Annotated in this window: 92 protein-coding genes, 1 pseudogene and 1 other annotated feature (1 of these 94 running past the window's edge); of the genes and pseudogenes, 39 read left to right on the top strand and 54 right to left on the bottom strand. The window is 67.0% G+C overall.

Annotation, left to right across the window (positions count from 1 at the left end; all coding sequences use genetic code 11):
• A protein-coding gene (locus MHZ91_RS09030) for a tripartite tricarboxylate transporter substrate binding protein (protein WP_218343732.1) crosses the window boundary here: on the bottom strand, positions 1–529 show its 5' portion. It extends 449 nt beyond the left edge of the window; 529 of the gene's 978 nt are visible here — the first part of the coding sequence; its start codon is at positions 527–529; its stop codon lies off the left edge, out of view.
• A 118-nt stretch (positions 530–647) separates the two neighbouring features.
• On the opposite strand from MHZ91_RS09030, the gene MHZ91_RS09025 reads away from it, so the two are divergent.
• Complete coding sequence (locus MHZ91_RS09025) at positions 648–1,604, top strand: LysR family transcriptional regulator (protein WP_191578701.1); 957 nt, start codon at positions 648–650, stop codon at positions 1,602–1,604.
• A 33-nt stretch (positions 1,605–1,637) separates the two neighbouring features.
• On the opposite strand, the gene MHZ91_RS09020 is transcribed toward MHZ91_RS09025, so the two are convergent.
• On the bottom strand, positions 1,638–2,249 hold the full coding sequence (locus MHZ91_RS09020; protein ID WP_239213381.1) for a glutathione binding-like protein: 612 nt from the start codon (positions 2,247–2,249) through the stop codon (positions 1,638–1,640).
• Positions 2,250–2,399: 150 nt separating this feature from the next.
• Between MHZ91_RS09020 and MHZ91_RS09015 the strand changes: the two genes are divergently transcribed.
• Both MHZ91_RS09015 and MHZ91_RS09010 read left to right on the top strand, forming a co-directional pair.
• Entirely contained in the window at positions 2,400–3,563 is a 1,164-nt protein-coding gene (locus MHZ91_RS09015; RefSeq protein ID WP_239213380.1) for a PQQ-dependent sugar dehydrogenase, read from the top strand.
• Between the two features lie 5 nt (positions 3,564–3,568).
• Positions 3,569–4,207, top strand: a complete 639-nt coding sequence (locus MHZ91_RS09010; RefSeq protein ID WP_175121618.1) for a glutathione S-transferase family protein — start codon at positions 3,569–3,571, stop codon at positions 4,205–4,207.
• Positions 4,208–4,218: 11 nt separating this feature from the next.
• Here MHZ91_RS09010 and MHZ91_RS09005 read toward each other — a convergent pair whose 3' ends face one another.
• On the bottom strand, positions 4,219–5,127 hold the full coding sequence (locus MHZ91_RS09005; RefSeq protein ID WP_239213379.1) for a DMT family transporter: 909 nt from the start codon (positions 5,125–5,127) through the stop codon (positions 4,219–4,221).
• A gap of 73 nt (positions 5,128–5,200) precedes the next feature.
• Positions 5,201–5,578 (bottom strand): DUF423 domain-containing protein, encoded by a 378-nt coding sequence (locus MHZ91_RS09000; RefSeq protein WP_175121616.1) that lies wholly within the window; start codon positions 5,576–5,578, stop codon positions 5,201–5,203.
• 242 nt (positions 5,579–5,820) lie between these two features.
• Between MHZ91_RS09000 and MHZ91_RS08995 the strand changes: the two genes are divergently transcribed.
• Together MHZ91_RS08995 and MHZ91_RS08990 are read left to right on the top strand one after the other, a co-directional pair.
• A complete protein-coding gene (locus MHZ91_RS08995; RefSeq protein WP_239213378.1) occupies positions 5,821–6,291 on the top strand; it encodes an antitoxin Xre/MbcA/ParS toxin-binding domain-containing protein in 471 nt (156 codons plus the stop codon).
• A complete protein-coding gene (locus tag MHZ91_RS08990) occupies positions 6,288–6,800 on the top strand; it encodes an RES family NAD+ phosphorylase (protein ID WP_175136566.1) in 513 nt (170 codons plus the stop codon). Before MHZ91_RS08995 ends, MHZ91_RS08990 begins: the two co-directional genes overlap by 4 nt.
• Positions 6,801–6,871: 71 nt before the next feature.
• Here the strand turns inward: MHZ91_RS08990 and MHZ91_RS08985 are convergent, their stop codons facing one another.
• Positions 6,872–7,933 carry an alcohol dehydrogenase gene (locus MHZ91_RS08985; protein ID WP_175136565.1) on the bottom strand — a complete coding sequence of 354 codons (1,062 nt, stop codon included), beginning with the start codon at positions 7,931–7,933 and terminating at the stop codon, positions 6,872–6,874.
• 67 nt (positions 7,934–8,000) lie between these two features.
• Positions 8,001–9,209: an ABC transporter substrate-binding protein gene (locus MHZ91_RS08980; protein WP_239213377.1), complete on the bottom strand. Its 1,209-nt coding sequence runs from the start codon at positions 9,207–9,209 to the stop codon at positions 8,001–8,003.
• 225 nt (positions 9,210–9,434) lie between these two features.
• Here MHZ91_RS08980 and MHZ91_RS08975 point away from each other — a divergent pair, with 225 nt between their 5' ends.
• On the top strand, positions 9,435–10,175 hold the full coding sequence (locus tag MHZ91_RS08975) for an IclR family transcriptional regulator (RefSeq protein ID WP_239213376.1): 741 nt from the start codon (positions 9,435–9,437) through the stop codon (positions 10,173–10,175).
• A 72-nt stretch (positions 10,176–10,247) separates the two neighbouring features.
• On the opposite strand, the gene rocF is transcribed toward MHZ91_RS08975, so the two are convergent.
• The gene (gene rocF / locus MHZ91_RS08970; protein WP_239213375.1) at positions 10,248–11,156 is read right to left on the bottom strand and encodes an arginase; all 909 of its coding nucleotides are present in this window, start codon (positions 11,154–11,156) and stop codon (positions 10,248–10,250) included.
• A gap of 86 nt (positions 11,157–11,242) precedes the next feature.
• Positions 11,243–12,478 (bottom strand): ornithine--oxo-acid transaminase, encoded by a 1,236-nt coding sequence (gene rocD / locus MHZ91_RS08965; RefSeq protein ID WP_239213374.1) that lies wholly within the window; start codon positions 12,476–12,478, stop codon positions 11,243–11,245.
• A gap of 192 nt (positions 12,479–12,670) precedes the next feature.
• Here rocD and MHZ91_RS08960 point away from each other — a divergent pair, with 192 nt between their 5' ends.
• Both MHZ91_RS08960 and MHZ91_RS08955 read left to right on the top strand, forming a co-directional pair.
• Positions 12,671–13,462 (top strand): MetQ/NlpA family ABC transporter substrate-binding protein, encoded by a 792-nt coding sequence (locus tag MHZ91_RS08960; protein WP_239213423.1) that lies wholly within the window; start codon positions 12,671–12,673, stop codon positions 13,460–13,462.
• Between the two features lie 97 nt (positions 13,463–13,559).
• Complete coding sequence (locus MHZ91_RS08955) at positions 13,560–14,015, top strand: Lrp/AsnC family transcriptional regulator (RefSeq protein ID WP_056561122.1); 456 nt, start codon at positions 13,560–13,562, stop codon at positions 14,013–14,015.
• A 67-nt stretch (positions 14,016–14,082) separates the two neighbouring features.
• Here MHZ91_RS08955 and MHZ91_RS08950 read toward each other — a convergent pair whose 3' ends face one another.
• The 4 genes from MHZ91_RS08950 to MHZ91_RS08935 all read right to left on the bottom strand — a co-directional run bounded on the left by MHZ91_RS08950 (position 14,083) and on the right by MHZ91_RS08935 (position 19,362).
• Positions 14,083–15,252 (bottom strand): metallophosphoesterase, encoded by a 1,170-nt coding sequence (locus tag MHZ91_RS08950; protein WP_239213373.1) that lies wholly within the window; start codon positions 15,250–15,252, stop codon positions 14,083–14,085.
• A gap of 137 nt (positions 15,253–15,389) precedes the next feature.
• The gene (locus MHZ91_RS08945) at positions 15,390–16,622 is read right to left on the bottom strand and encodes an alpha-hydroxy acid oxidase (protein WP_239213371.1); all 1,233 of its coding nucleotides are present in this window, start codon (positions 16,620–16,622) and stop codon (positions 15,390–15,392) included.
• Between the two features lie 101 nt (positions 16,623–16,723).
• Positions 16,724–17,593, bottom strand: a complete 870-nt coding sequence (gene asd, locus MHZ91_RS08940; RefSeq protein ID WP_239213370.1) for an archaetidylserine decarboxylase — start codon at positions 17,591–17,593, stop codon at positions 16,724–16,726.
• Positions 17,594–17,730: 137 nt separating this feature from the next.
• The gene (locus MHZ91_RS08935) at positions 17,731–19,362 is read right to left on the bottom strand and encodes an ATP-binding cassette domain-containing protein (protein ID WP_218343749.1); all 1,632 of its coding nucleotides are present in this window, start codon (positions 19,360–19,362) and stop codon (positions 17,731–17,733) included.
• On the opposite strand from MHZ91_RS08935, the gene MHZ91_RS28250 reads away from it, so the two are divergent.
• Positions 19,361–19,489, top strand: a complete 129-nt coding sequence (locus MHZ91_RS28250; RefSeq protein WP_255809217.1) for a hypothetical protein — start codon at positions 19,361–19,363, stop codon at positions 19,487–19,489. The two genes, MHZ91_RS08935 and MHZ91_RS28250, sit on opposite strands and share 2 nt — an antisense overlap.
• Before the next feature lie 134 nt (positions 19,490–19,623).
• On the opposite strand, the gene MHZ91_RS08930 is transcribed toward MHZ91_RS28250, so the two are convergent.
• The 4 genes from MHZ91_RS08930 to MHZ91_RS08915 form a co-directional block, all read right to left on the bottom strand.
• Positions 19,624–20,493 carry a CoA ester lyase gene (locus MHZ91_RS08930; protein WP_239213368.1) on the bottom strand — a complete coding sequence of 290 codons (870 nt, stop codon included), beginning with the start codon at positions 20,491–20,493 and terminating at the stop codon, positions 19,624–19,626.
• 10 nt (positions 20,494–20,503) lie between these two features.
• The gene (locus MHZ91_RS08925; protein ID WP_175121605.1) at positions 20,504–21,226 is read right to left on the bottom strand and encodes a response regulator transcription factor; all 723 of its coding nucleotides are present in this window, start codon (positions 21,224–21,226) and stop codon (positions 20,504–20,506) included.
• A gap of 319 nt (positions 21,227–21,545) precedes the next feature.
• Positions 21,546–22,040 carry a hypothetical protein gene (locus MHZ91_RS08920; RefSeq protein WP_175121604.1) on the bottom strand — a complete coding sequence of 165 codons (495 nt, stop codon included), beginning with the start codon at positions 22,038–22,040 and terminating at the stop codon, positions 21,546–21,548.
• A gap of 123 nt (positions 22,041–22,163) precedes the next feature.
• The gene (locus MHZ91_RS08915; protein WP_239213366.1) at positions 22,164–23,297 is read right to left on the bottom strand and encodes a 3-deoxy-7-phosphoheptulonate synthase; all 1,134 of its coding nucleotides are present in this window, start codon (positions 23,295–23,297) and stop codon (positions 22,164–22,166) included.
• A gap of 316 nt (positions 23,298–23,613) precedes the next feature.
• On the opposite strand from MHZ91_RS08915, the gene MHZ91_RS08910 reads away from it, so the two are divergent.
• A complete protein-coding gene (locus MHZ91_RS08910) occupies positions 23,614–24,840 on the top strand; it encodes an EAL domain-containing protein (RefSeq protein ID WP_239213364.1) in 1,227 nt (408 codons plus the stop codon).
• 17 nt (positions 24,841–24,857) lie between these two features.
• On the opposite strand, the pseudogene MHZ91_RS08905 reads toward MHZ91_RS08910, so the two are convergent.
• Together MHZ91_RS08905 and MHZ91_RS08900 are read right to left on the bottom strand one after the other, a co-directional pair.
• A pseudogene (locus tag MHZ91_RS08905) lies at positions 24,858–26,401 on the bottom strand (mucoidy inhibitor MuiA family protein).
• Positions 26,402–26,573: 172 nt separating this feature from the next.
• Complete coding sequence (locus MHZ91_RS08900; protein WP_239213362.1) at positions 26,574–27,473, bottom strand: LysR family transcriptional regulator; 900 nt, start codon at positions 27,471–27,473, stop codon at positions 26,574–26,576.
• A 104-nt stretch (positions 27,474–27,577) separates the two neighbouring features.
• On the opposite strand from MHZ91_RS08900, the gene MHZ91_RS08895 reads away from it, so the two are divergent.
• The 3 genes from MHZ91_RS08895 (at position 27,578) to MHZ91_RS08885 (ending at position 32,462) form a co-directional block, all read left to right on the top strand.
• Positions 27,578–28,858, top strand: coding sequence for an MFS transporter (locus MHZ91_RS08895; protein WP_239213360.1), 1,281 nt, complete (start codon positions 27,578–27,580; stop codon positions 28,856–28,858).
• Positions 28,859–28,957: 99 nt separating this feature from the next.
• Positions 28,958–31,954: a GAF domain-containing protein gene (locus MHZ91_RS08890; protein WP_239213358.1), complete on the top strand. Its 2,997-nt coding sequence runs from the start codon at positions 28,958–28,960 to the stop codon at positions 31,952–31,954.
• A gap of 145 nt (positions 31,955–32,099) precedes the next feature.
• Positions 32,100–32,462, top strand: a complete 363-nt coding sequence (locus MHZ91_RS08885; protein WP_175136553.1) for a hypothetical protein — start codon at positions 32,100–32,102, stop codon at positions 32,460–32,462.
• A gap of 122 nt (positions 32,463–32,584) precedes the next feature.
• On the opposite strand, the gene MHZ91_RS08880 is transcribed toward MHZ91_RS08885, so the two are convergent.
• Together MHZ91_RS08880 and MHZ91_RS08875 are read right to left on the bottom strand one after the other, a co-directional pair.
• A complete protein-coding gene (locus tag MHZ91_RS08880) occupies positions 32,585–34,030 on the bottom strand; it encodes an RNA polymerase factor sigma-54 (protein ID WP_239213356.1) in 1,446 nt (481 codons plus the stop codon).
• Positions 34,031–34,187: 157 nt separating this feature from the next.
• Positions 34,188–35,192: a sigma-54-dependent Fis family transcriptional regulator gene (locus MHZ91_RS08875; protein ID WP_255595686.1), complete on the bottom strand. Its 1,005-nt coding sequence runs from the start codon at positions 35,190–35,192 to the stop codon at positions 34,188–34,190.
• Positions 35,193–35,368: 176 nt separating this feature from the next.
• On the opposite strand from MHZ91_RS08875, the gene MHZ91_RS08870 reads away from it, so the two are divergent.
• Complete coding sequence (locus MHZ91_RS08870) at positions 35,369–36,754, top strand: sigma-54 dependent transcriptional regulator (RefSeq protein ID WP_175136551.1); 1,386 nt, start codon at positions 35,369–35,371, stop codon at positions 36,752–36,754.
• Between the two features lie 6 nt (positions 36,755–36,760).
• Here the strand turns inward: MHZ91_RS08870 and MHZ91_RS08865 are convergent, their stop codons facing one another.
• Entirely contained in the window at positions 36,761–37,135 is a 375-nt protein-coding gene (locus tag MHZ91_RS08865; RefSeq protein ID WP_175185471.1) for a hypothetical protein, read from the bottom strand.
• 151 nt (positions 37,136–37,286) lie between these two features.
• Between MHZ91_RS08865 and MHZ91_RS08860 the strand changes: the two genes are divergently transcribed.
• Complete coding sequence (locus MHZ91_RS08860) at positions 37,287–37,502, top strand: hypothetical protein (RefSeq protein ID WP_175136550.1); 216 nt, start codon at positions 37,287–37,289, stop codon at positions 37,500–37,502.
• Positions 37,503–37,553: 51 nt separating this feature from the next.
• On the opposite strand, the gene MHZ91_RS08855 is transcribed toward MHZ91_RS08860, so the two are convergent.
• Positions 37,554–37,820: a hypothetical protein gene (locus tag MHZ91_RS08855; protein WP_175136549.1), complete on the bottom strand. Its 267-nt coding sequence runs from the start codon at positions 37,818–37,820 to the stop codon at positions 37,554–37,556.
• Between the two features lie 168 nt (positions 37,821–37,988).
• Here MHZ91_RS08855 and MHZ91_RS08850 point away from each other — a divergent pair, with 168 nt between their 5' ends.
• Both MHZ91_RS08850 and MHZ91_RS08845 read left to right on the top strand, forming a co-directional pair.
• Entirely contained in the window at positions 37,989–38,579 is a 591-nt protein-coding gene (locus MHZ91_RS08850; RefSeq protein WP_175121594.1) for a hypothetical protein, read from the top strand.
• Positions 38,580–38,679: 100 nt separating this feature from the next.
• A complete protein-coding gene (locus MHZ91_RS08845) occupies positions 38,680–39,231 on the top strand; it encodes a DUF4142 domain-containing protein (protein ID WP_239213354.1) in 552 nt (183 codons plus the stop codon).
• A 76-nt stretch (positions 39,232–39,307) separates the two neighbouring features.
• Here MHZ91_RS08845 and MHZ91_RS08840 read toward each other — a convergent pair whose 3' ends face one another.
• The 3 genes from MHZ91_RS08840 to MHZ91_RS08830 all read right to left on the bottom strand — a co-directional run bounded on the left by MHZ91_RS08840 (position 39,308) and on the right by MHZ91_RS08830 (position 41,026).
• A complete protein-coding gene (locus MHZ91_RS08840; protein ID WP_239213352.1) occupies positions 39,308–40,198 on the bottom strand; it encodes an SDR family oxidoreductase in 891 nt (296 codons plus the stop codon).
• A gap of 82 nt (positions 40,199–40,280) precedes the next feature.
• A complete protein-coding gene (locus MHZ91_RS08835) occupies positions 40,281–40,601 on the bottom strand; it encodes a YqjD family protein (RefSeq protein WP_224776797.1) in 321 nt (106 codons plus the stop codon).
• A gap of 95 nt (positions 40,602–40,696) precedes the next feature.
• Entirely contained in the window at positions 40,697–41,026 is a 330-nt protein-coding gene (locus MHZ91_RS08830) for a four-helix bundle copper-binding protein (protein WP_239213350.1), read from the bottom strand.
• 147 nt (positions 41,027–41,173) lie between these two features.
• Between MHZ91_RS08830 and MHZ91_RS08825 the strand changes: the two genes are divergently transcribed.
• The gene (locus tag MHZ91_RS08825) at positions 41,174–41,425 is read left to right on the top strand and encodes a hypothetical protein (protein ID WP_056561187.1); all 252 of its coding nucleotides are present in this window, start codon (positions 41,174–41,176) and stop codon (positions 41,423–41,425) included.
• On the opposite strand, the gene MHZ91_RS08820 is transcribed toward MHZ91_RS08825, so the two are convergent.
• The gene (locus MHZ91_RS08820; protein ID WP_239213348.1) at positions 41,426–42,478 is read right to left on the bottom strand and encodes a DNA topoisomerase IB; all 1,053 of its coding nucleotides are present in this window, start codon (positions 42,476–42,478) and stop codon (positions 41,426–41,428) included.
• A gap of 183 nt (positions 42,479–42,661) precedes the next feature.
• On the opposite strand from MHZ91_RS08820, the gene MHZ91_RS08815 reads away from it, so the two are divergent.
• From MHZ91_RS08815 to MHZ91_RS08805, 3 genes are all read left to right on the top strand, one after another.
• Positions 42,662–42,826, top strand: coding sequence for a hypothetical protein (locus MHZ91_RS08815; RefSeq protein WP_167427925.1), 165 nt, complete (start codon positions 42,662–42,664; stop codon positions 42,824–42,826).
• A gap of 46 nt (positions 42,827–42,872) precedes the next feature.
• Positions 42,873–43,025, top strand: a complete 153-nt coding sequence (locus tag MHZ91_RS08810; RefSeq protein ID WP_076520934.1) for a DUF3309 family protein — start codon at positions 42,873–42,875, stop codon at positions 43,023–43,025.
• A gap of 180 nt (positions 43,026–43,205) precedes the next feature.
• Positions 43,206–44,162, top strand: coding sequence for a 2-hydroxyacid dehydrogenase (locus tag MHZ91_RS08805; protein ID WP_239213347.1), 957 nt, complete (start codon positions 43,206–43,208; stop codon positions 44,160–44,162).
• A gap of 114 nt (positions 44,163–44,276) precedes the next feature.
• Here MHZ91_RS08805 and MHZ91_RS08800 read toward each other — a convergent pair whose 3' ends face one another.
• Together MHZ91_RS08800 and MHZ91_RS08795 are read right to left on the bottom strand one after the other, a co-directional pair.
• Positions 44,277–45,113, bottom strand: a complete 837-nt coding sequence (locus MHZ91_RS08800) for a universal stress protein (RefSeq protein ID WP_239213345.1) — start codon at positions 45,111–45,113, stop codon at positions 44,277–44,279.
• Positions 45,114–45,254: 141 nt separating this feature from the next.
• On the bottom strand, positions 45,255–47,378 hold the full coding sequence (locus MHZ91_RS08795; RefSeq protein ID WP_239213343.1) for an FUSC family protein: 2,124 nt from the start codon (positions 47,376–47,378) through the stop codon (positions 45,255–45,257).
• Positions 47,379–47,677: 299 nt separating this feature from the next.
• Here MHZ91_RS08795 and MHZ91_RS08790 point away from each other — a divergent pair, with 299 nt between their 5' ends.
• Together MHZ91_RS08790 and MHZ91_RS08785 are read left to right on the top strand one after the other, a co-directional pair.
• Complete coding sequence (locus tag MHZ91_RS08790) at positions 47,678–48,589, top strand: EAL domain-containing protein (protein ID WP_218343773.1); 912 nt, start codon at positions 47,678–47,680, stop codon at positions 48,587–48,589.
• 163 nt (positions 48,590–48,752) lie between these two features.
• The gene (locus MHZ91_RS08785) at positions 48,753–48,929 is read left to right on the top strand and encodes a hypothetical protein (RefSeq protein ID WP_175136540.1); all 177 of its coding nucleotides are present in this window, start codon (positions 48,753–48,755) and stop codon (positions 48,927–48,929) included.
• A 127-nt stretch (positions 48,930–49,056) separates the two neighbouring features.
• On the opposite strand, the gene treY is transcribed toward MHZ91_RS08785, so the two are convergent.
• Genes treY through glgA form a run of 8 tightly spaced genes read right to left on the bottom strand, consistent with a single transcriptional unit; the run spans position 49,057 to position 68,126 of the window.
• Complete coding sequence (treY, locus tag MHZ91_RS08780; RefSeq protein ID WP_239213341.1) at positions 49,057–51,684, bottom strand: malto-oligosyltrehalose synthase; 2,628 nt, start codon at positions 51,682–51,684, stop codon at positions 49,057–49,059.
• Positions 51,681–53,876: a 4-alpha-glucanotransferase gene (gene malQ / locus MHZ91_RS08775; RefSeq protein ID WP_239213339.1), complete on the bottom strand. Its 2,196-nt coding sequence runs from the start codon at positions 53,874–53,876 to the stop codon at positions 51,681–51,683. Before malQ ends, treY begins: the two co-directional genes overlap by 4 nt.
• Positions 53,873–55,660, bottom strand: a complete 1,788-nt coding sequence (gene treZ / locus MHZ91_RS08770; RefSeq protein WP_239213337.1) for a malto-oligosyltrehalose trehalohydrolase — start codon at positions 55,658–55,660, stop codon at positions 53,873–53,875. Before treZ ends, malQ begins: the two co-directional genes overlap by 4 nt.
• Positions 55,657–57,768: a glycogen debranching protein GlgX gene (gene glgX, locus MHZ91_RS08765; protein WP_175121582.1), complete on the bottom strand. Its 2,112-nt coding sequence runs from the start codon at positions 57,766–57,768 to the stop codon at positions 55,657–55,659. The genes treZ and glgX overlap by 4 nt, the downstream gene beginning before the upstream one ends.
• Before the next feature lie 4 nt (positions 57,769–57,772).
• On the bottom strand, positions 57,773–59,977 hold the full coding sequence (glgB, locus tag MHZ91_RS08760) for a 1,4-alpha-glucan branching protein GlgB (RefSeq protein WP_239213335.1): 2,205 nt from the start codon (positions 59,975–59,977) through the stop codon (positions 57,773–57,775).
• Positions 59,974–63,330, bottom strand: coding sequence for a maltose alpha-D-glucosyltransferase (gene treS / locus MHZ91_RS08755; RefSeq protein ID WP_239213333.1), 3,357 nt, complete (start codon positions 63,328–63,330; stop codon positions 59,974–59,976). The genes glgB and treS overlap by 4 nt, the downstream gene beginning before the upstream one ends.
• Positions 63,331–63,347: 17 nt before the next feature.
• Positions 63,348–66,545 carry an alpha-1,4-glucan--maltose-1-phosphate maltosyltransferase gene (locus tag MHZ91_RS08750; protein WP_239213331.1) on the bottom strand — a complete coding sequence of 1,066 codons (3,198 nt, stop codon included), beginning with the start codon at positions 66,543–66,545 and terminating at the stop codon, positions 63,348–63,350.
• A gap of 12 nt (positions 66,546–66,557) precedes the next feature.
• The gene (gene glgA / locus MHZ91_RS08745; protein ID WP_239213329.1) at positions 66,558–68,126 is read right to left on the bottom strand and encodes a glycogen synthase GlgA; all 1,569 of its coding nucleotides are present in this window, start codon (positions 68,124–68,126) and stop codon (positions 66,558–66,560) included.
• Between the two features lie 286 nt (positions 68,127–68,412).
• Between glgA and MHZ91_RS08740 the strand changes: the two genes are divergently transcribed.
• The 6 genes from MHZ91_RS08740 (at position 68,413) to MHZ91_RS08715 (ending at position 73,502) form a co-directional block, all read left to right on the top strand.
• Complete coding sequence (locus MHZ91_RS08740; RefSeq protein ID WP_239213327.1) at positions 68,413–70,185, top strand: thiamine pyrophosphate-requiring protein; 1,773 nt, start codon at positions 68,413–68,415, stop codon at positions 70,183–70,185.
• Positions 70,186–70,225: 40 nt separating this feature from the next.
• Positions 70,226–70,426, top strand: a complete 201-nt coding sequence (locus MHZ91_RS08735) for a hypothetical protein (RefSeq protein ID WP_175121576.1) — start codon at positions 70,226–70,228, stop codon at positions 70,424–70,426.
• An 88-nt stretch (positions 70,427–70,514) separates the two neighbouring features.
• Positions 70,515–70,856: a YqjD family protein gene (locus MHZ91_RS08730; protein ID WP_175121575.1), complete on the top strand. Its 342-nt coding sequence runs from the start codon at positions 70,515–70,517 to the stop codon at positions 70,854–70,856.
• A gap of 213 nt (positions 70,857–71,069) precedes the next feature.
• The gene (locus MHZ91_RS08725) at positions 71,070–71,498 is read left to right on the top strand and encodes a PRC-barrel domain-containing protein (RefSeq protein WP_239213325.1); all 429 of its coding nucleotides are present in this window, start codon (positions 71,070–71,072) and stop codon (positions 71,496–71,498) included.
• A 37-nt stretch (positions 71,499–71,535) separates the two neighbouring features.
• Positions 71,536–72,219, top strand: a complete 684-nt coding sequence (locus MHZ91_RS08720) for a PIG-L family deacetylase (RefSeq protein WP_239213323.1) — start codon at positions 71,536–71,538, stop codon at positions 72,217–72,219.
• A gap of 176 nt (positions 72,220–72,395) precedes the next feature.
• Entirely contained in the window at positions 72,396–73,502 is a 1,107-nt protein-coding gene (locus MHZ91_RS08715; RefSeq protein WP_175121572.1) for a DUF748 domain-containing protein, read from the top strand.
• 37 nt (positions 73,503–73,539) lie between these two features.
• Here the strand turns inward: MHZ91_RS08715 and MHZ91_RS08710 are convergent, their stop codons facing one another.
• From MHZ91_RS08710 to MHZ91_RS08690, 5 genes are read right to left on the bottom strand one after another with little or no spacing between them, the layout of a single operon-like run.
• A complete protein-coding gene (locus MHZ91_RS08710; protein WP_175121571.1) occupies positions 73,540–74,298 on the bottom strand; it encodes a S9 family peptidase in 759 nt (252 codons plus the stop codon).
• Positions 74,285–75,415, bottom strand: coding sequence for a DUF3182 family protein (locus MHZ91_RS08705; protein WP_175185296.1), 1,131 nt, complete (start codon positions 75,413–75,415; stop codon positions 74,285–74,287). Before MHZ91_RS08705 ends, MHZ91_RS08710 begins: the two co-directional genes overlap by 14 nt.
• An 8-nt stretch (positions 75,416–75,423) precedes the next feature.
• Positions 75,424–76,425 carry a lysylphosphatidylglycerol synthase domain-containing protein gene (locus tag MHZ91_RS08700; RefSeq protein ID WP_175121569.1) on the bottom strand — a complete coding sequence of 334 codons (1,002 nt, stop codon included), beginning with the start codon at positions 76,423–76,425 and terminating at the stop codon, positions 75,424–75,426.
• Entirely contained in the window at positions 76,422–77,612 is a 1,191-nt protein-coding gene (clsB, locus tag MHZ91_RS08695) for a cardiolipin synthase ClsB (protein ID WP_175121568.1), read from the bottom strand. The genes MHZ91_RS08700 and clsB overlap by 4 nt, the downstream gene beginning before the upstream one ends.
• The gene (locus MHZ91_RS08690) at positions 77,609–78,376 is read right to left on the bottom strand and encodes an endonuclease/exonuclease/phosphatase family protein (protein ID WP_175121567.1); all 768 of its coding nucleotides are present in this window, start codon (positions 78,374–78,376) and stop codon (positions 77,609–77,611) included. Before MHZ91_RS08690 ends, clsB begins: the two co-directional genes overlap by 4 nt.
• A gap of 197 nt (positions 78,377–78,573) precedes the next feature.
• Here MHZ91_RS08690 and MHZ91_RS08685 point away from each other — a divergent pair, with 197 nt between their 5' ends.
• The 4 genes from MHZ91_RS08685 to MHZ91_RS08670 are packed head-to-tail and all read left to right on the top strand — an operon-like array spanning position 78,574 to position 83,630.
• Positions 78,574–80,178, top strand: a complete 1,605-nt coding sequence (locus tag MHZ91_RS08685; protein ID WP_239213321.1) for an ABC transporter substrate-binding protein — start codon at positions 78,574–78,576, stop codon at positions 80,176–80,178.
• A gap of 9 nt (positions 80,179–80,187) precedes the next feature.
• Entirely contained in the window at positions 80,188–81,162 is a 975-nt protein-coding gene (locus tag MHZ91_RS08680) for an ABC transporter permease (RefSeq protein ID WP_239213319.1), read from the top strand.
• Between the two features lie 3 nt (positions 81,163–81,165).
• Positions 81,166–81,996: an ABC transporter permease gene (locus MHZ91_RS08675; RefSeq protein ID WP_239213317.1), complete on the top strand. Its 831-nt coding sequence runs from the start codon at positions 81,166–81,168 to the stop codon at positions 81,994–81,996.
• Positions 81,993–83,630 carry an ABC transporter ATP-binding protein gene (locus MHZ91_RS08670; RefSeq protein WP_239213315.1) on the top strand — a complete coding sequence of 546 codons (1,638 nt, stop codon included), beginning with the start codon at positions 81,993–81,995 and terminating at the stop codon, positions 83,628–83,630. Before MHZ91_RS08675 ends, MHZ91_RS08670 begins: the two co-directional genes overlap by 4 nt.
• Positions 83,631–83,677: 47 nt before the next feature.
• Here the strand turns inward: MHZ91_RS08670 and MHZ91_RS08665 are convergent, their stop codons facing one another.
• From MHZ91_RS08665 to MHZ91_RS08650, 4 genes are all read right to left on the bottom strand, one after another.
• A complete protein-coding gene (locus MHZ91_RS08665; protein ID WP_175185291.1) occupies positions 83,678–85,144 on the bottom strand; it encodes a SulP family inorganic anion transporter in 1,467 nt (488 codons plus the stop codon).
• 117 nt (positions 85,145–85,261) lie between these two features.
• Positions 85,262–85,314: a sequence feature (sul1 is cis-regulatory element that is thought to sense ions involved in sulfur or methionine metabolism; They are found in Alphaproteobacteria), on the bottom strand.
• Positions 85,315–85,411: 97 nt separating this feature from the next.
• Positions 85,412–86,341, bottom strand: coding sequence for a c-type cytochrome (locus MHZ91_RS08660; RefSeq protein WP_239213313.1), 930 nt, complete (start codon positions 86,339–86,341; stop codon positions 85,412–85,414).
• On the bottom strand, positions 86,338–88,110 hold the full coding sequence (locus tag MHZ91_RS08655) for a GMC family oxidoreductase (RefSeq protein WP_175136521.1): 1,773 nt from the start codon (positions 88,108–88,110) through the stop codon (positions 86,338–86,340). The genes MHZ91_RS08660 and MHZ91_RS08655 overlap by 4 nt, the downstream gene beginning before the upstream one ends.
• Positions 88,103–88,861 carry a gluconate 2-dehydrogenase subunit 3 family protein gene (locus MHZ91_RS08650; RefSeq protein WP_239213312.1) on the bottom strand — a complete coding sequence of 253 codons (759 nt, stop codon included), beginning with the start codon at positions 88,859–88,861 and terminating at the stop codon, positions 88,103–88,105. The genes MHZ91_RS08655 and MHZ91_RS08650 overlap by 8 nt, the downstream gene beginning before the upstream one ends.
• Positions 88,862–88,974: 113 nt before the next feature.
• Here MHZ91_RS08650 and MHZ91_RS08645 point away from each other — a divergent pair, with 113 nt between their 5' ends.
• Both MHZ91_RS08645 and MHZ91_RS08640 read left to right on the top strand, forming a co-directional pair.
• Positions 88,975–89,382: a hypothetical protein gene (locus MHZ91_RS08645; protein ID WP_239213311.1), complete on the top strand. Its 408-nt coding sequence runs from the start codon at positions 88,975–88,977 to the stop codon at positions 89,380–89,382.
• A 395-nt stretch (positions 89,383–89,777) separates the two neighbouring features.
• A complete protein-coding gene (locus tag MHZ91_RS08640) occupies positions 89,778–91,355 on the top strand; it encodes a TerC family protein (RefSeq protein ID WP_175185286.1) in 1,578 nt (525 codons plus the stop codon).
• Positions 91,356–91,380: 25 nt separating this feature from the next.
• Here the strand turns inward: MHZ91_RS08640 and MHZ91_RS08635 are convergent, their stop codons facing one another.
• From MHZ91_RS08635 to MHZ91_RS08620, 4 genes are all read right to left on the bottom strand, one after another.
• Positions 91,381–91,980, bottom strand: coding sequence for a hypothetical protein (locus tag MHZ91_RS08635; protein ID WP_239213310.1), 600 nt, complete (start codon positions 91,978–91,980; stop codon positions 91,381–91,383).
• A gap of 192 nt (positions 91,981–92,172) precedes the next feature.
• On the bottom strand, positions 92,173–105,069 hold the full coding sequence (locus tag MHZ91_RS08630) for an autotransporter-associated beta strand repeat-containing protein (RefSeq protein ID WP_239213309.1): 12,897 nt from the start codon (positions 105,067–105,069) through the stop codon (positions 92,173–92,175).
• A gap of 625 nt (positions 105,070–105,694) precedes the next feature.
• Positions 105,695–106,333, bottom strand: coding sequence for an FMN-dependent NADH-azoreductase (locus MHZ91_RS08625; RefSeq protein WP_239213308.1), 639 nt, complete (start codon positions 106,331–106,333; stop codon positions 105,695–105,697).
• Positions 106,330–106,788 (bottom strand): GNAT family N-acetyltransferase, encoded by a 459-nt coding sequence (locus tag MHZ91_RS08620; protein WP_175121554.1) that lies wholly within the window; start codon positions 106,786–106,788, stop codon positions 106,330–106,332. Before MHZ91_RS08620 ends, MHZ91_RS08625 begins: the two co-directional genes overlap by 4 nt.
• A gap of 111 nt (positions 106,789–106,899) precedes the next feature.
• Between MHZ91_RS08620 and MHZ91_RS08615 the strand changes: the two genes are divergently transcribed.
• Positions 106,900–108,333 carry a PLP-dependent aminotransferase family protein gene (locus MHZ91_RS08615; protein WP_239213307.1) on the top strand — a complete coding sequence of 478 codons (1,434 nt, stop codon included), beginning with the start codon at positions 106,900–106,902 and terminating at the stop codon, positions 108,331–108,333.
• A gap of 21 nt (positions 108,334–108,354) precedes the next feature.
• Here MHZ91_RS08615 and MHZ91_RS08610 read toward each other — a convergent pair whose 3' ends face one another.
• Positions 108,355–108,834 carry a carboxymuconolactone decarboxylase family protein gene (locus tag MHZ91_RS08610; RefSeq protein WP_239213306.1) on the bottom strand — a complete coding sequence of 160 codons (480 nt, stop codon included), beginning with the start codon at positions 108,832–108,834 and terminating at the stop codon, positions 108,355–108,357.
• Positions 108,835–109,073: 239 nt separating this feature from the next.
• On the opposite strand from MHZ91_RS08610, the gene chrA reads away from it, so the two are divergent.
• A complete protein-coding gene (chrA, locus tag MHZ91_RS08605) occupies positions 109,074–110,330 on the top strand; it encodes a chromate efflux transporter (RefSeq protein ID WP_175121551.1) in 1,257 nt (418 codons plus the stop codon).
• On the opposite strand, the gene MHZ91_RS08600 is transcribed toward chrA, so the two are convergent.
• A complete protein-coding gene (locus tag MHZ91_RS08600; protein WP_239213305.1) occupies positions 110,327–111,532 on the bottom strand; it encodes a multidrug effflux MFS transporter in 1,206 nt (401 codons plus the stop codon). The genes chrA and MHZ91_RS08600 overlap by 4 nt on opposite strands.
• 87 nt (positions 111,533–111,619) lie before the next feature.
• Between MHZ91_RS08600 and MHZ91_RS08595 the strand changes: the two genes are divergently transcribed.
• Both MHZ91_RS08595 and MHZ91_RS08590 read left to right on the top strand, forming a co-directional pair.
• On the top strand, positions 111,620–111,940 hold the full coding sequence (locus MHZ91_RS08595) for a SelT/SelW/SelH family protein (protein ID WP_175121549.1): 321 nt from the start codon (positions 111,620–111,622) through the stop codon (positions 111,938–111,940).
• A 150-nt stretch (positions 111,941–112,090) separates the two neighbouring features.
• A complete protein-coding gene (locus MHZ91_RS08590; RefSeq protein ID WP_175121548.1) occupies positions 112,091–112,537 on the top strand; it encodes a carboxymuconolactone decarboxylase family protein in 447 nt (148 codons plus the stop codon).
• A 119-nt stretch (positions 112,538–112,656) separates the two neighbouring features.
• Here the strand turns inward: MHZ91_RS08590 and MHZ91_RS08585 are convergent, their stop codons facing one another.
• From MHZ91_RS08585 to MHZ91_RS08575, 3 genes are all read right to left on the bottom strand, one after another.
• Positions 112,657–114,183 (bottom strand): tripartite tricarboxylate transporter permease, encoded by a 1,527-nt coding sequence (locus tag MHZ91_RS08585; protein ID WP_175121547.1) that lies wholly within the window; start codon positions 114,181–114,183, stop codon positions 112,657–112,659.
• 3 nt (positions 114,184–114,186) lie between these two features.
• The gene (locus MHZ91_RS08580) at positions 114,187–114,657 is read right to left on the bottom strand and encodes a tripartite tricarboxylate transporter TctB family protein (protein ID WP_175121546.1); all 471 of its coding nucleotides are present in this window, start codon (positions 114,655–114,657) and stop codon (positions 114,187–114,189) included.
• Between the two features lie 236 nt (positions 114,658–114,893).
• Positions 114,894–115,343: DUF1348 family protein (locus tag MHZ91_RS08575; RefSeq protein WP_239213304.1), on the bottom strand; the 450-nt coding region annotated here is incomplete at its 5' end.

Here is a 115,343-nt window from a genome sequence, read left to right as displayed (position 1 = left end):
TGGCCATGCTCTTGAAGAGTTCGCCGCCCATGTGGCCGGTGGTGCCGACGCCCGACGCGCCATACGACAAGCGGCCCGGCTCCTTGCGGGCTCGGTCGATCAGGTCCTGCACGCTGGTGACGGGCGAGTCGGCCGGGACGATCAGGGCGTTGTACAGGTCGAACATGTGCGCGACGGGCGTCAGGTCCTTGTCCACGTCGTACGGCAGGCGTTTGAACAGCGAGCGGTTCACCGCCAGCGTGTTGATGTTGCCGTAGCCGACCGTGTAGCCATCCGGCGCTGCGCGCTTGATGAGCGCGATGCCGATGTTGCCGGCGGCGCCCGGGCGGTTCTCGATGACCATCGTGGCGCCGGTGTCGCGGGCAATCTGCGTGGTGATCAGGCGCGACAGCACGTCAGGCGAGCCGCCGGCGGCAGACGGGACCACGAAAGTGATGGGCTTGTCGGGATAGCCGGCGGCCGAGGCGGCGCCGGCGAAGACGACGCTGAGCGCCGCCATGGAAAGACTGCGAAGGAGCGTGCTGCGCATGGTGGATTTCCCCTGGTTTTGTTTTGTGGAGCGGGCAGATTACACCCGGCCATGCGGCACTGCGTCATCGAAAAATGTCTCAAACCTATAATCCCTCGTTATTGGAAAAGGGGAAGAAATGGAAGCCGATGCGTATGCCGACGAGGCCGGGCCGAGCGCCGGGCGGCCGCTGAACCTGCGCCAGATCGAGGTGTTCCGCGCCATCATGATGGCCGGCTCGATCAGCGGAGCGGGGCGCATGCTGCACGTGTCGCAGCCGGCTGTGAGCCGGGTGCTTGCCCTGACGGAAAGCCGTCTGGGCTATCGGCTGTTCGAGCGCGTCAAGAGCCGGCTGTCCCCTACGGCCGAGGCGCGGCGTCTATATGCCGAGGTCGAGCAGGTGTACGGCGGCATCCAGCGCGTGAACGACCTGGCCGCCAGCCTGGGGCAGTCCGGCGCGGGCATGCTGAAGATCGTGGCAAGCGCCAGTTTCGGGCAGCGCCTGATCCCCATGGCGCTGGAGCGGTTTCGCGGTCGCAATGCGGGCGCGCGCGTCGATTACCGCAGCGTGACGTTCGATGAATTGGCGGCGTATTTTCTGTCGGGGCAGGCAGACATCGGCATTTCCATGCAGCCGCCGGATCATCCGAACCTGACGTCGGTCCGGCTGGCGCGGGTGCCGGTGGTGTGCGTGCTCCCGCCCGGGCATCCGCTTGCCAGCCACGACGCGGTGCGGCCGGAGGACTTTTCGTCGGCGGCGTGGATCGGCTATCCGCGCGATACCCCGCTGGGACGCGCGCTGCAGCCGTTCTTTGGCGAAGGCCCGCACTGCGCGGCGGCGATCGAGGTGCATTCGCCCGTGACCGCCTGTTCCTTCGTGCAGCAGGGCTTGGGCCCGGCGCTGGTGGACGCCTGGTGCGTCACGCCGGACCAGGCCGCGCATATGGCGCTGCGTCCGATCACGCCCGAGGCCAGCGTTGAGATCTGGGCGACGCATTCCAACCTGAGTGCGCCACCCTTGCTGGCGCGGCGCTTTCTGGCCGCCGTCAAGAAGATCCTTGAGAGCGAGGCGCTGCCCGGGGTGACGCCGGAATAGGGCTTCCGGGCGTCAGCGGGGCAGCGCAGACCCTTACAGCCCTTCGGCCTGCAGCGCGGCCTTGACGCCGGCGTTGGCCTGCATGCGCTCGAAGAACGCGGACAGGTTGGAAAGGCCGGTCAGGTCCACTTCCTTGGCGTGCGCCCAGCGCAGCACGACGTACAGGTAGGCATCGGCAACCGAAGGCGCGGCACCCGCCAGGTATTGCTTGCCGGCCAGTTGCGTGTCCAGTTGCGCGAACAGCTTGGTCAGCAGCGCCGAGGCCGAAGCGGCCAGTTCCTTCTGCGCGCCTTCGTCCTTCAAATAACGCTGCGCGCCGAACAGCAGCGAGAACGTCTTGTGGACGTCGGAATTGATGAAGCCGACCCAGCGGCGCACTTCGGCGCGCGAACGTGCGGAGCCGTCGCCCAGCAGCGTGCTTTCGGGCGCCTGTTCGGCCAGATACTCCAGAATGGATACGTTCTGCGTCAGGGTCCAGTCGCCATCGGTCAGCGCCGGCACGGCGCCCATCGGATTGATCCGCAGAAACTCGGGCTCCTTGAGCGCCTCGCGGCTGAGCTTGTGCGTTTCATACGGCTTGCCGATCCATTCGAGCACGATATGGGAAGCGAGCGAGCACGCGCCGGGCATGTAGTACAGTTTCATCTGTCGGAGACTCCTGGAAGGAAGAACGGGAGAGCTCCCGTCCGTGGGCGCTATGGTACGCCAACCGGGTATGCCATTCGCGAGTGGTCCCGCGTCTCTCTGTCATGCCTTCCGCGCCCGCTTTTCAATCTGTCGCCGCCGGAGATGTCCATGCAGTCACGCACCGCCGCGAGCACGCGCGCGATCCCCTTTCTCTTGTCCTTGACCCTGGCCTTCGCCGCTGCGCCCGCCATCGCGCAAGCATCGCAGGAACCGCCCTCGGCGCCTGCGCGCGTGATGCCGGTTGTCGGCGGCCTGGATCATCCGTGGTCCATGGCGTTCCTGCCCGACGGCGGCATCCTGATCACCGAGCGTCCCGGGAATCTGCGGCTGTTGCGTACGCCCGGCGGGTTGTCCAAGCCGCTGACCGGCGTGCCCAAGGTGGCCGCGCGCGGCCAGGGCGGTCTCCTCGACGTGGCGCTGTCGCCAAACTTTGCGACCGACCGCTACGTGTATCTGTCGTATGCGGAGTCGGACGGCGACAAGAGCGGCACGGCCGTCGGACGCGGCCGGCTGGCCGACGATGCCGGCGGACTTGAAGACTTCAAGGTCATCTTCCGCCAGGAACCCAAGCTGTCGTCCGGGCTGCATTTCGGCTCGCGCCTGGTGTTTGACGGCAATGGTTACCTCTACATTGCGCTGGGCGAGAACAACCAGCGGCCAACCGCGCAGGACCTGGACAAGCTGCAGGGCAAGGTCGTGCGGCTCAAGGCCGACGGCGCGCTGCCTGACGATAACCCCTTCGTGGGCAAGCAGGGCGCGCGGCCCGAGATCTGGTCGTACGGCCATCGCAATCCGCAAGGCATGGCGCTCAATCCCTGGACCGGCGAGCTCTGGGAAAACGAACACGGGCCGCGCGGCGGCGACGAGATCAACGTGGTGCAGCCGGGCATGAACTATGGCTGGCCGCTGGCGACCTACGGCATCAACTATTCGGGTCTGAAGATTCCGGAAGCCAAGGGCGAGACGCTGCCGGGCATGGAGCCGCCGGTCTACTGGTGGCCGAAATCGCCCGCCATCAGCGGCATGGCGTTCTATGACGCCGACCGCTTTCCAGCCTGGCGCAATTCGCTCTTCATCGGCGCGCTGGGTAACCAGAACCTGATCCGCCTGACCGTCGACGGCAAAAACGTGGTCGAGAAGGAAAGGCTGCTGGTCGACCGCAAGCGCCGGATCCGCGACGTGCGGCAGGGGCCGGACGGTTATGTGTATGTGCTGACGGACGCTTCCCCGGGCGAACTGCTGCGGGTGGCGCCGGCCGAAACAGGAGGGTGACCGTCATGAAGACCTATGAGCTCATCGGGTCCGCGGGGTGCGGCTCCGCCATCGTCGAGATGGCGCTGGTGCTGGCCAATGTGCCGCACGTCCTGACGGACGTGCCGTACCTGAAGCCCGGTCCCGAGCGGGACCGGCTGCTGCATCTGAATCCGCTGGGGCAGGTGCCCACGCTGATCCTGCCAGACGGCGAGGTCATGACCGAGAGCGCGGCGATGATCCTGCATCTGAACGACCTGGCGCCGCAGGCCGGTCTTGCCCCCGCGCCGGACAAGCCGGAACGGGCGCGCTTTCTGAACCTGCTGGTGCGGGTCGTGGCGGCGGTCTACCCGACCTTCACGTACGGCGACGATCCCGCGCAGTGGACGACGCCGGGCGATGCGGTGGACCTGCTGCGCGAACGGGTCCACACGCGCCGCGCCGAGTTGTGGCAGGAGCTGGAACGCCAGGCCGGCGCGCCGCACATGCTGGGGCGGCGTTTTTCAGCGCTGGACCTGTATGTGACGGTCATGACGCATTGGCGTCCCGGCCCGTCGTGGTTCAGCGCGATGTGTCCGGCATTGACCGCGGTCGCCCGCGAAGCAGCATTGGAACCGAACGTGGCCCGTGTGTTGCGGCGGCACTTTCCGCCGCCCACCGAATAACGCGGGCAGCTTCAGGTGGTGGCACGCCGGCGCGATTTGCCGCGCGCCTCGCGCACGGCGATGTACACGCCGCTGCCGGCAATGAAAACGGCGCCCAGGTACGCATACGCGTCGGGCGCCTCGCGCCAGAAGATCCATCCCAGGATCGTGGCCCAGACCAGACCGGTGTAGTCGAAAGGCGCCACGACAGACGCGGGCCCGATGCGGAATCCCTGCGTGATGAGCGCCAGGCCCAACGTGCTGAACAGCGCCACGCCGCCAAAATAGGGCAGGTCCTCCATGGCCGGCGCGCGCCACACCCACGGCAATCCGATCGCGCTGCACACCAGTTGCCCCAACACGATGTAGAAAGTGGTGGTCAGCATGCCTTCTGCGCGGTTGATGCCGCGCGCGGTGATCATCATGACCGCGTAGAGCAGGGCGGTGGTCAGCGGCAGCAGGGTGGCGGCCTGGAAGGCCTGCGTGCCAGGACGCACCACGATCAGCACGCCGGCAAAGCCCGCCAGCACCGCCAGCCAGCGCTTGCCGTCCACGCGTTCCTTCAGGATCAGCACCGACAGCGCCGTGACGAACAGCGGCGCGGCGAACGCGATGGCGGTGGCCTCGGCCAGCGGCAGCGCCTGCAATCCCAGATAGAAGCAACAGGCCGAGACCACGTTGATGGCGCCGCGCGTCAGGTGCAGGCCGGGATGCGTCGTACGCAGCACGCGGCGTCCGCCCAGCCACAAGGCCAGCGCGGTCACGAAGGGCAGCGCGATCAGCGCGCGCAGAAAGAGGATCTGCAGCGGGTTGTAGCTGGCGCCCAGCCATTTGGCATTGGCGTCGCTGAGCGTCAGAAAGAAGATGCCGCCCGCCACGCAGGCGATGCCTGCGGCGGCGGAATGTTCACGGACGGCGGGTAATGCGGTGCTTGGGGACATCTGAAACCTGCAAGGGCGGCGGTTCCTGCCGCCGGAGGGTGAAGAACGGATAGGTGAAGATCGGGAAGGGCTTTCAGCTCTGCGCGCGGTAGGCGGCAATGGCGACCATCGCCCACGCGGCCAGGAAGGCCGTTCCGCCGAACGGCGTCACCGCGCCGAGCCAACGGGTGCCGGTCAGCGTCAGCAGGTACAGGCTGCCCGAAAACAGCACGATGCCGACGAACATGACAACGCCGGCGGCCGACAGCAGCGGCGACCCGAAGCGGGCGCCCAGCAACGCGATGATGAAGATGCCCAGGGCGTGGACCAGGTGGTACATGACGCCGGTCTGCCAGACGGCCAGCAGTTCTGGCGTCAGGATGCGCTTGAGGCCATGCGCGCCGAATGCCCCGGCGCCCACCGCCACCATGAGGTTGATCGCCGCGAGTATGGTGAGCTGCCGGTCCGTCATTGCGTGTCCTTGAGAGAAATGCGAGGGGCGAATTTGCCGCCGCCTATGATAGGCCCAAATATGGTGCACGACGGGGCCGCGGACGAGGGCAAAGCGCGGCCCGCGGCCGGCTCGGCATCGGCCGCCTTGCAAGCCGATTTCCAAATGGGATATTATAAATTCAATTTGGTAATTCAGCCGCTGAGCAAGCCTGGCCGGTTTCTCCGGCTTTCGCTTCGTCCACGCGGCGCCCGGAGCAGATCATGACCATCGCGCTGACTGACAAATCGCCCGCCAAGCGCGGCGCCTCCACCAAGCGCCCGCCGCGCCCCAGGCAGCTTTTTCGTGGCCTGGTCGACAGTCCGCTGACCGATATTGCGCGGGATGTGCACCGCGGACTGCCCGCGCAGATGGTCGACGATGCCGCCGATTACCTGCAGGTGCCCAAGTCGGAAATCATGGCGATCACGGAGGTCAAGGCGGCGTCGCTGTCGCGTTGGACGCGCGAAGGGCAGGCGCTGCCGCTCGGTGAATCCGACCGGCTTGCCCGCGTCGCCCGCGTGGTGCGCGTCGCCCGTCAGGTGCTGGGCAGCGACGAGGAAGCGGTGCTGTGGCTGAACACGCCCGTGCCGGCGCTGGGCAACGTCAAGCCGCTGTCGCTGTTGACGTCGGATGCCAGCAGCCGCATCGTCGAAGACACGCTGGCCCGCGCCGCCGCGGGCGTCTACGCATGACCGATTACGTTTCGCTCTGGCGCATTGGCACCACGGCGGGCAAGTACCGGGCGGACGACCTCTCCGGCGCCGGGGCGGCCGCGGTGGGCGGACGCTACAACAGCCCGGGCACGCCGGTGGTGTATGCCTCGGCCAGCGTGGCGCTCGCCGTACTGGAAACGGTGGTGCATTTTGCGGCGCGCGCGTCCGAGCACGCGAACCGCTACCTGATTGAACTGGCCGTGCCCACTAGCATCTTCGAAGCGCGCCAGTCGCTGTCGCTGGCGCAACTCCAGGACGATTATCCGTTCTGGGACGCGGTGCCCTTTGCCGAAGCGTCGCAGGCCGTGGGCGACAACTGGGTGGCGTCGGGCGTGTCGGCGCTGCTGGAACTGCCCAGCGCGATCGTGCCGTATCGCGGCGTGCCGGACTGCAATTTCCTGATCAATCCGGCGCATCCGGACGCCGAGGATATCGTGGTGGTGCGGCGCGAACGCTTCATCTACGATCCGCGGTTGCGGCCGGCGTAGGCGTCCAAATTCAAGCGTCAAAAAAACGCGCCCGCTGCCGGGCGCGTTCAGTCGTAATCGCCGCAAAAGCCTCAATCAACCGTCAACACCGCCCGGCCCACGACCTTGCCTTCGCGCAGCGAGGCCAGCACGCTGTCCGCCTCGGCCAATGCGTGGCGGTGGACCGGCATCGGCGGCACCTTGCCCGCCCGCACCAGTTCCATCAGTTCCTTCAGTTCGGCCAGGTTGCCCACGTAGCTGCCGATGATGGACAGCGCCTTCATCGGAATCAAGGCGATGGGCCAGGTGGAGCCGCCGCCGAACAGGCCAACGATGATGAGCTTGCCGCCCTTGGTCAGGAAGTCGAACGCCAGCGAGGTGGTGGCCGGCGCGCCGACCAGATCGATCGCGGCCCGCACCGGCTTGCCACCCGCCGCCTGCATGATCTGCTGCGCGGCGTCCGGGGCGGCGCCGTCGATGGCCGCCAGCGCGCCCGCATCCAGCGCCGCCTGGCGCTTGGCGGGGTCGATGTCCACCACGATGGCGCCCGCGCCACCCAGCGCCTTGATCAGCGTCAGACTCATCAGGCCCAGGCCTCCCGCGCCGAAGATCACGACGGGATGCTCGCGGTAGATGTCTGCGCCGATCTTCTGCAAGGCGGAGTACGTGGTGAGCCCTGAGCACGCGTAAGGCGCGATCTGCGCGGGGTCCAGGTCGCCGATGTCGATGAGGTAGCGCGGATGCGGCACGACGATGTGGTCCGCGTAGCCGCCAGCGCGGTGGACGCCCAGGCAGGCCGGCGCGGTGCAGTGGTTTTCCATGCCGGCCATGCACGACGGGCACTTGCCGCAGCCGATCCACGGATAGACGAGGTAATTGCGGTCGGTGGCCAGGCCCTGCGCGTCGGGGCCGGCCGCCACGACGGCGCCCACCGTTTCATGGCCCATGGTCAGCGGCAGCGACACGCCCCGGTCCTTGAGCGACAGGGTCCGGCCCTGGCCCAGGTCGTAGCCGCCTTCCCACAAGTGGATATCGCTGTGGCACACGCCGGCCGCGCGGACCTTGAGCAGCACCTGCGTCCCTTGCGGCGTGGGGGTGGGCTGGTCCATTTCCTGCAGCGGTTCGCGGAAATTGACGACGCAATAGCACTTCATGGTTGTCTCCTTTATGTAATTGCCTGCACCCTGCGGCCGGACCGGAATCCGGCGCGCCGGGCGTGACCTATTTCTTGACCAGCGGGCACTCGCTGTCGGCGAGCGACACGAACACCTTTTCGCCGGGCACCGTGGACAGGATGCGGTAGTAATCGTTCGGATGCTTGGACTCGGCGGGCTTTTTCACCTCGACCAGGTACAGGTCCATGATGACGCGGCCATCTTCGGGGCGCACCCGGGCATTCTTGATCAGTTTGGTGGTGATGGGCAATTCGCGCATCTTCTGGTTGACCACCGCGGCATCGAAGGTGCCGGCGGCCTGCGCGGCCTGCAGGTAATGCGTGGTGGCCACGTAGCTCAGGGCCTGGACGATGGAGGGGGCGCGCGTGACGCCCATCTTCTTTTGCCAGCGCTGGGTCCAGGCGCGGGTATCCTCGTCGGCATCCCAATAGAAGCCGGTGGGGAAGGTCAGCCCCTGCGCAACGGGCAGCCCCATTGCATGGACGTCGTTGATGAAGGTCAGGAACGTCAGCATCCGCTGCTTGCCGCCCGCCAGGCCGAACTCCTGCGCCTGCTTGATGAGGTTGACCAGATCGCCGCCGGCGCTGGCCAGGCCCACGACGTCGGACTTGGATGACTGCGCCTGGATAAGGAACGACGCAAAGTCCATCGCGCCCAGCGGATGGCGCGTGCTGCCCACGACCTTGCCGCCCGCGGCCTCGACGAAGCGTGATGCGTTGCTTTCCAGCGATTTGCCGAACACGTAATCGGTGGTGATGAAGTACCAGCTCTTTCCGCCGCTCTCGACGACGCTCTTGACCACGGCGTTGGCCAGCGCATAGGTATCCGGCGCCCATTGCGTGCTGAGGTTGCTGCATTGCTTGCCGCTGAAGTCCCCGGCAAAACCGCCGCTGATCAGCGCGGTGCCGCCTTTTTCGCGCGCCACGCCCTGGGCGGCCAGCCCGGCCGAACTGGCGCCGCCGTCCACCACCGCGACCAGATTCTGCGTGTCGAACCAGCGGCGCACCAGCGCGGATGCCACGTCGGCCTTGTTCTGGTTGTCCGCGCCGACCACCTCGACGGTCTTGCCGGCCACCTTGCCGCCGAAATCCTCCACGGCCATGCGCACGGCGGTCTCGGACCCGAGGCCGCCCAGGTCGGAATAAATGCCGGAACGGTCGTTGGACACGCCCAGCCGCACGACGTCGGACTGGGCTTGGGCCGCGCAGGCGGCCAGGGCGGCGGCAAGCGCCGCCAACACGGGTTTGATACGCATCTTTCTGTCTCCCAGCCCTGAAGCGGACCGTTTTATTGAACGTTATGGATGACGCGGCAACTCGGGAAGGCGGGCGCCGGTGCTCCAACCGGCTGAAATGTATTTCACATTGGTGAATGCAAATTCCTGTGCAAGAATTTAGGTACCTGTACATGAAAAGTCAACACGGTGGAACACCCTAGTCCGGGTGCCGGAAACGCATTGCCACGAAGGAGGGCTGACGCCGTGGAAGTCAAGCTTGTCGCTCGCACGCTGGAGTTGCTGGAGCTGTTTGCGCAGACGAAGCGGCCCATGCCGCTGACCGAGCTGGCCCAGGGGCTGGGCGCGCCGATGTCGAGCTGTCTGGCACTGGTGCGCACCTTGGTGGCTCGGGGGTATCTGTACGAGGTCAGGCGCCGCGCCGGGTATTACCCCACCGGCAAGTTGCACGGGTTGGCTGCGCAGATTCTGGCGGGCGACCCGTGGCTGGATCTGGTGCGGCCGCGGTTATTGGCGCTACGCGATGCCGTCAACGAGACCGTGATGCTGGGCAAGATCCAGGATGGCGCCGTCGTGTTTCTGGACGTGGCCGAGTCGACCCAGCCCGTTCACTATGCGGCGCGCGCCGGCGAACGGCGTCCGCTGCACACGAGTTCGGTTGCCAAAGCCATCCTGGCGCGCCTGTCGGCCGCTGACCGCGATCAGGTGCTGGCGGCGGCGCAATACACGCGCTACACGGATAGCACGCTGACAACCCGCGAAGCCCTGCTGGCCGACGTGGGCAAGGTTGCCGAGCGGGGCTGGGCCTCGAACGTGGGAGAAAGCGTCGCCGACCTCACGGGGCTGGCCGTCGCGCTGGATCTGGGCGGCGAATGGTACGCGCTATGCGTGGCCGGTCCCACGCCGCGCGTGTGGGCGCAGCGCGAGGAAAACCTGATTCATTTGCGCGACGCGGCGGAGGCGATCCGGCGTGATCGCGAGGGGTAAGGGGATATTTCCATCGGTCTACGCCGCCGGAAGCGATGCGGTCGATGCGCCGCGCGTCATCGACCGCGCACGTCAAGGCCCCCGCCGCACCAGCGTGGACTTCCCGAACAGGCTTTCGATCAAATCCACCGCCAGCTCCGCCGTGCGGTTGCGCACGTCGAGCGCCGGATTCAGCTCCACCACATCCAGCGAGCGCATGAGGCCGGTGTCGGCAATCATCTCCATGCAGAGCTGCGCCTCGCGATAGGTGGGGCCGCCCATCACCGTGGTGCCCACGCCTGGCGCGATCTCGGGATCCAGAAAGTCCACGTCGAAACTCACGTGCAGATGCGTGTCGGCGTCCAGCCCGGCCAAGGCGGCCTGCATCGTGGCGCGCATGCCCATCTCATCCAGATACCGCATGTCGAAGACCTCGAGGCCGGCGTCGTGCAGCAGGCGTTTTTCGCCAGGATCCACGCTGCGGATGCCGATCTGGCGCACGCAGGACGGCTCGATGTCTGGAAACTCGCCCGACATGCCGGTCAGCGGCGCGGGGCCATTGCCGCACAGGCAGGCCACCGGCATGCCGTGCAGGTTGCCCGTGGGCGTGAGCAGATGGGTGTTGAAGTCGGCGTGCGCATCCAGCCATAGCACGCGCAGTTTCTTGCCGGTGGCGCGGCAGTGGCGTGCGACGGCGCTGACCGAGCCGATGCCCAGACTGTGGTCGCCGCCCAGCAGGACGGGCAGGCGGCCTTCGGCCAGTTCTTCGTACACGGCATCGTGCACCGCCTGATTCCACGCGGTCACTTCCTCAAGGTGGCGGTAGCCGTCCACGGGCGGCAGCCAGGGATTGGCGGGGCCGTACAGGTTGCCGCGGTCGCGGACCTGAAAGCCCTGCGCTTCGATGACCGGCCCCAGGTCCGCGACGCGCAGCGCTTCAGGGCCCATTGACGCGCCGCGCGCGCCGGCGCCTTTGTGGGTGGGGGCGCCTAACGGGGTCATTTGGGTGGGCGGGGTGGGGGTTTTCGTCAATGCGTTCGTCAATTCGCATGCTCCGTATTGCAGTGTTCACGTTGCGGCGCGTGGGGTCACGCGGCGGACAAGACCGCCGCCAGTTGATCGCACGCCCAATCCACTTCGTCCCGCGTGACGATGAGGGGAGGCGACAGGCGCAGGGTATGACCGTGGGTGTCCTTGACCAGCAAGCCTCGCGCCTGGAGGCGTTCGCACCAGAGGCGGGCGCCGCCGGCGTCCGGTTCCAGTTCCACGGCCAGCATCAGGCCGCGCCCGCGCACCTCGCGCACGGGGCCCGGCAGCGCGTGCAGGCGTTCGAGAAAATGCGCGCCCACGGCGGCCGCGTTCTCGATCATGCCTTCCTCGGTCAGTACCCGCAGCGCGGCGCGAGCGATGGCGCACGCCAGCGGATTGCCGCCAAAGGTGCTGCCGTGCTGACCGGGCTGGAACACGCCCAGCACGTCGGCGTTGGACAGCACGGCGGACACGGGATAGAAGCCGCCGGACAGCGCCTTGCCGATAAGCGTGACGTCGGCTTCGATGCCTTCGTGCTCCTCGGCCAGCAGCTTGCCCGTGCGTCCCAGGCCGGTCTGGATCTCGTCCAGGATCAGCGTGATGCCGCGTTCCGTGCAGCGTTGGCGCACGCGGCTGAAGTACCCGGGCGGCGGCATCACCACGCCGGCTTCGCCCTGGATCGGTTCGACCAGGAACGCAACCGTGCGGTCGCTGATGGCGGCGTCGAAGGCCTCGAAGTCGCCGAAAGGCACGACCTTGAAGCCGGGTGCGAACGGGCCGTAATGGCCATAGGCGTCGGGGTCGGTCGAAAACCCCACGATGCCCAGCGTGCGGCCATGGAAATTGTTGGCGCAGACGATGATCTCGGCCTTGCCCTCGGGCACGCCGCGCACCTCATAGCCCCACTTGCGCACGGCCTTGATGGCTGTTTCGACGGCTTCGGCGCCGCTGTTCATGGGCAGGATCTTGTGAGCGCCCGTCAGGCGCGCCAGGTCTTCATAGAAGCCCGCCATCTGGTCATGGCGAAACGCACGCGAGGTCAGGGTGAGCTTTTGCGCCTGCTCGGTCATGGCCGCCAGGATGCGCGGGTGGCAATGGCCCTGGTTGACCGCGGAATAGGCGGCCAGGCAGTCGAGGTACTTGCGTCCGTCGACGTCGTAGACCCAGACGCCGCTGCCGCGCGCCAGCACCACGTCCAGCGGGTGGTAGTTGTGCGCGCCCAACTGGTCTTCGATGTGGTCGCGGCGGCTGGCGGCGGACTGCGGGTTGGGTTGGGGGGTCATCACGGCACTCATGAACGTCTCCCAAAGGCGTACTCCGGCCATCTTAGCGCCGTGGGCGCGGCTTGGCATTGCCATTGCATGACAAAGGCCTTTCCGTGACCGGCGCGCCGGGTGCTGCACAATAGCGCCTGTGCCGGACCGTCGTCCGGCGTTCCGATTCTGTGGATGGCTGACATGCTTGTGCACCAATTGCTTGAGAAACTGATGCGCGGCGCCGCGGTGGCGGCGCTGGGATTGGCGGTGATTGCCCCGGCGGCGGCGCAGGAACAGCCCCTGCGCATCGGCGTGATTGCCAGCGTGGCCAACGAGGCCACCGAACTGGCCATCGCGCAGGCCAAGCAGCAAGGGTTGGACGTCAAGCTGGTGGAATTCAATGACTGGGTGCTGCCCAACATTGCGGTGGCCGACGGGTCGGTGGACGCCAATTTCTTCCAGCACGCGCCGTTTCTTGAACTCTTCAACCAGCGCCGCGGCGCCAACCTGCAGCCCATCGCATACGGCTATTCGACCACCATCGGCCTGTTTTCCAAAAAGCTGAAGAAGGGAGATCCGGTGCCCGAGGGCGCGACCATCGCGGTGCCGAACGACCCGGTCAATACCGGCCGCGCCTTGCTGCTGCTGCAGTCGATGGGACTCATCACGCTCAAGCCGGGCGTCGCACACCAGGCCAGCCTGCAGGACGTGGTGGCCAATCCCAAGAAGCTCAAGTTCGTCCAGATCGAAGGATCGCAGTCGGCCCGCACGTTCGACGACGTGACGGCGTCGGTCACCTACACGACGTTCGCAAAACAGGCGGGCCTGAACGAAAAGGACGGGCTGGCCTTCGACAATACCGATCCGGACAGCATCCGGCGCTACGCCATCCGTTGGGTGGCCAAGCCGGAAAAGGCGCAGGACCCGCGCCTGTTGAAGTTCATTGCCATTTATCAGAACTCGCCCGAAGTGAAGGCGACGCTCAAGCGGCTGTACGGCGACCTGATTTCGTTCCCCTGGTAAGGCGGTTTCAGGACGGCAATCGGAATAAAATCAGGGTTTGCCCCGACAAACCCTTTTCCTCAAAGGCCGGCCGCACTGCGCGCCGAACCTGATTCCAATGTCTGACCTCGATGACCGCGACCGGAAACTCTTGACGCTGTTGGCCGACGACGCCACGCCCAGCTATGCGGAGCTGGGCAAACAGCTCAACCTGTCGGCGCCCGCGGTGCACGAGCGGGTCAAGCGGCTCAAGCGCGACGGGCTGATCAAGGGCATCGCCGCCAAGCTCGACGGCGCAAAGATGGGCCGGCCGTTGTTGGCCTTCGTGCATGTCGACACGATCAACTGGACCATCACGCAGCAGGTGCTGGGCTTGGCCGAGCTGAATGAGGTCGAGGAGATCCACACCATCACCGGCAAGAGCGCCATGCTGCTGAAGGTGCGTGTGCGCGATACCCAGGCGTTGGAATTGCTGCTGGCGCGTATCCACCAGATTGAAGGCATCTCCAACACGACCAGCGATATCGCCCTGACCAGTTATCTGGAGCGCGGACCGCTGCCTGAGGCGGCATGATTGCTGGCCGCTTGAACAACATCCCCAGGCGGCCTGATTGCTGGCCTTCTCGAGAGCATCCCGCCCTTCAGCGGGCGGGGGCGGCGCGCAGACGCAGGCGCGTGATCTCCGACGGCGCCCACAACCGCTTGGGCGGTCCCCAATAGCCGGTGCCGCGGCTGGTGTAGACCCACATCTGTCCCAACCGGTGCAGCCCCGCCGTAAACGGTTGCTGGAACCGCACGAAGAAACCCCACGGAAAGAATTGCCCGCCATGCGTATGGCCGGAGAGCTGCAGCGTGTAGCCCGCCGGTTCCGCCGCGGCCGCGCTGCGCGGCTGGTGGGCCAGCAGGATGCGCGGAAAGGCGTCGGCCGGCGCGTTGGCCAGCGCCGCACGCGGATTGCTGCGCTGCTGCGGATCGAAAGCCCCGGCGCTGAAGTCCGTGACGCCCGCCACGACCACAGGCAGGCCCGACGGATGGATCACGGCATGTTCGTTCAAGAGGACGCGCAGGCCCAGGCGGCGGAATTCAGCGATCCAGGGGCCCGCGCCCGAATAGTATTCGTGGTTGCCGGTGACCAGATACACGCCGAACGGTGCGCGCAGATCGCCCAGCGGACGGGCTTGCGCCGCAAGCTGTTCGACGCTGCCGTCCACCACGTCGCCGGTGATGGCGATCATGTCGGGCAGCTGTTCGTTGACCGCGTCGACAATGGCCTGCACATAGCGGCGCTTGATGGTCGGGCCGACGTGGATATCGCTGATCTGCACGATGGTGAAGCCGTCCAGGTCTTGCGGCAGGCCGGCGATCGGTACGTCCACGTCGACCACGCGGGCGCGGCGCCGGGCGTTGTAGAAGCCCGCCAGCGAGCCAGCCAGCGATAGCCCGATGACCGTCCACGCGCTGGCGCGTCGCAGGTCGAGCCACGGCAGATCGGCGCCAGCCGCCAGATTGCCCAGCCACAGAAGCAGCATCAGCGCGTCGCGCAGCACGGTCAGCACGAAGAGCGACGAGAACAGTCCCATGGCCAGCAGGCCGACCCAGGCGATGCGGTCGCCCCAAGGCGGATTGACGGAAGAGCGCGCCAGCATGCCCATCGGGATCAGCACGCACGAAAGCACCAGGAAGAGGATGGCGGCGGCAGTGCCTTCGCCACCAAGCAGCAGGTCGGGGATCAGGCGGGCGCCGACGTACACATGGGCGAGGGCGCTCAGGGTCAGGAACCGCAGGAAGAATGAGGATTGGCGCAGGGACACGGCGGCGGGCGGGCGCGCCGCAGCGGACGCGCAGGGAATCAGGGAACCGCCATTCTATGCTCCGGCGGCGCCGCGATTGATAAACGCGGCGCTGCGCGTGCGCCGCGCACCGCACCTGGGGGCCTGGCGAAGCAGCGTCAGGCAGGCAGTTCGCCTTCCCGGCAGATCAGGCTGGCGTCCATCTCGTCAAGGCGGTTGATGCCCAGCATGGCCATGTTGCGGTCGACCTCGGCGCGCAGCAGTCCGATGGCATGCGCCACGCCTTGCTGGCCGCCCACAGCTGCGGCGTAGTTGAAGGGGCGGCCCACGAACACGCAGCGCGCGCCCAGGGCCAGCGCCTTGAGCACATCGCCGCCGCGCCGCACGCCGCTGTCCATCATCACGGTCATCGTGCCGGCCTGGGCGACCACGCCGGGCAAGGCGCGCAGCGGCGAGATGGCGCCATCAAGCTGGCGCGCGCCGTGATTGGACACGATGATGCCGTCGGCACCATGCTGCCTTGCCAGCGCCGCGTCGCGCGGGTGCAGGATGCCCTTGATGACAAGCGTGCCCGGCCATTGCCGGCGGATGCGCGCCACGTGTTCCCAACTGAGATGGTCGCGAGCCGTGAAGTCGCGCAGTACCGAGGCGGAGACGATGGGCGCGCCGCGCGTGGCGAAGGAATTCTCGAAGTGCGGCATGCCATGCGCCAGCAGCGTGCGCACGAACGTGCCGGCCAGCCAGCGCGGGCGCGCCAGCCCGTCCAGGGCCAGGCGCAAGCTGGGCTTGAGCGGCGTCGAGAAACCCGTGCGCACGTTGTTCTCGCGGTTCGCGGACACGGGAATGTCCACGGTCAGCACCAGGGTTTCGAAACCCGCGCGGCGCGCGCGTTCGATCAGCGCGTCGATCTTGGCGGGGTCGCCGGGCAGGTAGGCCTGGAACCAGGTGCCGGGCGCTTCGGCGATGACGGCTTCAAGTGGAATCAGCGAGGTGCCGCTCAGGATAGCGGGCACGTTCTGCTCGCGCGCCGCGCGCGCCAGCACGATATCGCCCCGGTAAGCCGACAGCGCGCTGATGCCCATGGGCGCGATGCCGAAGGGCGACGCGTAGGTGCGGCCAAACAGATCGGTCTGTTGCGTGCGGCGGGAGACATCCACCAGGACGCGCGGCGTGAACGCGTACTGCGCGAAGGCTTCGCGGTTGCCTTTGAGCGATTGGTTGTCTTCGGCTGCGCCGGCGATGTAGCCGAAGATCGGGCGCGGCAGCCGGCGGCGAGCTGCGGCTTCGAAATCGTCCAGGGACAGCATACGCCCGAGCGCACGGGGCAGCTTGCGGGCGAGGGCGCCAGAGGCGGCGTCATGGGGCGCGGCGGGCAGGGCGGTGGTAGTCATGGCGGGCCGGTAAAAGCCCGTAATCTAGCAACGGCTGTCGAACGCAGAAAGCGAATAAAACTGAAGTTACCTGTTCGCTTCTGGCGAACAGGTTTTGTGCTTTATGCCTGCAGGGGCAGCGCCAGCAGCTCGCCCATGCGCACCGGGCCCGTCACCGAGGGCGTGTCGGCCCAGCGGATCTTGTCGGGTCCGAACAGGACGATGGCCGTGGAACCCAGCTTGAAGCGGCCCATCTCGGCGCCCTTTTCAAGAAAGATGGGCGCGCGGGCAGCCGCGTCGTAGCGCACGGACTTGACCCGGCGCTTGAACGGCGTGACCAGGCCTGCCCACACGGTTTCGATGGACGCCACGATCATCGCGCCCACCAGCACCACCGCCATGGGACCGTGCTCGGTGTCGAAGATGCAGACGACGCGCTCATTGCGCGCGAACAGGCGCGGCACGTTACGAGCGGTCAGCGGGTTGACGGAGAACAGGCGCCCGGGCACGTGGATCATTTCGCGCAGCGTGCCGGCGACGGGCATGTGGACGCGATGGTAGTCCTTGGGCGACAGGTAGATGGTGGCGAACTGGCCGCCCTGGAACGGCGCGGCGCGCTCGGTGTCGCCACCCAGCAGGTCCGCGAGTCCGTAGCTGTGGCCCTTTGCTTGAAAGATGCGGCCTTGTTCGATCGCGCCCATCTGGCTGATGGCGCCGTCTGCCGGGCACACCACCGAGCCAGGTTCTTCGTCCAGCGGGCGCGCGCCGTCTTTCAGCGCACGCGTAAAGAAGTCATTGAAGCAGTCGTAGGCCAACGGATCTTCTTGCAGCGCCTCGCTCATGTTCACGCCGTACTTGCGGACGAAACGCGAGATCATCCAGTTCTTCACCGCGGGTTCGCGGCAGTCCGATGCGTATCCGAAGAAGCGCGACACCAGGTGGTGCGGCGCGAGATACTGGCTGGCAAGAAAAAGTTGGTCTTTGATAGGCATCTATGGCGCTAAAAAAACGCGTCCCGCATACAGCGGGACGTGGTTGATGGTTGCCGTGCGGGCCAGGTTGACGCTGGAGTCCGGCAATTCGGCGCGATTGTAACGCGGTTGCGCGCGGGTGGCGCGCAAAAACGCGCTCAGGCCGCCTTAGCCGCCAGCTTGGTCTTGTAGAGCCAGTCCTTGTAGTCGTCCAGATCGCCGTCGAACGGGTTGACCTTGCCGTCGGCAACGATGATGAATTGGTCGGTCGTGGCGCGCAGCAGATGGCGATCGTGCGACACCAGCACCAACGTGCCTTCGAACTGCGCCAGCGCATCCGTCAGCGCCTCGCGCGTTTCCAGATCAAGGTGGTTGGTGGGTTCGTCCAGCAGCAGCAGGTTGGGGCGTTGCCACACGATCAGCGCCAGCGCCAGCCGTGCCTTTTCGCCGCCGGAGAAAGGCGCGATCGAGCTGGTGGCCATCGCGCCATTGAAATTGAAGCTGCCCAGGAAGTTGCGCAGTTCCTGTTCACGTACGGTCGGCGCAATCTTGGTCATGTGCCACAACGGAGATTCGTCGTGCCGCAGCATCTCGACCTGATGCTGCGCGAAGTAGCCGATGGACAATCCCTTGTTGAACTGCGTGTCGCCGGCCAGCGATTCGATCTCGCCCGCGATGGTTTTGATGAAGGTCGACTTGCCCGCGCCGTTGATGCCCAACAGGCCGATGCGCTGGCCCGCCTGCAGCGAGAAGTTGATGCCCGACACGATGATCTTGTCGGACACGGCGTCGGTGGCCTCGTCCTCGATGCGGTAGCCCGCGCTGACCTTGTCCATCGTCAGCAGCGGATTGGGTGCGCGCAGCGGCTCGCGGAATTCGAACGAGAACTCGGCCGCGGCGCGCAGGGGCGCCACTTCTTCCATGCGGGCCAGAGCCTTGATGCGGCTCTGCGCCTGGCGTGCCTTGCTGGCTTGCGCCTTGAAGCGGTCAATGAACGATTGCAGGTGCGCGCGCTGGCGCATCTGCTTTTCCATCATGCCCTGCGCCAGTTCAAGCTGCGCGGCGCGCTGGCGTTCAAAGGACGAATAATGGCCCGAGTAGCGCTTGAGCTTGCGTTCGTCGATGTGGACGATCACGTTCACCACGCCGTCCAGGAAGTCCCGATCGTGCGAGATGACGATGAGCGTGCCCGGATAGCGCTTGAGCCAGTCTTCCAGCCAGATGATCGCGTCCAGATCCAGGTGGTTGGTGGGCTCGTCCAGCAGCAGCAGGTCGGACGGGCACATCAGCGCCTGCGCCAGGTTCAGTCGCATGCGCCAGCCGCCCGAGAAGCTGGTGAGCGGCAGGTGCATCTGCGCCTGCGTGAAGCCCAGGCCGGTCAGCAACTGCTCGGCGCGCGAATGGACGGTGTAGGCATCGGCGTCGGCCAGCGCGGCGTAGATCTCGCCCATGCGCAGGCCGTTTTCGGCGCTTTCAGGCTCGGCTTCCAGCGCGGCCAGTTCCGCTTCCAGCTTGCGCAGCGTGGTGTCGCCGTCGATCGCGTACTCGATGGCGGGGCGGTCCAGCGCAGGGGTTTCCTGCGCGACGTGGGCCACGCGCCACGACGCTGGGTAGTCCAGGTCGCCCTGATCGGCGTGCAGCGTGCCGCGCAAGAGGCCGAACAGACTCGACTTGCCCGCGCCATTGGCGCCGATGAGGCCGATCTTGTCGCCGGGGTTCAGAAGCAGGTCGACCTTGTCGAGCAACGGCTTGACGCCGCGCATGAGTGAAACTTGTTGGAAGCGGATCATGAATGTAGGACTGGATGGCGCGATGCGCGCGCGGCAAGACGCCCTCTGGGGGCTGCATGCAGGAAAGCAGGAACCGCGGCGGGATGGCACGCGCATCATGCGCGCCGGCGCGAACGTGTTCGGATGAAAGCGGACTCAATCCGAACGAAGGGGGGGATTGTACCCGGCCGGGCAGGTCTGGGCGGGAAGCTCCGGCCAGGCAGGTCCGGCCGGGCAGCCTCGGTTGCGGCGATCCGGCCGGACAGTTCCGGCCGCATCCCCCTACGGCGTCTGAATTGCCGCCGCCAGCGCCAGCACGCGCTCGGCCTCGCTGGCATGCAGGTTCTCGACCAAGGCCCCGTCAACCACCGCCACGCCTTTACCTTCGGCCTGCGCGGCCCGCCACGCGTCCAGCCGTTTGCGCGCCGTATCGAGCTCTTCTGCCGTCGGCGCAAAGGCGGCATTCGCAGCGGCGATCTGGCGCGGATGGATCAGCGTCTTGCCATCGAAGCCCTGGTCGCGTCCTTGCCGGCAGGCGTCGTGCAAGCCAGCATCGTCGTTCAGATCCAGATGGACGCCATCCAGAACCGCAAGGCCGTGCGCCCGTGCCGCCATCACGGCAAGCGAGCGCGCCAGCAGCGTCTCGTCGCGCGACGGCGTGTGGCGCGCATGCAGATCCTTCACCAGATCAGACGTGCCGACAACGATGGCAGCCAACCGTTCATGGCCGCCGGCGATGGCATCGAGCCGCAGAAAGCCCAGCGGTGTTTCGGCCATGGCCCACAACGGCAGATCCATGGGCGCGCCCGCCGCGTCCAGGGCCTGCGCCAGCGCGGCCAACTGGGCGGGGGATTCGACCTTGGGCAGCAGCACGGCATCGGCGCCGGCTTGCGCAACGGCGCGCACGTCGTCCATCCCCCACGGCGTATCCAGCGCGTTGACGCGCACGATGCACTCGCGCCGTCCGTAGCCGCCTTCGCGCAGCGCCGCAGCGACCTGGGCACGGGCCTGCGCCTTGGCGTCGGGCGCCACCGCGTCTTCCAGGTCGAGGATCAGCGCGTCCGCGTCGAGCGTGCGTGCCTTGTCCAATGCGCGCGCGTTGGCGCCGGGCATGTAGAGAACGGAGCGGCGGGGGCGGATAGGAGCGTTCATGCGGGCGGTCTTAGAGTTTGGGCAGGCTGCCGACGATGGTGACGGGCGTGGTGCAGACGTAGCCCACGCCATAGACGGTGCGGATGCCCAGGTCGCCACCGGCCAGCTCGCGCAGCTTGCGCCGCAGCCGATGCATGTGGGCGTCCAGCCGATGCGTGTCGTAGGCCTCGGCGCTTGCGCCCAGGGCTTCAACGAGGCGGGCGCGCGTCAGCGGCAGTGGCGCCGCCTGGATCAGCGCGCCGATCAGGCGGCTTTCGGTATCGGTGATGTCGACGCTGATCTGACTGGGCGAGGTCAGCGTGCGGCGCGCGGGGTCGAAGCGCCAGGCGTCCGATTGCGCGTCCTCTGTGTCGGCGGCCGGCACGACGCGCAGGCGCCGCGACAGCGACACCAGCGTGGCGCCGAGTTCGGCCAGGTTGACGGGCTTGGTCAGGTAGTGGTCGGCGCCCAGGCTCAGGCCCGATACCTTGTCTTCGCTCAGAAGCCGTCCGGTGAGCATGATGATGCCCATTGACGGATAGGAGGTGCGCAGATGCGACACGCGCGCCAGCCCATCGCCGTCCGGCAGCATGGCGTCCAGCACGAGGATCGCGGGCGTTACGGTGAGCAACAGCTCGTCAAGCTCGGCCAGCGAGCCTGCGGTGAGGATGGTCTTGTCCAGGCCCAGGTCCTGGATGTACTCGGCGATGGAATCGCGCCAATCCCCGTGGTCGTCGACGACGATGATCGTCACGGTGTGGCGCGCTTGGGCGCTCCGGGGGCGAACAGGTGTGTTCTGGTCATGCTGTGAATTCTTGAATGGCCGCGATCGCGCGGAAAAATCAGAGGACGACGGTATACGTCTTTGGCGTGCGTGCGCGCAGAATATCATTCCCGCCGATGCGGCGGCGCGGCATGGATCAAGGATGCGATCCAGGCGGCAGGGAAAAAACAGTTGGTCAAAAATTGCGCAGCCCGGTGCGCATCGCCCGAAAGGCCATCAGCCGGGCGTTTGGGTTTTTCTTATCCACAAATTCTGTGGATAAGAAGAACCGGGGTGGATACCGTCCCGCCTACGAAGGGAGTAATTCGACCGGCACACCCTCGGGCACTTTGCGCATCCGATCGCGTTCAATCCGGGCCGGCGCAAAGCGCGTTTTGCGCGCAGCAGCATTTTGCAGCAGCACCGACAGCACCGAGCCCTTGTCCTGGATCCAGCGCGTCTTGCCGCGCAAGAGCTTGACGGCATTGTCCGCGGTGCCCAGCCGGTACGACATGGCATTGATCTCGATCGAGGACTTGCCGTTGAACCGCGATTCGTCGATCTCGGTGATGGCGGCCGCGTCCAGATTGTTGCTCTCGTGGTCGATGCGGTAGACGTACTTGAGCCCGTGAAACGGGTCTTCCACGACGATGAGTTTTTCCGACCCGGACACGTCGGACATCATGCCGATCACGCGGGACTCGACCATCTGGTTGCCGCGTTGTTCTTCGGTGTAAATGAAAATGCTGTGCCGCATGGGGGCGGACTGGGCCGGTGCGGCCCCTACAAGGCGAGAACGATCCATACCTGAACGAAAAGAAGCGGGAGGGGGCGCGAGGCCCCCGACGACGCGCATGATACCAATTGTTTCAGGTGCGTGCTGTAACAGGCGGCGCGGGGGGCTATCCCGCGCGGCGCCCGCCAGGGATCAACCGCGCGCGGCGAGCTTCTCGCGGCGCTGGCGCACGGCCAGGGCCAGGGCGGCCAGCACGGGCTCGGTCTGCGTCCAGCCCAGGCAGGCGTCGGTGATGGAGACGCCATGACGCAGCGGCTCACCGGGCTTGAGGTCCTGGCGGCCTTCTTCAAGATGGCTTTCGATCATGACGCCCGTGATGCGGGAGTCGCCTTGGGCAAGTTGGGCGGCAATGTCGTTGGCCACGTCGATCTGGCGCACGTGCGACTTGTTGGAGTTGGCGTGCGAGCAGTCGATCATGACCTGTTCGCGCTGGCCGGCCTTGCGCAGGGCGTCGCAACAGGCTTGCACGCTGGCGGCGTCGTAGTTCGGGCCTTGCTTGCCGCCGCGCAGGATCACGTGGGTGTCCTGGTTGCCGCGGGTTTCGAAGATGGCGGCCATGCCCATCTTGGTCATGCCCATGAACGCGTGTTTGGCGCTCGCGGCGACCATCGCGTCGGCCGCGATCTGCACGCCGCCGTCGGTGCCGTTCTTGAAGCCCAGCGGGCAGCTCAGGCCGGAGCTGAGCTGACGGTGGCTGGGGCTTTCCGTGGTGCGTGCGCCGATGGCGCCCCACGCGATCAGGTCGGCGATGTACTGCGGGCTGAGCAGGTCCAGAAATTCCGTGGCGATGGGCAGACCCAGGCCGCTGATGTCCAGCAGCAGTTCGCGGGCGCGGCGCAGGCCTTCGTTGATGCGGAAGCTGCCGTCCAGGCGCGGGTCGTTGATGTAGCCCTTCCAGCCGACGGTGGTGCGGGGCTTCTCGAAGTAGACGCGCATGACGATCAGCAGGTCTTTCTTGTGCTCGTCGGCGGCGGCGCGCAGCTTGCGCGCGTATTCCATGGCTTGCGCGTGGTCGTGGATGGAGCAGGGGCCCACCACCAGCACCAGCCGGTCGTCGCGGCCGTGCAGCACGTCGGCGATCTGCGCGCGGCTTTGCTCGACGAGCGTCTGGATGTCGGCCGACACCGGCAATTCATCCTGCAGCAGCGCGGGTGAGATCAGCGGGCGCACGGCGCTGATGCGGGTGTCGTCGGTGCGCGTGTTGTCCTGGGTGGCGTCGGCGGCGCCGACCTCGCGGTCGTGCAGGGGGTCGTCAATGCGGGTCAAGAGAAGCTCCGTGCCGGTAGATGCGGGAAAGTCCGCCATTATCGCACCCGCGGACGGTGGAGGCGGATGGGTGGCTGCGGCAAGTCCGTGCGGCGGGGACAGGCCCCAATGAACGGAGCCGGACGGCGGAGGCGCCGCTGGCTACGCCTATCGGTGACGAACTGAATTAACCCGTTATCGATAAAGACATGTTTCGCGTGGATGCCTTAGCATTGATTCACGCTCTCAGTTGGCCGGGTGCAACCGGCTTGCGGCAGGCGCAGGCGGGGGCCGCGTGCGGCTTCTTACCGTGTATACAGGTCCAGGACGGTCAGCAATGCCAAAACCCGATGCCGGAGCGTCCCGACGGATTCTTCTTGTGGAAGATCACCCAGTCGAACGCGCCTACCTGCAGAACATGCTGCTGGCATTGGGCTATCGCCGCGTGGCGGGCTTGGCAAGCAGCATCGAGGCGGTCGGGGCGATCACGCGTCAATATCATGACGTGCTGATCAGCGACATCGTGATGGGCGAAGGCGATGGCACGCGGCTGCCCAACGACCTGCGCAGGCTGGTGGACGCGGGGCGCCTGAAAAGCATGCCGCCGATCATCTGGATCAGCAGCCTGAGCGACGAACTGCTGCAGTCGCATGTCCGCCTGGCCCTGCAGGCCGGTTGCCCGTCGGCGCAGGCGCTGTCCAAGCCCGTGTCGCGCGTGGCGATGCAACAGGCCATCAAGAATGCGCTGCACAGCATCGACGACGAATCGGCGTCGCCAGACAAACCCAAGTCAGTGCGGCGCGAAGTCATGGAAGCCGCGCTGAGCCAGGCGCTGCTTTCCGGCACCGGCATGAGCGTGGTGCTTCAACCCCAGATCAGCCTGTCGACGGGGCGCGTGGTCGCGGCCGAGGCGCTGTCGCGCTGGATCGATCCGAAGCTGGGCGCCATTTCCGCCGCCGACTTCGTACCGGCGGCGCACCGGCTGGGTATGGACCGCATGCTGTTCAGCCGCGTCACCGACCGCGTGCTGAACGTGTTGCGTCAGATGCAGGACGAGGACATCGCCGTGCCGATTTCGATCAACGCCTCGGCGTCCACGCTGTGCTCGCGCGACTTGCCCGGCCTGCTGGAGCAGAAGGTGGGGCAGGCGGGACTGCCCGCACGGCTGATCAAGGTGGAGCTTACCGAGGATGAGCCGGTCAACGACTGGCTCGCGCTGTCGTCGACGCTGAACCTTCTACGTGTGCGCGGCTTTGAGCTGGCGATGGACGATTTCGGCGCCGGCATTGCGTCCATGCGGCTCTTTTCGGCCATGCCGTTCAATGAATTGAAGATCGACCGCGACTTCATCGTGCATATGCACCGCGAGCCCGCCTCGCGCGCCGTAGTGGCGGCCGCGATTGAAATGGGGCGGGTGCTGGGCCGGCGCGTGGTCGCCGAGGGCGTCGAGCAGGAGCGCGATGTGCAGCTCCTGCGTGAACTGGGTTGCGATGTGGCGCAGGGCTACGGGATTTCCGTGCCCCTGGACCCCGATGCGTTCATCGAGTTCTGCCGCACGCATTGAGGGTCACAGGTTGCACGTCACAGACCGAACACGGCAACGTCACCCGGATAGTCGACCGAAAACTTCAGCACGGTCTCGCGCGACTTGCCCGGCTCAAGTTCCCAGTCCCACACCAGCTTGCCGTCTTCCTCGCGCTTGATGTCGCGCTCGGACGGCGACAGCAGCTTGACCACGATCTTCTCGTTGCGCGAGATGGGCAGGCGGTCCGCGAAGGACACCTGTTCCTTGGTGGCCTTGTTGTTCTTGACGGTGATCTTGTACTCGTAGGTGACGCGCTTGCCGCTGCCCGAAAAACCGGTGCTTTCGGTATAGCGGTTCACCAGTTGGCGCTTGATGGAAATGCCATCGTCGGCGCCGAGGGCCAGCTCCAGTTTTTCGCCCGGCATCACGGCCTTCATGGTGCCTGACGCCACGAACGCGTCGTCCAGGAAGGTATTGAGCGGACCGGCCAGGAAGGGGAAGTCGGTGTTGTTGCTGGCCTGCGCAGTCAGGTAGACGGTCTCGCGCAGCCCCGGCGTGGATTGGTATTGCAAGGTCGCAGGCAGTTGGGTCGTTGCGATGGCGACGCGTTGCGTGGTGTTGTCCGACAGCAGCGTGGCCGGATTCTTGATCTGGAACGACGCGCTGGTCGCGGCGTTCTGGACCTGGGCCGTCGAGACATCGATGACTTCGGCTTCGGGCTCGGGCAGCACGGCGCTGTCTTCCACCGCACCGGCGCGGCCACGTCGATGATCCACGGACGCAGCGTCGGCGCGCCGCCGCCCAGGGACGGCCGGGCAGTGGACAGCGTGAGCTTCACGTTCTTCCAGTCTTCGCCGGTGTTCTGGCGGATGACGCCGAAGTAGCCCAGATCCACATTGCGGTCGGCAGGGCGCAGGCGCGCGTCGTAGGCCGGCGTCCAGCGTGCGCCCGCCACCGCATACGACAGCGCCAGGTCCAGCTTGCCCGCGCGCGCCATGTTGACCCGCAATGTGACGGTCTTCGTGCGACGGCCCGATTCGCCGCGCACCAGGCCAAGCTGGGTTTGCAGCGCCGTCATCTCGCGCTCCAGCTCGGTCTTTTGTTCTGCCACGCGCCGCAGGCCCGCCAGCGTCGTGGCCAGCGACTCGGCGCTGAGGGTCTGGATCGCCTTCAGTTCGTCCAGCGTGAGCCGCGCGCCGTCCTTGGCCGGTTCCGTGGCGCCGCGCTGCATCATCAGGATGAGTTCGCGCTGGTTATCCAGCACCGCGGCTTCGTCGTCCAGCGCGGCCTGGCGGCTGACCAGCTTGTCGATCTGCGCCTCGATCTGGCGCACGCGTTCGTTGGCGGTGGCGGCCTGATAGACGTCGCTGACCTTGACGTCAAGCAGCGTGGCCTGGCCGGTGCTCTTGGCAGACACCTGCAGCGAGTTTTCCTGGAGCGACGCGGGCAGGTTTTCCAGCACCAGCTCGTGTTCGCCCGCGGCAAGCTCGCTGCTGGCGGCGCGGGTGACGACGGCGCGATCCTGGTAGACAGTGACGGCGCGGATGGAGGAGGGCAGCGCGGCGGCGGCAGCCAGTCCGGGGATCGATGCAAAAGCCAGGGCCAGAAGGGTACGTCTCACGGGAGCACCTTTATAAAGTTGAACGCGGCTGACAGCGGGTCTCCCACGGGGACGCATCGCCGGCAAGCGCGAGAGTCTATCGCCGGCTTCGCCCGGACGGTTTACAGGAAATGACAAACGCGACAGGGGGATACGGCTGGTTCGTGAAAACTCAATCGCGTTCGGGATGCGCCAGCCGCCGCAACATGCCGACCGCGTTTTCCGCAGCCACCGATCGGTCGTGCCGCCGGTACGCCATGTCCAGCAGGGCGTGCGGGGCATCGCCCTTGATGGGCCGGTACTCGATGCCTTGCGCGCCCATGTGCCGCATGGCGGCGGGCACGATCGAAATGCCGACGCCCGCCGCCACCAGACTCACGATCGACGCCATCTGCGGGGCCTCCTGGATGACGCGCGGCGCAAAGCCGGCACGCTGGCAGGCGGACTGGATGGCGTCGTACAGGCCCGCGCCGATGGGCCGCGGATACAGCACAAAATCCTCGTCAGCCAGTTCGGCGATGGGAACGGCACGTTTGCGGCTGAGCGGATGGCCGGGCGGCAGGGCGATCAGCATCGGCTCGTCCAGCACGCGCTCGGATTCGAATTCGGCGTCCAGCACGTAAGGGGGGCGCACAAAGGCGACATCCACCTCGCCGGCGCGCAGCCCGCGCAGCAGCGAGATGGTATTGCTTTCGGTCAGGGTGATGCGCACGTCGGGATAGCGGTCGCGGTAGGCACGGATGGCACGGGGCAGGTAGGGGTGGAATACTGCCGATGCAGTGAAGCCCACCGTGATGGCGCCGCGTTCGCCGCGGCCCAGCCGTCTGGCCATGTCGATGGCGCGGTCGGCGCTGGCCAGGATGGCGCGCGCATCTTCCAGGAACTGGGCGCCGGCTTCGGTCAGCGCGATGCCCCGGGGCAAGCGCAGGAACAGCGGTGTGCCGATCTCGCGTTCCAGTTGCTGGATCTGCTGGCTGAGCGGAGGCTGGCCGATGCCCAGGCGGGCCGCCGCGCGCGTGAAGTGCAGTTCCTCGGCAACGGCGGTGAAGTAACGCAGGTGGCGCAATTCCATCGTTTTTAAATATGAACGGTTCAGGTTTCATATATTGGACATATGCAGGGGAAAAGTCTACTTTGTCTGCACGGGCTCAAGCCCGGTGTTTTTCGAGAATCCTGATGTCTACCCCTTCTGCAAGTCCCGCAACCGAACGTGGCGCCACGGCGCCCGAATATCTGGCGCGCGGTACGCCGGGACTGCGCCGTGCCCAGTGGGCGCTCTTTGCCGCCGGTTTTTCCACCTTTTCCCTCCTGTACTGCGTGCAGCCGCTGATGCCGCTGTTCACCCATGCGTTCAACGTATCGCCGGCGCAGAGCAGCCTGGTGCTGTCGCTGTGCACGGGGTTGCTGGCCATCGCGATCTTCTTTGTGGGCCTGTTTTCCGCCGCCTTGCCGCGCAAGCGGGTCATGGCGTGGTCGCTGTTTGCCTCCGCCGTCCTCGGAACCGTCGCGGCCGTCGCACCGGACTGGCAGAGCCTCCTGGCGCTGCGCGCGCTGCAAGGCGTGGCGATGGGCGGGGTGCCCGCCGTGGCCATGGCCTACCTGGCCGAAGAGGTGGAGCCCGGCACACTGGGCTTCGCGATGGGGCTGTACATCAGCGGCAGCGCATTCGGCGGGCTGTCGGGACGGGTCATCACCGGCCTGGTGTCCGACCATTTCGGCTGGCGCGCGGCGATGGGCACGCTGGGATTGCTGGGCCTCATCGCGGCCCTGCTGTTCGTGTGGCTGCTGCCGGCCTCGCGCCGGTTCACGCCACGCCGGGGCCAGGGATGGGCGGGCGTGTGGGCGGACGTGCGGGAAGGAGCCGGTGCGCACCTGAAGAATGGTCCGCTGTGCGCGCTGTTCGCCATGGGCGGGCTGCTGATGGGCGCGTTCGTCGCGGTCTACAACTATGTCGGCTTTCGCCTGCTGCTGCCGCCGTTCTCGCTCAGCCAGACCTTCATCGGGTTCATCTTTGTCGTCTACCTGGTGGGCATCTTCGCCTCGACCTGGTTCGGCCGCCTGGCTGACCGGCACGGGCGCGGCGCGATGCTGGCCGCTGCGTCCGGCCTTGCGCTGGCGGGCCTGCTGTTGACCCTTTCCAACGCGTTGCCCGTGCTGATCGCAGGCATCGTCGTCTTCACCTTCGGCTTTTTTGCGGCCCACGCCGTCGCGAGCGGCTGGGTCGGGCAGATGGCGCGTGGCTACAAGGCGCTGGCCGCCTCGTTCTACCTGCTGGTCTATTACGTGGGATCGAGCGTGCTTGGGGCACTTGGCGGCCAATTCTGGACCGCCGGCGGCTGGCATGGCGTTGCCGCCATGGCGGGCGGCTTGCTGGCCGCCGCGCTCGTGATCAGCGCGGGTCTCGCCTGGCGCACGGGACGGCGGCATGCCGCGGCGGGCGCCGCTGGTCCCGCCTGACTTCCCCTCTTTTTTCAGGGAAGGGTAGCGTCGCGTTACGCAGGGTTGCGCCACGCGCGCTTCTATCGCGATACATTCTGTATTGCGATAGGGGGAACCATGCTGACCAAGCAAGACCGCGTGTCCCTGCCATGGACCGACACGCTAGCTCGTCTGGAAGACGAACGCATCATGCTGGAGCGCATAGCTGCCGGCGTACCGATCCGGCAGGTACTGGAACATGTGCTGAACGCCGTCGAGGCGCAGTCGAGCGTGACGCTGCGCGCGTCCATTGCGGTGGTGGACGACGCAGGAACCGAATTGCGGCATTGCGCCGCACCCGGCCTGCCGGACGCGTTCAATGCCGCCGTGGACCGGGTAGCCATCGGGCCGATGACCGCTTCGTGGGGCGCGGCAGCGCATTCGGGCAAGCCGGTCTACACCGACGATATTGCCAACGATCCGCGTTGGGCGCCGTGGCGCGACCTTGCCTTGGAGAATGGCTTGCGCGCGTGTTGGTCCACGCCGATCAAGGCGCCAGACGGACGGCTGTTGGGCGTCTTCTCCAATTACTACGAAGAAAGCCGGCTACCGACCGCGCAGGATATCGACGCGATCGCGCTGGTCACGCGCAGCGCGGCGCTGGCGATCGAAAGGCATTTGCTGGACGTGGCCTTGCGACGCAGCGGCGAGCGCTGGCGGGCGATGTTCGACGGCATGCAGGAAGCGTTTTTTCTTGCCGAAGCGCTGCGCAGCGAGGACGGCCGCATCGCCGACTTCCGCTTTCTGGAGGTGAACCCCGCCTTTGAACGCCAGAGCGGCATGCGCGAGGGCGACACGCTGGGCCACACGCTGCGCGAGATGATTCCCGGCGTTCCCAGCCAGATCCTGGATACGTTCGCGCAGGTCGTGGAGTCGGGCGAGCCCGCCCAATTTGAATTTGCCGTGCCCGCGCCCAAGGATGCGTGGTACGAGGCGCGGGCGCGCAAGGAAGGCCCCGATCGCATCATGGCGCTGTTTCTTGACGTCACCGCGCGCAAAGCCGCCGAGACCGAGCTGTGGGAAGGCCAGCATCGCAAGAATTTCCTGCTGGCGCTGGGCGACCGCATGCGAGAACTCCATCTGCAGCCGGCCATCGAGGAAACCGCCTGCGCGGGATTGGGTCAGCACCTGTCGCTGGGACTGGTGGCGGTTCTGGACTGGGCCGGCGACGGCGCGGCGCCGGTGGTGTCGACCTGCTGGCGTTCCGAGCATGATGTGGCGAGCCACGGCGCGCTGGCGACAGAACAACTGGACGAAGATTTTTTCGACGCCGTCCGCAAGGGGCGCACGACCTATCTGCAGCCGCTGGTGGCGCAAGAGGGCGGCGACATCCGCCCGTCGGCCATCGTCGTGCCGATGCGCCGCTGGGCGCGGCAAGGCGGTGCGCTGCTGGTCCGCCCCTTGTCGAGCAGCCGGCTCAAGCCGGCGGATCTGGCGTTCATCGAGGAAGTCGCCGAACGGATGTGCGACGCGGTCGAGCGTTCGCAATACGCACGCATGCTGGAGCAGCGGGTGGAGCACGCCATTGCCGAGCGGGATCGCATCTGGCGAATGTCTCCCGAGCTGCTGGCCGTCATCGACAGCAGGGGCCGGTTTGCCAGCGTGAATCCGGCCGTGCAACCCATTCTGGGCTGGAGTCCCGACCAGTTTCTGTCGATGGGGCTGGCCGAGCTGATCCACCCGGACGACCTGGACGCGACGCGCACCGCCTGGTCGCCGCACGCGCAGGCGGACGGCACCCAACCCGCCCGGCACCTGGAAAACCGGGTCCTGCGGCGCGAGGGCGGCTACAGCTGGATCACGTGGAGCATGTCGTGGTCGCAAGAGAGCCTGTACGTCGCGGGACGTGATGATTCCGATCTGAAAGCGCAGGCCGAGGCGCTGGCCGACACCGAGAATGCATTGCGCCAGGCCCAGAAGATGGAGGCGGTGGGACGCCTGACCGGCGGCATCGCGCACGATTTCAACAACATGCTCCAGGGCATCACCGGTGCGCTGTATCTCATTCAGCGCAAGCTGTCTGCCGGCGTGCCCGAACAGGCGCAGCGGTTCATCACGGTGGCCATGGATTCCGCGAACCGTGCAGCGCACCTGACGCAGCGCCTGCTCACCTTCTCGCGGCGCCAGCCGATCGACCCCAAGCCGTTCAGCGTGGAGGGCACGCTGCATTCCATGATGGACCTGTTCCATCGGTATACCGGCGAGCGTGTGAATCTGGTCTTCGATCTGGACCCGGACCTGTGGCCGATCAATTGCGACAAGAACCAGTTTGAGAACGCGATGCTCAACCTGGTGATCAACGCCTGCGATTCCATGCCCAATGGCGGCGTGTTGACCATTGCGGCGGCAAACACGCAGCTGGACGAAGCGTCGCTGCGCCAGAGCCCAGGCGTCAAGCCGGGCCCGTTTGTCGAGGTCACGGTGTCAGACGTGGGCTGCGGGATGTCGCCCGATGTGCTGGCGCACGCCTTCGACCCGTTCTTCACCACCAAGCCGCTGGGCGAAGGCACGGGGCTCGGGCTGTCCATGACTTACGGTTTTGCCAAGCAGGCCGGCGGCAGTGCCGTGCTGGAAAGCGCCGTAGGCGTCGGGACGTCGGTGCGGCTGTACCTGCCTCGCCATCAAGGCGTGCCGGAACAGGCCGCGGATGCGCCGCGGGCGACCGGCACGCAAGCGGCGTCGGCCGGCCAGGCCTTCGTCATCGTCGTCGAAGACGACACGAACGTGCGCGAAATGGTGCGCGAGTCGCTGGTGGATATGGGCCTGCATGTGTTGACGGCCGGCGACGGGGAGGCAGGTCTGGAGCTGGTGACGTCCACGCGTAACCTGAGCCTGCTGGTGACGGACGTTGGCCTGCCCAACCTGAACGGCCGGCAGTTGGCGGACGCCGCGCGCGTCGCTCACCCCGGCCTGCGCGTGCTGCTCATGACGGGCTACGCCGAAAGCGCGGCCAGCGCGGGTGGTTTCCTGGAGGACGGCATGGAACTCATCGTCAAGCCGTTCTCGCTGGATGCGCTGGGCGAACGGGTGCAGCGGATGCTGGAGGAGAGCGCGGGGCCGCAGCGGGCGGGGTAGAGGTCAAATAGGCGGTCAAGTGTTTCAACGGCAGGTAAAAAATGCCCCGCATGGCGGACTACCGCAGGGGGAGTAGATAAAGCGGGGGTCAGGCACGGGGCTTGCGACTAGGTTGAAGCATTTCAACCAAGGAAGGAGCTACGCTATGAAATACCGTGCCATGACTTGCGCGTTTGCCATGATTGCCGGCCTTGCCGCCGGCGGTGCCTATGCCCAATCCACGGGCCGCAGCTCGCCCCCGACCTCGCCGTCCACGACGCCGAATGACGGGGCTGCCGTGCCGCCCAACACCCAGGTGCCTCCGGGCCAGATTCCGCCCGCCCCGAACGCGGCGCCCCAGACCGGCACCACGCCGCCGAATCTGGACAAGAGCGGTCACATGAAGTCCGACAAGCATGGGTCGGAAATGCCCAATCGCAAGCGCGAAGCCAATGACAATGTGCCGGCTACTCCGGCCGGAGGCGCCGCGCCTCCTCCGGGATATCCGAACACGGGCGGCAGCAAGTAAGCAGCCCCACACAAAAAGGCTTCCGAAAGGAAGCCTTTTTTTTGTAGGGCGGAAATCAAGTCGGGATTAAATGCCGTTCCCGCCCAAGCAATCGCGACACCGGTTCATGCCGGTGCCGCGATTCAGTGCTGGCGGCGCAATTCAGCGGGCGGCACGCGCAACTGGCCGCGGTATTTGGATACGGTGCGGCGGGCGAGAAGAATGCCGTTGGACGCCAGTTGCTGCGTCAACGCCACGTCGGAAAGCGGCATGGACGGGTCTTCGGCGTCCACCATTTCCTTGATCAGCGCGCGGACGGCTGCGGCGGAACACGAGCCGCCCGATTCGGTTGCGAGTTCGCGTGAGAAGAAGTGGCGGAATTCAAAGACGCCGCGCGGGGTCGTCATGTACTTGCTGACCGTGGCCCGCGACACCGTGGACTCGTGCATGTTCAGATCATCGGCGACTTCGCGCAGCATCAGCGGACGCAGGGCGACTTCGCCGTACTCAAAGAACATCTGCTGGCGCTTCACGATCGCTTCGGCCACGCGCTGGATGGTGGTGTAGCGCTGCTCGACATTTCGCACCAGCCAGCGCGCCTCCTGCAGCTCTTGCGCCATGGGGCTGCGGTCGTCCAGCCGGGCGCGGCGGAAGAGGTCCGCATAGGCGCTATGCAGACGTGCGCGCGGCATGGCGCTGCGATTGGGCAGCACGCGCCAGCGTCCCTGCCATTTGTCGACAAACACATCGGGCACGACGTACACCGGCGCGTCGCCACTGTAGCGGCCGCCGGGCTTGGGATCCAGGCGCCGGATCAGCGCGCAGGCGTCGCGCAGGGCATCGTCCGAACATGCCAACGCGCGGCGCAGGCCGGCGTAATCGTTCTTGCCCAGACGTTCCAGATGGTCCTGCACGATGCGCTGGGCCAGCGCCCGCGTGGCGTCGTCTTCGTCGGGCAGCGCCGCCAGTTGCAGCGTCAGACATTCGCGCAGATCGCGCGCAGCGATCCCCGGCGCATCCAGTTGCTGCACCAGGCGCAGGGCCGCCATCCATTCGCTTTCGTCGGGAATCGGATTGATGTCTTCGTCGGCGGCCGTACAAAGATTTTCCAGCGGGGTGCGCAGGTAGCCGTCGTCGTCCAGCGCGTCGATGATGAATTCAGCCAGCAGGCGGTCGCGCGGCTGCAGGTGGTAGTTGCCTAATTCGAAGGACAGGCGATCACGCATCGACACGTTGGCGCAGGCCCATTGGCCCAGATCGCTGTCGCCGCCGGACGGGGCATGGGTGGGATAGTCGCCGGAATAGGCCGGCGCGTCGGGCAGGGGTTCATCCATGTCCGGGCTTTCGGCTGCCGCGACCGGTTCTGGCGCGGACTGTCCGTCGGCCTGCTCCGTCATCTCACCGCGGACGCCGGGCGCAGCCGGGGCCGCCTCGGGCTCCGATTCGTCCGGATCTTCGAGAAAAGGGTTCGTCGCAAGCGCATGTTGCACGGCCGTGGTGAACTCCAACGCCGACATCTGAAGCAGCTTGACGGATTGTTGCAGACGCGGCGCCAGCGTCATTTGCTGGCGCAGGCGAAGTTCTTGCATCGGGTGGCCCAATCGAGTCTCCTGAAGGGGCAGCCGCCGGAAGGCGGCTCGTTCCTTTCATAGACGCAAAAATCGTGCCAACCCCATTTGAAGGGGGGAGCCGCGGCGGGAACGCGGCATGCTGGGACAGTATTACAAAGGGGGTGGTAATAACTGCTCAGGCGGCCGCTTCGGGCTCGTCCTTTTCATAGACATCCAGACGGTTGTACAGCGTCTTCAGACTGACGCCGAGCGTCTCGGCGGCCAGGCGCTTGTCGCCGGCATGATGCGCCAGCGTGGCCAGGATGAACTCGCGCTGGGCCCGGCCAAGCGGCATACCTACGGGAAAGTTCAGCGAGCCTTCGCGCATCTGCGCCTGGTTCGGGCCGCGCTTGCGCGTGAGCAGCTCGGCGTCCAGCTCCGTGTCGGCCATGATGTAGGCGCGCTGGATCACGTTGCGCAGTTCACGCACGTTGCCCGGCCAGTCGTGCGCCTTGATCGCTTCCAGCATGTGCGGCGAAAACGTCTTCTGCGTGCCATGCTGCGCATTCAACGTGTCCAGGAATTGCTTGGCAAGAAGCAGGGCGTCGTCGCCGCGCTCGCGCAGCGGCGGCACGCGCAGCGGAATCACGAGCAGACGGTGCAGGAAATCCTGACGCAACCGGCCGTCCGCGACGGATGCAGCGGGGTCGCGGTTGCTGGCGCAGATGACGCGCACATTGGCGCGCAACACGTCGGTGCCGCCCACGCGTTGATACGTGCCGACTTCGAGCACGCGCAGGAAGTGCACCTGCATGTCCGGCGGCATTTCGGTGACTTCGTCCAGAAACAATGTGCCGCCGCTTGCAAACTCGAAATAGCCGGCGTTCTGGGACACGGCGCCGGTGAAGCTGCCTTTTTCGTGACCAAAAAGTTCGGCATGCGCCAACGATCCGCTGATCGCGCCGCAGTTGACCGCCACGAACGGCTGGTCGCGGCGATCGCTCGCATCGTGGATGGCGCGCGCTACGATTTCCTTTCCAGCGCCACTTTCACCGATAATGAACACGCTTGCATCGGTGGCCGCCGCAAGGGCGATCTGGTTTCCCAGTTTTCGCATCTGCGGCGACATGCCGCTGGTGTCGGCGAACACGGAAGTGGGCGAAGGCGCGGTGGTGCGCGTAGCGGTATTTCGACTAGCCATGCTTGATCCTCAGTCCCGGAAGCGGGCCTGCAATAAGTGCATCGTAGAGTGCAGCCTACTCTCTGATTGCGACGAGTTGCAAGCATTGGAAAACGTTGGTGGAATCCGAAAAATATTTGCACTGGCCGCCCCCATAGTGACTATTCTGAGCGTTATAGAAGGGATACGGAGATAGCATGCCTCACCTGCTAATCGTCGATGACGACGATGCGATACGAGAAACACTGGCCGAAATCGGCCGCGATAGCGGGTTTTCGGTGGCCCTGGCAGCCAGCGTCAAGGACGCCCTGATCCAGCTCGAACGGCAAGCGCCCGACCTGGTGCTGACTGACGTCCGGTTGCCGGGCGGCAGCGGCATGGACATTTTCAAGAACGTTAATGCGAGTAGCGCGGAAGTGGTGGTGATGACCGGCCACGGTACTGTCGACAACGCCGTCCAGGCTTTGCGCCTGGGCGCGACCGATTATCTGGTCAAGCCGATCTGCATGGAGCGCCTGGAAGAAATCCTCAAGCGGATCATGGTGAATTCGGGCGGCGAGCTGCCCGGCACGCCTTTTGAGGAACCGGGCCGTTTCGGCAAGCTGTACGGCAAGTCCGAACGGATGCAGACGCTGTACCGCCAGATCGGGCGCGTGGCGCCCACCACCGTCACCACCTTGCTGATCGGCGAAAGCGGCACCGGCAAGGAACTGGCTGCCCATGCCATCCACGAACTCAGCCCGCGCCGCCAGCGGCCGTTCATCGCGGTCAACTGCGGCGCGATTTCGCCCAACCTGATCGAAAGCGAAATGTTTGGCCACGAGCGCGGCAGCTTTACCGGCGCCGACCGCCAGCACAAGGGGTACTTCGAACGCGCGGACGGCGGCACGCTGTTCCTGGATGAAGTCACCGAAATGCCGCTGGACCTGCAGGTCAAGCTGTTGCGCGTGCTGGAGACGGGGCAGTTCATGCGCGTGGGGACCAATCGCGAGATCGCCTGCGACATCCGCGTGGTGGCCGCCACGAACCGCAATCCGGAACAGGCGGTGCAGGAAGGCAAGCTGCGCGAAGACTTGTACTACCGGCTGAGCGTGTTTCCCATCGAATTGCCGGCGCTGCGCGATCGCGGCAGCGACATCCAGTTTCTGGCTCAGCGCTTCCTGCAGACGCTCAACGAAGAATCCGGGAAGAACAAGGCGTTTTCGCCCGAAGCAGCCGCGGCACTGGAGCAATACGAGTGGCCGGGCAACGTGCGCGAACTGAAGAATTTTGTTCGCCGCGCGTTCATCATGGCTGACGGCGATGTGCTGGATCTGGAAATGCTGGTGCCGCAGGTCTCGCCTGCTGGCGAGTCGTCTGGCGGTCAGGTCAGCGTGCCTGTCGGAGAGACGCTGGCAGAGGCCGATCGGCGTCTTATCCTGGCGACGCTCGAACGCTGCAACGGCGTGAAAAAGCAAGCCGCTGCCGTGCTGGGCATCAGTCCCAAGACGCTCTACAACCGTCTTGAGGAATACGCGGCAGCGGGCTATCCGCTGCCTGGCGAGAATTCCCGGGCGGGTGGACCGTCCCGGGAATCCGCCTAGACCCGCTTATTTGTTGTAGCGGGTCTTCAGGTCTGCCATGCAGGCGTCCTTGGCATTACCGGACATGGCGTCGCACTTTTCCTTGCCGACTTTATAGTCGGCATCATTGCGCGTTTTCGCGGCGTCATGCGAGGCTTCGGCCTTTTCCTTGGCGGCCTTGGCGTCTGCCTTGGCCTTGTCGCGCGTGGCTTCGGCCTGTTGCTGGCAGACATCCTTCTGGTTGCCCTTCATGCCGTCGCATTGTTTTTTGTCCATCTTGTATTGGTTGTCGATCTGATCGTTCGTGCGAACGCCGGCAGCGCCAGTCTGCGCGGAGGCCTGGAACGCGAGGACCGAAAAGCACAGGGCGAAAGCGGGGCAAATCGTTTTGGACAGCTTCATGACTGACTCCTTGGGAAAGTGGTCCGGTAGTTGGCGGACCCGACCAGGGTCTGAGCAAGCGCCGTGCCCAGGTTCTTCAGGCACGGCGCTTGCGCATTGAGCCGCTGCCTGTCCGCCATCTTCGGACGGGCGCGTTTCAAGGAGAGCATTCATGACGACCCAACACGAACAACAGCCGGGAAAGTCCAAGGCCAACACCCCTAAGGACGAAACGGAAGCGTCGAATCAGAGCGGACAGTTCGGCGCGGATAAACCGACCGACAAGGAAGAACCCTACAAGCGGGAATCGGACAAAAAGCCTAACCGCGGAGGGCCTGAGTTCGAAGAGGGCGGTCAGTATCCCGGTAAGCGGCCCGAAGGGAAGTGACCGTTGCGCTTCGCGCTGCGCAGCTGGCGCCGCGCGAAGCAGACGCCGGGCTTAGCCGCCATTGCGGACCGGATCGGGCGCATCGCGCGAGATGCCGGCTTCGTCTGCGTCCGTGACGCGATCAGTGGCGACGTCTGCACCGTCGTCGTCCACGAAGTCCGGTTCCACGCTCTCGCGTTCGCCGGTGGCCTGGGAGTCGCTGTCGGTATGCCGGCGGTCCAGCGGCAGGTCGCTGGCCGAATCGGAAGAGTCGCTTGGGCCCAGGTCGGGCCGGCCGCTGTCGTCAAGGTTCAGGTCGGTGTCGGGGATACGGGGCATGGGGATCTCCAAGTTGGGAAAAGCGCGTCCAGGACACATCCGCGGACGTCGCCATTTGCCGCCGAATTGCAGCAAGCGCCATGCCGCGATTGCCAGACAAGGACCAAGCGGCGCCGCGCGGGTATGGAAGTTGCTCCTGCTGGGTGAATTTTCTACCGGGAGATTGTCATGTCCTTGATTGTCGCTGCACGGTTCCAGACCTTCGACGAAGCCACGCTGGCCGCCCAGAAGCTGTTTGCCGAGGGCTATACCGAGGACGACATCCACACGTTCTACGTCAGCATTGCGGGCGAGCACGGGCGCTTTCCGTTGGGCGGTGACCGCGTCGCCGATCCGGACGCCAAAGGCGGGCACTTCGGCGCCGTGGCCGGCGCGTCGCTGCTGGGCCTGGTGTTCGCCTTGGTGGCGGGGGTGATTGCCGCGCAATTGGCCGCGTCCATCTTCATCACCATCGCGGCAGCGGGCGTGGGCGCTTATATCGGCGCGCTGGCGGGCGCCATGTGGGTGATCGGCCGCAAGAAACGCGTGCGCACGGCGCCGGGCGAACCGGAGAAGTCGCATCCGCCGGTGCGGCAGGCGGGCGTGATGCTGGCGCTGCATGTGGATATTGGGCGCGAACAGCAGGCGCGTCAGATTCTGCGCGCGGCAGGCGGCACGGACATCGAGCGCGCGAATGGCCGCTGGCAGGACGGCAAATGGCAGGATTTCGATCCGCTGGACCCGCCGCGCCGCGTCGAAGCGCCGACCACCGCGAACTGAAGGCCGCGTGGCCGCTCACGGAGACAGAACAATGAAGCCATTTACCATCCCCTCGCTGGCGGCTGTGGCCGCTGCGGTCGTCCTGGCGGGCGTTGGCCATGTGAGCCACGCCGCCGAACTGGACGCGTCCGACGCCCGCTTTCTGCAGGCGGCGTCGGGCTCGGGCATGTTTGAAGTACAGGCCGCCGAGCTCGCCGGCAAGCGCGCGCAGGATGCGCAGGTGCGCGCTTTTGCGGCGAAGATGCTCGAACAGCACACCGCGGTGAACAAAGAACTGAAGGCGCTGGCCGCGGCGAAAAACGTGGCGCTGCCGGATCAGCCGGCCGAGCCTGAACGCGCGACGCTCCACGAGCTGGGCGGCATGACCGGCGCGTCGTTCGACCAGCTTTACATCCAGAAGGCCGCCGTGGACGCGCACGCAACCGCCAACCGCCTGTTTGAGACTGCTGCGAAAGCGTCAGAAGACGCGCAGGTGCGTGACTTTGCGGTCCGCACCTTGCCGATGCTGAAAGATCACTATGCGATGAGCCGCGCGCTGCAGCGTGAGCCGGCCGTCACTGGTGAGAAGATCCACCCCGCGCCGAAGGGGGAAGCGCCGCCGGTGTCCCCGGCGTCCCGCGCCGCGCCGGCTTCTGTTGTGCCGGAAAAGTGAAGTCCGGCGCACGGCGCGGCAGGTGTCCGGGGGATCGGCCGTCAAAAGGTACGGCCCCTCGCTCATGTCCAGCCGCTCAGTCGCCCGCGCTGCCGGTGATGGGCAGCACGATGCCCGTGATGTAGCTCGAGCATTCGGGCGATGCCAGAAAGACGTAGGCCGGCGAGATTTCCTCGGGCTGGGCGGGGCGTTTCAGGTCCGTCTTTTCGCCAAACGACTTGATCTCTTCGGCGCTCCGGTCGGCCGGATTCAGGGGCGTCCACACGGGGCCCGGCGCCACCGCATTCACGCGGATGCCTTGCTCGGCCAGATTGGATGCGAGTGATCGCGTAAACGCATGGATCGCGCCCTTGGTCGACGAGTAATCCAGCAGCTTGCCGCTGCCGTTCAGGCCCGTGACGGATCCTGTGTTGATGATGGCGTCGCCCGTCTTCAGGTGTTCAAGCGCCGCGCGCGCCATATAGAAATAACCGGTGATGTTGGTGCGCAGCGTCTTGTCCCATTTCTCGTCGCTGATTTCCGGCAGCGTGTCGGTATGCAGCTGGAAGGCGGCGTTATTGACCAGGATGTCGAGCTTGCCGAAATGCTTGACGACCTGCGCCACCGCTTCGTTGCAGAAGGCTGAATCCTGCACGTCGCCGGGGATAAGCAGGCACTGACGGCCTTCGGCCTCGACCGCGCGGCTGGTCTCCTTGGCGTCCTCGTGTTCGTTCAGGTACAGCACCGCGACGTCTGCGCCTTCGCGCGCAAACAGCACGGCCACCGCGCGGCCAATGCCGGAGTCGCCGCCGGTGATGATGGCGACCTTGTCCTGCAGCTTGCCGCTGCCTTTGTAGCCGGGCGCCCGGTACTGCGGTTTGAGCACCATGTCGGCTTCAACGCCTGGCTGTTCGTCCAGGTGCTGGCCCGGCATGGGCGGCGTGGGGTGCGGGCGGTCGCCGGTCTGGGCGTTCTTGGGTGTGCTCATGTTTTCTCCCATTGGGCGGCGCGGGATGCGCCTTGCGCCCGGGAGGCAAGCAAACGCCGTTCCCGGCGACCGTGCCGACCGGCTACTGACGGCCGACGATGATGCCGAGCAGAAACGCCGCACCCGCCGCCAGCCCGACTGCCTGCCAGGGGCGCGCGTGAATGTATTCCTCGGTGCAATCCAGGGTTTCGCGCATCAGGTCATGCGCGTTGTCGGACGCGTCGCGCAGGCTTTGACGCGTGGCCTGAAGCTGGTCGCCCAGGCGCGCCTTCAAGGCCTCAAGGTCAGTTGCCGAGCTGTCGCTGAGTGTGGCTTCCAACTCGTCGATCCAGCTTTCCGGATGCCGCGAGCGCCTGTAGGCGCCACGATTGTCGGGGCCGTTCTCGGGGAAGTCGGAAGGCATAGGGGTATTCGTCGTGGCCATCGAAAGCTCCTTGACTGTCGGGCGGAAAATGCGCCGTCGCGGCCGGCCCGGACGGCCGCGTGGCGGGGCGAGGCTTACGCCTCGACCATGTCTCGGCATGCCAGCGTGCAGGCAATGCAGGCGCCCGCGCAGATCTGACACTTTTCGGATTCGTGCGTAGAACACTCGCGCGCGCAGGCATCGCAGACCAGCGCGCACAACGTGCACAGCGCTTGCGCAAATTCACCATCGCGCGCCAGCATGGCCGCGCAGAGCCGGCAGACTGCCGCGCAGTCGACGCACAAGGCGATGCAGGCCCTGAGCTGCGCCGGATTCTGCCGCAGGCAGCTGGCGGCGCACTGGTCGCACGCCACCGCGCATTCGTAGCAGGCTTGCACACATTGCTCGAAGTTTGGGTCTCGCATTGCATCTCCTTGTGAACGGCCGACGCCGCGCAGCCACACAAAGGCAGGGCGCCCGGCGGCACATCCGCTTGCAATTTGAAGGTCTTGACAGTTTGTCCAGCGGGCGAGGGGCCGTAGGATGAAGGTTCGCACTGGCTGGAGACCACCATGAAACCTTCGTCCGCACCCAAATCCACCCCGTCGGCGCGCGCCGACAAATCCGCGCAGGACAACGCTAAGATACTGCCGCCGAGCGGTCCCGTCGACGTGCCGAATCTACCGGACAAACCCGATGCCGATACGCCCGACGAGGCCGCGCGCGACAAGCGTGAAGTGGTCGACAACAAGACCGAGTCGAACTGGGCCGACGGTTCCGCGCCGCAGCCCCGTGCCAAAAACGCGCGCTCGTCGATTTTCTGATTACGCATCGGCCGCCTGCTGTTCATGAAGGAAAGCGAGCAGGCGCCGCTCGTCGGCGCTGAGCCCGCGAGGGCCCGCCGGGGCGGCCTTGCGGGCCGGCAGCGTGCCGGTCAGGTAGGCTTCCATGATCGCCGGATGCACATAACACGCGCGGCAGACGGCCGGCGTATTGGCTAGACGCTTGGACACCTGTTTGATGACGTCCACGGCCTCCTGTTTGGCTTGGCGCTCGTCCTCGAAGGGACTCGCCTGCAGCGCGGCATAGGCCATGACCGACCCCGCCCACGTGCGATAGTGTTTCGCGGTGTATTCCCCGCCGCCCGCGTGGCGCAGGTAGGCGTTGACCGCGCCCGAATCCACCGGACGTTTGTCGCCGTCCGCATCCAGATATTGAAATAGCTGCTGGCCTGGGATGTCGAGGCATTGCTTGATGATGCGGGCGACTCGCCGATCCGTGACTGTGACGTCGTGCGCCACGCCGCTCTTGCCCTGGAACCGGAACCGGAAGCGGCTGCCGGCCACGGTGGTGTGGCGGCGCGTCAGCGTCGTGAGGCCGTAGGATTTGTTTGCCCGCGCGTATTCGCGTCCGCCAATGCGGATCAGCGTGATCTCCAGCAGGCGCACCAGTACGGCAATCACCTTGTCCTGCGTCAGGCCCGGTATCTTCATGTCGCGCTCGACCTGGCGCCGGATGCGCGGCAGGGCATGGCCGAAGGACAGGAGATTCTTGTACTTCGTGGCATCGCGCACCGCCGTCCAATCCGGGTGGTAGCGGTACTGCTTGCGGCCACGCGCGTCGCGCGCCGTGGCTTGCAGGTGCCCATCCTTCAACGGACAGATCCACACGTTTTCGTAGGCCGGCGGAATCGCCAGCGCGTTGATGCGCTGGATTTCCGATTCGTTGGTGATACGGGCGCCTTTCTCGTCCAGGTAGTGGAACGTATGGCCATTGACCCGCACGCGAGTGTAGCCGGGTTCCGTGTCGTCCACATAGGTCAGCGCCGCCTCTTCGACGGGCAGGGGATCCGGGTCCTTTTGCGTGCGGGTGCTCATTCAATCTCCGGGTGCGCGCGGTAGCGCCTCGACCCAGCATGCCGCGTTCCCGAACGCCCCGCGCCGGGCGGCGCGCGGGTTTGGGCACGGCGCTTGCTGAAGGCGTTGTCGGCAATCGTGCTGCCGGAACCGCCCGCCGGACCGGCAGCGCCGCCCGCGAGAGAATCTTCAGAGGAGAGTGCAATGCAAACCGTCCTGCAACTACATGTGCCGCCGAAGCCGGACCCGATTCCGCCCGGCTCGCCGCCGGGCGACCTGCCCGTGGACCCGGATACCGATGAGCCGGACGTGGATCTGCCGCCGCTGTCCCCGCCGGTCAAGGAAATCGTGCCGCCGAAAGACGCTTGAGGCGTCGCTCTTACACAACTCGAATCAATAAGACCAAGGAGTCATTATGTCGACCATCCTGCTGATCATCCTGATCCTGCTGCTTATCGGCGCCGTGCCTGCGTGGCCCCATAGCCGTAGCTGGGGCTATTACCCCAGCGGCCTGCTTGGCATCGTCGTGATCGTGCTCATTGTGTTGCTGCTGATGGGACGCATATAGCGCCTTGACGCGCTGACGGCCGCCGGGCGCGTGCGCGCGTCTGGCGGGCCGCCTCAGGATGGACTGCGGCGGCACACGCCGCATCGGCGGGCCATCCGGGCGCCAGTCCTGGCGCGCTCGCCGCGTCGGGCGTAAGATCTGCGGGTTTCAGCAGCAACCCACATAGACCCGCAGCCCGACATGAGCATCCCCTTATTGATCCTGATCGACAGCGTTCAGGACTATCTTCCCGTCATCGAATCCCAGGGCTTTCGCCCGCTCCTCGCCACCACCGACCAGACCCGCGCCCAGGCCATCCAGGACCACGGCGCCGGGATTCGTGCCGTCCTGACGCGCGGCGCCACCGGCCTGCGCGCCGATGAAATGGCGGCGCTGCCCCAATTGAGCATCGTGTGCTCGCTGGGTGTCGGCTATGAAAATATCGACCTTGCTGCGGCGCACGCGCGTGGCATCGAGGTCACGAATGGTCCCGGCGCCAACGCTGTATCCGTGGCCGACCACGCGATGGCGTTGCTGCTGGGCGCCGCGCGCCGGCTGCCGCAGGCTGACGCCTGGGTCCGGCAGGGACACTGGAGCGGGTTCATGGGCCCGCAGGTCAGCGGCAAACGGCTGGGCATTCTGGGCCTGGGCACGATCGGCCTGGAAATCGCCCGGCGCGGCGCGAACGGCTTTGGCATGAGCGTGGGGTATTACAACCGCCGCGCCCGTCCTGAGTCCGGCTACACGTATTTCGACAATCCGCGCGCGCTGGCGGCCGAGTCTGATTTTCTGGTGGTGGCCACGCCCGGCGGCGCCGGCACGCATCATCTGGTGGACGCCGGCGTGCTGGAGGCGTTAGGTCCGGACGGTTATCTGATCAACATCGCGCGCGGCAGCGTGGTCGACACGGATGCGTTGATTGCCGCGCTGGCCGAGAAGCGCATTGCCGGCGCCGGACTGGACGTGGTGGACGGCGAGCCGACCATTCCCGATGCGCTCAGACAGCTGGACAACGTGGTGTTGACGCCGCACAGCGCAGGGCGTTCGCCGGAAGCGGTGGCGGCGACCGTGGCGCTGTTCCTGGAAAACGCCACGGCGCATTTTGCCGGCAAGCCCGTGCTGACGCCGGTGCGGGACGCGAACCTCGTGGCTGCGTAATGCCGCGCGGCCGATTGCCGGCGCGAGTATGGCGCCGGCGGATGCGCCGATATTGAATACGCCGACGCCGCGCCCTTTGTGGACGCGGCGTCGGCGTTTGTGCGGGCTACGCCATCAGTGCGAGAACATGATCGGCACCGTCATGCTCTTCAGGATGGAGGCGGTGGCGCCGCCCATCGCCCATTCACGGAATTTGCTGTGGCCGTACGCGCCCATGACGATCAGGTCGGCGCTGTAATCGGCGGCGGCGTTCAGGATGGTGCTGCCGACGCCAACGCCCTTGATGTCGCGGCGCACGTGGTCCGGCGCGGAAATGCCGTGCGCCACGAAGTAGGTGACCAGATCTTCGAAGGGGATGGATTCGACGTTGCGGGTGGCCGCGCCTTCGTCCATGGTCAGCACGACCACATGCGAGGCGCCTTGCAGCAGCGGGGTGGCATCGGCCAATGCGCGGGCGGCTTCGCGGCTGCCGTCCCAGCAGAGCAGGACGCGGTCGCCGACAACCGGGAATTCGCCGCTGGACGGCACCACCAGGACGGGACGCCCGGCGGTCAGCAGGGTTTGTTCGACGAATTCGTTTTCGTGGGCGGCCTCGACATCGTCGCGGTTTTGCTGGCTGACGATGATGAGGTCGCTGGCCCGGCCGTGCAGGGCGACGGTGGCGCTGGGCGAGGATTCACCGGCGCGGACGACGGCCGGTACGTCTGCGATGGCCGCGGATTCCAGAAAGGCGTTCTGCACCTCGCCCCGGTTCTGGGTCTGCAGGTTCTTCATGATGTTGAGCGTGCGCGACATCATGACGGATTCGCCGTAGTAGTACTGCGGCGGCGCGGAGCTGGCGTAGACCCCCACCAGTTCGGCCTTGTGGCGCTTGGCCAGTTCCAGCGCCAGCGCGGTGCGGCGCTTGCAGTCAAACCCGTGGTCCAGGTGGACGGAAATGCGGCGGTACATGGTGGGCCTCCTTGGTTGAACAAGCCATGACCGTATGGTTGCCGTTTAACCAGGGCGCTCCATTGATGCGCATCAAGCCGGTTGGAGTTTCGCCCCGCCGGCTCAATGCAAGCCGCCATTGCAAGCGGCTATTGCATGCGGCTATTGCGGCGCCGGATCGCGCTGCACGCGGTCGCGCAGTTGGCGGATCTGACGCGCCTGCTGTGCGATGCGGTCGAGCGGCGCGGCCAGCGCCGGTTCGGCGTCGGCGATGACAGCGGGCACCGCCATCCCGCGGGCCTCGGGGACGAGGCCGGAGCCTCCCGGATGCAGCACGTGCGCCAGCACCGCGCCGTAGTCCCGCAGTGCGGCCGCCGCCGGCGATGCTGGCGGCAGCGCTGGCTGGATTTCCAGCACGGTGCCCGCCGCCGTGATGCGGCGCATGGCGTTGAGCAGGTTCACGGCGGTGTCCACGTTACGGTCGCGATGCACCGGATTCTGCTGCAGCCGCTGGAGCGACGCCTCGGCGTTGTCGGCAGACAGGCAGGCGAGCCGACGCAGGCCGACGATGTCGCGGGAAGCGGCGTCGCCGCTTTTTTCCTGGGCCAGCGCCAGGGCGTAATCGGCATGCCGCTGCAACGCGCGCGCCAGGGCGCCGGCCAACTGCCGCGGCTCTTTCTCGGGCCAGACCAGAAAGCCGACCAAGAGCGCCAGGATGCCGCCCAGCACGCTATTGAAAGCGCGCAGCGCGGCCAGCGTCGGCTCATAGATCTCGGGCTGCTGGATGTGGCTGACCAGCACGAACTGCGACGTCAGGAAGAAGGTGTACAGCGCGTAGTGGACGGTGCGCGCGGCAAACGTGCCCAGCGCGATAGGCAGGACCGCCAGCGCCACGGACAGCGGCGTCGTGAGCAACAGGCCCAGCAACGAGGCGCTGATGGCGCCGGCCACGCTGCCTATCACCCGCTCGACAGTGCGCTGCCAGGTCGTCGCAAAGTAGGGCTGCAGGATGAAGATCAGCGTCAGCGACATCCAATAGCCGTGGTTGACGGCAAAGGTCTTGGACAGCGCCACGGCAATGGTGGCGCCCACGCCGACCCGCAGCGCATGGCGGAAGGCATCGGATTCAAACCGCAGGTTCTGGCGCAGCGTGCGCCAGGCCTGCCGGGCGCCGGTGCCACCGCTGGCGCGGTGCGCGGGTGCGGCGGGGGTCGCGCCCAGATCGAACAGCGACTGCGTGACCGCCTGGGCGTTGTGCAGCAGGCGGTCCAGCACTGGCACCACCGAGGCCAGGTCCGGCGCATAAGCCATGGCCCCGCCGCGCAGGTCGCGCAGTCCGGCGTTGTAGTGAGCCAGGCGCTCGCGCAGGCACTCGGCCTGCTTGGCGTCGCTGACGTCGGACGTGCTCGCGATCGCGTTGCAGACGCTGGCGTAACGATGCAGCGCGTGCGACAGGTGCGCCCCGGCGCTGCGGCCCAGCCAGCGCGGGGCATTGGACTCCAGCAGGTCGGCGGCGGCGACCAGCGCAATGAAGCTGTCCTCGGCGCTGTCCAGCAGGTAAAGCAATTGATGCGCGCGGGCCCGGCGCGACGGGCGGGCGTCCAGCACTTCGCGGATCCGGACGCGGGCGGCTTCCAGCGCGGCGCGTTGGGCGCTGCGCTGCGGGCGGACGACGGCGCTCCAGGCCTGCGGCCCCGCGGCCGGCGCAAGGCCGGAATACATGCGGGCCAGCGCATCGGAAAAGTCCGCGAGACCCCGGTAGCAGTGGGCGACCGCATGGGTGGCGTCCTTCCAGGGCCGGCGGCGCCAGACAAGCGCCGTCATCAAAATTGCCCACACCGCGCCCGCCAGGAAGAACAACGTGTACCAGAGGCTTTCGGTCAGCGTCGGGGCCGGCAGCTCGGCGGCCACGACGAAGCCGGCCGACAGCAGCGTGCCCACGATGGCGGCGGCGGGGCCCAGCACGCGCAGCAGTCCGCCGAAGGTGCAGCACACAAATGTCAGCGGCAACAGCAACCAGACATGTGAGGCGCTGGCGCTGGCCAGCAGGCAGTACAGGGCGCCGATCAGGCCCAGCGCCAGCATTGACCCGGCGCGCTTGCGCAGCGGACCGCCGGGGTCGCCGAAGCAGGCCCAGAACGCGGCGATGGCGGTCCAGCCCAGGCGCGGTTCGTGCACCAGCACGGCAAGGATAACGGGGGCCGCGCTGATGGCGGCGGCTTGCAGGGCATCGAGCCACAGCACATTGCGCAGGGAGGCGCGCCAACGGGTAAGCAGACTAGTCACGCGGATGAAATGCAGCGGAAAAATTGGCTGGGCGGCCGGAAAGATGGCAACCCTACCATGTCGACAAGACAAGGGCGGGAGATTGCACCACGCGGCGGAGACCTGCGGCACAACGGCCGGACGAAGCGGCACCCGAGCCGCCCGGAAACCCGCGCCAAACATGAATTTGCGCACCTTAACACCGTTGGTTACATGTGTGTGACTTTATGGCGTGGAGAGCGCAGAATGCGTCAATATCGTGTCCCGATCTGCGCCCGGACAGCGCAGGCAACCTGTCGGGACGCATCTGGAGCAAGCCGATGATCAATACCGAGTCTTGCCAACAACCCGTGGTCAGCGATGCGGAAATTACCGCCATGGTCACCGGACGCGACGGGCTGCGCGTGCTGTTGCAGCCGCAAGTCGACCTGCTGACAGGTCGCATCGTTTCTGCCGAAGCGCTGGTGCGCTGGCAGCACCCGCAGTTGGGCATCGTCATGCCTGCCGACTTCATCCCCGCGGTGAACCGGCTGGGGCTGGACGGCACGCTGTTTGAACGCGTGTGCGTGCGGGTCATCGACGCGCTGCAGACGCTGCGCCGCGTCGGCGTGGCCGTGCCGCTGGCGATCAACGCGCCCGCCACGACACTGTCCGAACTGCGCTGCGTGGATTTCCTGCTTGACCGCGTACGCGCCGCGGAACTGCCCCCGTCGCTGGTGCGCGTCGAACTGACCGAAGACCAGCCCATCCACGACCTGGATGTGCTGCGCGCGTCGCTGCTACGACTGGAAGAGGCGGGCTGCGAGGTCAGTCTGGACGACTTCGGCACCGGCCATGCGTCACTGAAACTGCTGTCCGCGCTTCCCCTGTCCGAAGTGAAGATCGACCAGTATTTCGTCACGCGCATGCGGCGCAGCGCCGTTGCCTTCGAGGTTCTGCGCACGGCTGCGGAACTGGCGACCCGCCTGGGCTGGCGCGTGGTCGCGGAAGGCGTGGAGAACGTGGCCGACATACCCGCTCTGCGTGCGGCCGGATGCCGCTATGGGCAGGGGTTCTCATTGGGCCGTCCCATGCCGCTGGACGAATTGATTCTGCGCCTGCGCACGCAGCGGGACGGCGGCGAGCCGCTGGCGGCGCCCGCCGCCTATGCGTCGTCTTGGCTGGATGCGTTCGACGGTCCCAGCCAGGAAGCGGAACCGGGCCGCCCGGTTGTGCACTCCACCTTGCTGTAGCGCCTGTGCAAGGGTAGTTTTTACCGATCGGCGCGGGAATTCCGCCCGCTGCCTCCGTCCCCGGAAACCGCCATCCCCGCTTCCCGCCAGCGCACCGGGTTGGGCACGGCGGTTGCTCAAGGATAAGTGCGGAATATCTCCGCTTCTATTCAGGAGACGTGTAATGGCCAACCAGAACCAACCCGACCAGCAGAAGCAACCGCAAAAGCAACAGTCCCAGGAAAATCCCCGGGACCGCAACCAGCCGGGTCAGCAGCCCGGTCAAGCTGGCCAGCAAATGGAAAAAGACCGTAATCAGCAAGGTCAGACTTCCGGTCAGCAAAACAAGAATCAGCGCTAAAGGCGTTGGCTACGCAAGCCGTGTGACCAGCGCGCGGCTGTTTGCGTAGTACTTGACGGCCCCGGCCGCGTCCCCCTCCGTGACGCGTCCGGGGCCGAATTGCATTTGGAAGCTGTTGACCGCCGCCCTAGGCAGACAGGCAGAGTACGGCTGGCCCGTCGCGAAGCAGCTCCATCATCGGCAGCAGCCCGTCGGCGCCAGCGCGCACACGGCGTCCTGTCAGGGCGTCGTGCAGTGACAGGCCGGGGATGCAGTCGGGCAGGCGCAGCGCCGTGTCGCCCCAGAATCCTCGCGCCCCGGCGGCATCGCCCCGCGCGTATCCGGCCAACTGCAGCGCGCACGTCCGCGCGCCGACGATGAGGGCGGTCTGGCCGCCGTGCTGGCGCACATAAGCCAGCACGTGACCGGCTTGCGGGCCCTGCGCCGAAACAGCCTGGAAGCTGCCGCCCGCAAAAGGCTCGGGTGCTCGCTGGCGAGCCATCAGCAGCCGGTGGATCAACGCCTGCTTGACCGCACCCGTGCGCCAGGCCGATTCGGACAGGTCCATCGCTACGTCGTGCGAACCATCCGCGAGCAGCTTGGCGCGCAGGGCGTAATCGACCGGTCGGCGATTGTCGGGGTCGACAAGACTGAAATCCCACAGATCCGTGCCCTGATAAAGATCCGGCACGCCCGGCAACGTATTGCGCAGCAGCGTCTGCGTGAAACTGTTGACCATCCCGGCTGGCGCAATGTCGAGCGCAAAGGCGGCAATGCTGGCCAGCACGCGGCGGCCTTCGGGATCACCGCCCAGCCATGCGAGGCATTCTTTCGCGGCGGCTTCGTAGGTGGGATCCTGATCGGTCCAGCTCGTGTGCAGCTTGGCCTCGCGCAGGGCCTTTTCCTGCCATTGGCCGATCCGGTCCAGCCATTGCTGCAGGGCGTCGGGCGCCCAGTCGGCCGGGTCCGCACGCCATTCGCAGGGCCAGGCGCCGATCAGCGTCTGGATGAGCATGTAGCGGTCTGCGCGGCTGATGCCCCCGGGCAATGCGTCTATCCAGCCGCGCGCCGCTTCCTGCCAGCGTTCGGGCATTTCGGTCAGGACGGCGAGCCGCATCCGCGTATCTTCGCCGCGCTTGTGGTCGTGCGTGGCGGTGGCCAGCATGGCGCGGGGATGCGTCCGCGCGCGGGCGACGCTGGCGGCGAAGAAGCTCTCGGCAGACAGGCTGAAGCAGGCCGGCGACGCGCCAACCTCGTTGCGCGACAGCAGCGGGCCGTATCGGTAGAAGAGGGTGTCTTCCAGCGCCTTGGCGGCCAGCGGCGGCGTCAATTGCTGGAAGCGGCGCAGGGCGGTGGGGTGATCCGTTTCGCCGTTCAACCACTGCGCAAGCTGCGCCAGCAGCGTCGTGTCGGCGGAGCCTTCGCGGGCCGCCATCGCCGTCGCCGCGCCCTGGACCGCGATCTCGCGCTGCTGCGCGTCCGCCGGATTGCGGCCCTCGTCCTCCGCATAGGTGCGGTAGACGGGGAAGGCGGCCAGCAGGGCGCTCAGCGCGCGGTCGATCGCCGTGGCGGTCCAGTCGCGCGTGCGCAGGTCGCGGGCGGCGATCTGTTCCAGGCAGCGCACCAGCGCCTGCCTTTCCGCCGGGAAATGGCGGGCAAGCATGCGCACCCGCGCTGCGCGCAACTGTTCAGCGGGGTCGCGCTCATCGCCGGTCAGCGTTTGCCAGAACTCCCGCAGCGGCGCTTCGGCCTGCGGGTCGTGCAGCACCGCGCTCACCTGATCCATGAAGTCGTAGCCGGTGGTGCCGTCCGTCAGCCAGCGCGGGTCCAGCGCCTCGTCATGCGCCAGGATCTTTTCGATCACAAGGTAGGGCTGCTCCTGGCGCAGCGCCGCGGGGCGGTTGGCGTTGGCCTGTTCAAGCCGCGCCGACAGCCGGCGCAGATACCCGCCCGGCGACGCCAGTCCATCGATATGGTCGATGCGCAGGCCGTCGAGCACACCTTGCGCGTATAGCCGCAGGACCAGCGCGTGCACGGCGTCGAACACGGCTTCGTCCTCGACGCGCACGCCGACCAGTTCGCTGATCTCAAAGAAGCGCCGCCAGTTGATCTGGTCCGGCGCCGTGCGCCACCACGCAAGACGGTAGTGCTGGCGTTCCAGCAGTTCATGCAGGCGCTGACGCCCGCCGGCCTGAGCCGGGTCGTGCTCGCGCAGCCAGGCCTGGCGCTCCGCGCCACGCGGCACCGACGATGGCGTCAGCGGGAAGCGCTGTCCATGCACGTCCAGCTCGGGGGCGGACGCGCCGGTGTCCCATTGCGGCGTGATGGCGCCGTGCTCCAGCGCCGCGCCGTACGGGTCGCCCAGCACCGGCAGCAGCACCTTGTTGCGCAGTGCCGGCGCGGGCGGGTTCCATTCGATATCGAAGTAGCCCGAGAACGCGCTTGCCGGTCCATTGGCCAGCACGTCGCGCCACCACGCGTTCGCGGGATTCGCCGCCATGTGGTTGGGCACGATGTCCGCGATCAGGCCCAGGCCGCGTGCGCGGGCGGCGCTGGCCAGGCGGAGCAGGGCGGGCTCGCCGCCCAGTTCCGGACTGACGACGGCATGGTCGATGACGTCGTAGCCGTGGGTGGAGCCCTCGCGCGCGCGCGTGATGGGCGACAGATACAGATGGCTGACGCCCAGGTCTGCGTAATAGTCCACCTGCGCGCACGCGTCATCGAGCGTGAATCCTGCATGCAGTTGCAGGCGGGCGGTGGCTAGCGGTGTGCTCAAGATTGTCTCCTTCCGGCGCGCGCGGCATCCAGGCGGGTTTGCGCGGCGGGGTCTGCAAAGGTCGCGCGGATGCTCAAGGGCAAACGCTGGCGCCAGTTGGGATGGGTATCGATGGTGCCGGGCAGGTTCGGCTGATCCAGCACGCCGGCGATGTCTTCCATCGGCACCAGCAGCAGCGGGCAGGGGCTGGACGACACGAAGCGCAACAGCTCTGGGACCGGCGCCTCGTCGGGCGGTGCTTCGACATCGAGGTCCAGGGCGCGGCAGAGCATCTCCCGGTCCTGCGCGCGGGCGGCGCGCAGGCTGGCCTCGTCGTCGTCGGCGCCCAGCAGATCGAGTTTGACGCGCCAGTCGATGTCGCGCGCTTCCCACCAGCCGAGCAGAGTCGGCAGGTCGTGGGTGGTGGTCATGGCGGCGGCGTTCTCGGGCCATTCGGCGGGCGGCGTGAATCCGGCAGGCGATTCGGCGTCCACTTCGTCTGGGCCTACGTCTTCTGCACCCGCAGCATGGGAGCGCGGCGCCTTCGCAACTTCGGCCCCCGCTTCCGGCTGCGCTTGCGGCGCCTGGCGCATGAACCAGAGCACGTTCATGCCAAGCACGCCGTTGTCCTTCAACCGGTCGTCGAACCCTTCTGGCACCGTGCCCAGGTTCTCGCCGATGGCGCAGGCGCGGTGGCGCCACGCCTCCAGCGCAATCAGCGCCAGTATCTCGTCCAGCGGGTAGCGCAGATAGGCGCCGTCGGCGGGCGACGCGCCTTCCGGCACCAGCCACAGCCGCGCCATGCCCAGGATGTGATCGATGCGCACGCCGCCCGTGTGGGCCAGCACTGCGCGCAGCATCTCGATGAATGCGGCGTAGCCGTTCGCGTGCAGCGCGCGCGGCGAAAACGCGGTCAGGCCCCAGCCCTGTCCAAGCGGGTTGTAGATGTCAGGGGGCGCGCCGACCGACATGCCGCGCATCAGGTCGGGCTGCCGGCTCCATGCGTGGCTGCCGTCCGGACTGGCGCCCACTGCCAGGTCGGCGAGCAGGCCGAGACGCATGCCGGCCTCGCGGCCGGCCGCGTGTGCCGCGGCCAGGTTTTCTGCTGCGAGCCACTGCGCGAACTGATGAAAATCCACTTCAAGCGGATGGTCCTGCGCAAAACGCCTGACCTGTGAAGAGGCCGGATCGCGCAAGGCGGCCGGCCATTTCTGCCACGGCGGGATGGTGCCGTCCGGCGCGCGCTGCGCGGCATGCAGTGCTTCGAAGGTCGCGTGATCGCGCAGCGCCTGGCCGCGGTCTTCGCAGAACTGCGCGTAGCGCGCCCGCTGGCTGACGGCGCCGCTGCGCCCAAACTCCGCATGCAGCGCGCGCAGCACCCGCAACCGGATCGCTGCGGCTGCCGGCCAATCGATGAGATCCAGCCCATCCAACGCGGTGAGTTCGGCCGGTTCCACACCGGACAGCGCGCGCATCATCGCGTCCTGCCCGAGCACCGAGGCGGGCGCCGCGTACAGCACGTTCAGGAAGAGGCGGTTGGACGGCGAATACGGGCTGGAGCGCTCGGGTTGTGCCGTATACATCGCGTGGACGGGGCTGATGGCCAGCATGTCGGCGCCTTGCTCCGCGGCGGCCACCGCCAGTTCGCGCAGCGCGCCGAAATCGCCGAAGCCGTGCGTGCGCGGCACGGCGGCATGGGCATCCTGGCGCAGGCTGTAGACCTGCGCGGCCAGACCCCAGCAGCGCGGGCTGGCCGCGCCGGTCAGGTCGGCCAGGCTGGGCGCCTTTTGCGGGGCAACCGCCAGCGTCGCCTCGGCGGATGTCAGCAGCAGCCGGTGGTAGCCGGGCTCGTCAGGCGCAACCAGGCAGGGCACGCCGTCCGCGCCCGCCTGTAGGTGGCCGTCCAGGATGCGGCCAGACTCGCACAGGATGCGATACGGACCGCGCGCCGTCTTGGGCAATGCGGTGCGGGCGTTGCAGCGCGTCACCACCATGGGCGGCAGGGCGTCCGCGGCCTGCTCCGCCAGCCGGCGGCGGCTGTCCTCGATGTCGCGCGCCGTGGCGGCCGGCAGGTCCATGGCGGCCAGCAGCGCACGCAACGTATCGGGCGACACCTGTTGCGGCCGCTGCCGAGCATCCGACCAGTGTTCCGCGATGCCGGCGTCATGGGCCAATGCGGATAAGCCGTCCGGCTCGGCCTTGGCGCGCTTCATGCTGGCTCCTCCAGCAGCCACACTGTGCAGTCCGGGCACAGCTCGCCTTGTGAGAGGCGGTCGCGCCCGCCGGCGGGTGATTCGAAGAGCAACGTCGTGAACACATCCGGGCCGGGCATGAGCGATTCCGGGACGGTCTGAGGCATGGGACCCAGGTTGGTGTAGACCGTCAGGCGGGCGCCGTCGGCCAGTTCCCAACGCGCGAACACGCTGCGATCGCCCACCGCCGCGGCCCCCAGGCTGACCGCACCCGCCAGGCGTGGCGCAATCGACCGCGCCCGCAGTTGCAGTAGCGCGGAATAGTCGCGCATCCACTCGGCCGAATCCGGCTCGTCCTGCCAGGGCGAACTGGCGTGGTAGGTGGATTCGTCGTTCGGGTCGGGCAGCTGCGCGGTGGGCGAGTCGCCCGCAAACTCCGGAAAGGCCGAGAACTCGCGCTGTCGGCCGTCTCGCACGGCCTGCGCCAGTTCCGCGTCGGTATGGCTCGTGAAGTACAGGAACGGCGCGCGCGATCCCCGTTCCTCGCCCATGAAGATCAAGGGGATTTGCGGCGCCAGCAGTTGCAGCGCTACGGCCGCCCGCAGCCGCTGGGTGTTGTCGACCAGGGCGGTCAGCCGTTCGCCGCGTGCGCGGTTACCGGTCTGGTCATGGTTTTGCAGGAACAGCACGAAGGCGGTGGGCGACAGGTCCGCGCTGCGCTCGCCCCGTGGCTGGCCGCCGCGATAGGGCGACGGCTGGCCTTGGTACACCCAGCCCTCGGCCAGGCAGCGGGCCAGCGCCTGCGCGGGCGCCTCGGCGTAGTCGGCGTAATAGCCGCGCGATTCGCCGGTCAGCAGATGGTGCAGCACATGGTGCGCATCGTCGTTCCATTGCGCCTCGAAGTCGCCGCGCAGCAGGCTGGCGCGGTTGTCGTCGTTTTCAACGACCAGATGCACGTTGCGCTCGGCCGATACGCCATCGCGCACGAAGCGGGCCAGCTCGTGCAGCCACTCGTGTCCGGCGATGGCGTGGACGGCGTCCAGACGCAGGCCGTCGAAGCGGTATTCGGTCAGCCAGTACAGCGCGTTCTCCTTGAAGTACGTGCTGACGGCTTCCTGGCGGAAGTCGATGGCGGCGCCCCACGGCGTGTCGATGTCGGTTCGGAAGAAGGGCGCGGCGTAGCCGGACAGATAATTGCCGTCCGGCCCGAAGTGGTTGTAGACCACGTCCAGCATCACGCCCATGCCGTGGCCATGCGCTGCGTCGATGAGCTGTTTCAGGTCGTCCGGCGAGCCGTATGCGGTGTCGGGCGCATACGGCAGCACGCCGTCGTAGCCCCAGTTCCGTTCGCCGGGAAAATCGGCGATGGGCATGAGTTCCAGCATGGTGATGCCCATGGCCGCCAGTTCAGGCAACCGCGCGATCAGGCCTGCGTAGCCGCCGGCCAGACCCGCGTGGACCTCGTAGATGACCGTTTCTTCCCACGGCCTGCCAGTCCACTCCGGATGGCGCCAGCGGTAGGCGCCAGGCTCCACGACGATGCTGTCGCCATGCACGTCGCCGTCCTGAAGGCGGGAGGCGGGATCGGGCATGACGGTGTTCTCGTCCAGCCGATAGTGGTAGCGCGTGCCCGGCGCGCAGTCCACGTCGGCCTGCGCGTAGCCGTCCGGGCCGGGGCGCATCGGAATGGGCGGATGGCCCTCGACCTCCAACGCGAGACCGGGCGGGGCGCTGGGCGCCCACAGCCGGAAGCGCGTGACGCCGCTTTCCAGCGGAATCGCGCCATAGGAATACGAATGCGTCATGGCGCTTCTCCGGGTTCCGCACGCTGGGCCAGCAGGACCAGGCTATGCGGGGCCACCGTCACGGTCGGCTCGTCCCACGGCGCGGGCCCGGCGGGCTTGTCCGAATCCAGCTCCAGCGACCAGGCGATCGCGGGCTCCGGCAGCGTGAAGGTGACCGCTTCGTGGGTAGGGTTCATCAGCAACAGCGTCACGTCGGCGCCGCCTTCGGGGCGCTGCGCGGCGCGCCGCAAGCCCATCACGCGTTCCTGCTCCGCTTCCCAGGCCGGACCGTCCAGCTGCGCGCCGGAAGCGTCGAACCAGGAAATCGCGGGGATGCCCGGCAGGATCTCTTGGCCGGCATCGCCGTAGCGGGCGCTGCGCACGCTGGGATGCGCGCGGCGCAGCGCGGTCAGGCGGCCGACATAGCGGCTGAGCGCGCGGCCGGCGTCGCTCTGCGCCTGCGTCCAGTCCAGCCACGAAATCGGGTTGTCCTGGCAGTAGGCGTTGTTGTTGCCTTCCTGGCTGTTGCCGAATTCGTCGCCGGCCAGCAGCATCGGCGTGCCGTCGGACAGCATGGCCGATCCCAGCAGCGCGCGCTGCACGCGGCCGCGCGTCTCCAGGATCTGCGGATCGTCGGTGGGCCCTTCGGCGCCCCAGTTGTGGCTGAAGTTCTCGGAATGGCCGTCGTTGCCGTCCTCGCCGTTGGCCTCGTTATGGCGGCCGTCGTAGCTGACGATGTCTGCCAGCGTGAAGCCGTCGTGCGAGGCCACGTAGTTGACGGTCGACCAGGGGCGGCGATGGCGGCGATCGAAGATGTCGCGCGACCCGCACAGCCGGGCCGCCATATCGCCGCGCATGCCCTCGTCACCGCGCCAGAAGCGGCGGGTGGTGTCGCGGAACTTGTCGTTCCACTCCGCGAACCCGGGCGGATGGTTGCCCAGCTGGTAGCCATCCGGGCCGATGTCCCACGGCTCGGAAATGAGCTTGAGCTTGGAGAGGACCGGGTCCTGCAGGATGACGTCAAAGAATCCCGAACCGGGGTCGTAGCCGTTGCCCTCGCGACCCAGCGTCACGCCCAGGTCGAAGCGGAAGCCGTCCACGCCGTAGGACGTGGCCCAATAGCGCAGCGAGTCGGTCACCATCTGCAGCACGCGAGGGTGCGACATGTTGACCGTGTTGCCGCAGCCGGTGTCGTTGATGTAGTAGCGCTCTTCGCCCGGCATCAGGCGGTAATAACTGGCGTTGTCCAGGCCGCGCCAGGACAAGGTCGGCCCCATCTCGTTGCCTTCGCAGGTGTGGTTGTAGACCACGTCCAGGATGACCTCGATGCCCGCCGCGTGCAGGCGGCGGATGGCGAGCCGCAGCTCGTTGGGGTGCTGCATCAGGTAGCCGGGCTCGGGCGCAAAGTACGACAGGGTGCTGTAGCCCCAGTAATTGCGCAGGCCGCGCTCGGTCAGGAAGTGGTCCTGCAGGAAGGCATAGACGGGCAGCAGCTCCACCGCCGTCACGCCGAGCCGTTGCAGGTGTTCGATGAAATGCGGATCGGCCAGGGCGGCGCAGGTGCCGCGCAGCGGCTGGCGCAGGTCTTCGCGCTGCATCGAGGCCCCGCGCACGTGGACCTCGTAGATGGTGGTGTCGTTCCACGAGGTGCACGGCGCCTTGCTGTTGCCCCAGTTGAACGGGACTTCATCGGCCACGATGGCCTTGGGCATGGCGGGCGCACTGTCGCGGCGGTCAAAGCTCATGTCCGCCCGCGAATGATTCATGCGGTAGCCGAACAGGGCGGGGCTCCAGTGCAGCGGCCCGCTCAACTGGCGCGCGTACGGGTCCAGCAGCAGCTTGTGGGGATTGAAGCGGTGCCCGTTCTGCGGATCGTACGGGCCGTGGGCCCGGTAGCCATACAGCAGGCCGGGCTGCGCATCCGGCAGGTAGCCATGCCAGATTTCGTCCGTGCATTCGGGCAGGTCGAAGCGCCGCAATTCCTTGCGGCCCTTGGGGTCGAAGATGCACAGCTCGATGCGGGTGGCGTGCGCGGAGAACACGGCGAAGTTCACGCCGAGGCCGTCGCTGGTGGCGCCCAGCGGTGTCGGCTGGCCGCCGGTGATACGGGTCAGTTGGGACGGATCCATGGATTCAGCCTTCGTGCATCAGGAAGAGGGTCGAGAGAGGCGGCAGGGTGAGCGACAGGGCCTGCGGCTGCCCATGGGCAGCCATGTCGCCGGTGTGAGCCCCGCCCTGGTTGCCCTGGCCGGACCCGCCGTAGTGGGACGCATCGGTGTTCAGCCGTTCGGCCCAGCGGCCGGCGCGCGGAACGCCAATGCGGTAATCGTGCCGGGTGACCGGCGTGAAGTTCGACACCACCAGCATCTGCTGCTGGCCGTCGGTGCGCAGGAAGGCGACGACGCTGTTGTCCTGATCGTCCAGGATCGTCCACGCGAAACCTGACGGGTCCGCATCCCGCGCGTGCAGCGCCGGCACGTCGCGATACAGCCGGTTCAGGTCGGCCACCAGGCGCTGAATGCCCAGGTGGCCTGCGTGATCCAGCAGGTTCCAGTTCAGCGTGGCGTCGTGGTTCCATTCGGCGGGCTGGGCCAGTTCGCCGCCCATGAACAGCAGCTTCTTGCCGGGGTGCGCCCACATGAAGCCGTAGTACGCGCGCAGATTGGCCAGCCGGGTCTGCATGTCGCCGGGCATCTTGCCCAGCAGCGAACCCTTGCCGTGCACCACTTCGTCATGCGACAGCGGCAGGATGAAGCGCTCGCTGAAGGCATACACCATGCCGAACGTGATGTCGTGGTGGTGGTAGCGGCGATGGATGGGATCCTGCGACAGATAGCGCAGCGTGTCGTGCATCCAGCCCATGTTCCATTTGTAGTGAAACCCCAGGCCGCCTTCCGACACGGGCGCGGTCACGCCCGGCCACGCGGTCGATTCCTCGGCCACCATGATCGCGTCCGGCACCTCGGCGCGCACCGTGTCGTTCAACTCCTGCAGGAATTGGACGGCTTCCAGGTTTTCGCGGCCGCCATAGCGGTTGGGGATCCATTCACCAGGCTGACGGCTGTAGTCGCGGTAGAGCATCGACGCCACGGCGTCCACCCGCAGCCCGTCGATATGAAAACGCCGCAGCCAATGCATCGCGCTGGCGATCATGAAGGCCTTCACCTCGTTGCGGCCCAGGTTGTAGACCATGGTGTGCCAGTCGGGGTGATAGCCTTCGCGCGGGTCCTCGTATTCATAGAGCGAGGTGCCGTCGAAGGCGGCCAGCCCGTGCGCATCGTCCGGGAAGTGGGCGGGCACCCAATCCAGAATCACGCCGATGCCTGCCGCGTGGCAGCGGTCGATGAAACGCGCGAAGGCCTCGGGCGGGCCGTAGCGCGCGGTCGGCGCAAACATGCCCAGGGGCTGATAGCCCCACGAGCCGCCGAACGGATGCTCCATGATCGGCATCAGTTCAAGATGCGTGAACCCCATGGCGCGGGCGTAGCCGGGCAGCTTGTCGGCCATCTGGTCCCAGCCGCAGACGCCAGACTCGCAGCCTGCCCAGGACCCGGCGTGGACTTCGTAAATGGAGATGGGGGCATCGGGCGACTGACGCGCGCCGCGTCCCTGCATCCAGTCTTCATCGGACCAAGTGTAGGGCGCGGGGTCGTCCACGATCGAAGCCGTGGCCGGCGCCATCTCGCTGCGCCGCGCCATCGGATCGGCCTTCATGAACTGGTTGCCGTTGCGGTCGGTGATCGCGAACTTGTAGCGTTCGCCAGGCCGCACGCCCGGAATGAAGATCTCCCAGACGCCTGCCGCATGGCGCAGCCGCATGCCATGGCGGCGGGCGTCCCAGCCGTTGAAGTCGCCCGCCACGGCGACGCGTCGGGCGTTGGGCGCCCAGACCGCGCAGCGCAGGCCGCTGACGCCGTCGACTTCGACCAGATGCGCGCCCAGCGCCTCGCCGGCCTCGCGCCAGGCGCCTTGCGCCAGCCGTTGCAGCGTGGTGTCGTCGAGCAGCGCGCCGAAGGCGTACGGGTCCGCGGTGATCTGCTCGGCCGCCGGCCATTGGATCGCCAGGCGGTACGACGACCCGTCACCCGCCTGCGCGTAGGGCACGCGGCCGATGAACAGACCTTGCGCCTGCTCCGTCAATGCCGTGCGTTCGCCGTCCGGATCCAGGACCGCCACCTTTGAGGCGCCGGGCACGAAGACGCGCAGCCAGCCGTTCTGCGGGCCCAGCACGCCGAACGGATTGTCATGCAGCCCGTGGGCCAGCGCGGTGAGTTCCTGCGGGTTGATATGACCCTCCGCCACATCGGCGGAGGGCGAAGAGGTTTGAGCTCCGCTCATGGCGTTTTTCCTTCAGCGTCGATGGCGGCGGAAAGCAGGACGCTGCGCGCCAGTTCGGTCAGGGCGCACAGCGGAATCGAGATCCAGTCCGGACGGTGGGCGGCTTCGTAGCTGACTTCGTAGGCGGCCTTTTCAAGCTGCGCCAGCGTCAGCAGCGTGTTCTCGCGGTCCGCGCCGTCGGCCAGGTCTCCACCGCGCGCGCCGCGGTAACCCTGCAGGAAGGCGGCGCACGCCTGCTGCCGGAACCGCGACAAAAGTGCGTCGCGTTGTTCGGCCGGCGCAACGGTCGGCGCCGGCACCTCGTCCGCGCCCGCGTTGGCGTCCAGATGCGCGCCGCCGATGAGGTCGGTGCGCGCAATGGATGCCGCCGCGTAGTCGAACGAGCGCAGCATGCCGGCCACGTCCTTGTACGGCGAGGCCAGCGCGCGCCGCGCCTCCAGGCTGCTGATCGGTTCGCCCTCGAAGTCGATGAGGTACGCGTCCGTCTGCGCGACCAGCACCTGGCCCAGGTGGAAGTCGCCATGGATGCGCAGCCAGGGCGACCCGGCTTCGGCCTGCGCCATGGCGGACACCCGCTCGGCCAGGCGCGCGTGATGCTCGAAGAACCATTCGGCGCAGGCGCGCGACGGCTCTTCCAGCTTGTCCAGCGCGGTCCGCAGGTTCTTTTCGGCGCGGTCCAGCAGCGCGCGCACCTGTTCGGCCCGGGCCTCGGCGTCGGCTTCGCTGGCCGGGCGCGACAGGAAGCCGGCGTCATCGGTGGGCGCCGCCAGCACCGTGTGCATCTGGCCCAGGCGCTCGCCGATGGTTGCGGCCATCACCGCGTAGCCCTGCAGCGTTTCCTCGTACTCCTCGGGCGACGTCCCCACCAGCAGCGCGTTGGCCAGCGTGCGCTTCAGGAAGTCCAGCGTCCAGCTCCAGGCATCGCCCTCGTTGGGCACGTAGCCGTGCGCCACCGCCAAGGTATGCACGATCCCGTCGGCGTCCATGCGCTGCACTTCGCCCAGCAGCGGCGGAATGTTGCCGTAGCCCGCGCGGGTCAGGTAGCGCGTCATTTCCGATTCCGGAGACAGGCCCGGCTGCACGCTGCGGATGATCTTCAGGATGACTTGGTTGCCGACGATGACCGAGCTGTTGGACTGTTCGCCCGACAACCAATGCATGTCCACGTCGCCATCGAAGTCCATGTCTTTCAGGCCGGCCTCGGGCAGGAAGCGGATCACGCCCGGCTTGTCGCCCGGCTTGCCGCCGCTGCGTCCGTCCAGCTCCGCACCGGCCTGCATGGCCTTGAGCGTGCTGCGCACGAACCCCGGCTGCAGGAAGGCGTCGGCCAGCACACCGACCTCGGCGCCGCGGCGCACGCGGGCAATCGCGTACTGGATGACGGCGGTTTCGTCCCAGACCAGCACGAAGGGCGCCTGCGCACGGATACCCTTGGCGCCGTCCTCGGGCTCGATCTCGGCCCAGTAGTATTCGCCGTCCGCCGATTCGAACGGGGTGGCGTAGGCCAGGCGCGCACGAGAGGGCGGTTCGGAGCCGGGAAACCAGCGCTGGCGCGCCAGATACTGCGGCAGGATTTCACGTTCCAGCGTGGCGCGCGACGCATCGGTCAGCGCCGCGCCACCGCGCGTCTTGAGCACCAGCGTGATCAGTTCGGGCATCTGTTCGGGCGCCGTCGCATGCCATCCGGGCGGCGCGGCGTCCTGGCTGAGGTCCATCCAGTAAAAGCCGTAGGGCGGCAACGTCAGCAGGTAAGGCAGTTCACCGATGGCGGGGAAGGGCGTGCCGCCCAGCATCTCCACCGGCACCCGGCCATTGAACTCCTGCATGTGAAGCTCGACCGGCTGCGCCGCGTTCGACAGGTTGGCGACGCACAGGATCGTGGTGTCTTCCCATTGCCGCAGGTAGGCCAGGATCTTGCGGTTGCCGGCAAAGATGAAACGCAGCGTGCCGCGCCCGAAGGCATGGCTTTGGCCGCGTTGCGCCAGCAGGCGGCGCGTCCAGTTCAGCAGTGAATGCGGGTCGCGCTGCTGCGCCTCGACGTTGACGGCCTCGTAACCGTACAAGGGGCCCATCAACACCGGCAGCGGCAGGCGCTCCGGATCGGCGCGAGAGAAACCGCCATTGCGGTCCGGCGACCATTGCATCGGCGTGCGTACACCATCGCGGTCGCCCAGATGCACGTTGTCGCCCATGCCCAGTTCGTCGCCGTAATACAGCACCGGCGTGCCGGGCATCGACAGCAGCAGGCTGTTCATCAGTTCGACGCGGCGGCGGTCACGCTCGAGCAGCGGCGCCAGGCGGCGGCGGATGCCCAGGTTGATCCGGGCGCGCGGCTCCGCGGCATAGACATTCCACAGGTAATCGCGTTCGCGGCTGGTCACCATTTCCAGCGTCAACTCGTCGTGGTTGCGCAGGAAGATGGCCCATTGGCAGGTGGGCGGAATGTCGGGCGTCTGGCGGATGATGTCGGTGATCGGAAAGCGGTCTTCCTGCGCGATCGCCATGTACATCCGCGGCATCAGCGGAAAGTGGAAGGACATGTGGCATTCGTCGCCCGCGCCGAAATACTCCTGCGCGTCTTCGGGCCACTGGTTGGCTTCGGCCAGCAGCAGGCGGCCCGGATACTCGGCCTCGATCACCGCGCGGATCTGCTTGAGCACGTCGTGCGTCTCGGGCAGGTTCTCGTTGTTGGTGCCTTCGCGCTCGACCAGGTAGGGCACCGCGTCCAGGCGCAAACCATCCACGCCCATGTCCAGCCAATAGCGCATGACGGACAGCACTTCCTTGAGCACCTGCGGGTTGTCGTAGTTCAGGTCGGGCTGATGCGAATAGAAGCGGTGCCAGAAATAGGCGTTGGCCACCGGGTCCCAGGTCCAGTTCGACTTTTCGGTGTCGCAGAAGATGATGCGCGTGCCGGCATAAGCCTTGTCGTTGTCGGACCACACATAGAAATTGCGCGCCGCCGAACCGGGCTTGGCCGCGCGCGCCCGTTGAAACCACGGGTGCTGGTCCGACGTATGGTTGACCACGAGCTCGGTGATGATGCGCAGGCCGCGCGCGTGCGCGGCCCGGATCAGCTTGCGCACGTCGGCAATGGTGCCGTAGTCCGGATGCACGCCGCGGTAGTCGGCGATGTCGTAGCCGTCGTCGCGGCGCGGCGAGGGGTAGAAGGGCAACAGCCAGATGGTGTTGACCCCCAGGCTGGCGATGTAGTCCAGCTTGGAGATCAGGCCTGGCAGGTCGCCGACGCCGTCGCCGTTCGAGTCAAAAAAGGATTTGACGTGCAACTGGTAGATGACGGCGTCCTTGTACCAGAGGGGATCGTCCTGAATGGGTTGGGATTTACTCATCATGGCGTTGGGCGCGGGCTTCATCCGTGCAGCGAAAGCCGCCACACGCGATAAGGTTGGTCGGGGGTCAGCGTCAGCGTGCGGTGCTTCTCGTGCCAGGTCTCGCGGGTTTCAGTCAGCAGGTCTTCGGCGGACAGCTGGCCGGCATCGGCCTCGCCGAACAGCCAGAACGGCGCCTCGACCCGCGTCTGCTGCGCCTGGAACGGATCCAGGCTGATGACGGCCAGCACCACGTTGCCGTGGCCCGGCGTGGACTTGTAGAACGCGAGCACACGGTTGTTGGTGCTGGTGGTCAGCGTCAGGCCGCGATGCGTCTGCAACGCCGGATTGGCGCGGCGGATCTGGTTCAGGCGTGTGATTTCGGCGCGGATGTTGCCCGGCGCGTGCCAGTCGCGTTGGCGCAGCTCGTATTTTTCGGAGTCCAGATACTCTTCCTTGCCCGGCAGCGCCGCGCCTTCGCAAAGCTCGAAGCCGCTATAGACGCCCCACAGGCCCGACCCCAGCGCGGCCAGCGCCGAGCGGATCAGAAAGCCTGGGCGTCCCGAGGTCTGCAGGAAGAACGGGTTGATGTCCGGCGTGTTCACAAAGAAATGCGGCCGGAAGAAGTCGGCCGCGGGCGGCGACGAGATCTCCTGCAGATAGGCTTCCAGTTCGGCCCGCTCGTTGCGCCACGTGAAGTAGGTGTACGACTGCGTGAAGCCGATCTTCGCCAGGCGGTACATCATCTTCGGGCGCGTGAAGGCCTCGGACAGAAAGATGACGTCCGGGTGCTTGGCCTGGACCTCGCAGATCAGCCACTGCCAGAACGGCAGCGGCTTGGTGTGGGGATTGTCGACGCGGAAGATGCGAACGCCATGGTTCACCCAGAACAGCACCACGTCGCGCAGCGCGCGCCACAGGCCCAGCTTGCGTCCGCGGCGATTCTGCCCGCCATAGAAGGACACGTTGACAATGTCCTCGTACTTTTTGGGCGGATTCTCGGCGTAGCGCAGCGATCCGTCGGGCCGCCACGAGAACCAGTCCGGATGCTGGGCCAGCCACGGGTGGTCCGGCGAGCATTGGATGGCAAAGTCCAGCGCGATCTCCATGCCGTGCTGCGCGGCGGCATCCACCAGGTTCAGGAACTCCGTGAGCGTACCCAGCGCGGGCTCGATCGCGTCGTGCCCGCCACTTTGCGCGCCGATGGCGTAAGGACTGCCCACGTCGCCGGGCTCGGCGCGCAGGCTGTTGTTGCGCCCCTTGCGGTTGCGATGGCCGATCGGATGGATGGGCGGCATGTACAGCACGTCGAAGCCCATCTCGCGCACGTCGGGCAGCCGCGCGATCACGTCGTCGAAGGTGCCGTGGCGCCCGGGTTCGGCGGCTTGCGATCGCGGAAACAGCTCGTACCAGCTTGAATGGCAAGCCTGGACGCGGTCCACCCAGACCGGGTAGGCAATGGCGGTGACGGCTTCAAACGGATGGTCGTCCAGTTCGTGCATCGCCCGCGCCAGCGCGGGATCGAGCAGCACGGCGACTTGCTCGGCCGTCGGCGGAACGGGGTTGCCCAGGTCGGCGTCCGCAAAGGCGGCCAGCGCCTCGCGCACCGGCTCTGCGTCAGCGCCGGCGGGTGAGCCCGCCTGCGCCCGCGCCAGGGCATCCCGCAGCAGCGCCAGGCCCTCGTGCACTTCCAGGCTCAGGTCGCGGCCGGCCTGGTGCTTGACCTCGATGTCATGCGTGAATGTGTGCCACGCGTCGAACCAGGCGGCGACGACGAATTCATGCGCGCCGATGCGGCGCGGCCGGAAGGCGGCCTCCCAGCGGTCGTTCAGGCCGCGCGTCATGGGCACGGTGTGCCAACGGGCCTCGTCCTTGGCGCGCCAGCGCACTTCAGCGGCCAGCTGATCGTGGCCGTCCATGAAGATGTCGGCCTGCACGACGATGCGCGCGTGCGGAATGGTCTTGACGGGATAGGCCCCGCCATCGACGGCCGGACTGATGTTCTCCAGCGCGACGCGCTGGTTGGCCAGATCATCGGCCCGGGTGCGGTGATGGCGCACGGCGTCGCGCACCGGCTGCGTCGGCTGGAACATCAGCATCGCGCACTCGCCGCCCGCCAGATCGTTGGCCTGATTCTGCAGACCGGTGGGCGGGGTGAACGGCACGAGATCTGCCGGCGGCAGCATAGGCGCCAGCGCGTCCCAGTCCATCGCCGCATCCTGGGTGGCCGAGGGGTTGATCGCCAGCGCCAGCGTGGCGCCGTCGCCCGCGTCGCGCAGCAGCGCCGTGCAACTGCCATCGCGGCCGCCCAGCATGCACAGTGGCCCCTTCAGCCGCGGTCCGGCAAACCAGGCGTTCACCGTTTCCACATCCGGCAGCCGCCGTTCGTCCTCGTCCGTCAGCATCAAGCCATCGCCGGTGACGGCCGCGCTCCAGATGGCGCGTCTGCCGTCCTCCGTTGGGCGCAGCGCACCGGACTGCGGCGGCGCCGCGATGACCTCGCCGATGGCGCGCAGCCGCGCGTCTTCTTCGGCCAGCCATGAAGACTTGAAGTCCCACCACGGCAGCGACGAGAACGCCGCGTCGAACGACGCGTCGCGCAAGGCCGCCAGATCCGCGGGCGACAGACCGGGTGTCCACGCCAGCAGCCGCACGTCGGGATTCTGTGCACGCAGCGCGCCGCCCAACTCACGCCAAGCCTCTGCCGGCAAGCGGTGGGGCGCCTGGAAAACCAGCCCTTTCACGCCGCTACGGGCCCAGCCCAGCAGACGTTCCGTCCACGCGGTCAGAAATCCGGGGGGCAGGGCGCCTTCGGGCAAATGCAGCACCCCCCGCTCTTCCTGCGTCAGCCGCGGATCGCGCGCGGGTTCTTCGTGCAGCGAGCGGTACCAGGCCGGCGCGGCGGTTGCCGCCACGGCATTGCGCGCGCTGCGGTCCAGAATCACATCCACGAACAGCGCCAATCCATGCGCCGACAATTGCGCCGAGGCCTGCGTGTACCACTCGATGATCGGCGTTGCCTGCCCATCCCGCATCGCCGTGTCGGCGTCCTGCGCGGCCAGCGAACCCGGCTGCGGCCCAGTCAGCCAGGGGGCCGGCACCAGCACGGCGTTGAAGCCGCGTTGGGCAAGCCGTTTGCTCAGCGCCTGGACGGCGGCTTCGCCGTCCGGCAGGCCGTTGCGGGCGTGATAAAGACGTATCGGGGCGCGGGACGGCGCGGGGACGGCGGGATGGGACACCGGTGTCGCTCCTTAGATGGCGGCTGGCATGGCGCCACCTGTGCGCGGCTGGCGGCGGTTGACGGCGGAAACGCTGGCCGGCTGCAAGGCAGGGGCGGGCGCCGCATCGCGGTAGTTCGGCTCCACCAGCGACCGGTACAGGCTGGCGTACAGGCTGACGGCGGCGCGCCAGCCGAAGTCGGTGTTCATCGCGTTGCGCTGCATCAGCCGCCACAGAATGCCGTGCGCGCGCAGATCGATCGCGCGCTCGATGGCGGCGCTCATGGCCTGCGGCGAGTCGCCTTCGAAGAGCAGGCCGGTGGCCGATGACATGGCCGACAGCGGCGCGCGCGGGCCCGGGTCCTGGATGGTGTCAGCCATGCCGCCGACGCGCGACCCGATGGGCAGCGTGCCATAGCGCATGGCGTAGAGCGGCGTCAGGCCGAATGGCTCGAAGCGGCTGGCGTGCAGCAAGATGTCGGACCCCGCGTGCAGGCGATGGGCGATGCCCTCGTCGTAGCCGATGTGGGTGCTGCAGCGCCCCGGGTAGCGCCGGGCGATGTCCTGCAACGCTTCTTCAAGCCGATGGTCACCCTGGCCCAGGATTGCAATCTGCAGGTTGGGGTGGCGGTCCAGGGCTTCCGGCAGCGCATGCACGGCGACGTCTGCCATTTTCTGTTCGGTCAGGCGGTTGCCCATGCCCATCAGCGTCGCGCCCGGATCCGGGCGCAAGCCGAATTCGCGCTGCAGCGCGGCCTTGCAGTGGATCTTGTTGGTCAGGTCGCGGACGGAATAGCGATGGCTGCGCAGGTACGGATCACGCGCAGGATTCCACAGCACGTCGTCGATGCCGTTCGGAATCGGCAACAGGTCGTCCGCACGGCTGCGCAACAGCTCGTCCAGGCCGCACCCGAATGCGGGGGTCATGATCTCGCGGGCGTACGTGTGGCTGACCGTCGTCACGCGGTCGGCGTAGCGGATGCCAGCCTTCAGGAAATTGAGCTGGCCCCAGGCCTGCGCCCCGTCATCGTTGCGGGCCCATTCCGGCACCCCGAATTCGTCCGCGTGGGCCATCGGGAACAGGCCCTGGAACGCGAGGTTGTGAATGGTCATCACGCTTTTGACGTCCGGCAGGTCTGCGGCGCGGAGCAGCAGCGGCACCAGACCGGCGTGCCAATCGTGCGCGTGCACCAGTGTGGGGCGCATGACGCCCGGCAGGCCGGCCGCCACGCGCACGGCAGCGTGCGCCAGCGCCGCGTAGCGCAGTCCATTGTCCGGATGTTCCTTGCCGTGCTCGTCGACATACAGGCCGCCGCGGTCATACAGGGCATCGTTTTCCAGAATCAGGTAGTCGATGCCGGACTGCGGGCACTTGCCTTCCAGCAGCGCGGCCGGGCCGCCCGGCAGGTCCTGCAGCGTGGCAACCTGGCGGACTCGGTTCAGCTTGGCTTTTACGCCCCGATACCCGGGCAACATCACGCTCAGGGGCATTCGCGCCTCGATCAGCGCGCGCGCCATCCCCGTTATCGCATCCCCCAGGCCGCCTGTTTTGGCCAGAGGGAAAGCTTCTCCCGCCACGATCAGGATTCTCGTCTTTGCCATGCTTGCTCCAGTTGATAGGCCGGTCGAGACAGTTGCGACTCGATCGCGATTACGCCGAGGCCTCTCCTTACGCAAGCGCTGTGCCCAAACCGTGGCCCGCACTAAAAATTGCGCAATGCAGCAGAAATACCTGTCATCCAAATGATGGACAGGCGGCGCGCGCAACGCTTATCGCCCGAGCGCTTTGTAATTTTTAGCTGCGCACGCCCTCCCAAATTCCCATCGGGGCCAGGAACGGGGGTTGCTGAATGCAGTCGCTTTCAAGGACGACCGCCGGGAGAAATGTATGGAAACAGTGTCGGACTTCGTGTTGAAGCGGCTGTCGCAATGGGGGGTGCGCAAGGTGTACGGTTACCCCGGCGATGGCATCAACGGGCTCATCGGCGCCTTCGGCCGCACCGAGGAGCCGCTGGAATTCATACAGGCCCGTCACGAGGAAAGCGCGGCATTCATGGCCTGCGCGCACGCAAAGTTCACCGGTCAGGTGGGGGTGTGCCTGGCGACGTCGGGGCCGGGCGCCATCCACCTGCTCAATGGTCTGTACGACGCCAAGCTGGATCACCAGCCGGTAGTTGCGCTGGTCGGGCAGCAGGCGCGCAGCGCACTGGGCGGCGACTACCAGCAGGAGGTCGACCTGATCAGCCTGTTCAAGGATGTCGCGCACGACTACGTGCAGATGGCGACGACCGCCGAGCAGGCGCGTCACATGGTGGATCGCGCCATGCGCATCGCCCTGGAGCGCCGCAGCGTCACCTGCGTCATCTTTCCGAACGACGTGCAGGATCTGCCGGCCGTGCCGGTGCCGCCGCGCGAGCACGGCACGGTGCACACGGGCATCGGCATCACATCCCACGCCGCCGTGCCGGGGCCGGACGCGCTGCGCAACGTCGCCGACATCCTGAATCGCGGCGAAAAGGTGGCGATCCTGGTCGGGGCCGGCGCGCTGCAGGCGGGCGAGCAGGTCAGCCAGGTCGCCGAACTGCTGGGCGCGGGCGTGGCCAAGGCGCTGCTCGGCAAGGCCGTGCTGCCGGACAGCCTGCCTTACGTGACGGGCGCCATCGGCCTGCTGGGCACGCAGCCCAGCTGGGACATGATGAACGAGTGCGACACGCTACTGATGGTGGGGACGTCGTTCCCGTATGCGGAATTCCTGCCCCAGGAAGGCCAGGCGCGCGCGGTGCAGATCGACCTCGACGGGCGCAAGCTCAGTCTGCGCTATCCCGTCGAAATCGGCCTGGTGGGTGATAGCCGGCTGACGCTGGAGGCGTTGATTCCGCTGCTAGAACCCAAGAAAGCGCGCCGCTGGCGTGACCGGATAGAAAAGCAGGTGTCCGCCTGGCGCGAGACGGTGCATGCCCGCGCCATGGTCGACGCCAAACCGATCAATCCCCAGCGGCCGTTCCTGGAGCTGTCCAAGCGGCTGCCGCCGCAGACCATCCTGACGTGCGATTCGGGCTCGGCCGCAAACTGGTACGCACGCAACGTCGACATTCAGGCGGGCATGATGGGATCGGTGTCGGGCGGGCTGGCCACGATGGGTTGCGGCGTGCCGTACGCCATCGCGGCGAAGGAGGCCTATCCCGACAGGCCGGTCATCGCGCTGGTGGGCGACGGCGCCATGCAGATGCTGGGCATCAACGAACTGATCACTATCGCCCATCGCTGGAAGGACTGGAGCAACCCCACGCTGGTCGTCATGGTGCTGAACAACGGTGACCTGAACCTGGTGACGTGGGAGCAGCGGGTGATGGGCGGCGATCCGCGTTTTCCGGATTCGCAGTGGCTGCCCAAGTTTTCGTATGCGGAGTATGGCCGGATGCTGGGCCTTGAAGGCATCCGGGTCGACAGCCCCGACGACGTGGGCCCCGCGTGGGACCGCGCCCTGACAGCAGGACGTCCGGTGGTGCTGGAGATGGTGACCGATCCCGAGATGCCGCCGTTGCCCCCGCACATTCCGGCCAAACAGATCGGCGCGTACTTCAAGGCATTGCGCAAGGAAGATGCCGCCTCGGGCGGCGCCGCGCTTCGCGCCACGATCAAGCAATGGTGGGCGGGCTGACACGCCGGCCCGACGATCTTTTCATTTCAGGAGGCACATCATGGCAAATACCGGAGGGACGAGTTCCCAACAGCCCGGGCAGGGCGGTCAGCAAACGCCCGACCATTCGCCCGCCGAACAACCCAAGCCGGATGTCCCGGAAACGGGCAAGGACGAGAAAGGCAACTGGCCTCCCGACAGCATTCCGAATCCCATGCCGGGTCTGGACCCGCAGCAGACGCCGGGCATCGACCATCTGTGACGGTCCTGCAAGGCATGCGGCCTGCGGGCCGCGCTCCGCGTGCGCCGTGCCGCGGGGGGAGCGACCCGCAGTTTTTCAAGGAGAACTCATGAACAAGCGAGATAGGCTGCGCGATATGTTTCACTCGTCGGACACGTCTTCGCAAACGATGCGTGACCTGATTTCGGGCACCGAGGATCTGCTGCGCAGCACTGCCAGCTACAGCGGATCCGAAATCGAATCCGCGCGCGACAAGCTCAAGCAGCGGCTGGACGCCGCGCGCGATCAGGCACGAGGCTGGGAACGCGCTGCGTGGTCGCGGGCACGCGAGGTATCGCACGCGACGGACGACTACGTGCATGAAAACGCCTGGAAGAGCATCGCAGGCGCGGTGCTGCTGGGCGTACTGGCCGGCATCTGCATGATGTCGGATCACGGCAAGCGCCGGTAACGCCCGCCGGGCGCAACGCCACCGCCGGGGCCGGGTCTGCGCAGTGCAGGGCCGGCTCCGGCATTTTTGTGGGGACGAATGTAAAAAATGCCGCTGCTTCGGGCGCCGGTCCCAGGCAGGCGGGAGTCTGCGGCTTTGGCACACGGCTTGCTTGATGGTGGTCCGCGTGGCGAGCCGTTCGCCACGCGGACCATTCATCGAAGGAGACTCACCATGAACCAACCATTGACGGGCACCGGCCAGGCGCAAGGTGAAACCAAGATCGTGGGCGGCCCGAAGAGCGATCCAAGCGGACCCGGACCGGAAGTCATGGCGGCCAGCACGCTGGAAGGCAACGACGTGTACAACCCCGCCGGCGAAACGCTGGGCAGCATTCAGGAAATCATGGTGGACGTGCCACGCGGCCGCATTGCGTATGCCGTGCTGTCGCGCGGCGGCATCCTTGGCATCGGCGACAAGCTGTACGCCATTCCGTGGAGCGCGCTGACGTTGGATACCGACCGCAAATGCTTCGTGCTGAATGTGGACAAGGACGTGCTCAAGAACGCGGAGGGGTTCGACAAGGACAATTGGCCCAGCATGGCGGACGAGACCTGGGCGCGCGGCATCCATCAGTACTACAACCAACCCCCGTACTGGTAAGCCGGACAGCGAGGACGGGATGCTTCGAGAAGGCAGAGTGGTCGCGGTTTCTTCCTGCTTCAACGACGCTGTCGTCAGTTGTGCGGGGCTGCTCGCCGCGCGTCCGGACAGCACCGTTCTGACGGTGTACTCCGGCTTGCCGTTGGTGGCCGAAGCGAACAACGCGGCGGACCGCGACTGCGGTGTCAAGAACGGCCGGCAGGCCGTTCTTGACCGCCGGGCCCGCAACGATCGCGCCTTGTCGCTGCTTGGCGTGCGGGGCGTGCAGATGGATTTGCTGCACGACGAGTATCTGGAAAGCGGCGAGGAGGGGCGCCTGACGGGCGCATTGGCCGCGGCAGTGTCCGCCCTGCGGCCGCGTGTCGTTCTGATGCCGCTTGGGCTGTGCAGTGCCGCGCACGTGCGCGTGTCCGAGGCTTGCCTGACCCTGCGCGCGCTGTTCCACCGCGTGGAGTGGGTGACCTACGAAGAGGTCGCGGAGGCCGAGCCGGGGGCCGTCCAGCAACGCCTGGCCGATTTGCTGGGCCGCAGGATCCTGGCCTCGCCGCTGGATGTCGGGCCGGAGGTTGACGTCGGCCGCGCCCGGCAACGCGCATTGGCCGCACGCAGCAGCCTGGCGCTTGATCCGCTCGACGCGCAGCCTGACCTGTCGCTGGCAGGCGCGTCGGCCTTCCGTCCCGAACGCTATTGGCGCCTGTCGTGGCGGCGGGACAAGGTTTGAGGCGTAGAACGGATTGAGGCATCCTTGCGCCGCAAACCGTCTCATCCTTATCGAGCATTGATGAACGATTGCGCATCCCGGACGATGGTCAGGTTGCGCCGGCCGCCGCGCCTCGCTATGGTGCAAGGCATGCGGCGGCTTTCGCGCCGACGTCCCCTACAATTTCGGAAACCATAATGAGTTCGAACGCAGCCGACGCGCGAGGCCGGTCACGCTGGGGCACCGCCCTGGCGATTTTGCTGTTGATTGGCGCGGTGATCGCGGTACTGGCGCTGGCCGCCACCCGCGTGGTCGAGCAGCGCATCGCCAGCATGCTGGGTCCGCGTAGCCAGGTCGGCAACGTGCAGGTTGGCCTGCATCAGGTGGTGCTGACAGACGTCGCCGTGCCGGGCGCGTCCGGGCAACCCGGCGCGCGTGCCCGGCGCGTTGAACTTGAACCGGAATGGACCGCTTTCCTGCGCCGCGAGGCCGTGTTCAAGCGGATCATCGTCGAAGGTTTCGACTTCGCCGTGGTGCGCAATCCCGACGGCGACATGCAGATTTCTCCCGCGTTGCAGGCGGCGCTGCGCGCCGGCGACGGCGATGGCAAGACCCGGCGCAACGGTCCCATCCGCGTGGCCGAGCTCATCCTGCGCGATGGCCGCCTGGATTATCTGGACGGCGCAGTGTCCAAGCCGCCGCATCGCATTCCGTTCAAGGACGTGCAGGCTCACCTGCAGCCCGTCGTGATACCTGGCGACGGCACGGCCAGCGACCTGGAATTCACCGGCAAGGTCGAAGACAACCGCAACGGCGAGGCCACCGTGCGGGCAAAGGGCAAGCTGGTGGTGGGCGGTGCGGACGCCGACATCACGGTGGCGGTGCGCAACATGGATATCCGCCATGCGGCGCCCTATCTGGCCGATAACGGCGCGGGCTCGCTGTCCGGCGGCTCCATGGACCTGGACATGAAGACAGCCATCGCGCGCCGCGAACTCAAGGCGTCGGGCACCGTGGCGTTGCACAACCTGAAGTTCAGCGGCGACGGCAGCCTCTTTTCATTGCCGCGCAAGGCGGTGCTGGCGGCCATGAAGGACAAGAGCGGAGTCATCCGGTTTGAATTCGCACTGGCCGGCAGCCTGGACAACCCCAAGTTCTCGGTCACGCGCGGCTTTTCCGCGCAGGTGGCGCGCGGGTTCGGGCACGCCATCGGGGTGGGGGCAGAAGGCGCGGCGGAAGGCGTCGCGGGCGCCGTCAAGGAACTGGGCGACGCGCTGTCGGACATGCTGAGCCCGAAGCCCTGATCGGCGTCGCGCGGCTTGCCGTTGCCGCCGGCCGCGGCTACGGCACAGGCCGCGCCCGGCCGACCCGCGCGCCCATCACCATCTCCGTCACCCAGTTCACCAGGATCGAGGTGTAGGCCTGCTGCGAGGCCTTGTCGGTCAGCGCATGGTCCGCGCCGTCCAGGATGCGGTGCGTCAGCGAATGCGACCTGCGAAACGCCGACCGGTAATTCATGATCGTGGAGTGCGGGATATAGACATCGTGCTCAGCCTCCACGATCAGCACATCGCCCGTGAAGTTGGCGCAACACGACAGCGCGCGGTTGCTTTCGGGTTCGATGTGGGAGTTGCGGTAGGCGCGAAGGGTCTCGCGGTTGAGCTGGTTCTTGGGCAGCATCCATTCGTCGTCGCGGTACAGCGCGGGCACGTGCAGGCCCAGCCAGCGCACGCGGCGCAGGCCGGTCAGGATGGCGGCCAGGTAGCCGCCGTAGCTGCTGCCCACCACCGCCACCGAGCCGCTGTCCAGCGACGGATGCGCTGCCAGCCGGTCGTAGGCGGCCATCACGTCGCGCAGGTTGTCGTCGCGCGAGACCTGCATCTGCTGCGCCTGAGTGGCGGCATGGCCGCGCAGGTCGAACGTGAGGCAGACGCAGCCCAGCGCGGCGATGCCCTTGGCGCGGGCCAGGTCGAATTTCTGGTCGCCGCCCCAGCCGTGAATGAACAGCACGCCCGGCACCTTGCTTTCGGGCGTGAGAAAGGTGCCGGCCAGCCGCTGGTCCGCCACCTCGATGTCGATTGGGTCGCTAAAGGCGGCCATTGTCGTCCTCCAGGATGCCCCCCGATTTGGTGATCATACCCACGGCGGAATCCTCGCCGCGATACACGTATTGTTCCGAGGTGGGCGCCGGTTCGTCCGCGCCGTAGCGTTCGCGCGTAAAGGCGGACACCGACTTGAGCGACGGGGACAGCATGAAGGCCTGCAATGCGGAAAGCTCCGCGATGCTGGCGCCGCCGGCTCGCCACGATTGCTCGAGCACGCCCGCGCGGGGCTCGCCGCGGGCATTCTGGCCGATCGCCACGTCGTAGTTGCGGCGCGACGCGAAAAAATCGGGATACGCGGTGGACACTGCCGTGTCGTAACGGCAGCTCAGGTCCACTGCCTGCCGTTCCTCGTCAGACAGGTTCAACGCCCGCAGTTCGTCGAACCCACCGCGCGCGAATGTCAGCGCCGAGCCGCCGTACACCGGCTCGCCGTTGTTGTCCCGGGTGAGGCTTTGCGTGCCCACGTACGACGCTTCCAGCTTGCCCACGCGGATCCAGCCCACACTGTAGGTCGCGATCTGCGCCAGGTCTTCTTCCAGCACCAGCCCCAGCCGGCGCATGGTGGCGGCGTCCTGGCCGTTCAGCGCAGCGCGCAGTTCCTGCGCATTGCGCACGACGACCTGGCCGCGCCCGGCGTTGGCGTCGGCCGGCTTGAGCCGCAGCGCGCCCGCCTGCAGCAGACGTTCGCCCGCGCGGTGCGCATCGTCCAGCGTGAACGCGGTGTACCCGCGCAACACGACCTCATCCAGCTCGCCGGCCAGCGGGCGCACCCAGCCCTGCGGCGATTTCGCCTGCGCGTCGACGACGCCATGGGTGATGGATTTGGTCGCCACGAAGGCGTGCGGCGTCACCCCGCCAAACAAGTCGGCCGCGCGCGTGATGCCCAGTTTGTTCGCGCGGGCCAGGCTGGTGATGCTGCGGTCGGGCACGTAGTAGGGCGGCGGTTCGCCACGATTGCGGGTCGGCCGGAAGTCCGGCACGAAGCGCCGGCCCAGCAATGCCGCGATCCGCAACGCCAGCGCCTCCTGCGACGCAATTTCGTGTTCGGACGCGCCGGTTCGCCGGGGGTAGGCGGCGACGGTGCCTGCTGAGTCGGGTTGGGGTCGATTCATGGCGGGCCTCATGGCAGATGGCGAGCCTGACCGGGGGGAGCGGCTTCTCCCTTGCGTTTGCGCATGCCCAGTTTCAGCTCGATCAGGGGATAGGCCACCAGCGCCAGGCACAACGGCGCCAGCGCATACACCGCGCGGTACGCCAGCGCCGCGCCGAGCACTTCGGTGGGCGGAATCTGCGAACCCAGCGCGGCCACGAAGATGGCCTCGGTGGTGCCCAGGCCGCCGGGCACGCGGGTGATGACTGACGCGAAGCTGGTGCACAACAGGATGCCGAGCACCGCGGGGTAGCTCGCCTTGCCCTGCAACAGCACAAAGCAGATGGCGCCCATCAGGGACCAGGACAGCGCGGCCACGGCGCATTGCGCCACCGCCATGCGGGCGCGCGGCAAGGTGATGTGGTGGCCCATCCAGGTGACGCTGCGGCGCTTGGCCCTCGCGCATGTCACCACGTAGGCGATCCCGAACGCCAGCAGGGCCAGACCCAGCAGACGCAACATCCCGGAGCCGATTTCCCAGCCTGCCGGCACCGGCACCACGCCCAAGGCGAACACGATGCCCGCCAGCCACGCATAGCCGATCCAGTTCGATGCCGCGGCAAACAGGGCGACGCGCGTCGCCACAGACTTGCGGCAGCCCAGCCGGGTGTACAGCCGCAGACGGGCGCCCAGGCCGCCCACCAGCACGCCCAGGTTCAGGTTCAGCGCGTAGCTCAACATGGCCACGCCCAGCGCCTTGGGCGCGGGCAGGTGATGCCGTGTGTACTTTTTGCCGAGCAGGTCCAGGCTGCCATAGGCAAGGTAACCCGCCACCACCAGGCCGGCCGCAATGGCAATGGTCTGGCCGGGAATCTTGCGCATGGCCACCCACACCTGCGGCCAGTCCACGGACCGACCGAAGTAGTAAAGCAGGCCGGCCACCACAATCAGGACCAGCACGGGCAGAATGCGCTTGATCCGCGGCCAGCGGCGCCGCAGGGCCCGCATGGGCGACGAGTGCAGGATCTTCATGCCGTCTCCCTGCCGGTGTCCGCCGTGACGGTCTGCAGGCGCGGCTTGTGCGCCGGGAGGCTGCCGGCCCATGCGGGAAAGCGCCGCAGAAAGTGGAACACCACCACCCCGAGCCACAGGCGGCGCAACCGGCGCCGGGAGTTCTTGGGCATCTCGACGGGGCGGCAGTCCTCTGCAATCAGCCGGTCCAGGCTCTTGCGCAGGGCCGCATTCAGCGACGCGTCGCGCACCACGACGTTGGCTTCCAGATTGAGCGCAAGACTCAGGGGGTCCAGATTGCTGGAGCCGATCGTCGACCAGTCCTCGTCCACGCACGCCACCTTGCCGTGCAGCGGCTGCTTGCAGTACTCGTGGATCTCCACGCCGTTGTCCATCAGGTAGTCATAGAGCATCGAGGCGGCTAGCCTGGCGACCAGCACGTCGGGTTCGCCCTGCAGCAGCAGACGCACGCGCACCCCGCGGCGGGCGGCCTTCACCAGATCGCGCAGCAGGTGGTAGCCGGGAAAGAAGTACGCATTGGCGATCAGCACGTCCGAGCGTGCCGAGCGCACGCCCGCGCGGTAGTAGCGTTCAATGTCGCTGCGATGGCTGACGTTGTCGCGCACCACGAGCCGGCCCCCGCCGTCGCCGGCAGGGAGGGGATCCATGCGCGCGGGACGGCGCCGCAGCCCGCGCTTGCCCTTGCCGAGCGCCGCGCGCGCGTAGTCGGCAATGTCGGCCGCCAGCGGGCCTTCCACCAGAACGGCGTAGTCCTGTTTCGCTTCCGGTCCGTAATCGGGCAGGTGGTCCGCGGAAAAGTTGATGCCGCCGATGAAGGAGCGTTGGCGGTCGACGGCCACGATCTTGCGGTGCATGCGCCGGAACACGTTCGTGCGCACCCCCAGAAAGCGCGGACGCGGATCAAAGACGTGAAAGCGCACGCCGGCCTCGGTCATGGCGCCGATGAAGGCCTCGCTCAGTTCGTCAGAGCCGTAACCGTCGACCAGCAGGTCGACGCTGACGCCCCGGCGCGCCGCGCGGATGAGGGCCTGCTGGATCTCTTTGCCGACGACGTCGTCGAACAGGATGAAGGTTTCCACCAGCACTTCGCTGGCCGCCGAGTCAATGGCCTCGACGACCGCGGGAAAGTACTCCGTGCCGTTTTCCAGCAGCGTGTATCGGTTGTTTTCGCGCCAGCCCAGGTTCATAGCGCAATCTCCGCGCAAATTGGCACATGATCGGAAAGGCGAGACCACACGCGGGACGCCAGCGGCACCGGCTGCCAGTCACGCACGCTGCGCACATAGATGCGGTCCAGCCGCAGCAGCGGCCAGCGCGCGGGAAACGTCCGCGCGGGCCGGCCCAACCGCGAGGTGAATACCTCCGAGGTCCCGCACTCGCGCATCAAGGCATCAGCGCGCAGCCGCCAGTCGTTGAAGTCGCCGGCAATCAGCAGCGGGTCGTCGGCCGGCACGTCGTTCGACACCAGCTTGCACAAGCGGCGCAGTTGCTCGCCGCGATGACGCTCGAGCAGGCCCAGATGCACGCATATCGCATGCACGGGTGAGGCGAGGGCAGGGGGCCGCAGCACGCAGTGCAGCAGACCGCGCCCCTCGTGGCCGTCCACGCTCACGTCGTGGTTGTGGTGACTTTCGATCGGGTAGCGCGACAGGATGGCATTGCCATGGTGGCCTTCCGGATAAACGGCGTTCTGGCCGTAGGCAAAGTCCGTCCACAACGTGTCGGCCAGGAACTCGTACTGGGACTGCGCCGGCCATGACTCGTGGCGGCCGGCATGCGTCTGATGTTCACCCAGGACTTCCTGCAGGAACACCACGTCCGGCTTTGCGGTGCGCAATGCCTCCCGCAGGTCGTGCAGCATGAAGCGGCGGTTGAAACTGGTAAAGCCCTTGTGGGTATTGACCGTCAGCACCGTCAGCGTCGTGGTGTCGAGGGAATGCGAAGCGGGCATGAAAACTCCGGCAGATGCGATCCGTCGGTTTGAGCAAGTGGCGTGCCTGTCAGGTAACGAAACGTGAAACGACACGACTTGTTCTGTCGGCAGCGATACGGGGGGACGCATGAGCAAATGAGAAATCAGCATTTCTCAAGCCATGTCGCGCAGGCCTAAGATCCGCAGCTTCCAACCAGGCAGAACCAGAGTCCGACATGCGCACCACCCGCCGCGATTTCCTGTTGTCTTCCGGGGCGCTTGCCGCCGCGATGGCATTTCCCACGTCGATCTTCGCGCAATCCGCCGCGCCGCGTCATGGCGGCGTGCTGAACGTGCACCTTGGGTCCGAGCAGCGGATCCTGAATCCGGCGCTGCGCGCCTCGACCGGCGTGTACATCGTTACCAGCAAGATCATCGAATCGCTCGTGGACCTGGATGCGGCCGGCAAACCCGTCGGGCAGCTTGCCACCGAGTGGACCGCCGACCCGGACGGCAAGACCATCACCTTCAAGCTGCGTGAAGGCGTGACCTGGCACGACGGCAAGCCGTTTACGTCGGCTGATGTCCAGTACAACGCGCTGGAACTGTGGAAGAAACACCTGAATTTCGGCACCGCCCTGCAGCTCTATCTGGAGGCAGTCGACACGCCCGACGCGCATACGGCGGTGTTCCGCTACAGCCGGCCGATGCCGCTGGACCTGTTGCTGCGCGCGCTGGCCGATCTGGGGTATGTGGTCCCCCGCCATCTGTACGAAGGCACCAACGTGCTGGAGAACCCGGCAAACACCGCGCCGGTCGGCACGGGCCCGTTCAAGTTCGTGCAGTACCAGCGCGGGCAGTTCATCATTGCCGAGCGCAACCCCAATTACTGGCGCAAGGGCGAGCCTTATCTGGACCGCGTGGTCTGGCGCATCATCACGGACAAGTCGGCCGCCACGGCCGCGCTGGAAACCGGCCAGCTTCAGCTCAGCGCCTATTCGCAGTTGACGCTCGCCGACCTGGACCGCCTGAAGCAGAACCCGCAGTTCGAGGTGCGCAGCAAGGGGCTGGAGGCCAACGTGTTCAACAACACGCTGGAATTCAACTTCCGCCGCAAGGAACTGGCCGACGTGCGCGTGCGCCGCGCCATTGTCCACGCCATCGACATCGAGTTCTTCATCGAGAATTTCCTGTATGGGCTGGGCGAGCCGGCCACCGGTCCCATTCCGTCGTCGTCCGAGGCCTTCTTCCCGGCGGGCAGCAAGCCGCCGTATCCGTTTGACGTCAAGCGCGCCGAGGCGCTGCTGGACGAGGCCGGGTACAAGCGCGGCGCCGGCGGCGTGCGCTTCGCGCTGAAGCTGGTGCCCATCCAGAACGGCGAAGACGTGCCGCTGCTGGCGACCTTCATCCAGCAGTCGCTGGAAGCCGTGGGCATCAAGGTCGAGATCGTGCAGTACGACATCGCGGGCGCGCTGTCTTCCGTCTATAAGGAACACAACTTCGACATCGCCACGGGCTGGCACCAGTACCGCGGCGACCCGGCGGTGTCCACGACGGTCTGGTACCGATCGGGCAGCCCGGCGGGCGCGCCGTGGACAAACCAGTACGGCTGGCAGTCGGACAAGGTGGACAAGCTGATCGACGACGCCGCGTCTGAGATCGACGCAGCCCGCCGCCGCGCGCTGTACGCCGAGTGGGTGCAGGCCGTCAACGACGAACTGCCCATCTGGATGGCGACCGAACGCCAGTTTTATTCAGTGGCGAGCCGGAAGCTGCAGAACGGCCATAACAATGCGCGGTGGCCGTCCAGCGATTGGCATGACGCCTGGCTGTCGGCCTAGGACCGCAGCATGGGGTTCCTGACTCTTGCGGTGCGGCGGCTTCTGGCGGCGGCGCCCGCGCTTCTGATCATCCTGGCGGGCCTGTTCCTGCTGCTGCAGCTGGCGCCCGGCGATACCGTCGACGCACTGGTGGCGCAGATTGGTGGCGCCGACCCCGCCACCATTGCGGCCATGCGCTCGCACTACCAGCTGGACGAGTCGGCCAGCGCGCGCCTTGGCAACTATCTGTGGCGGCTGGCGCATCTGGACCTGGGTTATTCCGCCATCTACGGCAAGCCGGTGGCCGCCGTGATCGCCGAGCGCCTGCCGGCGACCCTGCTGCTGATGGGGTCGGCGCTGTCATTCGCCTTTGCGGGCGGCATGGCGCTGGGCGTCATCGCGGCGCGGCGCGTCAACGGCTGGGCCGACGGGCTGATCTCGACGCTGGGGCTGGTGTTCTGCGCCACGCCATCGTTCTGGTTCGGCCTGATGGGCATCTTTGTGTTCGCGGTGTGGCTGGACTGGGTGCCGGCCGGCGGGTTCGAGACCATTGCGTCCGGCTACACGGGCCTGACCCGCATCCTGGACATCGCGTGGCATCTGATTCTGCCCACCGCGACGCTGGCGCTGATCTTCCTGGCCATCTACCTGCGCATCATGCGCGCATCCATGCTGGAAGTGGCCTCGCACGATTTCATCCGCACCGCCCGCGCCAAGGGGCTGCGCGAAACGGCAGTCGTGGCGCGGCACATGCTGCGCAATGCGCTGCTGCCGATGGTGACGCTGCTGGGCCTGCAGGCCGGGACCATGCTGGGCGGGTCGGTCGTGGTCGAAAGCGTCTTCGCCTTGCCCGGCCTGGGCCGCCTGGCGTACGAATCTGTCGTGCAGCGCGACCTGAACACCTTGCTGGGCATCGTGTTCGTGTCCGCGCTGCTGGTGATCGCCATCAATTTCATCGTCGACCTGCTGTATGCGCGGCTTGACCCGCGCATTGTCCGGAGCTGAACCATGGAAACGCTACGCCGTTACTTCCACAGCCCCGTCGCCGTGCTGGGCCTTGTGCTGCTGGCGGCCGTCTGCGCGGCCGCGCTGGGCGCCGACTTCTGGTATCCGCGCAATCCGCTCAGTCTGGCCGGCCGTCCGCTTCAGTGGCCCGACGACAACGCGCGCTTTCTGCTGGGCACCGATCAAGTGGGGCGCGACATCGCCGCGCAGATTCTGCACGGGGCGCGCGTCACGCTGGCCATCAGCCTTGCCGCGACGGTCGTGTCGGTGCTGATCGGCGTGGTGCTGGGCGCCGTGGCGGGCTATTACGGCGGCCTGGCCGACGACCTGCTGATGCGCGTGACCGAGGCCTTCCAGATCCTGCCCAACTTCCTGTTGCTGCTGGTGCTGGTGGCCGTGTTCGGCTCGGACCTGCGCACGGTGGTGCTGGCGATCGGGCTGGTGTCGTGGCCGCCGGTGGCGCGGCTGACCCGCTCTGAATTCCTGACGCTCAAGACCCGCGAGTTCGTGCAGGCGGGCCGGGCGCTGGGCATGGGCGACCTGCGCCTCATCTTCCGCGAGATCCTGCCCAACGCCTTGCCGCCTGTGATCGTCTACGCCAGCGTCATCATGGCCACGGCGATCCTCCTGGAAAGCGCGCTGGCCTTTCTGAACCTGTCGGACCCCAACGTGCCGTCCTGGGGCAACCTCATCGGCGGCGGCCGCGGGGTGATCCGGGTGCAGTGGTATGTGTCCGCCATTCCCGGCATTGCCATCCTGCTGACCGTCCTGGCGATATCGCTGGTCGGGCAGGGGGTGAACGACGCTCTCAATCCCAGGCTGAAACGATCATGACCGAACTGCTTCGCATCGAAAACCTTACCGTGGACCTGCCGCCCGGCGCCGACCGGCCGCATGCGCTCAAGGGCCTGACGCTGGCGGTCAACTCGGGCGAGATCGTCTGCGTCGTCGGGGAAAGCGGATCGGGCAAATCGCTGACGGCCGGCACGATTCTCGGCCTGCTGCCGCAAGGGGTGCACGCCAGCGCCGGCCGCGTGCTCTGGGAGGGGCAGGACTTGCTGAAGCTCGCGCCCGATGCGCTGCGCCGGCTGCGCGGCCAGCGCATCGGCATGATCTTCCAGGAACCGATGACCGCGCTCAACCCGCTGCGCACCATCGGCGACCAGATCGCCGAGGTGTTCCGCACGCACACGCGGCTGTCGCGCGCCGTGATCCGTCAGCGCACGCTGGACCTGCTGGAATCCGTCCGGCTGCCCGACCCCGCGCAGGCGCTGGGCGCCTATCCGCACGAGCTGTCGGGCGGACAGCGGCAGCGCGCGATGATCGCCATGGCGCTGGCGCTGGAACCGGCGCTGCTGATTGCCGACGAACCGACGACCGCGCTGGACGTCACGACGCAGGCGCAGATCCTGCACCTGATCCACGACCTGCAGCGCCGCAAGGGTACGGCGGTCCTTTTCATTACGCACGATTTTGGCGTGGTGGCCGAGATTGCCGACCGCGTCGCCGTCATGCAGCGCGGCGAACTGGTGGAAAGCGGCACGGCCGACCAGGTGCTGGAACATCCGCGCCATCCGTACACCCGCGCGCTCATCGCCGCGGTGCCGCCGCTGGCGCCCGCGCCGGTCCGCGTCGACCTTGACGGGAACGCGCCTGCGATCCTGACCACGCAGGGGTTGTCCAAGACCTACCGCAAGCGCGGCTGGTTCGGCCGGCCCGGCCGTGTGACGCACGCGGTGGACGACGTGACGCTGACGCTGCGGCGCGGCGGCACGCTGGGCATCGTGGGCGAAAGCGGGTCAGGCAAGTCCACGCTGGCGCGCACGCTGCTGGGACTGCTGCCGCCCGATGGCGGCGACATTACGCTGGCCGGCGAGCCGCTGTCGTTCAAGGGCGCGCGCGCCCGCCGCGCCCATGCGCAGCGCGTGCAGATGGTGTTCCAGGATCCGTACGGATCGCTGAACCCGCGCCAGCGCGTCGGCGAGATTGTGGCGCAGGGCCCCATCGTGCATGGCACGCCGCGCCGCGAGGCGCTGGCCCGCGCGCAGGAACTCTTTGAACTGGTGGGCTTGTCGCCTGACGCCGTGCGGCGCTTTCCGCACGAGTTTTCGGGCGGCCAGCGCCAGCGCGTCGGCCTGGCGCGCGCGCTGGCGATGCGGCCGCAAGTGCTGATCGCCGATGAACCGGTGTCGGCATTGGACGTATCCGTGCAGGCGCAGGTGCTGGCGCTGCTGGCCCGGCTGCGCCAGCAACTGGGCCTGTCCATCGTGTTCATCACGCACGACCTGCGCGTGGCCGCACAGGTCTGCGACCACATCGCTGTCATGAAGTCGGGCCGCGTTGTGGAAGAGGGTGTGTGCGCCGACGTGTTCAGCAATCCCTCCCATCCCTACACGCAGGCGCTGCTGGCAGCGGTGCCGGGCCGCCGCTGGGATCCGGCCGCGGTAGTCACGCGGCTCGCCGCCTGAACCTGGCCTTCATCGAATCCTGGGCCAGATGACAGGCGCGGCGCGGGTCAATGCCCCGCGGACGCGCCCGGCTGCGCGTAGCGGCCGACCAGCGTCGCGCTGGCCTCGTTCAGCCCTACGACGTCGACCTGGCGGCCGGCCCGGCGCAGCTTGAGCGTCACCTTGTCCAGTTCGCCGACGGCCGAGATGTCCCAGAAGTGCGCGGCCGACAGGTCGATCACCACGCGGTCAACGTCCTCATGGAAGTCGATCGCCGCCGAGAACCGCGACGCCGAGGCGAAGAAGATCTGGCCGGCATAGCGGTAGGTGCGCGTGCGGCCGTCCTCGGACAGCGACGCGTCCACGTCGAGCAGCCCCTTCACCTTGCCGGCAAAGAACAGGCCGCTCAGCACCACGCCGACCAGCACGCCGCGCGCCAGGTCATGCGTCCAGACCACTACGGCCACGGTGGCCAGCATGACCACCGATGACTGCCACGGATGCGAGCCCAGGTTGCGCAACGAGCGCCAGTTGAAGGTGCCGATGGACACCATGATCATCACGGCCACCAGCGCCGGCATCGGAATCTGCGCCACCAGCGGGCCCAGCGCCACGATCAGGAACAGCAGGAAGACGCCCGCCACGCAGGTCGACAGCCGCGTGCGGCCGCCGGCGCGCACGTTGATGACCGATTGGCCGATCATGGCGCAGCCGCCCATGCCACCCAGAAAGCCGGTGACGAGGTTGGCGATGCCCTGGCCCTTGCATTCGCGCCGCTTGTCGCTGGGCGTGTCGGTCATGTCGTCCACGATCTGCGCCGTCATCATCGATTCCAGCAAACCCACTGCGGCCATCGTCAGCGAGTACGGCAGGATGATGCGCAGCGTCTCAAGCGTGAAGGGCACGTCGGGAATCGCGAACGACGGCAGGGCCGACGGCAGCGTGCCCATGTCGCCCACCGTGTTGACGTCGAGGCCGGCAAAGATGGACACGGCCGTCATCACGATGATGGCGATCAGCGGCGACGGCACGGCGGTGGTCAGGCGCGGCAGCAGGTAGATGACGGCCAGCGCGGCGGCCACCATGGCATAGGTCACCCACGTGACGCCGATCAGCTGCGGCAACTGCGCCATGAAGATCAGGATGGCGAGGGCGTTGACGAAGCCGGTCACGACCGACCGGGACACGTACTGCATCAGAAGGTCCAGCCGCAAAAAGCCGGCTGCGATCTGCACGACACCCATCAGCACCGTCGCGGCAAACAGGTAGCCGACGCCGTGATCGCGCACCAGTGGCGCAACCAGCACCGCGACGGCGGCCGTGGCGGCCGAGATCATGCCGGGCCGCCCGCCCATGAAAGAAATGATGAACGCGATGGAAAACGAGGCGTACAGGCCGACGCGGGGGTCGACGCCAGCGATGATGGAAAAGCCGATGGCTTCGGGGATCAGGGCAAGGGCGACGAGCACGCCCGAGAGAATGTCCGCGCGCGGATTGGCCATCCAGTCGCGACGAAGCTTGGAAAGAACTGACATTGATTGGCTAAGCTGACTTGAACAAGCGCCAGGCGTGGGTCGCGTTGCCGGTGTGCGCGGCAGCGGAGTGCGGCAGCCGACTATGGCAAATGAGGGCGAACGCCCTTGGTGCTTGAGAGTTGTCCGAGGGATAGGCGCCCGGCCGAGCCACCCGGCAAGCCGGGTCCATCTGGGATCGCGACAGCGTCGCGGCCGCGCACCCGTTGCGGGTGCGGCGGACGCGATTGTACTCCCTTGGGGCGTTACGCCGTCATGACGCCAGCGGCACTAGCGCGGCGCGGGCGCAGGCCCGGCGTAATACGCCGCCAGCGCCTGGATCTCGGCATCGGTCAGGCGTTGCGAAAACGCCCGCATCACGCCCACGTCGTCGTTCTGGCGGGAGCCATTGCGAAACGCGTTCATCTGGTCGGTGAAATACTCGCGCGATTGACCGGCCAGACGCGGCAGCAGCGGTCCTTCGCCCATGCCGCGCAGTCCGTGGCAGTTGACGCAGGCGGGCAGCGCGCGTGCGCCGTCGCCGTCAACGTCCAGCCGGCGGGCGGCCTCGCCGCCAAACTCGCCCACGTGCAGCGGCGGGCCGGCAAGCGTGCCGTAGTAGGCCGCTACCTGGCCGATTTCCTGTTCGGTCAACGCGCGGGCAATCGTATTCATCAGCGGCTGCACGCGCGTGCCCGAGCGGAAGTCGGCAAGCTGCTTGGCCAGATACTCGCTGCGCAGGCCGGCCAGGTTGGGGAAGATGCCGCCGGTTGGCGTGATGCCGGCGGGTCCGTGACAGGCCACACAGGCCTGCACCGCGGCGCCGGGTTTGCCGTTGGCGGCAAGCTGCTTGCCCGCTTCGGGATCGGCCTCGTTCAGCCATTTTTCCCAGTCGGGACGCGACGCGGTGAAATCGGTGGCGCTGCGTCCGGGCACGGGTTTCATCGGGGCGGGAGCGGCGCCCGGAGCGGCAGGGGCGGCAGGCGTTGTGCCTGTTGCCGAAGGTGCTGCTGCGGGTGCGGCAGGCACAGAGGCCTGGCCAGCCGCCGCCTGCGGCGCCGGGCTGGCTGCCGGTGGCGGCGGCTGCGGCACGGCGGAGGCCCGGATCGCCTCGTCGCCGCCGGCGCCCATCATCTGGACGCCGGTGGCGACCAGCGTGATGACCGGCACCGCGATCATCAGCCCGACGGTGAAAAAGATGCCTTTGCGATGTTCGCTCATGATGACACCAGCGGGCCCGGCGAACGCAGATAGTCCGCCTTGATTTTCTCTACGATCCAGTAGGCGGTGGCGCCCACGGTGCCGGTCGGGTTGTAGCCCGAGTTTTGCGGAAACAAAGCCGCGCCCGTGACGAACACGTTGGGCACGTCCCACGACTGTCCGTAGCGGTTGACGACGCTGGTGTTTGGGTCATCGCCCATGGCCGCGCCGCCCGTCAGGTGGGTGGACTGGTAGGCCGTGGCCGAAAACGGCCGCTTGCGCGGTCCAGGCTCGGTGCGCGCGATGCCCTTCATGGCGCGCGCGATCTCATCGCCTTTCTCGGTCAGGAACGCCGACATGCGGATGTCGTTGTCGGGAAAGTCGTAGGTCACGCGCAACAGCGGCAGGCCCCACGCGTCCTTATACGTGGGATCCAGGCTCAAATACCCGCCGCGCCACGGCTGCGCCGAGCCCGTGATGGTGATGTTCGCCGCATGGTTGTAGTGGCGCGCGACGGCCTTCTTCCATTCCGATCCCCATGACGGCGTGCCCTTGGGCGTCGGATGAAAGCCGATGGGCGCGCCACTGACCACCTGGATCTGCAGATAGCCGCCGCCCACAAAGCCCACCGGCCCGTGGTCGAAGTTGTCGGCGCTGAAGTCGTCCATCGTCACCGCCACCGCGCCGGCCCCCATGAACGGGTTGATGTTGACCGACTCATCGAAAAACAGATTCACGCCCGAGGTGGTCTGGTGCGTGTAGTTGCGGCCCACGACGCCGGTGTTCGTGACCGGATCGAACGGCTTGCCGATGCCGGACAGCAGCAGCAGGCGCACGTTGTTGATGCCGAATGCACAGAGGAAAACGATGTCCGCGGGTTGAAAGACTTCTTCGCCGGCCGCGTCCACGTACGTCACGCCGCGGGCGCGCTTCTTGTCCGGTGTCAGCTCCACGCGCAGCACGTGCGCGCCGGTGCGGATCTCGAAGTTCTCCATTTTCATGGCCACGGGCAGGATGCAGACCTGCGGCGAGGCCTTGGCAAAGTGCTCGCAGCCAAAGTTCGAACAGAACCCGCAGTACACGCACGCGCTCATGTGCAGGCCTTCGGAGTTCACGTACGGCCGCGTACAGAGCGCGGACGGCTGCACGTAAGGGTGATAGCCCAGCTTGCGCGCGGCCTCGCCGAACAGCGCGGGCGCGTAGGGCACCTTCATGGGCGGGTTTGGGTAGGGGCGCGAGCGCCAAGGCTCGAACGGATTGCCGCCTTCCTGCTTTTCGCCCTTGATGTTGCCGGCCTGGCCCGACGCGCCGATCAGGTAGTCGAAGCGGTCGAAGTAGGGCTCGAGTTCGTCGTACGTCACGCCCCAGTCCTGACAGGTCAGCTCCTTGTCGAAGATGTCCTTGCCATAGCGTTCGTTGTAATGGCTGCGCATGACGAAGTCGGTCGGATCGAAGCGGTAGTAGGCGCCCGACCAGTGATTGCCCGCGCCGCCCAGATGCGTGCCGGGGTAGGCGAACTGCCAGCGCCGCATCGGCAGCGCCTTCTGGTCCGTGTTGTTGCGGAACGTGTAGGTTTCCGTCGCGGCGTCCTGGTGCAGTTCATGGCGCCGCGTGTACTTGAGTTCGTCGTGGACGTTGGGCCCCTGGAAATCGGGCGAGGGCCAACGCGCCTCGCCCCGTTCCAGCACCACGACCCGCTGCTTGGCGGCCGCGAGTTCCTTGCCGATGATGGCGCCGGTCCACCCGCCGCCGATGATTGCCACGTCTACCGCAGGCAGCGTTTTAGCCATGCTTGCCTCCCGGCGTCATCTTGTGGCCCACGGCGTTGGCAATGGAGACCGGCTGGCCGGCCCAGATCACGCCGTGGCGTTCGATATCGTTGGAAAACGAGGCAAACGCGCCGGGAAATCCCACCAGTTTCCAGCCCACCATGTCGGCGTTGCCGCCGTACAGCGGGTCGGAAAAGAAGCCTTCGATCGTGCCTTCGAGCAGCGCCTGAAAGAACACGCCTGACGGCAGCGGCGAAAAATCCGGCTTGCCTTCCTGCATGTCGCGCAGCCAGGCGTCCTGCCGCATGGCGTCCAGCTCGGCGAAAGGCTTGCCGTCCCGCTTGCGCGCGGCGGCGTCCAGCGCGGCAAGTCCGCGGCGGAACATCTCGGCCGGCGTGAACGACAGCTGGTAGCCCTGTTCCGGCGTGCCTTGTTCGAACGGGCCTTGCCGGTAGAGCTGGCTGCCCGCACCCCAGGCGCCGGCCAACTGGCCGTCCAGAAAGAGCGTCACGCCAGCTTCCTTGGCGCCCGGCCCCAGGTCGTCGGCCGGAATCAGGCGCGCGGCGATGGCATCCATCGTCAAGGCTTCCTGCGCGTTGAAAAATTTGAGCGTTCGGTTGGCGGCGCCGCCAGTGGCGGCTGCGTCTTGATGGGGAGTGGGGGAGGCAGGGTCCGGGGCGCTGATCGCGCGGGGCGCCCACGCTGCGCCGGGGACACCGACGGCCAGCGCTTTGAGCAGCCCCCGCCGGCCGGGTACAGGTTTATCACTCATGGTTTGCTCCATGGCGAGGCAGGCACGCGACTTGCCCCTGGATGAATAGAGATCCCGCGTCAGCTCGTTGGCCTGGGGCTCAGTGTGTCACCGTTGTCGACGAGGGAGCAACCATGAAACAACCGATTCTGTATCTGTGCGCTACGGCGATGAGCGGCTTGCTTGCCACCAGCGTTTCCGCGCAGCGCATTGAAAAAACGCTAGTCGCCCAGGCGCAGACGACCACGCCTGACAGCCGCACCGGCAGCCAGACCCAACCGGATCGCAAGGCGGGCACGCCGAAGACGCCGGCACAGGAGAAGTCCATGCCGCACCAATCCAAACAAGGAGACAAGGGCGATCACGGCAAGCGCGATGCGTCGCGTGCCGGGTCGAGTCCGCGGCAGGACGACGCCGGCACCGACACGCGCGGGGCGAAGGGAACGCCGGGCAGCAATACGGGGTCCACGGGGCACGGGGGCATGCCGGGGTCGGGCGCTTCGTCGGGTTCAGGCGGCACGGCGGATCCGCGCGGCCAATGAAGGTGGTGACATCCCCTAGTCGTGCGGATTTCCGATTCAGGTAATATTCAGGATCCTGTAAGAAAGAGAGCGCGGCGGATATTCCGACTTTTTGCTGCCCCGGCAGCCTGGAGCCATCCGCCATCTATGAACGAAGACCCTCCTCCTAGCAGGGCGCCGCGGATCTGCCGGCGCCCGTTATCTTCTCCCCACACTGCCGCGGCAAGGGCTGTTTCCCTGCGCGTCGCATTCCCCAGCGCCTCCGCGGCCACGCCGCGACTCGGCGGCCGCGCGCCGCCTCGCCAGGCCGTGCCCGTCGGGGCGCCTGTGCAGCCTCTGCTGCGCGCTTCTAACACTACGCCTTCCCACCGGCGCGCATCGCTTGCGCGTCCGCTTACGTTTTCCGTGGAAACCTGATGATTTTCGACTGGATGTCCGACCCTACCGCCTGGCTTGGCCTGGCGACGCTGGTCGTGCTTGAAATTGTGCTGGGTATCGACAACCTGGTGTTCATTGCGATCCTGGCGGACAAGCTGCCGCCCGAGCAACGCAACCGCGCACGCCTGATCGGCCTGACGCTCGCGCTGGTGATGCGCCTGGGCCTGCTGGCCAGTATTGCGTGGGTGGTCACGTTGACCGCGCCGTTGTTCACGGTGATGGGCGCCGAGATTTCCGGACGCGACCTGATATTGATCCTGGGCGGCCTGTTCCTGCTCTTCAAGGGGACGATGGAGCTGCACGAACGCGTCGAAGGCAGCGCCAGCCATGACCAGGCGCAGAAGCCGCAGCATGCGGTGTTCTGGCAGGTCATTCTGCAGATCGTGGTGCTGGATGCCGTGTTCTCGCTGGACTCGGTCATTACCGCCGTGGGCATGGTGCAGGACCTGAGCATCATGATGATCGCCGTGGTGGTCGCGATGGCCGTCATGATGCTGGCCAGCCGTCCGTTGATGGCCTTCGTGGGCCGCCACCCGACGGTCGTGATCCTGTGCCTGGGCCTGTTGCTGATGATCGGCTTCAGCCTGGTCGCCGAAGGCCTGGGCTTCCATGTTCCCAAGGGCTACCTGTACGCGGCCATCGGCTTCTCGATCCTGATCGAGCTGTGCAACCAGTTGGCGCGCCGCAACCGCGCCCGCGGCACGCATGCGCTGGGCCGCCGTCAACGGACGGCGCAGGCCGTGCTGCGCCTCTTGCGCGGCGGCCGTGCCGGCCAACCCGTGTCGCAAGCGGACGAAGTTGTGGCGCTGGTCGACGGCGCCGGCGACGAGCCCGCTTTTGCGCCCGAGGAAAGCTCGATGATCGAACGCGTGCTGTCTATCGGCGCGCGCGACATCCGGTCCATCATGGTCCCGCGCGGCGACATGATCTGGCTGGACGTTGCCGACACGCCGGACGTCATCGTGCGCAAGTTCGCGACAGGCCACTCGCGCCTGCCGCTGTGCGCGGGCGACCCGGCCAACGTGCTGGGCGTGCTGCACTTCAAGGAAGTGCTGCCGCTGCTGCAGAACCCCGGCCCGATCGACCTGGTGGAACTGGCGCGCGAACCGCGCTACGTGATGGAAACCACGCCGGTGCTGAAGGTGCTGGACGAACTGCGCGCCTCGCGCGATCACATGCTGATCGTCGTGGACGAACACGGCGTGTGCGAAGGCCTGGTCACGCCGATGGACGTGCTGGAAGCGGTGGCGGGCGACATGCCGGAACACCAGGAAGACCAGCCCGAAGCCTTGCAGCTTTCCGACGGTTCGTGGTTGCTGGGCGGACGGCTGTCCGTGGACGAAGCGGCGCGCCTGCTGGAAGCGCCGGCGCTTGCCGACGATTACCCCGATGCGACGCTGGCCGGGTGCCTGCTGCGCGCGGGCGGCCGGATCCCGGAAACGGGCGACACCGTGATGCTGCGTGACTGGGGCTTTGAGGTGACGCGTCGTGACGGGCTGCGCATCGACCAGGTGCATGCGCGGCCGCACCAGCCGCAGGCCAGCGCGGCCGATTGATCGAAGGGCGGGGCGGGCGACCGCCTCAACTGCAGATGCGGCGCCACGGCGACCGGTTCACCGGGCAATAGCCCGGGCACCGCGTCGCTACAGCCAAGCCGCTGACGCACTGCGCGTTCGGCTCGGTAAAGCCGTATTCCATGCTGCCGTAGCATCCGCAAAGCTCCAGCACGGTGCCCGGCGGGTGCTTCTGCGGCTCGGTCGGCGCCTTGCCCGACGGTTTGGCGGCGCTGGCCGACGGCGCCGTGGCTGCGGTTGCCGCGGATCTCGTCGCGGCAGTTGCCGCGGATTTTGCTGCGGGTTTTTCGGCGGCGTTTTCGGCGGACTGCGCTGCAGAAGTCGCGGCGGATCCTGCCGTCGCCGCGCGCGTTTCCGCACCGGGCGTCGCGCGCGGCGCCACTGTTTCGGCGGGCGCGCGGTTGGCTTTCGCGTCGCCCGCTCCCAGCCTTTCCTTCACCGCCGCCGCGCTCATGCCACAGCGTTTGGCAATCGTGGCCACGCTGCGGCCCGCGTCGGACATCCCGCGCAAGGTCTTGTCGCTGCATGCGGCCAGCGCGCCGGCCGGCGCCAGTAAAGCCAGCATCAGCAACGCGCACGCGAATGCGCCAGGTCTGCTCAGCGTCATGACGCGCCTCCCGCACCTTGGTGCGCCTGGGCAGAACCACGCCCGGTTGGACCACGAGTGCGGGGTAGCGTAAAGCGCCTAAATCAAGGGTGTCAATGCGGCCCGAACGGATCGCCCGAAGGCATTGCGCCCTCGGCCGCCAGCGGGTCGGACAGGCGCCATCCGGATACCAGCCGGATGGCGCCGCGTGCGTCAGAAGTTCCAGCGCACGTTCAGGAAGCCCGCATTCTCGCGGCTGCCGCTGCCGAACTGGCCCTGGTAGCTCAGGCCGATCGCGGCGTTCTTGGACACGGCGACTTCCGCACCCACTTCAGCCACTGCGGCGTTGCGGGCGATGGGCGTGCCCGCAACCGTGAACGCCGGACCCGAACCGAAGGCCATCGTACGGTCGGGGTCTACATCTCCCATGGCGTGGCGCCAGCCGAGCGTGGCGCGCAGGCGGGCGGGCGCGCCCGCGATCTGCGTGTCCAGGTTGCCGCGCAAGCCGACAGTGGTAGTGGTGATGTCGTTGCTCTGGCTGTCGGCTGACAGGGCCGCGGAGCCGCCGTCTTCCGAGAAGCCGCCCATGCGCTGCTTGATCCACGCGGCGCCGACAAAGGGTTCGACGGTCACATCCGGTGAGACCGGCATGGCATAGCCCAGCTCGCCGAAGATCTGCGTGGTGTTGCCACGGTAATCCGCCTTCAGTTCCTGGCTTGCGCCGCCGATGGCCAGGTTGCGCTTCGTCTCGATGTCCTGCCAGCTGTACGCTGCGCCAGCCATCACGTTCCACGCGTTGCCGCTGGGCTGCACGAACGACTTGCCGCCGAACACCGTGACGCTGTAGCTATCCACGTCCGCCTTGGCATTACGGCTGTCCTGCCAGATCGTGCTGTCCTGGTAGCCCAGCGCAACGCCCACGCGCCAGCCGTCACCGACGCGGATGTCGCCGCCGGCCAGCACGCCGCCGGTGCGCTGGCGATAGCTGGGCGCGTTGCCGTCGCCGTCCTGGCTCTGCCAGTTGCCCAGCACCTCGGTCCACACGTTGCGCTGGCACGAGAAGCGCTCGGCGTAGCCGCCCGCGCTGCGGCCGGGTTCGCCGCACGCGCCGTCCTGGCCGCGGCCTTCGCTACGCAGGCTGTCGCGCAGGTGATTCAGCGGCAGCATTCGCACCGATTCCGAACTGCGCACGATTGCCGACGACAACGAAGCGTGACTGTCGCCCGACAACTGTTTGAAGGCCTCCGGCGCCTCGTCCCGGCTCAATCCCACGATCGACGAATACAGCGGGGAGTCCGGATCGATCTGCCCCAATGCCTGCGCCACCGCGTTCTGGTTCGCCGTGTCCGTAACCGTCTCGAACCCGGTGTCGTTGCGCTGGAAGGTCACCGTGACGTTGTTGGGGTCGTAGACCACCGCGCCGTCCAGGAAAGCAAGCTGGGGCAGGGCCGTCGAGGCGAAGGTGCCTTGCACGCCCTGGTCCGCCGTCACCACCGTGTAGGCGCTGTTTGCGGTCAGTGGCGCGGTGTTGGTCACCTGCAATGCGCCGTCAAGCGTTGCGGTGCCGGCCACGTGCAGGTTGGTGGCCGCGCTGGGCCCCACATTCACGGCGAGCGTTGCGCCGGCGGCATTGCTGAAGTTGTTGCTGACCTTCAGGCCGCCGCCCGCCGCGGGCGCGCTTTGGACCGTGCCGGCGTTGACCAGCCCCGCGATGGTGCCAGTGCCGGCCAGCGTGGCGCCGGGGCTGACCTGGACGGACGCGGGCAGCGTGGCGGGCGACTGCGCGCTGCCCAGCACGACCGTGCCTCCCTCGATCGTGGCATTGCCGGTGTACACGTGGCTGCCGTTGATAGCGAGTGTGCCGCTACCTTGCTTGACCAGGCTGCCGCTGCCGGACAACGTCCCGGTAAACGCGCCGTCCGCGCCCTGGTTGAAGACCAGCGCCGCGTTGTTGGCGATGGCGCCTTGCAGGCTGGACGTGTCGCCGATCAGCGTGCCGGCATTGACCTGCGTGCCGCCGCTGTAGCTCGACACGCCGGCCAGCGTCAATGCGCCGGCGCCTTCCTTCACCAATTGGCCCTGTCCGCTGACCGGGCCGGCCAGGACGCCGTCCGCGGACTGGTTCACACGCAGCGTCGTGCCGGCGGCCGTGCTGACCGCGCCCGCGATGCTGGTGCTGCTGCCTTCCAGCGTGCCGCCAGCAATGACCGTGCCGCCGGTGTAGCCGTTGGCGCCGTTCAGCACCAGCGTGCCGTCTCCTTGCTTGGTGAGCGCCCCGGTGCCGTTGAGCGCCTGGTTCAGCGTGAAGGTCTGACCCGCCGCGACGACATCGATGCCGCCGCCCACGCCATCGAGCGAGATGTTGCGCGCCGTCGTGGCAAAGGCCGAGTCCGCGATGCGCAGCGTCCCGCCGTCCAGCGACACGGCGCCGCCGTTTCCAAGCTGCTCGTCGGCGCTGACTTCCAGCACGCCGCTGCGGATGGCGGTGTTGCCGGTGTAGGTGTTGATGCCGTCCAGGATCAGCGTGCCGCCGTTCAGCTTCTCGATGCCGCCGGCGCCGGTGATGGGCGCGGAGATCGTGGCGGTGGCGCCGCTTTCAACCCGGACCGGCGTCTGTGCCTGCGCGATCGCGATGGCGCCGGCGGTGCCCGGTTCCAGCGTGTAGCCGTCGGTCAGGAACTGCAGGCCGGTCACGTTCTGTGTGCCTTCGACAGTGACCGTGCCCGCCGCGCCCGAGAAAGCCGCGTACTTGTCGTTCCAGCGGTCGGCGGTGGTCCCCGCCGTGTCGGTCCAGTTGGTGCCCGCAGCGCTCCACGTGCCGGTGCCACCCGCGATGATGCCGTCGGGCGTGGTCTTGGCGCCGTTCCAGAACTGGATCTCGCCGGGTTGCGTCTGCAGCACCAGGTTGATCTGGTTGGGCTGGTTCTGCAGTTGCAGGTCAGCGGTGGCCAGGGTGGACGGCAGCGTGCCGAACTGCACGCCGTTGTCCGTCAGCGTGCCGCCGTAGGCAAACAGGCGGTAGACGCCCGTGCCCAGGTTGCCGCCGTCCGTGATGTTCAGCACCCCATCCAGCCGCAGGTTCTGGGCCACCGTCACGGCCGTCGTGGCCGAATTCGGCGTGCCGAGCGTGAAGTCGAGCTGCGTCCCGTTGGACAGCGCCAGGCTGCGCGCAAACGAGATCGGATTGCCGGGGGTGCCCGCCACCAGTCGCGCGTTGTCCTCCAATTCCACGTCTGCCGCGACGGAGCCCGAGCCGCCCAGATTGCCGCCGGGGTTGATCGTGACGGGGCCACCGGTCAGCGTGCCGTCGACCAGCAGCGTGCCGCTGTTGACCGTGGTGCCGCCGCCAACGTTATTGGAGCCGGTCAAGGTCAGCGACGCGTCGCCGTCCTTGGTCAGCGTGCCGGTGTTGTTGCCGGCCGTATTGATGTTGCCGGCATAGGTGCCGTCGGCGCCGTTCTGGTTAAACACGATGGCGCTGCCGTCCACCACGGTGATGTTGCCTTGCAGGCTGGTGGCGTTGCCGGCCAGCGTGCCGGCGTTGACTACCGTGCCGCCCGTATAGGCATTGGGACCCGTCAGCGTGACCGTGCCCGCGCCGTCCTTGACCAGTCCACCGCCGCCGGTGATGGCGCCGGCGTACGTGCCGCTGCCCGGCGCCTGGTTGAAGACGACGGACGTGCCCGTCGAGGTGGCGATGTTGCCCGTAAGGCTGCTGGTGTCGCCGATCAGCGTGCCGCCCGCCAGCGTCGTGCCGCCCGTGTACTGGTTTTGGCCCGTCAGCGTCAGGGTCGAGGCATCGGTCTTGATGAGGCTGCCGGGGCCGGTAATGTTGCCGGCCAGCGTCAGGTCGTTGACGCCCGAAACCGTCAGTGGCGCGCCAAGTCCAATATCATTGCCCAGCGCAATGCCGGGCGCGCCGGCCTGCAGCGTGCCCGCACCCGCGACGGTCAGGCCGCCGGTGCCCAGTGCGGCGTTGTTGCCCGCGATGATCGTTCCGCCGGCCAGCACGGTGCCCCCGTCGTAGGTGTTGGCGTTGCCCAGCGTTAGCGTCGACGTTCCATCCTTGGTCAGCGGACCGGAGCCCGACACGACGCCATTGAGCGCCAGGTTGCCCGCGCCGCCCACGGTGACCGGACCTTGAAGTTGCACGTCGTTGGTCAGCGCCGCGCCCAGGCCCAGCAGGGTGGTGCCGCCCGCCGCTGTCAGCGCGCCCGTGCCCAAGGCGGTGTCGCTGCCGATGGCAAGCGTGCCGCCGGAAAGCTGCGTGCCGCCTTGGTAGCTGTTGTCGCCGGACAGCGTCAGCACGCCGGCGCCGGTCTTCACCAGTCCGCCCGCGCCGTCGATGTCGCCAGACAGGCCGAAATCGGCGCCGGTGATCGTCGTCGTGCCGGCCAGCGTAATAGCGTTGCTGGCGTTGACCGGGACGCTGGCCGAGAGCGTGGTGCCGTCGGCCGAGGTCAGCCGCCCGACGCCCAGGGCCGTATCGCTGCCCAGCGCGAGCGTGCCGCTGTTGAGCGCCACGCCACCCAGAAAGCTGTTTGCGCCGTTCAGCGCCAGCGTGTCCGTCCCATTCTTGATGAGGCCGCCAGTCCCGCCGATGTCGCCATTGACCGTCAGCGTGGCGCTGCCCGGCAAGGTCAGCGTGCCGTCAAGCTGCACGTCGTTGGCCAGGGCCACGGGCGCCGACGCGTCCAGCGCCGTGCCGTTGGCCGCCGTCAGCGTGCCGGTTCCCAGCGCGCCCGGCGCACCCACGGTGATCTGGCCGGCATTCAGGCGCGTGCCGCCTTCGTAGGCGTTCGCGCCTGACAACGTCAAGGTGCCGGGGCCGGTCTTAATGATGCCGCCCGCGCCCGATACATCGCCGGACAGCGTCATGGCCGCGCCATTCGCGACCGTCACGCCGCCTTGCAGGGCGACATCGTTCGCCAGTGCGACGGCGATGTCGTTCGACAGGGTGGTGCCGTTGGCCGCCGTGAAGAGGCCGGTGCCCAGTGCCGTGTTCGTGGCAACCTTGATCTCGCCATCTTGCAGCATCGTCCCGCCCGCGTAGGTGTTGGCGCCTGCCAGCACCAGCGTGCCCGCGCCGGTCTTGGTGAGCGTGGCCGCGGGATCGGCGCCCGATATCGTGCCGGCCGTGGTGAGCGCGCCGCCGGTAACGTCGATGGCGCCTGTGCCTTCCAGCGCAATCTCCCGTGCAGTCGTGCCAGGCGCGGTATTGGCATAGCGCAACGTGCCGCCATCGAAGACGACGCGATTGGCGGCGTTGCCAAGCTGGTCGTCCGCGCTGATCTCCAGCACGCCGCCTTCCAGCCGCGTGTCGCCGACGTAGCTGTTGGCCTGCGTGAAGACCAGGGTGCCGCCGTCGCGCTTGGCGATGGTCGTGTTGCCCTGGAGGGTCGTGTCCAGCGTTGCCGTCATCGACGGTTCGACGCGCAAGGTGGCAACGCCATCGCTGCCAGGCAGCGCGTTCAGCGCGCCGCCGGTCAGGGTGTAGCCATCGGTTGAGAACTGCAGGCCCTGGAAGCCTTGCGTGCCGGCCAGCGTGACCGTGCCCGCCGTGCCTTCAAAGACGCCGAAGCGGCTGCCCCACGTACCAGCCGTGCCGGTGGCGTCGGCCCAATTCTGGGTCGTTGCGTCCCAGGTGCCCGTGCCGCCTTGCCAGAACTGGATTTCGCCAGCCTGGGACTCGTTCAGGACGTTCACCTGGCCGGCCACGTTGGTCTGCAGCGTGATGACGCCCGGCGGCAGGGTGCCCAGCGCCAGGTTCATGGACGTCGCCGTGCCCGAGTAGGCAATGATGCGGTACACGCCCACGCCAAAGTCAGGGGTGCCATCGATGTTCAGCGTGCCGTTCAGATCGACGTTGCCGTGCACGTTGATGAGGCTGCCCGCGTTGGGCGCGCCCAACTGCGCGTCGATGAAGGACGCGTTGTCCAGTGTCAGCGACCCGAGTGTCAGCGCGCCCGGCGCGGCCGAACTCACCGCAATCCGGCCGCCGTTGTTGACGTTCACGTTGCCGTTGGCGGTGCCGGTGCCGGTCAGGGTGGCGGCCGGGCCGTTGACGTTGACCGTGTTGCTGGCCAGCGTGCCGCCCAGGTTCACCGTGCCGCCGTTGATGTCGAACACGCCCGAGTGGCTGCTGGCGCCGTTCAGCGCCAGCGAGCCGGTGCCGGTCTTGGCGATGCTGCCCGCGCCGGCCAGATCGCCACCGAAGACGCTATCCGCCGCGCCGCCCAGCCCCAGGCTGCCGTCCACCTGCAGCTTGCCCGCGCCGGAAAGCGCTGCGATGGATTCGGACCCGCTCAGTTGCAGGGTGGCTCCGTCGTCAATGCGCACGCCGGACGCCGAAGCGAAGAGGTTGTTGCCCTGCGTGACCAGCGTGCCTTGCGCGACGCCGACGCCACCGGTCAGCGCGTTGCTGCCGCCGAGCGTCAGCGTGCCCAAGCCCGCCTTTTCCAGATTGCCCGCGCCGGACAGCGCGCCAGCGTAGGCGCCCGCGGCGGCTTGATCGAAGGTGAGGGTGGTGCCCGCGCTGGCCACGACGGGTCCGTTGATGCTGTCGGTGTCGCCGGTGATGGCGCCGGCCTGGAGCTGCGTGCCGCCGGCGTAGCTGTTGCTGCCGGCCAGCGTCAGTGTGCCAGCGCCGGTCTTGCCCAGTGCGCCGTTGCCGGTAATGTCGCCAGCTAGCGTCCAGTTGCCCGCGCCATCCGCCGTCAGCGAGTCGGTCAGCGCCACGGCGTTGGCCAGCGTCACGCCGTCGGCCGCCGATAGCGTTGCGCTACCCGTGACATCCAGCGCGCCCGTCCCAAGCGCGGTGCTGCTGCCCGCGACCAGCGTGCCGGCCGACAGCGTCGTGCCGCCGGCATAGCCGTTATCGCCCGACAGCGTCAGCGTCGCGCCGCCGTTCTTGATCAATGCGTTGCCGCCGTTGATGTCGCCCGTCAGCGTCAGATCCTGGCTGCCGTTCACGGTCAGGTCGCCGCCGGCCAGTGCGATCTGATTTGCCAGTGTCGTGGCCGCTCCCGTGTCAAGCGCCGCATCGCCCGAGACGGTGAGCGCACCCGTGCCCAACGCCCGGTCCGATCCAACCACGATCAGGCCTTGTCCCAGCGTCGTCCCGCCTTGATAGGTGTTCTCGCCCGTCAGCGTCAGCGTGTTGGCGCCCAGTTTGGCAAGACCGCCCGTGCCGGACACGTCGCCCGCCAGCGTCACGTTCTGCGCGCCCGACACTTCGAGCGGGCCGCCGTTCAACGCCACGGCGTTGGTCAGCGTCACCGGCGTGCTCAGCCCCTGCAGAACCGCCGCGCCACCAATCGTCAGGGCGCCGGTGCCCAGCGACGAATCGCCGCCGACCTGGAGCGTTCCGCCATCGATCTGCGTTCCGCCCGCGTAAGTATTGGCGCCGGCCAGTGTCAGCGAGCCCGCGCCGGCGGCGGCAAGACCGCCGGTTCCGGAAACCTCGCCGTCAAAGCGCAATCCGTTGGTCGTATCCAGGTTCAGCGCCTGACCCAGAATGACGTTGTTGGCCAGCGTCACGGCCTGGGTCGACCCCAGCGTCGCCGCGCCGTTCACAGTGAGATCGCCGGTCCCCAGCGCCGCATCGTCTCCAACGCGCAAGGCGCCTGCGGCCAGCGTGGTGCCGCCGGTATAGGTGTTTGCACCGGCAAGGGTCAGCGTCGATGGGCCGCTCTTGGTCAGCGAACCTGCGCCATCGACCACGCCGCTCAGCGTGATGTCGCGGTCTCCGGTTACGTTCAGGGCCGCGTTCAGCGTCGCGTCGTTGATCAGGTTCAACGCCGGGCCGCCCGTCGTACCCGACAGGCCGGCGTCGGCGTTGACGAGGAGGGCGCCGGTGCCGAGCGACCCGTTCTGGCCCAACTGCAGATTGCCACCGTTCAGTTGCGTACCGCCCGTGTACGTGTTGGCGCCGGAAAGCGTCAACGTGGTGCCCGCGCCGCCAGCAATGAGCCCGCCGTCGCCGCTGATGGTCCCGAGCAGCGTGGCGTCCTGCGATTGCGCCAGCGTCAGATCGGCCCCCGATGCCACATTGATGGCGTTGCCCAGCGTCAGGCCGGTGGCGCTGTCCACCGCGGCGTCGGCCGTGACGGTCAACGCGCCCGCGCCCAGCGCGTCATTGTTGCCAAGCACCAGACGGCCGCCGTCCAAACGTGTGGCTGCATACGCATTCACGCCGTTGAGCGTGAGCGTGCCCGCGCCCGACTTGATGAGGGCGCCGTTGCCCGAGATCGTGTTGTTCAGCGTCAGATTGCCGGCCCCGCCGGTGGTCAGCGCTGCGTCCAGCACGATGCCGTTGTTCAGCGCATGCGTGCCGTCGGTCAAGAGACTGGACGCGCCGGCTACGTTCAGCGCGCCCGTACCCAGCGCAGTGTCGCTACCGACGCGGATGGCGCCGCCGATCAACGCTGTGCCGCCGCCATAGGTGTTGTTGCCGGCGAGCGTCAGCGTGCCGCTACCCGCCTTCGCCAGCGAGCCGGTCGCGCCCGACACCACGCCATTCAGCGTCAGGTCGTTCGTGCCTGCATTGGTCAACGTCGCGCCCGCGCCGATGGCGACGTCGTTCGCCAGCGTCACGACGGTTGTCGCATTCAGTCCGCCGCCGCCCGTGACGTTCAGCACGCCCGAGCCCAATGCCGTGTTGCTGCCCGCGGCAATCGTGCCGTCCGCCAGCGTCACGCCGCCGATGCCGGCGTTGTTGCCGCCCAGTGCCAGCGTGCCCGCGCCCGACTTGGTGATGCGGCCCGCGCCGGACAGGGATTGGTTCAGGGTAAAGACATTGCCGGCATCGGCGATGTCGAAGCCCGCGCCGGCGCCGATGTCGATGGCGCGCGAGGTGCCGGTGTAGCCGGTGTCGGTCACGCGCAGCGTGCCGCCGGCAAAGGCCAGACCCGTGCCCGCCGCGCCCAGGTTGTTGTCGGCACTGACTTGCAGCACGCCTTCGCTGATCTGCGTGCCGCCCGTGTATTCGTTCGCGCCGCCCAGCACCAGCGTGCCTTGGTCACGCTTGTTCAGCGCGCCAGCGCCACGGATGACGCTGTTCACCGTGCCGGTCAGCGCCGGATCCACGCGGAAATTGTTGGGGCCCTCAGCCAGGCGGATTGCGCCGCCTTGCAGCGCGTACCCGTCGGTGAAGAACTGCATGCCGGTCACGGCCTGTTCGCCGGCCACGGTGACCGCGCCACCCGACGCGCCGCCGAACACCGCGAAGTTGCCCGCCCAGCTTTGGGTCAGCGCGCCCGCCTGATTGGTCCAGTTGGTCGAACCCGCCTGCCAGGTGCCTGCACCGCCGGCCAGCGTGCCATCCGCAAGCTGCTTGGCGCCGTTCCAGAACTGCACGCTGCTGCCCGTGGTCTGCACCACCAGGTTCACCTGCTGGTTCACGGCGGTCTGGATCTGCAGATTCGACGGCACGGTGCCCGGGGGCAGTGATCCCAGCGCCAGCCCGTTGTCCGTGAGCTGGCCGGTGTAGGTGATCAGCCTGTATACGCCTTCACCAAAGCCGCCCTTGTCGGTGACGTTCAGGTCACCGTCCAGCGTCAGGTTGCCGTTGACCTGCACCAGCGTCTGCGGCGAGGCCTGCGGCGCGCCCAGCGCCACGTTGAACTGCGAGCCCTGATTCAGCGTCAGTCCGCCTAGCGTCAGGGTTTGGCCTGATGTGGCCGACAGCGCGCCACCCGAGGCAATCGTCGTCACGCCGCTCAGGACGCCCGAGCCCGCCAGCGTCGCGCCAGCGCCCACATTCACTTGCGTACTGGCCAGGCTGCCGTTCACGTCCAGCCCGCCGGACACCAGGTCGAACGAGCCGCTTTGCGTGCTGTTGCCCGCGAGCGTCAGCGTGCCGGTGCCGTTCTTGACCACATTGCCCGCGCCCGTCAGCGCGCCGCCGAAAATCGAACTGGCGTTGTCCTGCCCCATGTGCACCGTCGCCCCAGCGCCCAGGTCCAGCCGGCCGGCGCCGGCAAGCGAGCCGAACGTCTCGCTGTCCGCCAGCCGCAACACCGAGCCGGCGCCCAGGTTTACGGCCACGCTGTCAGCCAGCGCTTGTCCGCCGCGCGTCTCCACCGTGCCGGACAACAGATTCAAACCGCCGGTGAATGTGTTGTTGCCGCTCAGCACCAGCGTCTGCGCGTTGGCCGCCACGTCCACGCTGCCAGATCCGCTGATCGCGCCCGCGTAGGTCGCATCCACGTTCTGGCCGATCACGAGTTTCGAGTTGTTCAGCACGCTTGCGCCCAGGCTGCCCGCGCCAGCCAGCACGGTGCCGCTGCTGATGGTTGTGCCGCCATGTGTGTTGGCGCCCGACAGTGTCAGCGTGCCCGGGCCGTTCATCACCACGCGCCCGGGTCCGGCAATCGCGCCGGCCAATCCGACATCGTTCGCACCGGCCACCGTCAGGTTGCCGGTCAGTGCAACGTTGTTGACGAAGTTTCGCGCCGCCGTGCTCTGCAGCGTGGCGTCTGCGCCGACGGCCAGTGTGCCGCTGCCCAGCGCGGTGTCGCTCGCGGCGATCAACGTCCCCGCGTTCAGCGCGACACCGCCGCCATGCGTGTTGTTGCCCGAGAGCGTCAACGTGCCGGCGTCGTTCAAGGCGATGGCGCCGCCGCCGGACAGGTTGCCCGACAGGTTCAACGCCTGTCCGCCGGTGGCGATGCCCAGCGTGTTGCCGAGGCGGACGTTGTTGTCCACGGTCAGATTGCCCGCGGCCAGCGTCGCCGGTCCTTGGACGTCAAGCAGTCCGGAGCCCAGGCCTTGCGCGTTCGCCAGCGTCAACTGGCCCGCGTTGAGCAGTACGCCGCCGGAGTGCGTGTTGACGGCAGACAAGGTCAGGTTCGCATTGCCGTTCTTGACCAGCGTGCCGCCGCCCGATAGCGCGCCGGCCAGGGTCAGCGCCTGGCTGCCGCCCACGGTGAGCCGGTCGCCCAGCACGAACTGGTTGCCCAGGCTGACGGGCGCAGTGCTGTCCACGGTAGCCGCGCCGGTCACGTTGACCACGCCGGTGCCCAGCGCGTTGTTCGCGCCTGCGATGATCGTTCCCGCCGCAAGCGTGCCGCCGCCGAAACTGTTGGTGCCGTTAAGCGTCAAGGACCCGGTGCCAGTCTTCACCAATGTGCCGCCGGCGCCCGACATCGTGCCGTTGAGCGTCAGGTTGTTGGCGCCAGCCACGGTCAGCGCGTTGCCGAGCGTAAAGTTGTTGCCCAACGCCACGCCCGAACCGGCCAGGGTGGTCGCGCCACTGACGGTGACCACGCCGGTGCCTAGGGCGCCGGACGCGCCCACGTTGACCGTGCCGCCAGCCAGCGTGGTGCCGCCCGCATAGGTGTTGGCGCCGTTCAGGTTCAACACCCCCGACCCGGTCTTCACCAGCGATCCCGCGGCACTGATCGGCCCGTTCAGCGTCAGCGTTTCGGCGCCGTTCAGCGTCAGTGCATTGTTCAACACCATCGCGTTCTGCAGCGCGACGCTGGTTGATGAGGCCAGTGTCGCCGCACCGTTGACGGTGAGCGGCCCCGCGCCCAGCGCCGTGTTGTTGCCCACGACCAATCCACCGGCGCTGATGCGCGTCTCGGCATGCGAATTCGCACCCGTGAGGGTCAGGATGCCGGCGCCGCTCTTGACCAGCGCCGAGCCGCCCGACAGCGCGCCGGAAAGGGTGAGGGCGGAGGGGTTGGTCAGGGCAAGGTCGGCGCCGAGCACGATGTTGTTGGACAGGCTGGTGGCGCTGCCGGGCTGCAGCGACGACGCGCCGTACACAACGAGGTCGCCCAATCCCAGCGCGCTGTTGCCGCCCAGCGCCAATCCGCCGCCGCCGAGCCGCACGCCGCCAATGTGCGTGTTCGTGCCAGTGAGCGTCAGGACGCCCGCGCCGGACTTGTCCAGCGCGCCGGCGCCGGAGATGTTGCCGGCCAGCGTCATGTTGTTCGTGCCCTGGACGCCCAGGCCGCCCGCATTGAGCTGGATGGCGTTCGCCAACGACAGTCCCGACGTGGCGGGCGCAATGGCGCCGCCGTTGCCGACAAGCGTGCCGGCTCCGAATGCGGTGTTGCTGTCGAAGTTGACCAGGCCGCCGTTCAGCGTGGTCTGGCCGCTGACCAGTGGCCCGTTGATCGTCCAGGTGCCGCCATTGACGCGCAGGTTGTTGAAGTTGCGGTACACCGTCGAGCTTGCCGTGCCGGTGCCGGTGGTGCCGGTTGCGCCGGGGTTTTGCAACACCAGCGTGTTGTTGCCGTTCGCGCCGCCGTCCACCGTGCCGCCCTGGGCAAAGCCCAACGCGATGCTGACGTCCAGGCCGGCCACGGCCAGGTCGACGCCCACGTCCGGGCCGCCCGCCGAGATGGTTGACCCGGTCACGGCGGTGAACGTGTTGGTGCTGTTTTGCCCCATGCTCACGCTGCCATTGATCGTGCCCGCGTTGACGAAGCTGTTGCCGGTGGCCGATCGGCCCAGGCCCACACGACCGTTGATGACACCGCCCGCCGCATTGTTCACAGTGACCGGCGCGCCGCCATAGGCGGCAATGACGGGGCTGAGATTGAGCAACGACAGGGAAAGCAGGCCTGGTTTCAGGCCGATCGTGCCCGAGTTGTCGATGTTGATGCTGCCCGTGGCATTGCTGCGCAGGGAGAGGGCGGCGCCGTCCAGCGTGGTGAGCACCTGCAGACCCAGCACCGACAGGCCGGCGCCGTACAACGTGCCGCTGTTGTTGACGCGCACTGCGCCGGCGTTTGACGCGTTGCCCATGATCGCGCCCGAGGTGCCGACCGCCGCCAGGGACAGCGTGGGATCGATCAGTCCCTGGTTGGTGAGCGTGGTGTTGCGGCCGGTCAGCTTGACGGCGGCCGAGCCCGGCAGTGCGACCAAAGGCCCTGAGGACTGGCCTGCCGGCGTCACCAATACCGAAACGTCGTTGGCGCTGCTGGTGACCGTGTTCGGATTCAACAGCGTCCACGCGTCATTGCAGAGGATGCTGGCGCCGGTCGTCGTGCATGCCAGCGCGGCTGGCATGGGCAGCATTAGCAGCGCGAGGACGCGCCAGACATAGTTCAGATGAAGGGGAACGGGGAAATAGCCATGCCGGTGGCCAGATGTCATTGTCAGCTCCAGGGGACGGAAGGAGCCTTACCCGTTTTTCGCACACATCAACCAGCCGCAAACGGACAAGGCGGTGCTGCAACTTCAGGTACCCGGCGGCGGTTGATGTTGTTGTCCCGTCCGCTGAATAGGGGTCAGTGTTGGGGGCAAATGAGGGTCGCGGCTGTAAACAATTCGCGTCAAACGTAACGACATAGTTCGACATAATTGCGGATTATCTCTGTATGCAACCTACGTTTAGTTTCTGATGTTTCAGTTTGAATTATTGGCGATTGATAATGTTGCGCCGCAATGACATTTAATCGTTCGCGGATTTATGAGGAAAATAAATACTTGAATACGATTGCAGGATTGAATTCAACTTAGTGGCTCAAGCCATTGAAAAGACGCATGTATTTCTACGATATGGCCGCAGCGGGCTGCTATGAAATTTCTTCGGCACGTTATTTCATCTGGCGATCCGGGAATGCGAATTGCTGGGCTCGGATAAATCCATTGCGAAGCGCCTGATAATCCGCGCCTCGTTTTGCGCAAAATCCGGAAATAAAAAGTTCCGAAATCCGGCGGGATTTCGGGACTGCGAGGTGCGTCGTTCGCATCAAAACGCAAGCAAGCGTAAACGGCCTCAGGCGGGCGCTTCCTCCGACGTTCTTTCGAACGAAATTGTGCCCAGCGCAGCCTGGGCACGCGCCCGGCCAACCTCCAGCCATTCCGGGCCCCGGGCCGTTCCCTCGACCGCGACAAAGGTCACCTGCGTCAATCCGATCGTCGCCAGCACGTGACGCAGGTACGGCGTCAGGAAGTCCGGCTGACGGGCCTCTTCACCGCTGAACGCGCCACCCGACGAAATCGCGACATACACCGGCCTGTCAGCGAGCAGGCCAACCTTGCCTTGGGGCGTGATGTGAAACGTGTGGCGGACCCGGACCACGTGGTCCAGCCACGCTTTCAGCGAGGAGGGCACGGTGAAGTTGTGCATCGGCGTCGCCAGCACGATGTGGCTGGCCTCGTCCAGCATCCGGATCAGATCGCCGGACGCGAGCAGCGAGCCATTTTCCAGTCCGTCGGCTTCGGGTTCGTCTCGCGCCGCCAACACAGCCGCATAGTCGCCATCCGCATGGGTGAGGGTGGTGGCGTCGAACTCCACGACGTCCAAGCCGCCGGCTGGACCCGTCCGGGTCAGCCGGTCGATGATCTGCTGCGACAGACGATAGCTTTCGGACTCGAGCCCCCGCGGGCTGCAGCGAATTCGAAGAATGCTCATTCGGAACTTCCTTTCAAGGGTTTGCTGAACCGGATGGCGCTGGTCAACAGGCCCTGCCGGAAATAGAAGCGTTGCGCCAGCGCGTTGCCCAGCCCGGTATCGAGCACAAACTTGTCGCAGTCCGCATCGCGAGCGAGTTGGTCCAGTTCGGCGATCAGCCGGGCGCCCCAGCGGCTGCCGCGCGCCGAGGGATCCACGACCAGGTCGTCCACGTACATGAAGCGCCCGTAGATCAGGTTTTCCTGATAGCGGTATCCGGCCAGCGCCACCGCCTGGCCGTCACGCATGACGGCGAGCAGCCGGTAGTTCTCCTGGTGCATCCGCGCCAGGCGTTGGACGAAGTCGTCCGCCTGGGCCAGATGCGGACGCAGTTCGCGCATCAGCGGCAGGCAAGCCCGCCATTCTTCCGGCGTCTCCAGATGGCGCAGTGCCGGCTCAGTGGAGGATGTATGCATGGATCAGTCCCTCAGGGGTTGGGGCGCTGAACGTACGCCCACCGTGAGTACGAATCTTAAAAAGCGCATGCCATAATTTGAAGGGCCATAAATGCGCTTACGGACTATGCCATGATTCCTGCAACACCCGACGCTCTGCAAACCGTCGCCGGCGCCGCCGGCCTCCCGCTGTACCGGCAGGTCTACGAGCGTTTCCGTAGCGCCATCGCCGAAGGCGCCCTCAAGCCCGGCGACCGCATCCCGTCGGCACGGGCGCTCGCCAAGGAAATCGGCGTGGCGCGCGGCACCATTGAAGTCGCTTACTCGCTGCTGGCGTCGGAAGGGTACATCCAGGCGCGCGGCCAGGCGGGCACCGTGGTCGCACCCAACCTGCAACCCGCCGCGCGTATGCCCTCGGCGGCCCCGGCGGCCCGGGCCCGGCCCGCCGAGGTGGTCGAAGATCGCTGGCCGCGGCCGGCCGCGCCGCTGCCATTCCAGATGGGGCTGCCCGCGCTAGACGCCTTTCCGCGCAAGATCTGGGCGCGGCTGGGCGCGCGGCATCTGCGCAGCATGCAGCCGCCCGACCTCGGCTACCCGGATCCGGCCGGACTGCCTGGGCTGCGGACCGCCACGGCGGCTTATCTGCAGGTCGCGCGCGGCATCCAATGCACGCCGCGCCAGGTGTTCATCACGTCGGGCTACAACAACACCATGCAGCTCATCATGCAGGCGCTCTTCAAGCCCGGCGATTCGGTCTGGGTGGAAGACCCCGGCTATCCACCCACGCGGGTGCTGCTGGCGCAGGCCGGGATGCAGGCCGTGCCCGTGCGCGTGGACGCGGAAGGTTTGGTGGTGGAGGCGGGCATCGCGCAGGAGCCGCGGGCCCGGGCGGCCGTCGTGACGCCCGCGCATCAAAGTCCGCTGAGCCTGTCGCTGTCGCTGCCCCGGCGCCAGGCCTTGCTGGACTGGGCCGAACGCAACAGCGTGTGGATCGTGGAAGACGACTACGACGGCGAGTACCGCTACGTCGGCCGTCCGCTGCCCGCGCTGAAAAGTCTGGACCGGCAGGGCCGGGTGCTGTATTCGGGCACCTTCAGCAAGGTGCTGTTCCCGGGTGTGCGGCTTGCCTATCTGGTCGTGCCCGAAGATCAGGTGCCGCGTTTCGAGCGCCTGTGCATGCTGCTGGCGGGCGGCGCACCGGCGTTGACGCAGGCCGTGCTGACGTCGTTCATCAACGAAGGCCATTTCGCGCGTCACATCCAGCGCATGCGCCGCCTGTACTGCGAACGGCGCCACGCCACGGCGGCAGCATTGACCGATGTCATGGGGTCCCGCTTGCGCATCGATTTGCAGCCGGGCGGCATGCACCTGGTGGCGCGCCTGGAAGGCCATCAGACCGATCGCGAACTGGCGTCGCGCATGCTGCAGCACGGCCTGTATGCGCAAGCCTTGTCGCACTGGTCGGCGGCGCCCGATGCGCGCTCCGGCCTGCTCATGAGCTTCACCAACATCGTGTCGGCCGAACAGGCGGAGCAACTGGCCCGCCGGATCCTGCAACTGATGTGAATCGCAGAAGGCAAGCGCTGGTCAGTTCAGGCCCGCCTTGTCCAGGCCAAAGGCCTCGTCGGCCGAACCCGGAACAGTGCGGAAGGCGACGTTCAGGCGATTCCAGCCATTGATGGCGACCACCCGGAACGTCAGGTCCGACAGCTCGCTTTCCGTGAACTGGGCGCGCACGGCGTCGTAGATTGCGTCCGGCACGCCATGAGGGGGCAGGGTGGTCAGCGCCTCGGTCCATTCCAATGCAGCGCGTTCACGGGGCGAGAAAAGCGGCGATTCGCGCCAGATGGCGACGTGATGCAGGCGCAACGCGCGCTCGCCTTTGATCGTCGCTTCCTTTACGTGCATGTCCAGGCAGAATCCGCAGCCGTTGATCTGCGAGGCGCGGATATCGACCAGGTCTCCCAATTCCTGGACCACGGCGGTTTTCTTGAGCGCCATGCTCAGATCGACATACTTCTTCGACAGGACTTCGGACACCTGGAAGTAATTCAAACGCTGGCTCATGTGCATACCTTTCTGATGCGATGGAAGTTGAACTGACCGGACCATGATGCTGCCGATTGGCCTAACGCTGAAGTGCCATGAATCCGCTTTTGGTATGGGCCATGATCCGCCGCGAGCAAGGCGCGGCAAGCGCCAATTCCTGACATTTATCCGATTGAATCCCGGCCGTGGCCCGGCTATAAGCTTGGAACTGGGGCCCGAAAGACATCGCCGCCCCGACTCCCAAGAAGCCCGAGCCGATGCCGCACCCATCCCCCCATGACGAACATGTCGACAGCAAGCCGGCCACCGGCGCACGCGCCCAGACAGGCCGCGGATCCTGCCTTGAAGTTTTTCTGGTGTTCCTGCGCCTGGGCTTGACGTCCTTTGGGGGACCGGTGGCGCACCTGGGTTATTTCCGCACTGAATTCGTCGACCGGCGACGCTGGCTCGATGACTACGCGTTTTCCGACCTGGTCGCGTTGTGCCAGTTTCTGCCAGGCCCCGCCAGCAGCCAGGTTGGCATGGCGATCGGCCTGCGCCGGGCCGGCTGGGCCGGCATGCTGGCCGCGTGGATCGCATTCACGCTGCCATCGGCGCTCGCCCTGATCGGCTTTGCCATGGGACTTGCTCACTATGGCTGGCTGTCCGAATCGGCCGCCATCCATGGCCTGAAGGTCGCGGCGGTCGCCATTGTGGCGCAGGCGGTCTGGGGCATGGGCAGATCGCTCTGTCCGGACAGGCCGCGCGCCGCGCTGGCTATCGCCGCCGCATTGCTCACCGTGGTGCTGCCCACGGCGCTGGCGCAGATCGGGGCCGTCGTGCTGGGTGCGGTGATCGGCGCGGCCTTCCTGCAATTGCCGCCCCGGCCCGTCCTGTCCAATGCGTCGTCGGGCGTGCCGCGAGTGGCAGGTCTGGTGTCGCTGGGCCTGTTTGCCGCGTTGATGGCAGGGTTGCCATTGTGGGCGCTGCTGTCGGACGGGGCGCTGGCCAGCCAGATCGCCGGCTTCTACCGCGCCGGCGCCCTGGTCTTCGGCGGCGGGCACGTGGTGCTGCCGCTGCTCGAAACCGCGTCCGTCTCTTCCGGGATGGTGTCCAACGCGGAATTTCTGGCCGGATACGGCGCGGCGCAGGCCATGCCCGGCCCGTTGTTCACCTTCGCGGCGTTCCTGGGCGCCATGTCGTCCGGCCCCTTGTCCGGCTGGGCGGGCGGCCTGACGCTGCTGTGCGTCATCTTCGTGCCGGGCGCCTTGCTGCTCGCCGCGGCGCTGCCATTCTGGGATACGTTGCGCCGCCGGCCCGGCGTGCGCAACATGGTGGCCGGCGTGAATGCCAGCGTCGTCGGCATCCTGCTCGGCGCGCTGTACGACCCCGTCTGGACCAGCGCGATTCTCGGCAAGGCCGACTTCGGCCTGGCGTTGCTGCTGTTCGCGCTGCTGGTCTATGGCCGGTGGTCGCCGGTGTGGGTGGTGCTGCTGGCCGCCGTCAGCGGCTGGTCGCTGGGCTGGCTGGTCTAGCCATTGCGGGTATCAATCCGCCGGCCCAGTGCCGGCGACAGCAGCAGCAACGGCGCCACAATCACCGCCCCGATCAACGCCATGGCGGCCTGCGGCGCCATCCCGCTATCGAGCAAGACGGTCGCGATCACGGCCGACCCGCTCATCTGGAACAACCCGTAAACCGCTGCAGCGGTGCCCGCGCGGTCCGCGAACGGTTCCAGCGCCAGACTCAACCCCGATCCCAACGCCAGCGAGAACCCCACGGTCAGCACCGCCACCGGCAGCATGAAGATCCAGGCGGAAAGCGGCGCCCACAGCCATGCCCCCAGATGCAACGCCGACGCCAGCAGCAGCGCCGCCATGCCGACGCGCACCATGGTGTAGCGGCCATACCGGGCGATGAACGCCGGCGCCAGGAAGAACGCGGCGATGTTGATGGCCGCATTGCCACCGAACCACGCCGAAAATCCCAGCTCTGAATAGCCGAGTTGCTGCACCAGCACGACCGGCGCGGCCGACACGAACACCAGAATCATGGCCATGCCCGCCATGCCGAAACACGCGAAGTACAGGAACCTGCCGCTGGCAACGATGGGCGCATAGCGGGGCAGGCTGTACAGCGCGCCCGGGCGGTGCGCCGGCCTGGACCGCGTCTCCTCGAAGCGCAGCGCAAGCAGCGCCGCCAACGCCAGCGCGAACACCGCCATGAACACGAACGTGCTGCGCCAGCCCGCATGGAGCGCCAGCATGCCGCCCACCATCGGCGCCAGCGCGGGCACCGTACACAGCGCGCCGTTCAGATAGCTATAGACGCGCGCGCCGACGGCCGGGCTGAAGCAATCGCGGACGGCGGCAAACGCCACCAGCGACGCGGAACACGCGCCCAGTCCCTGCACAATGCGCGCGGCATAGAACACGTCGAGCGAAGTTGCCGCCGCGCCCAGCGCGGAGCCCGCCAGATACGCCAGCGCCCCGCACAGCGCCACGGGCCGCCGGCCATAGCGGTCGGCAAGCGGTCCGATCACGACCTGACCCAGACCGACCGCGAAGATGAAAAGCGTGATGCTGGCCTGCAGCGCGCCGATGGGCTCGTCAAACGCGTGCGCCATGGCGGGCAGGGAGGGCAGGTAGATGTCGATGGCCATCGGCGTAAGCGTGACCAGTCCCATCAAAAGACCGATCAGCCAGCGCTGGCCTCGAGGCGTCAAGGCAGACTTCATTGCAGGCTCTGGGCCCATTGCAGACCCGGGAAAACCCGACATTATCCATGATCGCGCGTCGCTGGCCTGGCGTAGAATGCCTTTCCCATGAACCCGCCCGCCTTGCGCCCTCGCATCGTCATCCTCTACTGCACGCAGTGCCAGTGGCTGCTGCGCGCCGGCTGGATGGCGCAGGAACTGCTATCCACGTTTTCGACCGATCTGGGCGAAGTGGCGCTGCAGCCGGGTACAGGTGGCATCTTCCAGATCACCTACAACGGCGACCTGATCTGGGACCGCAAGCGCGACGGCGGTTTTCCCGACGCCAAGGTGCTGAAGCAGCGCGTGCGCGACCGCCTGGATCCGGGCCGCCCGCTTGGGCACATCGACGGTCATGGCGGCAGCGACGCGTCCGCACCCGAACACTGAAAGGCCGCCTTCGGGAAAAGGTAGGCAATGCCGCTGGCCAGGAAGGGGTCCAGTCATCTTGGATCAGTCAATACGCCAATTCTTGGCCCTGTTGCACCGGCATGCGGCAGGGTAATGTTGCGGTCATCAACCACAGCAAAAGGAATTGGAATGACCCGCCTGAACTGGCAAGAAACCGCACCCGACGGCGCGAAGGCGCTCTTTGGTATCCATCACTACGTCACGCAGCGCACGGCGCTACCCGCGGAACTCGTGCATCTCGTTTTTCTGCGCGTCTCGCAGATCAATGGCTGCGCGCACTGCATCGACCTGCACACCCGTGACCTGCGCAAAACCATGTCGGTCGACAAGATCACGCTGGTGCCCGTGTGGGACGAAGTTCACCACCTGTTCTCCGACCAGGAACGCGCAGCATTGGCGTGGGCAGAGGAAGTGACCCGCGTCAGCGAAACGCACGCCTCGGACGAAGCCTACGCCGCCGCCTCGGCCGCGTTCGCACCGAAGGACCTGGTCGACCTTACGATCGCGATCGCTGCCATGAACGCGTTCAATCGATTGGGCGTTCCCTTCCGGGTTCCCGTCGCCGCCAAGGCATAAAAGCCCCACAACGCCAGCCAGACGTGCGCGGCGTTTGCGGTCAGCCAGCGATACGCAAAAAAAAGGCCGGTCCTTGCGAGACCGGCCAAAGCAGCACTACCCCGAAACTTGCCTTGCGGTTACGCAGCAGACTCCGCGTGCTTGAGCGCTTCGCGCGCCTTGCGTGCGCGCAGGGCCGACACCGCGAGCAACGCGATCAGTCCCACGCACGCCAGGATGAAGCCCAGGCTGATGGGCCGCGTCACGAAGATCGACAGCTCACCACGGGACAGCAGCAGGGCGCGGCGGAAGTTTTCTTCCACCATCGGCCCGAGCACAAAGCCCAGCAACAGCGGCGCCGGTTCAAACCGCAGCCGGATCAGCGCGTAACCCGCCGCGCCAAACAAGGTCACCATCCCCACGTCGAACAGGTTGTTGTTCGTGCTGTAGACCCCCACGCAGACAAAGAACAGCGCGGCAGGGAACAGATAGCGGAAGGGAACGGTCAACAGGCGCACCCACATGCCGATCAGCGGCAGGTTCAAGAGCAGCAGCAGCACGTTGCCGACCCAGAAGCTGGCGATCAGCCCCCAGAACATGTCGGCGTGCTCGATCATCATCTGCGGACCCGGCTGGATGCCGTGGATGATGAGCGCGCCCAGCATCAGCGCCATGACCGGGTCGCCAGGGATGCCCAGGCTCATGGTCGGGATGAAGCTGGTCTGCGTCGAGGCGCTGGTGGCCGCTTCCGGACCGGCGATGCCTTCGATGGCGCCGCGGCCGAAACGGCGCGGTTCCTTTGCAACCTTCTTTTCCGTTGCGTACGAGATGAACGACGCAATGGTCGGACCCGTGCCCGGCAGGATGCCGAACGCCGCGCCGATGGCCGTGCCGCGCACCAGCGCGCCGCGCGATTGCTTGATGTCGCCGGCTTCCGGACGCATGGACTTCAGGCTCACCTTCGCGGACGTGACCTTGCTGTCGCCGCCGATGCGATTGATGTTCTTCAGGAAGTCCGCCACGCCGAAGAGGCCCATGGCCAGCGCCACGATCTGCAGGCCATCGGACAGTTCCAGGATGCCGAAGTGAAAGCGCATCGTGCCCGTGTTGACGTCCGTGCCCACCACGCCCAGCAGCAGGCCGACCACGACCATCGCCACGCCCTTGATCGCCGATCCCTTGGCCAGCGTGGCGCCGGCCAGCAGGCCCAGCATCATCATCGAGAAGTACTCGGCCGGACCGAACTTGAACGCAACGTCGACCAGCAGCGGCGAGAACAGGATCATCGCCAGGATGCCGACGGACGCGCCGCAGAACGACGAGAACATCAGCATGAAAAGCGCCGAGCCGGCCTTGCCGTTGCGCGCCAGCGGATTGCCGTCCAGACACGCCACCGCATGCGACGCGGTGCCCGGCAGGTTCAGCATGATCGACGTGATCCCGCCGCCGTATTGCGAGCCGTAGTAGATGCCGGACAGCATCACCAACGCCGCGGTGGGCGTCATCGTGTAGGTCAGCGGCAGCAGGATCGAAATGGCGGCCAGCACGCCCATGCCCGGCAGCACGCCGATCAGGTTGCCCATGAACACGCCGAAGATGGCCCACATCAGGTTGTCCAGCGCGAACGCGACAGAGAACCCGTGCATCAGGTTATTGAAGATTTCCATGGATCAACCCCAGCGGAACAACGGAAACTGGAGCTGCAGGGCCCAGGAGAAAACCGCCACGCCAAGCACCGTGACACCGGCGGCAAGAATGGCTGCGCTGCGCCAGGTGTGCTGGCGATCGCCCATGGCAGAGATGAAGACCAGCACGAAGGTCGCCGGCACCAGGCCGCCGAACTTGCCGATCAGAATGAAGGACAGCAACCCGCCGATGATGCAGCCCCAGCCGCGCCACTCGGGCGGCGCCACTTCTTCGGCATCTTCCTCGGCAACCACAGGCGACGTCGCCGTCTTGGCAATGGCCAGCCCCAGAAGCACGAGCAGCACGCCCAGAATCGCGGGGAACATGCCAGGACCCATGCGATCAAGGCTTCCCAATGTGTAGGTTGACGCCTGCGCGATGGCGCCCAGGCCCAGCACGATCATCGTGCCCGCGGCCCACGCCTCGCGCCGTACGGCGCTGCTTTTTGATTGCATGGTCTTTTCCTCCCGTTGTTGTGCTTATGTCTGACTGCGGTCTGAACAAAAGCTGACACTGCAATGAATGCGGGAGTCTAAAAATCCAAACTTCCGTTCACCTTTCAAGGTTCGCGAAAGTTGCGCGCGGGTGTGCGTATCGCCACGAAACCGGGGGAAATCCCTAGGCCTTTTTCAACCGAAAAGCGGGCGTTGCGCGCATGCGGATCACATGCGCGCATGCGTATTGATGGGTACTACAGGCCCAGTTCCGACAGCCCCGGATGATCGTCGGGACGGCGTCCCAGCGGCCAATGGAACTTGCGGTCCGCTTCCTTGATCGGCATGTCGTTGATGCACGCATAGCGGTTGAACATCAGGCCGTCTTCGTTGAACTCCCAGTTCTCATTGCCATACGAACGGAACCAGTTGCCCGAATCGTCATGCCACTCGTAGGCATAGCGCACCGCGATGCGGTTGCCGTTGTAGGCCCACAGCTCCTTGATCAGGCGGTACTCCAGCTCGCGCGCCCATTTGCGCGCCAGAAACGCACGCGCTTCCTCGCGGTTCGTTGCGAACTCGGCGCGGTTGCGCCAGTGCGTGTCCAGGCTGTAGGCCAGCGAAACCTTGTCGGCATCGCGGCTGTTCCAGCCGTCTTCGGCCAGGCGGACCTTCTGGATGGCGCTTTCGTGCGTGAAGGGGGGGAG

Origin of the sequence: Achromobacter sp. ACRQX, from assembly GCF_022346505.1 — a bacterium.
GTDB classification, from domain to species: Bacteria; Pseudomonadota; Gammaproteobacteria; order Burkholderiales; family Burkholderiaceae_B; genus Achromobacter; species Achromobacter animicus.
This window is presented reverse-complemented; position numbering and strand designations above follow the sequence as displayed.

Coding starts and splice junctions, on each gene's coding strand:
- MHZ91_RS09025 (WP_191578701.1), top strand. CDS start 648: ATGGAAGCCGATGCGTATGCCGACGAGGCCGGGCCGAGCGCCGGGCGG.
- MHZ91_RS09020 (WP_239213381.1), bottom strand. CDS start 2,249: ATGAAACTGTACTACATGCCCGGCGCGTGCTCGCTCGCTTCCCATATC.
- MHZ91_RS09015 (WP_239213380.1), top strand. CDS start 2,400: ATGCAGTCACGCACCGCCGCGAGCACGCGCGCGATCCCCTTTCTCTTG.
- MHZ91_RS09010 (WP_175121618.1), top strand. CDS start 3,569: ATGAAGACCTATGAGCTCATCGGGTCCGCGGGGTGCGGCTCCGCCATC.
- MHZ91_RS09005 (WP_239213379.1), bottom strand. CDS start 5,127: ATGTCCCCAAGCACCGCATTACCCGCCGTCCGTGAACATTCCGCCGCC.
- MHZ91_RS09000 (WP_175121616.1), bottom strand. CDS start 5,578: ATGACGGACCGGCAGCTCACCATACTCGCGGCGATCAACCTCATGGTG.
- MHZ91_RS08995 (WP_239213378.1), top strand. CDS start 5,821: ATGACCATCGCGCTGACTGACAAATCGCCCGCCAAGCGCGGCGCCTCC.
- MHZ91_RS08990 (WP_175136566.1), top strand. CDS start 6,288: ATGACCGATTACGTTTCGCTCTGGCGCATTGGCACCACGGCGGGCAAG.
- MHZ91_RS08985 (WP_175136565.1), bottom strand. CDS start 7,933: ATGAAGTGCTATTGCGTCGTCAATTTCCGCGAACCGCTGCAGGAAATG.
- MHZ91_RS08980 (WP_239213377.1), bottom strand. CDS start 9,209: ATGCGTATCAAACCCGTGTTGGCGGCGCTTGCCGCCGCCCTGGCCGCC.
- rocF (WP_239213375.1), bottom strand. CDS start 11,156: ATGACCCCGTTAGGCGCCCCCACCCACAAAGGCGCCGGCGCGCGCGGC.
- rocD (WP_239213374.1), bottom strand. CDS start 12,478: ATGAGTGCCGTGATGACCCCCCAACCCAACCCGCAGTCCGCCGCCAGC.
- MHZ91_RS08960 (WP_239213423.1), top strand. CDS start 12,671: ATGCGCGGCGCCGCGGTGGCGGCGCTGGGATTGGCGGTGATTGCCCCG.
- MHZ91_RS08955 (WP_056561122.1), top strand. CDS start 13,560: ATGTCTGACCTCGATGACCGCGACCGGAAACTCTTGACGCTGTTGGCC.
- MHZ91_RS08945 (WP_239213371.1), bottom strand. CDS start 16,622: ATGACTACCACCGCCCTGCCCGCCGCGCCCCATGACGCCGCCTCTGGC.
- asd (WP_239213370.1), bottom strand. CDS start 17,593: ATGCCTATCAAAGACCAACTTTTTCTTGCCAGCCAGTATCTCGCGCCG.
- MHZ91_RS28250 (WP_255809217.1), top strand. CDS start 19,361: ATGAATGTAGGACTGGATGGCGCGATGCGCGCGCGGCAAGACGCCCTC.
- MHZ91_RS08935 (WP_218343749.1), bottom strand. CDS start 19,362: ATGATCCGCTTCCAACAAGTTTCACTCATGCGCGGCGTCAAGCCGTTG.
- MHZ91_RS08930 (WP_239213368.1), bottom strand. CDS start 20,493: ATGAACGCTCCTATCCGCCCCCGCCGCTCCGTTCTCTACATGCCCGGC.
- MHZ91_RS08920 (WP_175121604.1), bottom strand. CDS start 22,040: ATGGATCGTTCTCGCCTTGTAGGGGCCGCACCGGCCCAGTCCGCCCCC.
- MHZ91_RS08910 (WP_239213364.1), top strand. CDS start 23,614: ATGCCAAAACCCGATGCCGGAGCGTCCCGACGGATTCTTCTTGTGGAA.
- MHZ91_RS08900 (WP_239213362.1), bottom strand. CDS start 27,473: ATGGAATTGCGCCACCTGCGTTACTTCACCGCCGTTGCCGAGGAACTG.
- MHZ91_RS08895 (WP_239213360.1), top strand. CDS start 27,578: ATGTCTACCCCTTCTGCAAGTCCCGCAACCGAACGTGGCGCCACGGCG.
- MHZ91_RS08890 (WP_239213358.1), top strand. CDS start 28,958: ATGCTGACCAAGCAAGACCGCGTGTCCCTGCCATGGACCGACACGCTA.
- MHZ91_RS08885 (WP_175136553.1), top strand. CDS start 32,100: ATGAAATACCGTGCCATGACTTGCGCGTTTGCCATGATTGCCGGCCTT.
- MHZ91_RS08880 (WP_239213356.1), bottom strand. CDS start 34,030: ATGCAAGAACTTCGCCTGCGCCAGCAAATGACGCTGGCGCCGCGTCTG.
- MHZ91_RS08875 (WP_255595686.1), bottom strand. CDS start 35,192: ATGGCTAGTCGAAATACCGCTACGCGCACCACCGCGCCTTCGCCCACT.
- MHZ91_RS08870 (WP_175136551.1), top strand. CDS start 35,369: ATGCCTCACCTGCTAATCGTCGATGACGACGATGCGATACGAGAAACA.
- MHZ91_RS08865 (WP_175185471.1), bottom strand. CDS start 37,135: ATGAAGCTGTCCAAAACGATTTGCCCCGCTTTCGCCCTGTGCTTTTCG.
- MHZ91_RS08860 (WP_175136550.1), top strand. CDS start 37,287: ATGACGACCCAACACGAACAACAGCCGGGAAAGTCCAAGGCCAACACC.
- MHZ91_RS08855 (WP_175136549.1), bottom strand. CDS start 37,820: ATGCCCCGTATCCCCGACACCGACCTGAACCTTGACGACAGCGGCCGG.
- MHZ91_RS08850 (WP_175121594.1), top strand. CDS start 37,989: ATGTCCTTGATTGTCGCTGCACGGTTCCAGACCTTCGACGAAGCCACG.
- MHZ91_RS08840 (WP_239213352.1), bottom strand. CDS start 40,198: ATGAGCACACCCAAGAACGCCCAGACCGGCGACCGCCCGCACCCCACG.
- MHZ91_RS08835 (WP_224776797.1), bottom strand. CDS start 40,601: ATGCCTTCCGACTTCCCCGAGAACGGCCCCGACAATCGTGGCGCCTAC.
- MHZ91_RS08830 (WP_239213350.1), bottom strand. CDS start 41,026: ATGCGAGACCCAAACTTCGAGCAATGTGTGCAAGCCTGCTACGAATGC.
- MHZ91_RS08825 (WP_056561187.1), top strand. CDS start 41,174: ATGAAACCTTCGTCCGCACCCAAATCCACCCCGTCGGCGCGCGCCGAC.
- MHZ91_RS08820 (WP_239213348.1), bottom strand. CDS start 42,478: ATGAGCACCCGCACGCAAAAGGACCCGGATCCCCTGCCCGTCGAAGAG.
- MHZ91_RS08815 (WP_167427925.1), top strand. CDS start 42,662: ATGCAAACCGTCCTGCAACTACATGTGCCGCCGAAGCCGGACCCGATT.
- MHZ91_RS08810 (WP_076520934.1), top strand. CDS start 42,873: ATGTCGACCATCCTGCTGATCATCCTGATCCTGCTGCTTATCGGCGCC.
- MHZ91_RS08805 (WP_239213347.1), top strand. CDS start 43,206: ATGAGCATCCCCTTATTGATCCTGATCGACAGCGTTCAGGACTATCTT.
- MHZ91_RS08800 (WP_239213345.1), bottom strand. CDS start 45,113: ATGTACCGCCGCATTTCCGTCCACCTGGACCACGGGTTTGACTGCAAG.
- MHZ91_RS08790 (WP_218343773.1), top strand. CDS start 47,678: ATGATCAATACCGAGTCTTGCCAACAACCCGTGGTCAGCGATGCGGAA.
- MHZ91_RS08785 (WP_175136540.1), top strand. CDS start 48,753: ATGGCCAACCAGAACCAACCCGACCAGCAGAAGCAACCGCAAAAGCAA.
- malQ (WP_239213339.1), bottom strand. CDS start 53,876: ATGAAGCGCGCCAAGGCCGAGCCGGACGGCTTATCCGCATTGGCCCAT.
- treZ (WP_239213337.1), bottom strand. CDS start 55,660: ATGACGCATTCGTATTCCTATGGCGCGATTCCGCTGGAAAGCGGCGTC.
- glgX (WP_175121582.1), bottom strand. CDS start 57,768: ATGGATCCGTCCCAACTGACCCGTATCACCGGCGGCCAGCCGACACCG.
- glgB (WP_239213335.1), bottom strand. CDS start 59,977: ATGAGCGGAGCTCAAACCTCTTCGCCCTCCGCCGATGTGGCGGAGGGT.
- treS (WP_239213333.1), bottom strand. CDS start 63,330: ATGATGAGTAAATCCCAACCCATTCAGGACGATCCCCTCTGGTACAAG.
- glgA (WP_239213329.1), bottom strand. CDS start 68,126: ATGGCAAAGACGAGAATCCTGATCGTGGCGGGAGAAGCTTTCCCTCTG.
- MHZ91_RS08740 (WP_239213327.1), top strand. CDS start 68,413: ATGGAAACAGTGTCGGACTTCGTGTTGAAGCGGCTGTCGCAATGGGGG.
- MHZ91_RS08735 (WP_175121576.1), top strand. CDS start 70,226: ATGGCAAATACCGGAGGGACGAGTTCCCAACAGCCCGGGCAGGGCGGT.
- MHZ91_RS08730 (WP_175121575.1), top strand. CDS start 70,515: ATGAACAAGCGAGATAGGCTGCGCGATATGTTTCACTCGTCGGACACG.
- MHZ91_RS08725 (WP_239213325.1), top strand. CDS start 71,070: ATGAACCAACCATTGACGGGCACCGGCCAGGCGCAAGGTGAAACCAAG.
- MHZ91_RS08715 (WP_175121572.1), top strand. CDS start 72,396: ATGAGTTCGAACGCAGCCGACGCGCGAGGCCGGTCACGCTGGGGCACC.
- MHZ91_RS08710 (WP_175121571.1), bottom strand. CDS start 74,298: ATGGCCGCCTTTAGCGACCCAATCGACATCGAGGTGGCGGACCAGCGG.
- MHZ91_RS08705 (WP_175185296.1), bottom strand. CDS start 75,415: ATGAATCGACCCCAACCCGACTCAGCAGGCACCGTCGCCGCCTACCCC.
- MHZ91_RS08700 (WP_175121569.1), bottom strand. CDS start 76,425: ATGAAGATCCTGCACTCGTCGCCCATGCGGGCCCTGCGGCGCCGCTGG.
- clsB (WP_175121568.1), bottom strand. CDS start 77,612: ATGAACCTGGGCTGGCGCGAAAACAACCGATACACGCTGCTGGAAAAC.
- MHZ91_RS08690 (WP_175121567.1), bottom strand. CDS start 78,376: ATGCCCGCTTCGCATTCCCTCGACACCACGACGCTGACGGTGCTGACG.
- MHZ91_RS08685 (WP_239213321.1), top strand. CDS start 78,574: ATGCGCACCACCCGCCGCGATTTCCTGTTGTCTTCCGGGGCGCTTGCC.
- MHZ91_RS08680 (WP_239213319.1), top strand. CDS start 80,188: ATGGGGTTCCTGACTCTTGCGGTGCGGCGGCTTCTGGCGGCGGCGCCC.
- MHZ91_RS08675 (WP_239213317.1), top strand. CDS start 81,166: ATGGAAACGCTACGCCGTTACTTCCACAGCCCCGTCGCCGTGCTGGGC.
- MHZ91_RS08670 (WP_239213315.1), top strand. CDS start 81,993: ATGACCGAACTGCTTCGCATCGAAAACCTTACCGTGGACCTGCCGCCC.
- MHZ91_RS08665 (WP_175185291.1), bottom strand. CDS start 85,144: ATGTCAGTTCTTTCCAAGCTTCGTCGCGACTGGATGGCCAATCCGCGC.
- MHZ91_RS08660 (WP_239213313.1), bottom strand. CDS start 86,341: ATGAGCGAACATCGCAAAGGCATCTTTTTCACCGTCGGGCTGATGATC.
- MHZ91_RS08655 (WP_175136521.1), bottom strand. CDS start 88,110: ATGGCTAAAACGCTGCCTGCGGTAGACGTGGCAATCATCGGCGGCGGG.
- MHZ91_RS08650 (WP_239213312.1), bottom strand. CDS start 88,861: ATGAGTGATAAACCTGTACCCGGCCGGCGGGGGCTGCTCAAAGCGCTG.
- MHZ91_RS08645 (WP_239213311.1), top strand. CDS start 88,975: ATGAAACAACCGATTCTGTATCTGTGCGCTACGGCGATGAGCGGCTTG.
- MHZ91_RS08640 (WP_175185286.1), top strand. CDS start 89,778: ATGATTTTCGACTGGATGTCCGACCCTACCGCCTGGCTTGGCCTGGCG.
- MHZ91_RS08635 (WP_239213310.1), bottom strand. CDS start 91,980: ATGACGCTGAGCAGACCTGGCGCATTCGCGTGCGCGTTGCTGATGCTG.
- MHZ91_RS08630 (WP_239213309.1), bottom strand. CDS start 105,069: ATGACATCTGGCCACCGGCATGGCTATTTCCCCGTTCCCCTTCATCTG.
- MHZ91_RS08625 (WP_239213308.1), bottom strand. CDS start 106,333: ATGAGCATTCTTCGAATTCGCTGCAGCCCGCGGGGGCTCGAGTCCGAA.
- MHZ91_RS08620 (WP_175121554.1), bottom strand. CDS start 106,788: ATGCATACATCCTCCACTGAGCCGGCACTGCGCCATCTGGAGACGCCG.
- MHZ91_RS08615 (WP_239213307.1), top strand. CDS start 106,900: ATGATTCCTGCAACACCCGACGCTCTGCAAACCGTCGCCGGCGCCGCC.
- MHZ91_RS08610 (WP_239213306.1), bottom strand. CDS start 108,834: ATGAGCCAGCGTTTGAATTACTTCCAGGTGTCCGAAGTCCTGTCGAAG.
- chrA (WP_175121551.1), top strand. CDS start 109,074: ATGCCGCACCCATCCCCCCATGACGAACATGTCGACAGCAAGCCGGCC.
- MHZ91_RS08600 (WP_239213305.1), bottom strand. CDS start 111,532: ATGAAGTCTGCCTTGACGCCTCGAGGCCAGCGCTGGCTGATCGGTCTT.
- MHZ91_RS08595 (WP_175121549.1), top strand. CDS start 111,620: ATGAACCCGCCCGCCTTGCGCCCTCGCATCGTCATCCTCTACTGCACG.
- MHZ91_RS08590 (WP_175121548.1), top strand. CDS start 112,091: ATGACCCGCCTGAACTGGCAAGAAACCGCACCCGACGGCGCGAAGGCG.
- MHZ91_RS08585 (WP_175121547.1), bottom strand. CDS start 114,183: ATGGAAATCTTCAATAACCTGATGCACGGGTTCTCTGTCGCGTTCGCG.
- MHZ91_RS08580 (WP_175121546.1), bottom strand. CDS start 114,657: ATGCAATCAAAAAGCAGCGCCGTACGGCGCGAGGCGTGGGCCGCGGGC.